97 protein-coding genes and 3 pseudogenes (1 of these 100 cut by a window edge) are annotated in these 99,217 nt (G+C 69.3%); 53 read left to right on the forward strand and 47 right to left on the reverse strand.

Going from position 1 to position 99,217, the window contains the following annotated elements:
• The 4 genes from ON38_RS14805 to ON38_RS14825 form a co-directional block, all read right to left on the reverse strand.
• A protein-coding gene (locus tag ON38_RS14805) for an SDR family oxidoreductase (protein WP_039825442.1) crosses the window boundary here: on the reverse strand, positions 1–25 show its 5' portion. The gene continues 713 nt to the left of window position 1, outside the view; only the first 25 of its 738 coding nucleotides appear in the window; its start codon is at positions 23–25; its stop codon lies beyond the left edge, outside the window.
• 435 nt (positions 26–460) lie between these two features.
• Complete coding sequence (locus ON38_RS14815; RefSeq protein WP_039825443.1) at positions 461–1,285, reverse strand: NADPH-dependent oxidoreductase; 825 nt, start codon at positions 1,283–1,285, stop codon at positions 461–463.
• Positions 1,286–1,375: 90 nt separating this feature from the next.
• A complete protein-coding gene (locus tag ON38_RS14820) occupies positions 1,376–2,014 on the reverse strand; it encodes a carboxymuconolactone decarboxylase family protein (RefSeq protein WP_039825365.1) in 639 nt (212 codons plus the stop codon).
• Between the two features lie 18 nt (positions 2,015–2,032).
• Positions 2,033–2,599: a VOC family protein gene (locus tag ON38_RS14825; RefSeq protein WP_039825366.1), complete on the reverse strand. Its 567-nt coding sequence runs from the start codon at positions 2,597–2,599 to the stop codon at positions 2,033–2,035.
• Between the two features lie 109 nt (positions 2,600–2,708).
• Here ON38_RS14825 and ON38_RS14830 point away from each other — a divergent pair, with 109 nt between their 5' ends.
• From ON38_RS14830 to ON38_RS14855, 7 genes are all read left to right on the forward strand, one after another.
• Positions 2,709–3,341 (forward strand): TetR/AcrR family transcriptional regulator, encoded by a 633-nt coding sequence (locus ON38_RS14830; protein ID WP_039825367.1) that lies wholly within the window; start codon positions 2,709–2,711, stop codon positions 3,339–3,341.
• 117 nt (positions 3,342–3,458) lie between these two features.
• Positions 3,459–4,718 carry a CaiB/BaiF CoA transferase family protein gene (locus tag ON38_RS14835; protein WP_039825368.1) on the forward strand — a complete coding sequence of 420 codons (1,260 nt, stop codon included), beginning with the start codon at positions 3,459–3,461 and terminating at the stop codon, positions 4,716–4,718.
• A complete protein-coding gene (locus ON38_RS14840) occupies positions 4,715–5,629 on the forward strand; it encodes a hydroxymethylglutaryl-CoA lyase (RefSeq protein ID WP_039825369.1) in 915 nt (304 codons plus the stop codon). The genes ON38_RS14835 and ON38_RS14840 overlap by 4 nt, the downstream gene beginning before the upstream one ends.
• Before the next feature lie 49 nt (positions 5,630–5,678).
• On the forward strand, positions 5,679–6,062 hold the full coding sequence (locus ON38_RS14845) for a nuclear transport factor 2 family protein (protein WP_039825370.1): 384 nt from the start codon (positions 5,679–5,681) through the stop codon (positions 6,060–6,062).
• 5 nt (positions 6,063–6,067) lie between these two features.
• On the forward strand, positions 6,068–7,237 hold the full coding sequence (locus tag ON38_RS14850) for an acyl-CoA dehydrogenase family protein (protein ID WP_373281218.1): 1,170 nt from the start codon (positions 6,068–6,070) through the stop codon (positions 7,235–7,237).
• Positions 7,228–7,431, forward strand: coding sequence for a hypothetical protein (locus tag ON38_RS37500; protein WP_245564046.1), 204 nt, complete (start codon positions 7,228–7,230; stop codon positions 7,429–7,431). The genes ON38_RS14850 and ON38_RS37500 overlap by 10 nt, the downstream gene beginning before the upstream one ends.
• Positions 7,432–7,440: 9 nt before the next feature.
• Complete coding sequence (locus ON38_RS14855) at positions 7,441–8,598, forward strand: phosphotransferase (protein ID WP_245564047.1); 1,158 nt, start codon at positions 7,441–7,443, stop codon at positions 8,596–8,598.
• Positions 8,599–8,871: 273 nt separating this feature from the next.
• Here the strand turns inward: ON38_RS14855 and ON38_RS14865 are convergent, their stop codons facing one another.
• From ON38_RS14865 to ON38_RS14875, 3 genes are all read right to left on the reverse strand, one after another.
• Positions 8,872–10,404, reverse strand: a complete 1,533-nt coding sequence (locus tag ON38_RS14865; protein ID WP_039825372.1) for a long-chain-fatty-acid--CoA ligase — start codon at positions 10,402–10,404, stop codon at positions 8,872–8,874.
• A 51-nt stretch (positions 10,405–10,455) separates the two neighbouring features.
• Positions 10,456–11,361, reverse strand: coding sequence for a cyclase family protein (locus ON38_RS14870; RefSeq protein WP_039825373.1), 906 nt, complete (start codon positions 11,359–11,361; stop codon positions 10,456–10,458).
• Between the two features lie 335 nt (positions 11,362–11,696).
• Positions 11,697–12,347, reverse strand: a complete 651-nt coding sequence (locus ON38_RS14875; RefSeq protein ID WP_039825445.1) for a nitroreductase family protein — start codon at positions 12,345–12,347, stop codon at positions 11,697–11,699.
• Between the two features lie 218 nt (positions 12,348–12,565).
• Here ON38_RS14875 and ON38_RS14880 point away from each other — a divergent pair, with 218 nt between their 5' ends.
• From ON38_RS14880 to ON38_RS36625, 4 genes are all read left to right on the forward strand, one after another.
• Positions 12,566–13,057, forward strand: coding sequence for a MarR family winged helix-turn-helix transcriptional regulator (locus tag ON38_RS14880; RefSeq protein WP_051164772.1), 492 nt, complete (start codon positions 12,566–12,568; stop codon positions 13,055–13,057).
• 34 nt (positions 13,058–13,091) lie between these two features.
• Positions 13,092–15,629, forward strand: coding sequence for an MFS transporter (locus tag ON38_RS38195; protein WP_373281219.1), 2,538 nt, complete (start codon positions 13,092–13,094; stop codon positions 15,627–15,629).
• A gap of 108 nt (positions 15,630–15,737) precedes the next feature.
• Positions 15,738–16,079 carry a winged helix-turn-helix transcriptional regulator gene (locus tag ON38_RS38200; protein ID WP_157181785.1) on the forward strand — a complete coding sequence of 114 codons (342 nt, stop codon included), beginning with the start codon at positions 15,738–15,740 and terminating at the stop codon, positions 16,077–16,079.
• A gap of 125 nt (positions 16,080–16,204) precedes the next feature.
• A complete protein-coding gene (locus ON38_RS36625; protein ID WP_169333274.1) occupies positions 16,205–16,366 on the forward strand; it encodes a hypothetical protein in 162 nt (53 codons plus the stop codon).
• Between the two features lie 566 nt (positions 16,367–16,932).
• On the opposite strand, the gene ON38_RS14890 is transcribed toward ON38_RS36625, so the two are convergent.
• Together ON38_RS14890 and ON38_RS14895 are read right to left on the reverse strand one after the other, a co-directional pair.
• Entirely contained in the window at positions 16,933–17,634 is a 702-nt protein-coding gene (locus ON38_RS14890) for a dienelactone hydrolase family protein (protein ID WP_039825374.1), read from the reverse strand.
• Positions 17,635–17,816: 182 nt separating this feature from the next.
• A complete protein-coding gene (locus ON38_RS14895) occupies positions 17,817–18,194 on the reverse strand; it encodes a PepSY domain-containing protein (RefSeq protein WP_039825375.1) in 378 nt (125 codons plus the stop codon).
• A 120-nt stretch (positions 18,195–18,314) separates the two neighbouring features.
• On the opposite strand from ON38_RS14895, the gene ON38_RS14900 reads away from it, so the two are divergent.
• The 3 genes from ON38_RS14900 to ON38_RS14910 all read left to right on the forward strand — a co-directional run bounded on the left by ON38_RS14900 (position 18,315) and on the right by ON38_RS14910 (position 21,841).
• Positions 18,315–18,992, forward strand: a complete 678-nt coding sequence (locus ON38_RS14900; RefSeq protein ID WP_039825376.1) for a response regulator — start codon at positions 18,315–18,317, stop codon at positions 18,990–18,992.
• Positions 18,985–20,643, forward strand: a complete 1,659-nt coding sequence (locus tag ON38_RS14905) for a sensor histidine kinase (RefSeq protein ID WP_083872696.1) — start codon at positions 18,985–18,987, stop codon at positions 20,641–20,643. Before ON38_RS14900 ends, ON38_RS14905 begins: the two co-directional genes overlap by 8 nt.
• A gap of 64 nt (positions 20,644–20,707) precedes the next feature.
• A complete protein-coding gene (locus tag ON38_RS14910) occupies positions 20,708–21,841 on the forward strand; it encodes an NAD(P)-binding domain-containing protein (protein WP_051164775.1) in 1,134 nt (377 codons plus the stop codon).
• Between the two features lie 40 nt (positions 21,842–21,881).
• Here ON38_RS14910 and ON38_RS14915 read toward each other — a convergent pair whose 3' ends face one another.
• Entirely contained in the window at positions 21,882–22,481 is a 600-nt protein-coding gene (locus ON38_RS14915; protein WP_039825450.1) for a TetR/AcrR family transcriptional regulator, read from the reverse strand.
• A gap of 101 nt (positions 22,482–22,582) precedes the next feature.
• On the opposite strand from ON38_RS14915, the gene ON38_RS14920 reads away from it, so the two are divergent.
• The 16 genes and pseudogenes from ON38_RS14920 (at position 22,583) to ON38_RS14995 (ending at position 36,384) form a co-directional block, all read left to right on the forward strand.
• A complete protein-coding gene (locus tag ON38_RS14920; RefSeq protein WP_039825377.1) occupies positions 22,583–23,986 on the forward strand; it encodes an MFS transporter in 1,404 nt (467 codons plus the stop codon).
• Complete coding sequence (locus tag ON38_RS14925) at positions 23,983–24,666, forward strand: SGNH/GDSL hydrolase family protein (protein WP_039825378.1); 684 nt, start codon at positions 23,983–23,985, stop codon at positions 24,664–24,666. Before ON38_RS14920 ends, ON38_RS14925 begins: the two co-directional genes overlap by 4 nt.
• A 563-nt stretch (positions 24,667–25,229) precedes the next feature.
• Entirely contained in the window at positions 25,230–25,820 is a 591-nt protein-coding gene (gene lppU / locus ON38_RS14930) for an LppU family putative lipoprotein (RefSeq protein WP_051164777.1), read from the forward strand.
• 190 nt (positions 25,821–26,010) lie between these two features.
• Entirely contained in the window at positions 26,011–26,727 is a 717-nt protein-coding gene (locus tag ON38_RS14935; protein WP_039825451.1) for an MBL fold metallo-hydrolase, read from the forward strand.
• Between the two features lie 63 nt (positions 26,728–26,790).
• Entirely contained in the window at positions 26,791–27,420 is a 630-nt protein-coding gene (locus tag ON38_RS14940) for a class I SAM-dependent methyltransferase (RefSeq protein WP_039825380.1), read from the forward strand.
• A 138-nt stretch (positions 27,421–27,558) separates the two neighbouring features.
• The gene (locus ON38_RS14945) at positions 27,559–28,488 is read left to right on the forward strand and encodes an ABC transporter ATP-binding protein (protein ID WP_039825381.1); all 930 of its coding nucleotides are present in this window, start codon (positions 27,559–27,561) and stop codon (positions 28,486–28,488) included.
• Positions 28,485–29,336 (forward strand): ABC transporter permease, encoded by an 852-nt coding sequence (locus ON38_RS14950; RefSeq protein WP_039825382.1) that lies wholly within the window; start codon positions 28,485–28,487, stop codon positions 29,334–29,336. The genes ON38_RS14945 and ON38_RS14950 overlap by 4 nt, the downstream gene beginning before the upstream one ends.
• The gene (locus tag ON38_RS14955; protein ID WP_083872697.1) at positions 29,326–29,568 is read left to right on the forward strand and encodes a helix-turn-helix transcriptional regulator; all 243 of its coding nucleotides are present in this window, start codon (positions 29,326–29,328) and stop codon (positions 29,566–29,568) included. Before ON38_RS14950 ends, ON38_RS14955 begins: the two co-directional genes overlap by 11 nt.
• 170 nt (positions 29,569–29,738) lie before the next feature.
• A pseudogene (locus tag ON38_RS14960) lies at positions 29,739–30,071 on the forward strand (oxygenase MpaB family protein); the annotation flags it as partial.
• Between the two features lie 163 nt (positions 30,072–30,234).
• Complete coding sequence (locus ON38_RS14965; RefSeq protein ID WP_039825383.1) at positions 30,235–30,822, forward strand: TetR/AcrR family transcriptional regulator; 588 nt, start codon at positions 30,235–30,237, stop codon at positions 30,820–30,822.
• A gap of 170 nt (positions 30,823–30,992) precedes the next feature.
• Positions 30,993–31,763 carry an SDR family NAD(P)-dependent oxidoreductase gene (locus tag ON38_RS14970; RefSeq protein WP_039825384.1) on the forward strand — a complete coding sequence of 257 codons (771 nt, stop codon included), beginning with the start codon at positions 30,993–30,995 and terminating at the stop codon, positions 31,761–31,763.
• A gap of 31 nt (positions 31,764–31,794) precedes the next feature.
• Positions 31,795–32,622, forward strand: coding sequence for an enoyl-CoA hydratase/isomerase family protein (locus tag ON38_RS14975; protein WP_039825454.1), 828 nt, complete (start codon positions 31,795–31,797; stop codon positions 32,620–32,622).
• Between the two features lie 194 nt (positions 32,623–32,816).
• On the forward strand, positions 32,817–33,740 hold the full coding sequence (locus ON38_RS14980) for a hypothetical protein (protein WP_039825385.1): 924 nt from the start codon (positions 32,817–32,819) through the stop codon (positions 33,738–33,740).
• A 226-nt stretch (positions 33,741–33,966) separates the two neighbouring features.
• Positions 33,967–34,707 (forward strand): SDR family oxidoreductase, encoded by a 741-nt coding sequence (locus ON38_RS14985; RefSeq protein WP_039825455.1) that lies wholly within the window; start codon positions 33,967–33,969, stop codon positions 34,705–34,707.
• A gap of 98 nt (positions 34,708–34,805) precedes the next feature.
• A complete protein-coding gene (locus ON38_RS14990) occupies positions 34,806–35,039 on the forward strand; it encodes a hypothetical protein (RefSeq protein WP_157181786.1) in 234 nt (77 codons plus the stop codon).
• A gap of 559 nt (positions 35,040–35,598) precedes the next feature.
• Complete coding sequence (locus ON38_RS14995) at positions 35,599–36,384, forward strand: MHYT domain-containing protein (RefSeq protein ID WP_245564048.1); 786 nt, start codon at positions 35,599–35,601, stop codon at positions 36,382–36,384.
• 164 nt (positions 36,385–36,548) lie between these two features.
• Here ON38_RS14995 and ON38_RS36630 read toward each other — a convergent pair whose 3' ends face one another.
• The 4 genes from ON38_RS36630 to ON38_RS15010 form a co-directional block, all read right to left on the reverse strand.
• Positions 36,549–36,704 carry a DUF6131 family protein gene (locus tag ON38_RS36630; protein WP_085995414.1) on the reverse strand — a complete coding sequence of 52 codons (156 nt, stop codon included), beginning with the start codon at positions 36,702–36,704 and terminating at the stop codon, positions 36,549–36,551.
• A 49-nt stretch (positions 36,705–36,753) separates the two neighbouring features.
• On the reverse strand, positions 36,754–37,140 hold the full coding sequence (locus ON38_RS15000; RefSeq protein WP_157181787.1) for a hypothetical protein: 387 nt from the start codon (positions 37,138–37,140) through the stop codon (positions 36,754–36,756).
• Between the two features lie 155 nt (positions 37,141–37,295).
• Positions 37,296–38,435: an alpha/beta hydrolase family protein gene (locus tag ON38_RS15005; RefSeq protein ID WP_039825388.1), complete on the reverse strand. Its 1,140-nt coding sequence runs from the start codon at positions 38,433–38,435 to the stop codon at positions 37,296–37,298.
• Between the two features lie 419 nt (positions 38,436–38,854).
• Entirely contained in the window at positions 38,855–39,772 is a 918-nt protein-coding gene (locus ON38_RS15010) for an alpha/beta hydrolase (protein ID WP_051164811.1), read from the reverse strand.
• Positions 39,773–40,154: 382 nt separating this feature from the next.
• Here ON38_RS15010 and gnd point away from each other — a divergent pair, with 382 nt between their 5' ends.
• Together gnd and ON38_RS15020 are read left to right on the forward strand one after the other, a co-directional pair.
• Positions 40,155–41,600 carry an NADP-dependent phosphogluconate dehydrogenase gene (gnd, locus tag ON38_RS15015; RefSeq protein WP_039825390.1) on the forward strand — a complete coding sequence of 482 codons (1,446 nt, stop codon included), beginning with the start codon at positions 40,155–40,157 and terminating at the stop codon, positions 41,598–41,600.
• An 81-nt stretch (positions 41,601–41,681) separates the two neighbouring features.
• On the forward strand, positions 41,682–43,427 hold the full coding sequence (locus ON38_RS15020; RefSeq protein WP_039825391.1) for an N-acyl-D-amino-acid deacylase family protein: 1,746 nt from the start codon (positions 41,682–41,684) through the stop codon (positions 43,425–43,427).
• Between the two features lie 133 nt (positions 43,428–43,560).
• Here ON38_RS15020 and ON38_RS37515 read toward each other — a convergent pair whose 3' ends face one another.
• Positions 43,561–43,992 (reverse strand): acyl-CoA-like ligand-binding transcription factor, encoded by a 432-nt coding sequence (locus ON38_RS37515; RefSeq protein ID WP_245564050.1) that lies wholly within the window; start codon positions 43,990–43,992, stop codon positions 43,561–43,563.
• Between ON38_RS37515 and ON38_RS15030 the strand changes: the two genes are divergently transcribed.
• Positions 43,952–44,944, forward strand: a complete 993-nt coding sequence (locus ON38_RS15030; RefSeq protein ID WP_051164813.1) for an SDR family oxidoreductase — start codon at positions 43,952–43,954, stop codon at positions 44,942–44,944. The genes ON38_RS37515 and ON38_RS15030 overlap by 41 nt on opposite strands.
• Here ON38_RS15030 and ON38_RS34185 read toward each other — a convergent pair.
• Both ON38_RS34185 and ON38_RS15040 read right to left on the reverse strand, forming a co-directional pair.
• Complete coding sequence (locus ON38_RS34185; protein ID WP_051164779.1) at positions 44,935–45,435, reverse strand: oxygenase MpaB family protein; 501 nt, start codon at positions 45,433–45,435, stop codon at positions 44,935–44,937. The genes ON38_RS15030 and ON38_RS34185 overlap by 10 nt on opposite strands.
• A gap of 190 nt (positions 45,436–45,625) precedes the next feature.
• The gene (locus ON38_RS15040; RefSeq protein WP_039825392.1) at positions 45,626–46,582 is read right to left on the reverse strand and encodes an oxygenase MpaB family protein; all 957 of its coding nucleotides are present in this window, start codon (positions 46,580–46,582) and stop codon (positions 45,626–45,628) included.
• A 141-nt stretch (positions 46,583–46,723) separates the two neighbouring features.
• On the opposite strand from ON38_RS15040, the gene ON38_RS15045 reads away from it, so the two are divergent.
• Positions 46,724–47,347: a TetR/AcrR family transcriptional regulator gene (locus ON38_RS15045; protein WP_051164782.1), complete on the forward strand. Its 624-nt coding sequence runs from the start codon at positions 46,724–46,726 to the stop codon at positions 47,345–47,347.
• Positions 47,348–47,372: 25 nt separating this feature from the next.
• Here the strand turns inward: ON38_RS15045 and ON38_RS15050 are convergent, their stop codons facing one another.
• The 6 genes from ON38_RS15050 to ON38_RS15075 form a co-directional block, all read right to left on the reverse strand.
• The gene (locus ON38_RS15050) at positions 47,373–48,362 is read right to left on the reverse strand and encodes an oxygenase MpaB family protein (RefSeq protein ID WP_051164815.1); all 990 of its coding nucleotides are present in this window, start codon (positions 48,360–48,362) and stop codon (positions 47,373–47,375) included.
• Positions 48,363–48,858: 496 nt separating this feature from the next.
• A complete protein-coding gene (locus ON38_RS15055; RefSeq protein ID WP_051164784.1) occupies positions 48,859–51,063 on the reverse strand; it encodes a molybdopterin oxidoreductase family protein in 2,205 nt (734 codons plus the stop codon).
• 191 nt (positions 51,064–51,254) lie between these two features.
• Positions 51,255–52,343 carry a Gfo/Idh/MocA family protein gene (locus ON38_RS15060; protein WP_051164786.1) on the reverse strand — a complete coding sequence of 363 codons (1,089 nt, stop codon included), beginning with the start codon at positions 52,341–52,343 and terminating at the stop codon, positions 51,255–51,257.
• A 28-nt stretch (positions 52,344–52,371) separates the two neighbouring features.
• Positions 52,372–52,785 carry a secondary thiamine-phosphate synthase enzyme YjbQ gene (locus tag ON38_RS15065; protein WP_039825393.1) on the reverse strand — a complete coding sequence of 138 codons (414 nt, stop codon included), beginning with the start codon at positions 52,783–52,785 and terminating at the stop codon, positions 52,372–52,374.
• A gap of 11 nt (positions 52,786–52,796) precedes the next feature.
• Positions 52,797–53,699, reverse strand: a complete 903-nt coding sequence (locus ON38_RS15070; RefSeq protein WP_051164789.1) for a Sir2 family NAD-dependent protein deacetylase — start codon at positions 53,697–53,699, stop codon at positions 52,797–52,799.
• A gap of 56 nt (positions 53,700–53,755) precedes the next feature.
• Positions 53,756–53,986: a hypothetical protein gene (locus ON38_RS15075; RefSeq protein WP_039825394.1), complete on the reverse strand. Its 231-nt coding sequence runs from the start codon at positions 53,984–53,986 to the stop codon at positions 53,756–53,758.
• A gap of 426 nt (positions 53,987–54,412) precedes the next feature.
• Here ON38_RS15075 and ON38_RS15080 point away from each other — a divergent pair, with 426 nt between their 5' ends.
• The 4 genes from ON38_RS15080 to ON38_RS15095 all read left to right on the forward strand — a co-directional run bounded on the left by ON38_RS15080 (position 54,413) and on the right by ON38_RS15095 (position 57,876).
• Positions 54,413–55,180, forward strand: coding sequence for an MHYT domain-containing protein (locus tag ON38_RS15080; RefSeq protein WP_039825395.1), 768 nt, complete (start codon positions 54,413–54,415; stop codon positions 55,178–55,180).
• Between the two features lie 107 nt (positions 55,181–55,287).
• Positions 55,288–56,355 (forward strand): nucleoside hydrolase, encoded by a 1,068-nt coding sequence (locus tag ON38_RS15085; protein WP_039825396.1) that lies wholly within the window; start codon positions 55,288–55,290, stop codon positions 56,353–56,355.
• Positions 56,356–56,398: 43 nt separating this feature from the next.
• A complete protein-coding gene (locus ON38_RS15090) occupies positions 56,399–57,301 on the forward strand; it encodes an amidohydrolase family protein (protein WP_051164792.1) in 903 nt (300 codons plus the stop codon).
• A 320-nt stretch (positions 57,302–57,621) separates the two neighbouring features.
• Positions 57,622–57,876 carry an IPT/TIG domain-containing protein gene (locus ON38_RS15095; RefSeq protein ID WP_039825465.1) on the forward strand — a complete coding sequence of 85 codons (255 nt, stop codon included), beginning with the start codon at positions 57,622–57,624 and terminating at the stop codon, positions 57,874–57,876.
• Between the two features lie 122 nt (positions 57,877–57,998).
• On the opposite strand, the gene ON38_RS15100 is transcribed toward ON38_RS15095, so the two are convergent.
• From ON38_RS15100 to ON38_RS15120, 5 genes are read right to left on the reverse strand one after another with little or no spacing between them, the layout of a single operon-like run.
• Positions 57,999–59,552, reverse strand: coding sequence for an FAD-dependent monooxygenase (locus ON38_RS15100; protein ID WP_039825397.1), 1,554 nt, complete (start codon positions 59,550–59,552; stop codon positions 57,999–58,001).
• 1 nt (position 59,553) lies between these two features.
• On the reverse strand, positions 59,554–60,189 hold the full coding sequence (locus ON38_RS15105) for a TetR/AcrR family transcriptional regulator (RefSeq protein WP_039825398.1): 636 nt from the start codon (positions 60,187–60,189) through the stop codon (positions 59,554–59,556).
• A gap of 57 nt (positions 60,190–60,246) precedes the next feature.
• Entirely contained in the window at positions 60,247–61,239 is a 993-nt protein-coding gene (gene meaB / locus ON38_RS15110) for a methylmalonyl Co-A mutase-associated GTPase MeaB (RefSeq protein ID WP_039825399.1), read from the reverse strand.
• Positions 61,236–63,521 (reverse strand): methylmalonyl-CoA mutase, encoded by a 2,286-nt coding sequence (scpA, locus tag ON38_RS15115; protein WP_039825400.1) that lies wholly within the window; start codon positions 63,519–63,521, stop codon positions 61,236–61,238. The genes meaB and scpA overlap by 4 nt, the downstream gene beginning before the upstream one ends.
• A complete protein-coding gene (locus ON38_RS15120) occupies positions 63,521–65,395 on the reverse strand; it encodes a methylmalonyl-CoA mutase family protein (RefSeq protein ID WP_083872701.1) in 1,875 nt (624 codons plus the stop codon). The genes scpA and ON38_RS15120 overlap by 1 nt, the downstream gene beginning before the upstream one ends.
• 446 nt (positions 65,396–65,841) lie before the next feature.
• Here ON38_RS15120 and ON38_RS15125 point away from each other — a divergent pair, with 446 nt between their 5' ends.
• Positions 65,842–66,537: a TVP38/TMEM64 family protein gene (locus ON38_RS15125; RefSeq protein WP_039825401.1), complete on the forward strand. Its 696-nt coding sequence runs from the start codon at positions 65,842–65,844 to the stop codon at positions 66,535–66,537.
• Positions 66,538–66,656: 119 nt separating this feature from the next.
• Positions 66,657–66,836 (forward strand): annotated as a pseudogene (locus ON38_RS34945) (ABC transporter); the annotation flags it as partial.
• On the opposite strand, the gene ON38_RS15135 reads toward ON38_RS34945, so the two are convergent.
• From ON38_RS15135 to ON38_RS15155, 5 genes are all read right to left on the reverse strand, one after another.
• Positions 66,827–68,512, reverse strand: coding sequence for a tetratricopeptide repeat protein (locus tag ON38_RS15135; RefSeq protein ID WP_039825403.1), 1,686 nt, complete (start codon positions 68,510–68,512; stop codon positions 66,827–66,829). The pseudogene ON38_RS34945 and the gene ON38_RS15135 overlap by 10 nt on opposite strands.
• A complete protein-coding gene (locus ON38_RS15140; RefSeq protein WP_039825404.1) occupies positions 68,509–70,311 on the reverse strand; it encodes an ABC transporter permease family protein in 1,803 nt (600 codons plus the stop codon). Before ON38_RS15140 ends, ON38_RS15135 begins: the two co-directional genes overlap by 4 nt.
• The gene (locus ON38_RS15145) at positions 70,308–71,591 is read right to left on the reverse strand and encodes an ABC transporter substrate-binding protein (RefSeq protein ID WP_245564051.1); all 1,284 of its coding nucleotides are present in this window, start codon (positions 71,589–71,591) and stop codon (positions 70,308–70,310) included. The genes ON38_RS15140 and ON38_RS15145 overlap by 4 nt, the downstream gene beginning before the upstream one ends.
• 117 nt (positions 71,592–71,708) lie before the next feature.
• A complete protein-coding gene (locus ON38_RS15150) occupies positions 71,709–72,935 on the reverse strand; it encodes an SPFH domain-containing protein (RefSeq protein WP_039825405.1) in 1,227 nt (408 codons plus the stop codon).
• The gene (locus ON38_RS15155) at positions 72,935–73,366 is read right to left on the reverse strand and encodes an NfeD family protein (protein WP_039825468.1); all 432 of its coding nucleotides are present in this window, start codon (positions 73,364–73,366) and stop codon (positions 72,935–72,937) included. The genes ON38_RS15150 and ON38_RS15155 overlap by 1 nt, the downstream gene beginning before the upstream one ends.
• A gap of 102 nt (positions 73,367–73,468) precedes the next feature.
• On the opposite strand from ON38_RS15155, the gene ON38_RS15160 reads away from it, so the two are divergent.
• Positions 73,469–74,296: a DUF3097 domain-containing protein gene (locus tag ON38_RS15160; RefSeq protein WP_039825406.1), complete on the forward strand. Its 828-nt coding sequence runs from the start codon at positions 73,469–73,471 to the stop codon at positions 74,294–74,296.
• Positions 74,297–74,360: 64 nt separating this feature from the next.
• The gene (locus ON38_RS15165; RefSeq protein WP_039825407.1) at positions 74,361–75,176 is read left to right on the forward strand and encodes an Rv1486c family protein; all 816 of its coding nucleotides are present in this window, start codon (positions 74,361–74,363) and stop codon (positions 75,174–75,176) included.
• 79 nt (positions 75,177–75,255) lie between these two features.
• Here ON38_RS15165 and ON38_RS15170 read toward each other — a convergent pair whose 3' ends face one another.
• Entirely contained in the window at positions 75,256–76,458 is a 1,203-nt protein-coding gene (locus ON38_RS15170) for a lipid-transfer protein (RefSeq protein WP_039825408.1), read from the reverse strand.
• On the reverse strand, positions 76,445–76,897 hold the full coding sequence (locus ON38_RS15175) for a Zn-ribbon domain-containing OB-fold protein (RefSeq protein ID WP_039825409.1): 453 nt from the start codon (positions 76,895–76,897) through the stop codon (positions 76,445–76,447). The genes ON38_RS15170 and ON38_RS15175 overlap by 14 nt, the downstream gene beginning before the upstream one ends.
• A 105-nt stretch (positions 76,898–77,002) precedes the next feature.
• Between ON38_RS15175 and ON38_RS15180 the strand changes: the two genes are divergently transcribed.
• Complete coding sequence (locus ON38_RS15180) at positions 77,003–77,788, forward strand: GTP-binding protein (protein WP_039825410.1); 786 nt, start codon at positions 77,003–77,005, stop codon at positions 77,786–77,788.
• A 76-nt stretch (positions 77,789–77,864) separates the two neighbouring features.
• Here ON38_RS15180 and ON38_RS15185 read toward each other — a convergent pair whose 3' ends face one another.
• The 7 genes from ON38_RS15185 to ON38_RS15215 all read right to left on the reverse strand — a co-directional run bounded on the left by ON38_RS15185 (position 77,865) and on the right by ON38_RS15215 (position 84,923).
• Positions 77,865–78,923, reverse strand: a complete 1,059-nt coding sequence (locus tag ON38_RS15185) for a ferrochelatase (RefSeq protein WP_039825411.1) — start codon at positions 78,921–78,923, stop codon at positions 77,865–77,867.
• Between the two features lie 24 nt (positions 78,924–78,947).
• Positions 78,948–79,781 carry an NADH-dependent enoyl-ACP reductase InhA gene (gene inhA, locus ON38_RS15190; RefSeq protein WP_039825412.1) on the reverse strand — a complete coding sequence of 278 codons (834 nt, stop codon included), beginning with the start codon at positions 79,779–79,781 and terminating at the stop codon, positions 78,948–78,950.
• Positions 79,782–79,893: 112 nt separating this feature from the next.
• Positions 79,894–80,610 (reverse strand): 3-oxoacyl-ACP reductase FabG1, encoded by a 717-nt coding sequence (gene fabG1, locus ON38_RS15195; RefSeq protein ID WP_039825413.1) that lies wholly within the window; start codon positions 80,608–80,610, stop codon positions 79,894–79,896.
• A gap of 225 nt (positions 80,611–80,835) precedes the next feature.
• Positions 80,836–81,837 carry a VWA domain-containing protein gene (locus tag ON38_RS15200; protein ID WP_039825414.1) on the reverse strand — a complete coding sequence of 334 codons (1,002 nt, stop codon included), beginning with the start codon at positions 81,835–81,837 and terminating at the stop codon, positions 80,836–80,838.
• On the reverse strand, positions 81,834–82,787 hold the full coding sequence (locus ON38_RS15205) for a DUF58 domain-containing protein (protein WP_039825469.1): 954 nt from the start codon (positions 82,785–82,787) through the stop codon (positions 81,834–81,836). Before ON38_RS15205 ends, ON38_RS15200 begins: the two co-directional genes overlap by 4 nt.
• Before the next feature lie 32 nt (positions 82,788–82,819).
• Positions 82,820–83,980 carry a chaperone MoxR1 gene (gene moxR1 / locus ON38_RS15210; RefSeq protein WP_039825415.1) on the reverse strand — a complete coding sequence of 387 codons (1,161 nt, stop codon included), beginning with the start codon at positions 83,978–83,980 and terminating at the stop codon, positions 82,820–82,822.
• 343 nt (positions 83,981–84,323) lie between these two features.
• Positions 84,324–84,923, reverse strand: a complete 600-nt coding sequence (locus ON38_RS15215) for an Rv1476 family membrane protein (RefSeq protein ID WP_174372417.1) — start codon at positions 84,921–84,923, stop codon at positions 84,324–84,326.
• Positions 84,924–85,271: 348 nt separating this feature from the next.
• Here ON38_RS15215 and acnA point away from each other — a divergent pair, with 348 nt between their 5' ends.
• Both acnA and ON38_RS15225 read left to right on the forward strand, forming a co-directional pair.
• On the forward strand, positions 85,272–88,076 hold the full coding sequence (gene acnA / locus ON38_RS15220) for an aconitate hydratase AcnA (RefSeq protein ID WP_039825416.1): 2,805 nt from the start codon (positions 85,272–85,274) through the stop codon (positions 88,074–88,076).
• Positions 88,077–88,312: 236 nt separating this feature from the next.
• Positions 88,313–88,879: a TetR/AcrR family transcriptional regulator gene (locus ON38_RS15225; RefSeq protein ID WP_030520508.1), complete on the forward strand. Its 567-nt coding sequence runs from the start codon at positions 88,313–88,315 to the stop codon at positions 88,877–88,879.
• A 30-nt stretch (positions 88,880–88,909) separates the two neighbouring features.
• Here the strand turns inward: ON38_RS15225 and ON38_RS15230 are convergent, their stop codons facing one another.
• A complete protein-coding gene (locus tag ON38_RS15230; RefSeq protein WP_039825417.1) occupies positions 88,910–89,416 on the reverse strand; it encodes a MarR family winged helix-turn-helix transcriptional regulator in 507 nt (168 codons plus the stop codon).
• A gap of 146 nt (positions 89,417–89,562) precedes the next feature.
• On the opposite strand from ON38_RS15230, the gene ON38_RS15235 reads away from it, so the two are divergent.
• The 4 genes from ON38_RS15235 to ON38_RS15250 all read left to right on the forward strand — a co-directional run bounded on the left by ON38_RS15235 (position 89,563) and on the right by ON38_RS15250 (position 92,059).
• Positions 89,563–89,985, forward strand: a complete 423-nt coding sequence (locus tag ON38_RS15235; RefSeq protein WP_051164820.1) for a cupin domain-containing protein — start codon at positions 89,563–89,565, stop codon at positions 89,983–89,985.
• Between the two features lie 51 nt (positions 89,986–90,036).
• Positions 90,037–90,441: an acyl-CoA thioesterase gene (locus tag ON38_RS15240; RefSeq protein ID WP_245564052.1), complete on the forward strand. Its 405-nt coding sequence runs from the start codon at positions 90,037–90,039 to the stop codon at positions 90,439–90,441.
• 202 nt (positions 90,442–90,643) lie between these two features.
• A complete protein-coding gene (locus ON38_RS15245) occupies positions 90,644–91,084 on the forward strand; it encodes a hypothetical protein (protein ID WP_039825420.1) in 441 nt (146 codons plus the stop codon).
• A gap of 12 nt (positions 91,085–91,096) precedes the next feature.
• The gene (locus ON38_RS15250; protein WP_039825421.1) at positions 91,097–92,059 is read left to right on the forward strand and encodes an MvdC/MvdD family ATP grasp protein; all 963 of its coding nucleotides are present in this window, start codon (positions 91,097–91,099) and stop codon (positions 92,057–92,059) included.
• 83 nt (positions 92,060–92,142) lie between these two features.
• Here the strand turns inward: ON38_RS15250 and ON38_RS15255 are convergent, their stop codons facing one another.
• Together ON38_RS15255 and ON38_RS15260 are read right to left on the reverse strand one after the other, a co-directional pair.
• Entirely contained in the window at positions 92,143–92,376 is a 234-nt protein-coding gene (locus ON38_RS15255) for a helix-turn-helix domain-containing protein (RefSeq protein WP_030520514.1), read from the reverse strand.
• An 82-nt stretch (positions 92,377–92,458) separates the two neighbouring features.
• Complete coding sequence (locus tag ON38_RS15260) at positions 92,459–94,090, reverse strand: ABC-F family ATP-binding cassette domain-containing protein (RefSeq protein ID WP_039825422.1); 1,632 nt, start codon at positions 94,088–94,090, stop codon at positions 92,459–92,461.
• Between the two features lie 191 nt (positions 94,091–94,281).
• Here ON38_RS15260 and ON38_RS15265 point away from each other — a divergent pair, with 191 nt between their 5' ends.
• Entirely contained in the window at positions 94,282–95,046 is a 765-nt protein-coding gene (locus ON38_RS15265; protein WP_039825423.1) for an SDR family oxidoreductase, read from the forward strand.
• A 69-nt stretch (positions 95,047–95,115) separates the two neighbouring features.
• On the opposite strand, the gene ON38_RS15270 is transcribed toward ON38_RS15265, so the two are convergent.
• Positions 95,116–95,529 carry a PaaI family thioesterase gene (locus ON38_RS15270; RefSeq protein WP_039825471.1) on the reverse strand — a complete coding sequence of 138 codons (414 nt, stop codon included), beginning with the start codon at positions 95,527–95,529 and terminating at the stop codon, positions 95,116–95,118.
• Positions 95,530–95,748: 219 nt separating this feature from the next.
• On the reverse strand, positions 95,749–96,456 hold the full coding sequence (locus ON38_RS15275; protein WP_039825424.1) for a hypothetical protein: 708 nt from the start codon (positions 96,454–96,456) through the stop codon (positions 95,749–95,751).
• 266 nt (positions 96,457–96,722) lie between these two features.
• On the opposite strand from ON38_RS15275, the gene ON38_RS15280 reads away from it, so the two are divergent.
• The 3 genes and pseudogenes from ON38_RS15280 to ON38_RS15290 form a co-directional block, all read left to right on the forward strand.
• Positions 96,723–97,097 carry a BlaI/MecI/CopY family transcriptional regulator gene (locus tag ON38_RS15280; protein ID WP_083872702.1) on the forward strand — a complete coding sequence of 125 codons (375 nt, stop codon included), beginning with the start codon at positions 96,723–96,725 and terminating at the stop codon, positions 97,095–97,097.
• A 55-nt stretch (positions 97,098–97,152) separates the two neighbouring features.
• On the forward strand, positions 97,153–98,091 hold the full coding sequence (locus ON38_RS15285) for a M56 family metallopeptidase (protein ID WP_039825425.1): 939 nt from the start codon (positions 97,153–97,155) through the stop codon (positions 98,089–98,091).
• A gap of 94 nt (positions 98,092–98,185) precedes the next feature.
• Positions 98,186–99,217: pseudogene (locus tag ON38_RS15290) on the forward strand (DEAD/DEAH box helicase); the annotation flags it as partial.

The raw sequence follows: 99,217 nt of genomic DNA on the forward strand, positions 1-99,217 counted from the left end.
CGATGCGATCGGACGACGCCGCCACACAGACCTCCTGAAACGACCCCGGCGGCACCCCGGCGGCCCCGCGCGAATTGCACCCCCCGATCCTCGCACCGGTCATCGCGCGCGCGCCGCGACACGCGGACAGTCGCCGGTGACGGCCGCACCGCGCGAGCGGGCCAGGCCGCATCCGCCACCCATGCGGGCTCGCACCACGGTCGCGCACGGGGTATCGCTGTGCTCCGCGGCCGGCCGACGATCTACCGCCTTCCCATCGTCGGCGACCTCGGCCGATCGAGACCGGCGAATACCGCCCTCGTCTCCCACGCCGGATCGCGCCTCGAAGGCACACCCGCCCGACAGCCGGACACCTTCGCCACCGCCGGCCGCGATCACTGCCGGACGCAGGTAGAAGAGGCCGGAGGGCCGGGCCCGTGAACCGTCTCGGTCCGAGGGATGCCGTCATCGCGGCGTGGTGTCAGTACAGGGGGAACCCCCGCGCCGCCAGCGATTCACGCAGCCGGTCGCGACCTTTGAGTGCCTTCGCCGACCCCAGCCGGGCCAGGACCCGATCGATCCACGAATGCGCCAGATCCTGTTCGGCGTAGAACTGCGCGATGCGCTGCTCGTAGTCGTCGATATCGGCGAGCCGGGCGGGCGTGTAGGTCTCCTCGTGCAGCACCGCCGCCTGCGGCAGCCGCGGTTTGACCCGGGCGTCCTCGGCCGGATCGGGCCGGCCCACCACCAGGCCGACCACCGCGAAGACCCCGGAGGGCAACTCCAGTTCCGCGGCGACCTGCTCCGGGTTGTTGCGGATCGCGCCGATATAGACGGTGCCCAGCCCCAGCGACTCCGCCGCGACCAATGCGTTCTGTGCGGCCAGCGCCGCATCCAGGAACGCGACATAACTGGATTCCAGATAGTCGGCCCCGTCCAGCGGCACACCGCGCGCGGCGGCCAGGCCGCGCAGCCGGGCGAGGTCCGCGGTCCACACCAGCAGCAGCGGGGCCTGCCGGATCTGTTCCTGGTCCCCGGCCAGTGCGGCGAGCCGGGCTCTGCGCTGCGGGTCACGGACCGCGACCACACTCCACACCTGGAGGTTGGACGAGGTGGGCGCGGACTGAGCGGCCGAGATCAGCAACTCCAATACGCCCTCCGGCAGCGGCTCGGGGAGATACCGCCGGACCGATCGGTGTTCGTGCAGTACCTGCAGCACCGGGTTCCACTCGGCCGGGGTCGCCGGTGCGGGGTCACGGTAGCGCTGCGCCACCACCTGGTCCGGAGACGGTGCGGTCTGGGTCATGCTGCCATCGTCGCCGCCGCGGCGGCCGCGGTCAGCGGTTGCCCGCAGCTCGAGCCGAAACTTCGGCCGCGGCCCGGCCCGCACCGCCGATCAGGCCCCGGACAGGTCCGCGGAGAGGTCCCTGGCCGCCACGCCCTCCGGCAGCTGCACTTCCTCGATCAGCTCCGGTCGATCGTCGTATTCGAGCCGCAGGGCCCGGCAGATCGTCGCGTGCATGTCGTACAGCGTGGTGATATAGGTGAGTTCGAGGATCTCCTGATCGCTCAGCGCGCCGCGCAGCACCTCGAACACCGCATCGGGGACCCGGCCGCCGTCGTAGACGAGCCCGTCGGTGTAGGCCAGCACAGCCCGCTCGAGCGGGGAGAAGACCTCGCTGACCTGCCAGTGCGGGATGGCCTCGATCTTCTCCTCGGGCACCCCGAGCGAGCGCATCTGCTTGCAGTGCTGGGAGAAGACGAACTGACTGCCGCGGGCGAAACCCGCCCGGCTCTGGCCGAGTTCGCGCAGGGCCGGGTCCAGCGTCGCGTTGCGGTAGACGGCGAAACCCCGGACCGCGTGCCGGAACACCTCGGGTGACTGGGCGAACACCGTCCACCAGTCACCGGGGGTGGCATGGACGGTGCCGTGATCGACGGCCGGATCCTTGTCCGGCCCGAAGAGCCGATCGTAGTAGAACAGGATCCGCTCGTCGGTGACTTCGGCACGGGGTACTTCACGCAACCTGGGCACGGTGGCGCTCCTTTCGGCTCAGTGCGACGTGGGGACGCGGCGGTCGGCGGCGGTCTTCGGTTCGTGTGAGACGTCGGCTTCGGTGAAGGTGCGTGTCCAGCAGGCGAATTCGAGCAGCACGCCGTCGGGGTCCTGGAAGTAGAACGAGCGCACGAAGGTGCCCGGATGCACCTCCCGGGAGACGCCGGCGCGGCTGTCGTCGTGATTGAGCACGCGACTGACCTCGATCCCCTCGGCCCGCAGGCGCTCGTAGTACTCGTCGAACTTCTCCGGCGGTACAGCGAAGGCGACATGGTTCATCGACCCCACCGCGCTCACGAGTTCACCGGCGTCGGGCAGTCCCTTGGGTGCTGCCACGCCCGGCGCCGCGTCGGGTGCGTCGGCGAGCCAGAAGAACGCGAGGGTATTGCCGTTCCCGCAGTCGAAGAAGAAGTGCTGCCCCAGATCCCCCGGCAATTCGATGGTCTTGATCAGTGGCATACCGAGTACACCCGTGTAGAAATCGATGGTCCGGCGCATATCGGAACAGACCAGCGCGAGATGGTTGATCCCGCGTAGTTCGTACCTCGGGTCGGTGTCGTTCATCGCAATCCTTCCTATGGGCGACAATGTCGCGTGAGCGGCCGTTCCGGCGGTCGCCGCAGGAGCAAAACATGACTTGACAGTCATGTCAGCTTCGGGAATAGTCTGTCCCGTGGCGAAGTCATCTGTCAACAGTTCCCCCGCCTCGGTCGACACCCTGACCCCGCGGGGACGCAAGACGCGTGACGCTCTGCTGGACGCGGCCCGCCGCGTCTTCGAGACGGTCGGATTCCTGGATGCGCGGGTCGAACTCATCGCCCAGGAGGCCGGGGTCTCCTACGGCACCTTCTACCGGTACTTCGAATCGAAGGACGATGTCTTCGGGGAACTGAGCAACCGGCTCTTCGAGGATATGCACCGGCGCGAGCCCGCGGCGGCCGATCTCTCCCCCGCCGAACGCCTGATCGCCTCGAACCGGTCCTACTACCAGGCCTACCGGCGCAATGCGCCCATGATGGCGATCATCGAACAGGTCGCGACGTTCAACGAGGAGTTCCGCCTGCTCCGGCACGAGCACCGCCGCCAACTGATCGACCGTACGGCCCGCGCGATCGCCCGCTGGCAGTCCGAAGGTCTGGTCCCCACCGGCCTCGACCCCGAACTGGCCGCCCGCGCCATGTCCGCCATGGTGGACCACACCCTGTACCTGTGGCTGATCCAGGGCGAGGACGCCGACGAGGAGGCGCTGCTCGCGACCCTCGATCAGATGTGCGTCGGAGCCCTCCATCTCGACCGAGCGCCCTGACCGGCGCCGACGCGTCGTACCGCACGAACCCGGCCTCTTCGCGGGATCTCCCCGTCCGATCCGACACCTCGTTCGCTACGACAGCTCCCACCACCTGCCGTTTCGAGGAGGCATGCAATGACCACCGATTCGCGACCCGGCGCGGACGCGCCGCCGCGCGGTCCACTCGAGGGCTACCGCGTACTGGAACTGGGCACGCTCATCGCGGGACCCTACTGCGGCCGGCTGCTCGGTGACCTCGGCGCGGACGTCATCAAGATCGAAGCCCCGGACCGGCCCGACCCGCTGCGCGAATGGGGTCAGGCCGAAGGCGGACACCAGTATTTCTGGACGGTCCACGCCCGCAACAAGCGGTGCGTCGGAATCGATCTGCGGACCGAGGCGGGCCGCGAGATCTTCCTCGAACTGGCGCGCACCGCCGATGTGGTGGTGGAGAGCTTCCGCCCCGGAACCCTGGAACGCTGGGGAATCGGCTACGACGTGCTGACCGCCACCTCCCCCGGTCTCGTCCTCGCCCGGGTGTCGGGCTACGGCCAGACCGGGCCCTACGCCTCCCGGCCCGGCTACGCGTCGGTCGCCGAGGGCATCAGCGGCCTCCGGCATCTCAACGGTTTCCCGGGCCAGGCCCCACCCCGCATCGCCCTGTCGCTGGGCGACAGCCTGGCCGGGATGTTCGCCTTCCAAGGCGTGCTGGCCGCCCTGCTGGTGCGGGAACGCACCGGCCGCGGGCAGATCGTCGACGCGGCACTCACCGAGGCAGCGCTGGCGATCCAGGAGTCCACGGTGCCCGATTACCATAAGACCGGGCATATCAGGCAGCCGTCGGGCACCCGGCTGGACCGGATCGCGCCCTCGAATCTGTACCGCGCCAAAGATGGTCTGTGGGTCATCATCGCGGCCAACCAGGACACCGTGTTCGGACGGCTGGCCGCCGCCATGGGCCGCCCCGAACTGGCGACCGACCCGCGCTATATCGATCACACCGCCCGCGGCCGCAACCAGGACGCACTCGACGAGATCATCGCCGCGTGGGCGGTGGAGTACACCGCCGCCGAACTCATCGACCTGCTGGCCGCGGCCGGTGTCGTGGCCGGACCGGTCAATACGGTCGCCGAGGTGATGGCCGATCCACAGTTCCTCGCCCGCGACCTGTTCGTCGATCACCGCGATCCCTCGGCGGAGCCCGCCGACCCCGGATACGACCCGGTACCGGTGAAGGGCGTCGGCGTGGTCCCCAAGTTGAGCGAGACGCCGGGCGGTGTCCGCTGGGGCGGACCGGCCCGCCCGGGCGCCCACACCGATGAGGTCCTCGGCGAAATCCTGGGTTACACCCCGGACCGGCTCGGCGAACTGCGCGCGCGGGGAACCATCGCATGAACGCCCCGGCACAGGTCGATATCCGGGAGGTCGGGCCGCGCGACGGTCTGCAGATCGAGGCGCCCATCCCCACCGAGGCCAAACTCGAACTCATCGCGGCACTGGCGGCCACGGGAGTCGGCCGGATCGAGGTCACTTCGTTCGTATCCCCACGCGCCATACCGGCCCTCGCCGATGCCGAACAGGTGGCGGCCCGGTTGCACCGCTGGCCGGACGTGGCGTTCTCCGCTCTGGTGGCCGGACTCGGCGGGGTCCGGCGGGCACTCGCCGCGGGCGTGACCCGGCTCGAGTACGTGGTGTCGGCTTCCGATGGGCACAGTGTCGCCAATGTCGGCCGTACCAGCGAAGAGTCGATCGCGCTGATCGGGCCCGTCGCCGAGATGGTCCACCGCGCGGGCGGCGAACTGGAGGTGATCATCGCGATCGCCTTCGACTGCCCCTTCGACGGACCCACCCCGCCGGACCGGGTCGCCGAGATCGCGGCGCGCGCCCGGGCGGCCGGCGCCGACGGTCTGTCCGTCGCCGACACCGTCGGCACGGCTACCCCGCGCCGGACCGCCGAGGTCGTCGATCTCGTCCACGCCGCCGTCCCGGGCGTGGGGATCGGGCTGCATCTGCACAACACACGCGGGCAGGGCCTGGCCAACGCATGGTCGGGATATCTGCACGGTGTCCGCCGTTTCGACGCCGCGGCAGGCGGTTTCGGCGGCTGCCCCTTCGCGCCCGGTGCCAGTGGCAATATCGCGACCGAGGAACTGGTCTACCTGTTCGAGGACAGCGGTATCGCCACCGGCATCGATCTGCCCGCGACCCTCGCCGCCGCGACCCTGGCCGCCGATCTGCTCGGCCGGGTCGCCGACAGCAATCTGCTCCGCGCCGGCGGGCGCCTGCACCGCGCGCCCGGGCGCTGAACACCGACGGGGCCATGCCGATGGTCATGCCGAAAGAAGAGGACATCCGATGAACGATCTGGCCGATCGCTTCTTCGCCGCCGTCAGCGCGGGCGATGAAGCGACCCTGACCGAACTGTACGCACCCGACGCGCGGATCTGGCACAACGACAAGGGCACCGAGGAGACGGTCACCGAGAATCTCCGGGTACTGCGCTGGCTCGCACGCACCCTCGTGGACATGCGTTACGAGGACATCCGCCGGTACCCACTGCCCACCGGCTTCGCCCAGCAGCACCTCCTGCGCGGCGAACTTCCCGGATACGGGCTGCTGGAAGTCGCGGCGTGCCTGTTCGTGGAGGTTCGTGACGGACGCATCGCCCGCATCGACGAATACGTCGACTCGGCAGCGACCCTGCCGCTGCGCGAGTTCACCTCCGGCCGGAAGGGATGACCACGATGGACACCCGACTGGCCGAACTCACCGCCCGGATGCGCGCTTTCATCGACGACGAGGTCATCCCCCGCGAACCGGTGCTCGCCCGCGACGACGACACCGCCCGCGAGGCGCTCGCCGGCCTGCGCGCACGAGCGAAGGAACTCGGTATCTGGGCTCTCGGCCATCCCGCCGAAGTGGGTGGAGGCGGTCTGCCGTTCCTCGACTTCGTCTATCTCAACGAGATCATCGGACGCTCCGAGTTCGGGCAATTGGCGGTCGGCTCGGTATCGATGCAGGACACTCTCATGCTGCACCTGCACGGCACCGAGGAGCAGCGCCGGCGCTGGATTCCCGGGCTGGTGTCCGGGGATATCCTGCCTTCGGTCGGGCTCACCGAACCCGAAGTGGCGGGTTCGGACCCGACACTGATCGAAACCCGCGCCGTGACCGACGGTGACAGCTGGGTGATCAACGGGCACAAATGGTTCACCACCGGGGCGGAGCAGGCGGCGTTCTGTACTGTGTTCGCCCGCACCGAACCCGACAGTGCGCCGCGGCACGCCCGGATCAGCGCGATCATCGTGCCGGTCGATACGCCGGGGTTCGAGATCGTCCGTTCGATCCCGACGATGGGGCACGACCCCAGTGACCACTACGAGGTCCGCCTCACCGACGTCCGCGTCCCGCTGGACAGTCTGCTCGGCGCACGCGGCAAGGGTTTCGCGGTGGCCCAGGACCGGCTCGGCGCCGGGCGGATCTTCCACGGTATGCGCTGGCTCGGCCAGGCCCAGCGGGCCTACGAATTGATGTGCGCCCGGGCCAACACCCGCTTCGCACACGGGTCGCTGCTCGCGGAGAAGGGCGAGATCCATCGCTATATCGCCGAATCCGCCGCCCAGATCCACGCGGCGCGGCTCATGACCCTCGACGCCGCGCGAGCGATGGACGCCGGAGAGGATTTCCGCGTACGCGTCGGACTGGTGAAGTTCTGGGGCGCCCGGATGCTGCACGATGTGGTCGACCGCGCCATCCAGGTGCACGGCGCCCTCGGCCTCACCGCCGATACTCCGCTGGAGCGGATGTACCGGCAGGCACGGTACGCGCGCGTCTACGACGGTCCCGACGAGGTACACCGGATGTCCACCGCGCGGCGGCTGTTGCGCGACCCAGGGGCCGCACCATGGCTGTGACGACGCCGCCGGCCACCCTCGCGGAGGGAGTACGGGCCGTCCTCGCCGCCGCCACCGGCACCGAACTCGCCGACGTCCGAGTGCGCCGGCTCACCGGCGGCGCCAGCCGCGAGATCTACGCGGTGTGCGCCACCGATCGGGCGGGCCGCGAGAGCACCGCGGTGCTGCGCCGGGATCCGCCCGGCCGGGGTTAGGCCGACCGGATGCGCGCCGAAGTGGCATGTCTGCGCGCCGCGGCGGCAGCCGGGGTACCAGTTCCCGAAGTCCTCGCCTGTGGGGACACCGCGCCGGGTATCGACGCTCCGTACCTGGTGATGAACACCGTCCCCGGCGAGTCGATCCCGCGTAAGTTGCAGCGCGATTCCGGTTTTGCCGCCGTCCGCGCCCACCTCGCCGAGGATTTCGGATACGTCCTGGGGCTGGTACATCGCACACCGGTGACGACACTCACCGCGCTCGACGACCGCGACCCATTGGACGCCATCGAAAAAACCTATCGCGACCTGTCCGAACCGCGGCCCGTGGTGGAGATCGGACTGCGCTGGTTGCGGGAAAACCGCCCGCCCGATCGAGCGTCCTGCCTCGTGCACGGCGATTTCCGGCTCGGTAACCTGCTGATCGATGCCGACGGCATCCGCGGCGTACTGGACTGGGAACTGGCCCATCTCGGCAACCCGATCGAGGATCTGGGCTGGCTCTGTGTGCGCGCCTGGCGGTTCGGCGCGGCGGCACCGGTGGGCGGGCTCGGCACCCGGGACCAGCTCCTCGACGGCTATCAGCGCGCCACCGGCGACCGGCCCGCGGCCGCCGAACTGCACTGGTGGGAAGTCTTCGGCACACTGAAATGGCTGGTGCTGAGCCGGTTCCAGGCCGAACGCCATCTCGGCGGCGCCGAGCATTCGCTCGAACTGGCCGCTATCGGCCGCCGGGTCTGCGAATCCGAGTACGACCTGCTCGACGTGCTCGGCCTGCTCGAAGCCGTTCCCGGCGACGAGGCACCCGAGGTCCCGGCGCCCACGGTCCACGATCGCCCGGAGCTGTCCGAGATCCTGGACCTGGTGACGGAAACGCTCACCGCCGAGATCGGCCCTGCCCTGCCGGAGGACGCCGCCGCGCAACGCTACCTACTGCGTATCTGTACCTCCCTGCTCCAGATCGGCGGCCGGGAGCTCCGCGCCGGCTCCGGGCCCGCGGACCGGGTGCACGATATGCTGCGCGCCCTGGACTGTTCGTCCGAGGCGGTCCTGGCCGAGCGACTGCGTTCGGGTGCTCTCTCCGTCCGGGACCTACGGGTCCGCGCTACGGTGAACGCCGCGGTCCAGGCCCGGCTGCGGGTTTCGAACCCGCGCCGGCTCGGCTGACCCCACGCAGTGCGCGCTGCCGAGTGCCTCCGCCCCGGGGCGTTCGGCAGCCCATCACCGGAGCGACCCGCCCGCAGACTGCACGGCAAAGGACCGGTCACGGTGTGCACACCGTGACCGGGTCCTTCGTCGTCGATATCGGGGCCGCCGCGATTACCGGCACCACGGCCGGTGAGCGTTCGGCGAACAGGACGGTATTGCCTTTCCGCGCGGCGCGGAATTCCTGCAGCGGGGCCGGCCGGGCGGTCCACCCACCCGGCCGGCCCCGTTCCCTCATCTCGCAGGCGAGAACCGATCGCGCAGTTCTCGTTTGAGGATCTTTCCGGTCACGTTCTTCGGCAGCGCGTCCACGAACTCGACGCGCCGCGGCACCTGGAACCCGGCAAGATGCTCCCGGCAGCCGGCGATGATATCGGCGGCCGCCACGGTCATTCCGGTACGCGGCACCACGACCGCGCAGACCACTTCGCCCCAGATCTCGTCAGGTACTCCGATGGCGGCGGCCTCGGCGACCGCGGAATTCCGGTACAGCGCCTGCTCGACGGCGAGCGAGGCGACGTTCTCACCACCGCTGATGATGAGATCCTTCTTCCGGTCGACGATGTAGACGAAACCCTCCTCGTCCTGCCGGACCAGATCCCCGGTGTGGAACCAACCGTCGGTGAACGCGGCCTCCGTCGCCTGCGGATCGTTCCAGTAACCGACCGTCACCTGATCGGCGCGTACGACCATCTCACCGATCTCCCCGACCGCGACATCGGCGAATTCGTCGTCGACGATCCGGATATCGGCCAGCCGCATCGGTTTACCGGCCGACATCAGCAGGCCGGTCTCACCGGCGGCCGCGCGGCGATGCGCCGCGGCATCCAGATGCAGTACATTGCCGGCGAGTTCGGTCATCCCCATGCCCTGGTAGAAGTCGCAGCCGAACCGTTGCAACCCTTCCCGCAGCACCGCGGCCGGAATCGCCGCCGACCCGTAGCCGATCGCCCGCAGCGTGGTCAGGGCGCCGGTGTCCAGCGCGGGATCCCGGAGCAGGAAGCTGATCATCGTCGGCGCCAGACCGGTCTGGGTGACCTGCCATTCGTCCACCAACCGGAGGAACGTGGCGTTGTCGTAGGTCCGGAGGAATCCGACGGTGGCGCCCAGCAGGTGATTGACCAACGTGACGTATCCGCCGACATGGCACAGCGGGAAACAGAACAGGAACACCGTGTCCTCGGGCAGTTCCCACTGCAGCGCCGAGGAGGTGACCCCGGCGAGCAGGTTGCGATGACTGAGCATCACCCCCTTGGGGGTACCGGTCGTCCCACTGGTGTACACCAGCCAGGCGGTATCGTCGGCCGCCGGGCGTACCGGCGGCTCCACGGCCTCCGCCCCGCCGACGAATTCCTCCCAGGCGGTGGCCGTCTCGACGGCGCCGCCGATCGACACGACGGTATGGACGGTGGGGACCTCCTCCCGTATCCGCGCCACCAGATCCGCGGATTCCGCGGCGACGATCAGCACCCCGGCTCCCGAATGCCGCAGCAGAGCCGCCACCTGATCCGGATGGGACCGGAAGTTCAGGATGGTCAGCGCCATACCGGCCATCGGCACGCCGTAGTAGCAGTCGAAGTACTCCGTGCAATTGGCGGAGAGGACGGCGACCCGGTCACCCGGCGCGGCCACACCCAGCAGGGCGTTGGCCAGTCTGCGGCTGCGATCACGCAGCTCCCGGTATGCGATCCGTTGGTCTTCGAACCGCAACGCGATACGGTCCGGATGTTTGCGTGCGCCGTATTCGACGATGTCACCGACCAGCACGGGTCCCGTTCCCTTCGCCGCGCGGTATCGCGATCGTGTTCATTCCCGTCCTCATCTGATCGCCAGCGGATTGATCGGCGAGCCGATGCCGCGGGTGAACGGCAGGGGCGGGCCCGCGTAGAAGAAGTCGTAGCGGCCGTCGGCGGCGCACGCCCGGGACAGCTCCTCGAAGTCGAGCATCTCGGCCAGGGTCACCCCCATATCCCGGATGAGAACCATATGGAGCTCGAACGCGGAGCCCGGATTCTCGCCGGGCATCACCTCGACGGCCCAGTTGTCGGAACCGACCACTGCGACATCGCGCTCGCGCAGCCAGGTCGCGCAATTCAGGCTCAGCCCCGGCTCCCCCGCCATGAACCCCGCGGCATCGTGGTCGGACAGGAATTTCTTGCGCCAGCCCGTCCGGATCAGCAGGATATCGCCCGCACCGACCGTCACACCCTGGGCCTCGGCGACCTCGTCGAGTTCCTCGGGGCCGATCGCGGTACCGGCCTCGAGCCAGTCCACACCGCGCGCCTTCGCGATATCGAGCAGGACTCCGCGCCCGGCGATGCCGGCCGCCTGGGTGTGGATGCCGCATTTGCCGGCGCCCTTGACCGAGACGCCGTCCCCGGCGAAGCCGTTGTAGAGCTGGTCGTCGTAGTGCACATGGGCGAGCGAATCGTATTGCGAGCCCGCTTGCAGCGGCATGAAGACATAGTCGTCGGCCCATTTGAATCCGCCGGGAAGCACCTGCTCCTGACCGTTCTCGGACATGAGCCGGATGGGGTTGATACGCAGGCCACCGGGCTGCGGACCGTCACCGTCGAGGGGTATGCCCAGCGGGAAGACCTCGCCGGTCCGGATCAGGCCGGCCGCGGCGGCAACTCGCTCCGGCGTGATGAGATTCGTGGTCCCCCGCTCGTCGTCGCTCCCCCAGCGACCCCAGTTACTCACTTCTCGCCCGAGCGCGCGCATATCGGGAACTGCAGGCACCGATGCCTCCTGACTCAACTGATAATGACGTGACAGTCATGTCAACTTCCGTGGCAAGTGTGATGGCTGACACGCCGCCTGTCAAGAGGCCGCCATCCGCGCAGGTGATCGAAGGGATACCGCAGCTCGCGGCCATACGGCCTGTTGTCGCTACCCGTACACAGAACGACCGCCGGGAGGTGACCAGTCACCTCCCGGCGGTCGCGAAGGCATGCGACACCGTGGCCGGACCGAACCCGGCGGGACCGGGCAGGAGACCACCGGCGCCGGGGCGGCGCCTCACCCGGCAATGCCGGGTGAGACCGCGCGGGGCCGGCCTACCAGCCTCCGACGTGCAGGATCCGGTCGATATCCGTCCGCGCGGCCGGCTTGAAATCGGTGCCCTTCGTATAGGCGACAGGCAGCAGCGCCCCCTGGGACACCGTGTCGTACGGAATTCCCAGAACTTCGGCGGCCTCGCGCTCGTAGCTCAGATGCAGGGTGGTCCACGCCGTACCGAGCCCCCGGGACCGCGCGGCCAGACAGAAGCTCCACACCGCCGGGAACAGGGACGACCAGTGCGACGCGCTCTGCGCGCCCGAGGCCCCGTCCACCCGTCCCTCGATACATGGCACGAGAAGGGTCGGCACCTCGCCCATCTTCTCCGCCAGATACGTCGCCGAACTCGCGATTCGCTGACGGGCCGCGTCTTCCGGGGAGTCCGATCCGGCCTGGTTCCCGGGGAAGTACTTCGATGCCGCGTAGCGTTCGAAGGATTTCCGGTACAGCTCCCCCAGTGCGCGTTTCCGCTCGGCATCGGTCACCACCACCCAGTGCCAGCCCTGCCGGTTGGAGCCACTGGGCGCCTGGACCGCCAGTTCGATACACTCTCGCACGACCTCGAGCGGGACCTCGCGTTCGAGGTCGAGGCGCTTGCGCACCGCCCGGGTGGTGGACAGCAGTTCATCGGTCGTCAGGTCCAGCTCTATCGGCACATGCACCCCTTCGATCGGACCGGATACAGCGTCCGGCTCGGCAATTCGGTTCCACTCCGAGGCTAATCGAGCCGACTACCGGCGAGCCGTCTCCGGCCCGTCCCGGACCTCGGAACTCGGAACTCGGGTGTCCGTTTTGCGATAGTTGATTACCGCAAGCAACTGATCTAGCTTTAGTTAGCGTAGTGAACTAATCATCGTTTGGAGTCACCGTGCCAGCCTCAACGGAAATCACACAGAACCTCCTCGGTGAACTGTTCCTCATCAGCCGTGCGCTCCGGGGCACGCTGCTCCACTCCGACGCGGGGCAGCTACTCCCCGGCGGGCTCGGGGTCCTGACCACCCTCGAGACGGCGGGCCCCTGCCGGCAGGTGGGCCTCGCGGCCGACCTGCGCATTACGCCGTCGGCGATGAGTCGGCATATCACCGAACTGGCCGCGGCCGGATATATCAGCCGCGAGGCCGATCCCAGCGACGGCCGCGCCAGCCTGGTCCGGCTGACCCCCGAAGGACAGGGTCTGCTGCACCGCGTCCGGGCGTTCCACACCCGCCACCTCCAGGAGACCCTCGGCGACTGGACCGAGAACGACGTGGAGCAGGCCTATCAGGTGGTGCGCCGCCTCCGTAATTCCCTCAACTCCCGGGACCGCTGTGGCACGGCGGACGAGAACCCGCAGGTTTCGAAAGAGAGAGCCGATGTCTGACACCGAGGCGCCAGCCTCTCGCGATCCGCTCGCCATGAGCCATCGCGAAATCCTCGAAGCGATGACCGGGCTGCTGGCGGCGCTGTTCACCGCCCTGCTCAGCACGACCATCGTCGCCAACGCGCTACCCACCATCATCGGCGATCTGCAGGCTTCGCAGACCGCCTACGCCTGGGTCATCACCACGGCCCTGCTCACCAATGCGGCCTCGACGCCGATCTGGGGCAAGCTGGCCGACCTGTTCAACAAGAAGACGCTGGTGCAGCTGGGCATCATCATCTTCGTGGTCGGCTCGGTGATCGCCGGTTTCGCCCACGATGTCGGGCTGCTCCTGGCGGCTCGCGCGCTGCAGGGCGTCGGCATGGGCGGGCTGACCGCACTGGTCGTCGCGATCATCGGCAGCATCATTCCGCCGCGCGAGCGCGGGCGGTACTCCGGCTACATGGGCGCGGTCATGGCGGTCTCCATGACCGGCGGACCGATCCTCGGCGGCGTCATCGTGGACAGCCCACTCGGCTGGCGCTGGTGCTTCTTCATCTGCATCCCGCTCGCCGTGATCGCCCTGCTGCTCCTGCAGCGCACGCTGCGGCTGCCGACGACCCGCAAAGAGGGCGTCAGCATCGACTGGTTCGGCGCCACCTTGCTCACCGCGGGCGTTTCCGTCCTGCTCATCTGGGTCTCGTTCGCCGGCAAGGCCGGGTACTACGAGTGGTGGTCCACCGAGTCGGCGCTCTATGTGGGCGGCGGTGTGCTGCTGCTGGCGTTGACGGTGCTCGTCGAATCGCGGGTGAAGGATCCGGTGATCCCGCTCCCGATCGTCACCGAACGCACCACCGCGCTGGCCATCCTCGCCTCCATCGCCGTGGGCGTCGGCATGTTCGGCGCGACCACATTCCTCGGGCAGTATCTGCAGACCGCCCGCGGCTACTCCCCCACCGCCGCGGGTCTGCTGTCCTCGCCGATGGTGGCGGGCATGCTGGTCGCCTCGGTGGTCTCCGGCCAGCTCATCACCCGGTTCGGCAAGTGGAAGCCCTTTGTCGTCGGCGGCGCCGCGCTGCTGGTGGTCGGGTTCGCCCTGCTGTCCAGCGTCGACCACGCCACGAACATCTGGCTCATCGGCGCCTTCATCACCGTGACCGGTGCGGGTGTCGGCATGATGATGCAGAACCTCGTGCTGGCGGTCCAGAACACGGTGAGCGTGCACAACATCGGCGCCGCCTCGAGCAGCGTCGCTTTCTTCCGCACCTTCGGTGGCGCCATCGGTGTCTCGGTACTGGGTTCGGTGCTCGCGACCAGGGTGAGCGAACTGTCCACCGCCCGTTTCGCCGAACTCGGCATCCACACCACGTCCTCGGGCAGCGGCAATCTCGACCTGAAGGCGCTACCCGCTCCCATCGCCGAGATCGTGCGCTTCTCCTACGGTGACGCCACCGGCCGGATCTTCCTGATCGCCGCGGTGACCTGCGTGGTCGCCCTGATCGCGGCGGCGCTGCTGCCGAACCGCCCGCTGCGGCGCACGATCGATATCGAGCCGACCGCCGATCCCGCGGCGGCCACCGATATGACGACCGAGGAGCGGGTGCCCGACGATCTCGCCGACCTCGACCGCACCCCCGCCGCGGTCGATCCGATGGGCCGGCACCATGCCCCGGCGGCCGAGGAGGCCGACGATCCGGCACCCGTACCGGTCGGCGCGCTGACCGCGCAGGCCACGGCCGGACAGAACGGCCACGGCGTGTACGGCCCGGCCGTCACCGCGCAGACCTCGCTGCCGGCCACCCGGTACTCCGGGGCCGGCGACGAGAGCGGCTCTTTCCACGGGCACATCACCCGCGAGGACGGACGCCCGGTGCCCGGTGCGGCGCTCACCCTGATCGACCAGCGCGGACACCAGGTCGCGCGGGCGAGCGGGTCCGGCGACGGCGGCTACACCGTCGACGCACCCGGGCCGGGTAGTTATGTGCTGATCGTCTCGGCGCCCGGACACCGGCCGACCGCGGTCAATGTCGCACACGCCGCGCACCCGCAGCGCATGGACCTGACCCTGTCCGGGCTCGGTGAGCTGTCCGGTACCGTGCGCTCGACCCGCGCCGACGCGCCGCTGGCCGGCGCCACGGTCACGGTCACCGACCAGTACGGCGAGGTCGTCGCGTCGGCCGCGTCGGGCGAAGACGGCACCTACCTGTGCCACGGCGTGGTTCCCGGCACCTACACACTGGTGGCGGTCGCCGAGCACATGCGTCCGACCGCGACCGCGCTCACCGTGCCCGACAGCGGCCGGCTGCGGCACGATATCGAGCTCACGCCCATGGCCGTGCTCACCGGGTCGGCCCGAGCCGACGGTGGACGGCCGGTGACCGATATCCAGATCACCGTCCTGGATGCCACCGGCGATGTGGCCGCCACCGCTCGCACCGACGAGCAGGGCCGCTACCTCGTGCCCGATCTCCCCGAGGGGCAGTACACGGTCGTGGCCCGCGGCTATCCGCCCGTCACCGGGCAGGTCGCCATTTCCGGCGAAGAGGTCGGCTACGACGTCGAACTCGGGTACGGGGCCGACGAACAGGTGTGATCCGCCGATAGCGCCGGAGGGCTTGTCGTCCCGCTCCGACAAGCCCTTCGGCCACGGCCGTTCCTCGATCATCACTACAGACAACCTGCTGGAACGGCCGGGCAATCGGTGAAGCCTGCCGGTACCGGTCGAACTGCATTCCGGGCCGCGGCGTCCAGCGAGCTCCCGCGGGCGATTCCCGGCCTATCCCAGCGCCTGCTCACCGTCGATACCCGAAATCTTTTGCGCGACCGGCTGTTCAGCCGCCGCGTTCAACCGGCCGCGCCACCCCGGTCGAATACGCACTGGCGCCCCTGGGTGAGAGCCTCGCGGCCGTGGTGCACGCCATCGCCGACCGGGCCCGCGCGAAGCATAGATATCCCGCGCAGCCGGGCGGAATTCGAGCCGGACGCTGTCGACGATTTTTCGTCCCACCGCGATCTCGGCGCGACCGGCGCCGGGTGCCGGTGATCCGCCCGTGACCCCGGCGTCGGGAAATTTGATGAATTCTTGTCTGGTATCGGCATTGCGACCAGCGAAAACTGATGATGCTGCGCGAAAGATGTCCCTGGTTCCACCCGACCGAAGGATGTGCAATGTCTACCCGGATCACCAAGATATTCGCCGCCACCGCGATCACCCTGTCCCTCGGCGCCTTCGCGGCCCCCATCGCCTCCGCCGCCACTCCGACGGCCGCCCCGGTCACCGGTTCCGTCATCCTGTGCCTCCCCCTCGGAAGCGCCACCGTCTGCATCTGACCCCCCGCGATTCCGGAGCGGATGCGCCGACGGCCGATGCTGCCGCCGGTGGGAATATGCGTTGTGTCCCCGAATAGTCCGGCGCCTCCGGATGAATCGCCGTGCCATTGATTGCCGGACCAACCGGAAGAGCGCACGTTGCTCGGTGAGGAGCGTGCGCCGGGATGAGCAGGTCGCCACCCCGGGTGACCTGCTCATCCGTTCACCTGGCCACCTCACCCACTGCTGGGGCGATATCGCGCCGGGGCGAAGCGCTTGGGCAACCGGGGAGTGTCGACGTCGAGCCCCGCCGGCCACCGAGCCCGGCCGGCGACGCACAAACCTCAGAACATCGACATCATCATCATCATCAACATGAACTTGAGAAAGAAGTTGTTGGACATGTCGGACCTGCTTCCGTCGAACCGAACCGTCCGGACACGACGCCGGACGCAACAGCGGCAACTATGCCGTTGTTGAACGGTACGATATTCAACGGCTTCACTTTCCGGTCGATGGCTTCCCGCCACCGGGAACATGAAACCGGCTGCGCGACACCAAATCACCTTCGCCCTCGGCGGCCGCGGTCAGTGCGGCGAGGGGCTTCTCAGATGTAGGTCGAAAAAGGCGAAAACACGTCGCCAGGCGTCCGCGGTGGCCTCCTCGTCGTAACCGAGCCCGGCCACGCGCAGGACGCGATCGGCGGGTAGGCGGTTGGCGAAGCCGTGGGTGACCCCGGGATAGGTCTCGATATCGTGGGCCACGCCGTAATCGTCGAGTACTCGTTCCAGCCGGTGCGCGCGACCGATATTGATCGGATCCAACCGGCCGTAGCTGGCGACGATCGGGCAGCTGCCCCGCAACATCTCCGCGTAGTTGCCCCGGCTGGTCGGATAGAACGGCGCGGCGGCGTCGAAACCACGGGGCGCGGTGAGCAAGGCGAAACCACCACCCATACAGAAACCGGCCACCGCGACCCGCCCGGTGCACGAGGAATCGTCGCGTACCCGCCGCAGCGCCGCGAGGATATCGCGCACCGCCCTGCCCTCACCGGTGAACAGCAGATCACGGAATACGCCGGGCACACAACGCGGCCCGCGGGAGAACAGATCCGGCGCGATCACCAGATAACCGTGGTCGGCCAGCATGCGGGCATTGCGGCGCAGATCGGCGGTCGGCCCCACCGCGTCGTGCAGCAGCACCACCGCGGGCCACGGCCCCGAACCCTCGGGTGTCTCCCATACGGCCTCGATATCGCCGTCGGGCGCGGGCACCTCGATCATCGTCATCGGCGGTCACCTTCTGTTCGATCCGGAATCCTCGCAGACAACAGCGACAGCGAGTCTAGTGCCGCGCCACCGCGCCGCCCGCTCGAGCGCGCCCCCGGTGCGCCCCGCCCGCAGCGATGAGCCGGCTGCCGCCTCACGGCGGCAGCCGGCTCCGTGCCCGGAACCCGGGCGAAGGACGCGAATCAATCGTGTTCGACCGCGCCGATGATATCGCCGGTCTTCGCGTCCACCGTCACCTCGTACTCGACACCCGCCGAGGTCACGACCTCCACCTCCCACACCGCTGCGCGGTGCTCGGTCTCGAATTCGGCCGAGACCGCCCTGCTGTCCGGTACCGCGGCCACAGCGGCGTCCATGGCCTGGATGCGATCGATGCCGGGATCGGCGACGAGGGACCACTCCGCGATCGGGCGATCGAGGGCGACGGTGCCGTGTGGCGGGGTGTGCCCGAGGGCGACGGTGGCGACGCCGACAGCGGCACCGACAACCACGGCCACGACCGCGGTGCCGATCAGAAGCCAGCGCAGACCGGCGACCGCGTGACGAATGACGCTTGCCATGGTGAAACCTCCTGAGTGGGTGTACGTCCCGAAGACAGGCCCCACTGTCGCAAGCCGAGGCTGAAGGTGACCTGAAGTCACCTGAAGAACATTTCAGGAAGCGTCTGACAGTCTGGGTGGATGCGTCTGCTGATCGTGGAGGACGAGAAACGTCTCGCCCTCACACTGGCGAAAGGGTTGTCGGCCGAGGGTTTCGCGGTCGACGTCGTACACGACGGCGCCGAGGGACTGCACCGCGCCACCACCACCGAGTACGACCTGATCATCCTGGACATCATGCTGCCCGGTATGAACGGCTACCGGGTGTGCGCCACCCTGCGCGCGGCCGGCCACGAAACGCCGGTGCTGATGCTCACCGCCAAGGACGGCGAATACGACGAGGCCGAGGGCCTGGACACCGGCGCCGACGACTACCTCAGCAAACCGTTCTCCTACGTGGTACTGGTGGCACGGATCCGGGCGCTGCTGCGCCGCCGCACCCGCGGCGGTGTGCGCGTCCTGCGGGTCGGCGATCTGGTCGTCGACCCCGCCACCCACGGTTGCCGGCGCGGCGACCGAGATATCGCGTTGACCGCCAAGGAATTCGCGGTGCTGGAACACCTGGCCGTGCGCGCCGGGCAGGTCGTGTCCAAAGCCGATATCCTGCAGCATGTCTGGGATTTCGCCTACGACGGCGACCCGAATATCGTCGAGGTATACATCAGCACCCTGCGACGCAAGATCGATACGCCCTTCGGCTGCCGGACCATTCTGACCGTACGCGGCGCCGGTTACCGTTTGGCGGCCGAACGTGGGTGAGCGGAGGCGCCGCCGCGGCATCCGGTGGAACTCGGTCCGGGCGCGTACCACGACCGCGGCGACCGTGGTCGTCGCGCTGGCCCTGACCGCTACCGGACTGATCCTGCTCGCGGCCCTGCGCGGCAATCTCGTCGAGAGCGCGGATCTGCAGGCCGCGAACACCGCGCGCGATATCGCCGGGCAGCTGGATGCCGGAACGCCACTCGCGCAACTCCGGCTGCCCGATCCCGACGACGAACCCGTGCAGGTCGTTTCGGCAGACGGGCGGGTACTGGCCGCCGACGAAGAACTGCGGGGCCGGGGCCCGATGGCCGATTTCGGGCCCGATGCGGCCGCGGACGCGCAGTCCGGAGACGACACGGGCGAGGACTCCACGGACGAGGAGTCCGAGGAGTCCGAGGAGTCCGAGGAGTCCGAGGAGTCCGAGGAGTCCGAGGAGTCCGAGGAGTCCGAGGACGATGATGCGGACTCCGATACCGAGTCCGAGGATGCGGCCGAGGACGAGTCACCCGGCTCCGGGGATAATGCGGCCGGCCTCGGCAGCGCGGCCGGCAACGGCAGCGACGTCGGCGTGGGATCCACGCGGACTGCCGACGCTCCGGCGGCCACCGAACCGGTGTTCGGGCAGATCGAGCTGGCAGTCGGCGATTCCGGGGCCGACAGCTATCGCGTCGCCGCGCTCGGTGGCACGTCCCCTGACGGGCGACCGGTCACCGTCTATGCGGGTGCGTCGCTGGATACCGCCGACAGCGCGGTCGCCGATGTCCGGCGGGCAATGCTGATGGGCCTGCCGGTGCTGCTCGCCGTGGTCGCCGCGATGACCTGGCTGGTCACCCGGTGGGCCCTGCGCCCGGTGGAATCCATCCGGTCCGAACTGGCCGAGATCATGCACGGCGACCTGTCACGCCGGGTCCCCGAACCCGCCGCCCGCGACGAGATCGCCCGGCTGGCGGTCACCACCAACGACACGCTCGCGGCGCTGGAGCAGTCCGCGGAACGTCAACGCCGGTTCATCGCCGATGCCGCACACGAATTGCGCAGCCCGATCGCCAGTCTGCGCACCCAGCTCGAAGTGGCGCAGGCACATCCGGGGTTGCTCGAGCTCGACGGCCTGCTCGGCGACACCGTGCGGCTGGAACACCTCGCGGCCGATCTACTGCTGCTGGCCCGCCTCGACGCGGGCGAACAACCCCGGGCCGACCGGGTCGATCTCGGGGCCCTGGTCCGGGACGAGCTCGCCCACCGGGTCGGCGATCGCCTACCGGTCGGCTTTGACCGCGGTGCCGACGAGCTCCTCGTCACCGGTAGCCGCACCCAATTGGCCCGCGTCCTGGGCAATCTGGTGGACAATGCCCAGCGGCATGCCGCGACCACGGTGCGGGTATCGCTGGAACGCCGGGGTGACCGGGCCGTACTCGCGGTGACCGATGACGGCCCGGGAGTGCCCGAGGCCGATCGGGAGCGGATCTTCCAGCGTTTCGTGCGCCTCGACGACGCCCGCAGCCGGGACGAGGGCGGCGCGGGCCTGGGCCTGGCGATCGTGCGCGATGTGGTGGGGCGGCACGGCGGGATGATCCGCGTCGAGCCCGCGGACTCCGGTGGCGCGCGTTTTCTGGTGGAACTCCCGGTGGCCCGCCGAGTGCCCGCCTGACAGCCGGGCCGGACGAGACGGGCAGCCGGTTCCCGGTGCCGTGTGCGCACTAGCATCGGCGACCATGGCACAGCAGGCAGTACATCCGGCGGCACCGGACTTCCCGATACTGGTGATCGGGGCCGGGCAGTCCGGTCTGTCGGCCGGGTACCACCTGCGGCGGCACGGGCTCGTGCCCGGACAGGATTTCCTCATCGTCGACCATGCGCCGGGCCCCGGCGGCGCCTGGCAGTTCCGCTGGCCGTCGCTGACCCTCGATACCGTGAACCGGGTACACGACCTGCCCGGGATGTCCTTCGCCGAGAACATCGGGCCGGGCGCCCCCGGTGCCGACGTACCGGCGGCGACCGCGGTACCGCGCTACTACCAGCGCTACGAGGAGCATTTCGAGCTCCGGGTGCGCCGGCCGGTGAGCGTGCGGGTGGTGTGCGATCGCGCTGGAGAAGACGGCCTGCTGCACGCCGAGACCGACCATGCCGGCACACTCCGGGTGCGCGGACTGATCAACGGCACCGGGACATGGGAGCACCCTTTCGTACCCCACTATCGCGGCGCCGAGACCTTCACCGGCCGGCAGCTGCACACCCGCGATTACCGCGATCCGGCCGAATTCGCCGGACAGCACGTGGTGGTGGTCGGTGGCGGTATCTCCGCGGTCCAGTTGCTCGATGAGATCTCCCGGGTCGCCGGCACCACCTGGGTGACGCGGTCGGAGCCCGCGTTCCGGGAGGACCCGTTCGACGCGGACGCGGGCCGGCGGGCGGTGGCGATCGTGGAGGATCGGGTACGCCGGGGACTTCCGCCCGGCTCGGTGGTCTCGGTGACCGGCCTCCCGCTCGACGATCGGCTCCGGGCCGCCCGGGACCGCGGCGTGCTGCGGCGGCGGCCGATGTTCGACCATATCGAGCCCGACGGTGTGCGCTGGGCCGACGGTAGTTTCCAGGCCGCGCAGGTCATTCTGTGGGCCACGGGTTTTCGCAGTGCGCTCGACCATCTGGCCCCACTGCGACTCCGGGGTCCGGGCGGCGGGATCACCATGAACGGCGCACTCGCCACCCGGGTCGCGGTGGATCCGCGGATCCACCTCATCGGGTACGGACCGTCGGCCAGCACGATCGGCGCGAACCGGGCCGGGCGGGCGGCCGCGGCCGAACTCGTCGACTACCTGGGCCTGGATCGGGGCGCTCTCCGCAGGTAAGGCTCGCGCCACGGCACGCGACCGGATCGTCCCGGCGCGGTCAGCGCAGCAGATCCGCCAGGATCCGGCGCGCGGTCAGGACCCGGTCGTCGTCGCCGAGTTGGCGGGCGGTATTGGCGGCGCCGACGATCGCGTCGATCTCGAAGGCCAGCGCCGCCGCGTCCCGCCCGGTCAGCTCACCCGACTCCTGGGCCTTACCGATCTCGCCGGCCAGGAACGTCATCCAGTCCGCGTGGTCCGCGGCGACGGCGTCGCGGACCGGCCCCGGCCGGCTGTCGAATTCGGTGAGTACCGCGGCCCGGAAGCAGCCGCCCGGGAATACCGGCTCGGCGATGTAGTCGAGCCAGCGCTCGACCAGTGTGCGCACCCTGGGCAGGCCGCGCGGTACCCGCAGGGCGGGCGTGATGATCTGTTCGACGAACACCTCGCGCCCGGCCCGGATTGCCGCGAGCTGGAGCGCCTCCTTGGTTTTGAACAGGGTGGCGATCCCGCTCTTGCTGATGCCCAGATCGGCCGCCAGCCTGCCCAGGCTGACACCCGCGAGCCCTTCCACCGACGCCACATCGGCGGCGTGCCGTGCGATCGCTGCCCTAGAGCGGGCCCCCTTGACCAGCCGTTGATCCGTGATCGCGTCCGTCATACGACCCATTCTGACATCACCCGCTTGTCAATGCGAACGATCGGTCGTATTTTGAACTACGAACGTTCGTGCTTTTTGTTCCTCCCCTCCCCAGGATTCCCATGACCGAATCGTCCGTGCGGGCCCCCGACCCGCAGTCCACCTCCGCGAGCGGCTCCGGCGCGCTTCTCGTCGCCGCCGGCGCGGCCTTCCTCGCCTTCCTCGACCTTTCGGTCGTCAATATCGCCTTCCCGTCCCTCGCTCGCGACCATCCGGCCACCTCGCCGACCACCCTCACCTGGGTGATCAGCGGTTACGCGGTCGCGTTCGCGGCACTGCTCACCCCGGGCGGCCGGATCGCCGACGCGGTGGGGCGGCGCACGATCTTCCTCACCGCCGTGGTCGGTTTCGCGCTCACTTCCCTGTTGTGCGGGGCGGCGCCGAACGCGGGCCTGCTCATCACCGCACGCGTGGCCCAGGGGGCGACCGCCGCGCTGATGGTGCCCGCGGCCCTCGCCGCCCTCCTCGCCGTCACCCCGCGCACACGGATCGGCGGCGCCATCGCGGCCTGGTCGGCGGCGGGCGGCTTCGCCGCGGTCGTGGGTCCAGCGGTCGGTGGCATGCTGGTCGAACTGTTCGGCTGGCGCTCCATCTTCGTGATCAATGTGCCGATCGGCCTCCTTCTGGCCGGCCTGGCCTTCCGCGTCCTGGCACCGGATCCCGAGCAGACCCGCGGCGCCCTGCCGGACCCGGTGGGCACGCTCATGGTCGCCTCGGGCCTGGGCGGACTCGTCGCCGGACTCACCGAGGGGCAGCGCTGGGGCTGGACCGCGCCCGGCACGCTCGCGGCGCTGGCCCTGGGCGCCGCGCTCACCTGCGCGGCGCTGCTCCGATCCCTACGGCATCCGAATCCCGCTCTCGCCGTGGAACTCTGGCGCAACCGGACGTTCGCGCTGACCAATGCCGCCTCGTTCGCGTTCGGAGCCGCTATGTTCGCCTGGCTGCTGGCCGGGCCGATGTTCCTCGACGCGCTGTGGGGATACTCCGTCCTGGGTTCGGCCGCGGCGCTGAGCGTGGGCGCGGTGGCTTCGATGGCGACCGCGACCCTCACCGGCCGCATCACCGCACCCGGGCCCCGGCGCTGGACCGGAGTCCTCGGGGTACTGATGTTCCTCGCCACGCTCGCCTGGATGAGCACGGAGATGTTCGGTCCCACCCCGGCACTGTGGTCGGCATGGGTACCGGCCGGGATACTCGGCGGCGGCGGTGTCGGCATCGTGGTGACCGTGCTGGGCGCCACCGCGGCGAACGCGTTGCCACCGCACCGTTTCGCGGCCGGTACCGGGATGAATCTGACGGCGCGCCAGCTCGGCGGCGCACTCGGTATCGCTGTGCTGGCCGCGGTTCTCGCCGCCCACCCCGGTGACCCGCTCGCCGGATTCCACACATTGTTCCTGCTGTGCGCGGGCTTCGCCGCTGTCGCGGCCTGCCTGATCGCCGTTCCGTCCCGACAGGAGTCGATATGAGAGACACCGACGGCCGTACCGAATCCGACGACCCGATGCTCGTTTCCACCGACAGTGCCCGCGCGCTCCTGCGTGCCGCGCCCTGGCGGCGCTACGCCGTACTCGGTGATTCCATTGCCCTGGGCGTGGGTGAGGCGTCGGCGGGCTACCGTGAAATCGGCTGGGCCGACCGCGTCGCGGAGGTGCTCACCGCGGTGAACTCCGAGGTGAGGTACCTGAACACCGGACAGATCGGCGCGACCTCGGATCAGATGCTCGCCGAGCAGCTGGCGCCGGTACTGCGGTTCCGGCCCGACCTCGTGCACATATCGTGCGGCGGCAACGACCTGTTCCATCCCGGCGGCGATACCGATCGGCTGCGCGCGAATCTCGATACCGCCTTCTCCGCGCTGGCCGCTACCGGCGCCCAGCTGTGCGCGTTCACCGTGGCAGATGTCTGGGATACCGAACGTATGGCGCCGATGCGGCCGATGCGGCCGCGGATGGCCGAACTCAATGCGATCGTTCGCGAAGTGGCCGCCCGGTACGACGCGGTGCTGGTCGACTTCTGGGACCATCCGCTGCGGCTGCGCCCGGATCTCATGAGCACCGACCTCATCCACTTCACGACCAGCGGGCACGCGGTCGTCGCCACGGAAATGATCCGCGCGCTGGCGGCACGGATCTCGGCCGCCGCCTGATCGGTCCGTGATCGGCGGCCTCCCTTCGGCCGTGGATGCGAGAACCTGCCGACGGGTCCACTTTGTCGGCGCGACCGGTTAAGATCTGCGCCGGGCACCAGCGAGGAGGAGTGGGTACCGACGTGGGAAGCTACGGCCGTAGGTCACGGGCGCGGCGGGGATCCGGGGCACGGGTGACCGTCTCCGCGATCACCGCGGGTCGGGGGGTCGACCGGTAAGCTCACGCGAGCATCCGCGCGTGGCCGGTCCGCCGGGACAACGGCGCACCGCCACGGTGGATCTCGTCACCGCTTCGTTCGGCCACGCCGGCCGGGCATCACACTCACCGCCGTCATCCGGCGGTTCATCACCGAAGTAATCGGGCCCCCGCGCGACCGTCACCGGTCGCCGGGGGCGGGTCGTGATGTCCGGGCAACCCGCGCGGCCGGTGTTTCCGGCGGTGGTCACCGGCCGGAGTCCGCAGGGCCCCGTTTCCACGGCCGCCACATTCCCGTCTACCCCGCATCGAATCACGTTGTGCCCGAACACTGTTCACCCTGACGTATTTTCATGAAGGAGTTCTCATGTCCAGACGTTCGCCCGTGTTCCGGATTCCCGGTCTGCTGGCAGGCCTCGTGGTGGTCGGCTGCGCGGTGCTGGCCTTGTCGGCGTGTACCAGCGGGGAGGATTCGGGGCAGAGCTCGTCGGCGAGCCCGGTGTCCACAGTGCCCGGACAGAACGGAGCCGACGAGGGCGGCGATGTCGACTTCGACGCGGCCATCGGCGATTGCGTCACGCTGTCGGGGACGATGATGGACGCGGAGATCGACCACGCCCAGTGCGGTTCGGAGAATTCGAACTACAAGGTGGTCGCCAAGGCCCCCACCCAGGACGGTTGCGCCTCCGACGTCGATCAGACCTACTACGTGACCCTGGGCGGCCGGGAACAGGGCGCCCTGTGCCTCGATATCGACTGGGTCGAGGGCCAGTGCATGACGATTCCGTCGGGCTCCGACAGCCCCACCCACAGCCCGTGCACGCCGGGTAAGCCCGATACCGTCCACGTGCTGAAGATCCTGACCGGTACCACCGACGAATCCGGTTGCCCGGCGGAGGCCACCAGCTACTACACCTACGACGAACGCCAGCTCGTCACCTGCGTCGCCGAGGTGTAACGACACCGCGTCCGGTTACCGGTATGCGTGGCCTCACCTCGGGGTGTGAGGCCACGCGCCCCGACCGGCACCAGGGCCGGATTTCAGCGCTCTGTTCGGCGCCGACCAGCGGAGTTACACTGGGATCCGCTGCTCGAATACGCGTTCTGTCCGATACTCGGCGGGGGATGACGCTACCAGGACTGCTGTGATGGATATCCGAACAGACGAGATCGCCGACGGTGTGTACCGCTTCTCCACCTTCGTCCCCGAGGTGGGCCCCACCGGTTTCACGTTCAATCAGTTCTTCGTCGACGCCGCGGAACCCCTGTTGTTCCACACCGGAATGCGGGCGCTGTTCCCCTCGGTGTCGGCGGCGATCGAGCGGATAAGGCCGGTGGCGGAACTGCGCTGGATCACTTTCGGCCATGTGGAGGCCGATGAGAGCGGGGCGATGAATCTGTTCCTGGGCGCGGCGCCGCATGCCCAGGTGGCCCACGGCGTCGTGGGCTGTCAGGTCTCGCTGGACGATCTGGCCGACCGGCGGCCGCGGCGCCTGGCCGACGGCGAGATCATCGATCTCGGTGACCGCCGGATCCAGCACTTCGACACCCCGCACGCACCGCACAACTGGGAGGCGCGGGTGCTCTACGAGGCGGCCACCGGTGTGCTGTTCTGCGGTGACCTGATGACTCAGCTCGGCAACGGGCCGGCCCTCACCGACGCCGACCTGGTGGGACCGGCCGAGGTGGCCGAGGACGTCTTCCACGCCACCTCACTGGGCCCGGCCGTACCCGCGACATTGCGCCGGCTCGCCGAGTTGCGCCCGACCACACTGGCGGTGATGCACGGCTCCAGCTTCTCCGGTGACGGGTCCGCCGCCCTGCGCGATCTGGCGACGGTCTACGAGAACCGGCTGGCGGGCTGACGGCCCGTAGGGTTCCAGCCGGCGCCATCGCACCGGGCGGTGCGCCGACGCGAGAGGAACCGGATGAGCGCGCACACCCCGTCGGACCGCACCCCGAGCCGCTGGGAGGAACTCACCGCGGCCGACCCCGCGCATTCCGAATGGTATGTGCAGCGGTTCCGGACGCTCGTGGCAGAAGGCCACGACATATTCGGCGAGGCAAGGTTGATCGATGCGATGCTGGGCCGGCGCGGCCGGGTACTGGACGCGGGCTGCGGACCCGGCCGCCTGGGTGGCCATCTGCACAATGCCGGGCACACGGTGGTCGGCGTCGATGTCGACCCGGTGCTGATCGCCGCCGCCGAGGCCGACTACCCCGGCCCCACCTGGCTGGTCGGCGATCTCGCCGAACTGGATCTGCCGGCCCGGGGTGTCGCCGCCGATTTCGATGTGATCGTCTGCGCGGGCAATGTGATGACCTTCCTGGCGCCGTCGACCCGGTCGGCGGTACTGGCCGGTTTCGCCCGGCATCTGGCGCCGCAAGGTCGCGTGGTCACCGGTTTCGGCGCCGGACGCGGCTACGACTTCGCGGAGTTCCGCGCCGACGCCGCCGCGCAGGGCCTGACCACCGACCTGCTGCTGTCGACCTGGGATCTGCGGCCCTTCACCGACTCCTCGGAGTTCTTGGTCGCGGTGTTCTCCCGCGCGGACTGAGTTCCGGTCGGGGCGGCCCGGCACCTACCGCGCCGAGCCCGATCACTGAGACGAACCACTCCTCTACATAGAGCATTGTCGCGACAAAATGTAGTAGATATACTACGAACGATCGAAGATCGATGATCGGGAGGACTCATGACTTCGAACGACGGCGTGGTACTGAACGTCGAGAAACTACGAATGCGCTATGACACCACCGACGTACTGCACGAGGTGACCTTCCGGGCACACCGCGGTGAGGTCCTGGTCATGCTGGGACCGAACGGCGCCGGCAAGACCACCACGCTCGAAATCCTGGAGGGTTTTCGCGCCCGTTCGGCCGGAGAGGTCGCCGTACTGGGCGCCGACCCCGAACACGGAGACGAACGCTGGCGTGCCCGTATCGGTGTCGTCCTGCAGTCGTGGCGGGACCACGCCAAATGGCGGGTCCGCGAGTTGCTCGAACACCTGGGGGCGTTCTACCGCCCCTACTCCACCGACCGGATCCGCAAGCCCTGGGATACAGGTGAACTGATCGAGCTGGTCGGGCTCACCGATCACGCCGGCGCCGAGATCGGCACGCTGTCCGGCGGACAGCGGCGCCGGCTGGATGTGGCGATCGGTATCGTCGGGCGGCCGGAATTGCTGTTCATGGACGAACCCACCGCCGGATTCGATCCCGCGGCCCGGCGCGACTTCCACGACCTGGTCCATCGCCTGTCCGACCTGGAGGACACCACGGTGCTGCTCACCACCCACGATCTCGACGAGGCGGAGAAGATCGCCGACCGGATCCTGATCCTCGCGGGTGGACGCATCATCGCCGACGGTTCGGCCGACGAACTGTCCCGGTCGATCGCCGGTTCCGCCGAGGTCCGCTGGACCCTGGCGGAGCAGCGTTTCGTCCACACCACCACCGAATCGACGAAATTCGTGCACGAGCTGTTCAAAGAGCACGGCGACCGCATCGGTGAACTGGAAGTGCGGCGCGCCTCATTGGAGGACACCTACATGGCATTGGTACAACGCTACGAATCCGGGGAGCCGGGGAGCGCGGTCCACACTCTCGCGGAGGTCACCCGATGAATCCCGTAGCCGGCGCCGTCCGCGCCGGATTCCTCCGCGGCTGGATCGAATTCCGCCAGATGTACACCCACGCACCCGATCTGATCGGGCAGTTCCTGACCCCGGCGATCGCCCTGGGCGCGCTGTATCTGCTCCGCGGCCGCGATTACGGGAGTACCGGTCTCTCCGTCGCCGAACTCGCACTGCCCGGCCTGCTCGGCACCATCATCGCCTTCAACGGCCTCTACGCGCTCACCAACGTGCTGGTCCTCGACCGCGAAGACGGCACCCTGCTACGGGCCCGGACCGTGCCGCACGGCATGATCGGCTATTTCATCGGCAAGGTGACCGCGGCCGCCGCGGCCGTGCTGGTGCAGGTACTCGTCGTCCTGGCGGCCGGCATGGCGATCATCGGCGGTTCGTCCCTCGACAGTACTGCCGCCCGGGCCACTTTCGGCTGGGTCGTGCTGCTCGGCCTGCTCGCGGCGCTGCCGGTCGGCGCGGTACTGGGCGGGCTACTCGACGGCGCCCGGGCCTCCTTCCTGCTCACCATGCCGTTGATGGGACTCATCGCCGTCTCGGGGATCTTCTACCCCATCACCGCCCTGCCGGGCTGGCTACAGGGTGTGGGCCAGGTTTTCCCGATGTACTGGGCGGGGCTCGGTATGCGCTCGGCGCTGCTGCCACCCACGGCGGCCGAGGTCGAGATCGACGGTTCCTGGCGTCATCTCGAGACCGCCGCGGTGCTGGGCGGCTGGGCGATCGTGGGGCTGCTCGTGGCGCCGGTAGTGTTGCGGCGCATGGCACGGCACGAGTCCGGATCGAGTATGGCGGCACGTCGGGAGAAGGCGATGCAGCGTGCCTTCTGAGGCCATCTACAACCGCATCGCGATGCTGCGCGCCGAACGCGGTATCTCGCGGCGCGAGCTCGCCGAGGCGCTCGGGGTGCACTACCAGACCGTGGGTTACCTCGAACGCGGCGAATACAGCCCCAGCCTGCATCTGGCGCTTCGAATCGCGGCGTATTTCGAGGTGGCCGTGGAGGTCGTGTTCTCCACCGAACCCTTTCCCCGGCTGGGTTCGCGCGCGGAAACCGCGTAGTCGTCCGGCCCGCACACCGCCTCGCGGGTATCTCGCCCGTTCTGCCGGGCGGGCCGGCCTTCTACGGTGATGGCACAAAGTCACGGCTCTGTGCCAATGATCCGCGACCGAAGCGCCACGGAGGCGCCCGGTGACCACCGAATCCGACGCGGGAATCCGAGGGCCTGCCGATGCCCGTGCACGAGATCGCCGAACCGCGACTCCGCCCGGGGCCCGATTCCCTGGTGTGGAAGTTCCACAGCGATATCCGCGACCTGCTCGGCTTCCAGCCGCTCGCCGGCACCGAGAACTGCATCGAACAACTCGCGCAGGGCGTCGAGGACCACTCGGTGATCTTCAGCGATTTCCTCGGCCGCGCCCGGCGCAGCGCGCCACCCATCATGCAGACCGTCTACAGCGAGGACCCACACGACCGGGGCCGCCGGGTGCGGGATTTCCACGGGTCGATCAGAGGCACCGTCAGTGACGGCTCGCGGTATCACGCGTTCGACCCGGAGCTCTTCAACCGGCTCCCGGTACGCGTGCTGTGCGCGCCCTGGGCGGCGTGGGCGTGGGAGCGCACCGGAGTCGATCCACGCCGCCTCCACAAGGGAAAGCCGCGACGGTGAGGCCGGGGCATCGGCCCGATACGCACCGGCCGGCATCCGGTCTCCCCGGAGGGGCCCGATGACCTTGGACACCGCCACCGAGAGCCTGGCCGATCCACAGGTCCAGCGGATCCTGGCCGCCGCCCGATCGGAGTTCGAGCAGTACGGCGTCCGGCGCTCCACCATGGACGATATCGCTCTCCGCGCCGGGGTCGGCCGCCGGACGCTCTACCGGCGCTTCACCACCAAGGACGCACTGTTCGAGCTCCTGGTCCGCCACGAGACCGATGCGCTGCTCGAGCAATTGGCCCGGGCGTCCGCCGGGTGCGAGCCGGGTGCGGCGGTGGCCGAATGTTTCACTCTCTTCTTCGATCTCCTGGAGCGATCACCGCTGGCCCGTCGCATCGTGGCCAGCGAACCGGAACTGCTGCCGGTATCCGCCGGACGGCCACGGGGTCTGCCCATCGTGGAGGCCGGCGACAGGGTCGCGAAGACACTGCGCCGCAGCGGTGTGACTATGCCGGAGGCGGATCTGCGGGCTGTCTCCGAATTGCTGATCCGGCTGGCGCTCTCGCTGCTGCTGAATCCCGAAGGCCGGTTGGACATCTCGGACCCGGCCGCGGTCCGTACGTACTCCCGGCGTTATCTCGCGCGGCTCGTGTGGTGAACCGGACGCGGCACCGCGGGCTCCGGCCCAGACCCTGGTACATCCACGATCGCACCCACCGGGACCACGCGTCCGGCACCGAACCCAGTACTGATACAAATGCCTGCGACCGTAGCGCACCCTATGGCCGCCGAGCGGGTCCCGGCCCGCGGACCGAAAGGTTGATTCCAGTGGACCGCAACTCCTTTCAGAAGTTGTTCGACCTGTCCGGACGCACCGCGATCGTCACCGGGGGCACCCGGGGCATCGGGCTCGCCATCGCCGAAGGATTCGCCTGCGCGGGCGCCCGCCTCGTGGTCGCCGGCCGTAAACCGGACGCGTGCGAGCGGGCAGCGGCCCGGCTGCGGGAACTCGGCGCGGACGCGATCGGTGTCCCGACCCACCTGGGTGACATCGAAGCAGTGCGCGCGCTGGTGCAGACCGCTGCCGACACCTTCGGTGGTATCGATATCGTCGTCAACAACGCGGCCAACGCCCTCGCCCAGCCGTTGGCGACCATGGAACCCGCGGCGGTCGAGAAGTCCTTCGGCGTCAATGTCCAGGGACCGCTGTTCCTGGTCCAGGCGGCCCTGCCGTATCTACGGGCCAGCGAACACGCGGCGGTATTGAATCTCGGTTCGGTCGCGGCCCTGCAGTTCGCGCCCGCGCTGTCGATGTACGCCGCCGGCAAGGCGGCCCTGCTGTCGTTCACCCGCTCGATGGCCGCCGAATTCGCCTCCGACGGCATCCGGGTGAACGCCATGGCCCCTGGAGCCGTCGATACCGATATGGTCCGCAAGAATCCGCCGGAATTCGTCGCGGCCATGGCCGGAGCCGCGCTACTGGGCCGGATCGCCGAACCCGACGAGATGGTCGGCACCGCGCTACTGCTGTGTTCGGACGCCGGCAGTTTCGTCACCGGCCAGACGTTCCTGATCGACGGCGGTACCGTCGCCCGCTGAACTTCGCACCGAAGGAGTACCCGTGTCCGCGCTGTCCACCGAATACCTGCCCTCCGGGGTCGTCGTGCTGACGATCGACCGTCCGCACCGGCGCAATGCGCTCGACAATCAGACGGTCGCCGAACTGCACACCGTGCTCGACGAGATCAACGGCGACCCGGAGGTCCGGGCACTCGTCGTCACCGGCGCCGGGGGCGCGTTCTGCGCCGGTGCCGACCTGAAGGCGCAGCCGGAGGATTTCACCACCGCCGATGCCACGCCGACCGCGGCGCTGCTGGGCGCGGTCCACTCCCCGGTTGCCCGGATCTACGCCGCGCAGGAGCTGATGGCTTCGGCATTCGAGAAGATCCACCGGCTGCGCCAGCCGGTGATCGCCGCCGTCGACGGGGCGGCTGTCGGTGGCGGTTTCGCGCTGGCGCTGGCCTGCGATATCCGCTATGCCGCCCGCGGCGCCGGCTTCGGCGCGGTGTTCATCCGGCACGGGATCTCGGCGTGCGATATGGGCACCAGCTACCATCTGCCCCGGCTCGTCGGCGCCGCGCGCTCGGCCGAACTGCTGCTCACCGGTCGTGTTTTCGGCGCCGAGGAGGCCGAGCGGATCGGATTGGTGCTCGAGGTCGTCGATTCCGGTGAACTGCTCGCGCGCGCCGTCGCCAAGGCGGAGGAGATCGCCCGTAATTCCCCACTCGCGGTATGGATGACGAAAGAGACGATGTGGCAGACCGTGGACGCGCCCAGTCTGCGTCATGCACTCGACCTGGAGAACCGCACCCAGGTGATGTGCAGCGCCACCGGCGAACTCGACGCTTCCTTCGCGGCCTTCCGCGCCGGAACCCGGACCACCGCCGGCCCGCTCTGACCGCGCGGCCCGGCCGGCAACCCGGGTGTCATCGAAATGCGTAACGAAATGGACGGCGAGGCCTATAGCGGAGATTGGTCCGCTGTTACCGAAATCTCGGTCGCCGCAATGCTGGGCGTGGTTTCCGAGTTGTGTGCCGCACCGCCCGGTGTGGTCATACCGGACCTGCGTCCTCACTACCTTCTGGAGTCGTCATGAGTTCACCCACGCTCGCGGTCGCGGTGCTCGGTGCGGGCCCCTTCGCCGACCGGATCGCCGACCGGATCCGTGCGCGGCCGCACCTCGAGGTATCCGCGCGAAGTGAGACCGCGCAGTCGCCCCCGGAGGGCACGGCCTGCGTCGTCTACGTACCGACGTTCGCCGAGATCGCCGCGGACATACCGAGCCGTGTGCTACCGGAGCTCCTGAGCGATGGCTACGACGTGATATCCACGGCACCGCTGGACGGCCACGTCGCGCCCGCCGCACTGCTGGACGCCTGCCGCACCGGGCAGTCCACCTTCCACGCCACCGGGGCCTTCCAGGCCACCATCCCCGCCCGGCTCATCCGATCGCTGACCGAGGTGACCCGGGGGATCCGGCGAGTGGAGCTGATCGAGGAGCTCGATTTCCCCGAGACCGGGGTATACCCGTGGGGTAGCCGGCACGATATCGGCATCGGGACCACCGGGTCCGAAACCGCCGTCGCCGGTGCCGCCGCGGTCGACGGCTACTACGCCGCGGGACTGCGCGTCCTCGACGACGCGGTGTTCCACAGTGCCGCCGGCACGACCGCGTCCCCGAGCAGCACCGTCGAGGTGATGAACGATGCGTCCGGCGCCGTCCAGAAGGTCGTCGTCGACCGCGAGCTGGGACCCGGATTGAGTTATCGCTCCATCTGGACGACCACCACGGAGGATCGAGCGCCGCTGCGGTACCAGCTGATCACCACCACCGATACGGCGCGGGGCACCGCCAATGTGCGCTTCCGCTTCACCGACGGACTGCACCCGGCCGACCACCTGACCTGCGTCAACATCATCGAGGCGCTGCGCCCGGTGCATGAGCACGGTCCGGGGATAGCGCATCGGGATCTGTCGATCACCCGGCCGATGCCGGACGCGCGGCTCACCACCTGATCCGGGCGGGCAGGTCTCGAATTCATCTATTCCGGCGGCCGGGCGAAGGCTGCCGGGATCGCTGATGCGATCCTGGAACGGCAGCACAGTGATCGCCCGGTCGTGCGGCCGACCGTTACCCGGCCGGCCGCGGACCGCCGCAGTGGAGTGCCTCTCGAAGTTTCAGTGCACATCGACCTCTCTGAACCCTGACCTGCCCGCTGGCAGGCGGTGAAAGGTGAGCAACATGAAGCTGACAGTCATCGGCGGTACCGGCCGGATCGGCTCGCAGGTGGTCCGCAAGCTCCGGGCGGCCGGTCACGAAACCGTACCCGCGGCGCCGTCCACCGGTGTGGATCTGGTCACCGGCGCGGGCCTCGACCGGGCGGTGGCGGATGCCGACGTGGTGGTCGGCCTGGCCAACTCCCCGACCTTCGACGACGCCGCGTCGGCCTTCTTCCGCACCGCGATGGACAACCTGCTCGCCGCCGGCGACCGTGCCGGAGTGAAACACCAGGTGGTGCTGTCGATCGTCGGCGTGGACCGGCTGCCGCAACTGGACTACTACCGAGCCAAGACCCTGCAGGAGGAATTGCTCCGGCAGGGCCCCACACCGTATTCGATCGTGCGCGCCACCCAGTTCTTCGAGTTCATGGACGCGGTGATGTCCTGGTCCGCCGACGACACCGTCGTCCGGCTACCCGCGACCCGGCTGCAGCCGATGGCGGCCGCCGACGTCGTCGACGCGGTGGTCGGCGTCGCACTGGGTGCCCCGCTGCAGGGTATCCGCAATGTTGCCGGGCCCGATGTGCTGCCGCTCGACGAGATCGGCCGGATGACCCTGCTCGCCCGGCACGACGACCGCATCGTCGTCACCGACGATACGGCCGGCATGTTCGCCGCGGTGACCGGCGACGAACTCCTCGCCGGGCCCGACGCATACCTTGCTCCCACGCACTATCGCGATTGGCTGGCGGCGCACCGCTGACCTCGGCAGCCGCGCCGACCGGCCCCTTCCCGCTTCCTGAAGCGGTCTTCAGTCCACTTCAGGGTGCCTTCAGCACTCCCCTGCCACAGTGGCCGCCGATGACCGACAACGGCGAAAGGGGAGAACAGATCATGAACCCGACAGTGCACATCGACGGATATCCCTACCGGGTGGTGGGGAAGACGCGTCTGACGACGGCCTCGCGGGCGTGCTACGGCAAGTACCGGTTCGTTCTGCGGCGGCTCACCGACGGGTCGCTGTGGACGGTGTTCGACTCCCGCGTCACCTCCGCGTCGGAACTGATGAAATGCGCGGGCCCACCCCGGCGGTGACGGCTGCGCCGTGAGAGGTCCGGTCGCCGCGTCCGGCGGCCGGATCCGCCGGCCATCGAGGGGCCGCACGACGGGGAAGGCGAGTGCGTCGCGAATCGGCCGTTGCCACGCTGCCCCGCTCGGTCGGGTCACACTCCCGATCCGGCCGCGAGCATGGTCGGCCGCGGGAGAAAACGTTTCACCGATCAGAGAAGTGCCGCCGAGAAGTTATATGTCAGTTATAGATCAGTTATCCGCGGTCGAGAAGGCGTAGTCACGCACGTGCGGAATTCGAATCACATGATTTCCGGAAATTGCGTTTCGTTCGGATTCGCGGTGGACACCTCCAACTGCGCGGCGGCATCGGCCTTTCGGCCCCCGGAGGCACACCCGGCCATCGATCACACCCGGCCGGGCATCCGCAAGGTAGACAATGCAATGTTGCGGAACCACCCGTCACCGAAGCCGAATGTGATTGATACCACAGGCTTTCAGGCAAATGATCAGCACACGCCGTCGCGGTGGGCATCGTACTGTTCAGCCCTACACAGAATTCCGGGCTTACCCGGCGGAACGTTGGATGGACATGCTTCACCTCGAACACTTCGCGTTCGGCTGGCTGACGCCCGCCCTCGCGTATTTCCTCTCGGCCACCGGCTGCGCCATCGGATTGCAGTGCACCAGACAGGCCCGCCACGGACGACGCCGGCTGCTCTGGCTCACCCTCGCCTCGATCACCATCGGCGGAACCGGTATATGGGTCATGCATTTCGTGGCAATGCTGGGCTTTTCAATCGACGGGGCACAGATACGATTCGACGTCCCCCTCACCCTGCTCAGCGCGGCGACCTCGATCGGCGTGGTCGCCGCCGGCCTGTACCTGGTGACCACACCGGGCTCGGGTCTCCCGGCGCTGCTGACCGGCGGTGTCATCACCGGACTCGGCATCGCGGCCATGCACTACACCGGCATGTACGCGATGCGCACCGACGCGCATATCGAATACGACCCTGCCCGCGTGGCGCTCTCTCTGGTCATCGCCACGGTCGCGGCCACCGCGACCCTATGGTTCGGTATGCGCTCGTGGGGAATACCGTCGACGCTGGGCGCGGCGCTCGTCATGGCCGCGGCGGTGGCGACGATGCACTACACCGGGATGTCGGCCATGCACGCGCACGCGGTGCCCGGCGCCGCGGCGCCCGACGGCGCCGAGCCACTGGACATCCTGGGCCCGCTGCTCGGCGCCATCAGCGTGGTCACCGTCGTGCTGCTCATCGGGGTCAGCATGGCGCTGACCAACCCCCACGGCCCCGGCGCCCGAGCCGCGGCGAGCCCCCGGCAGCAGGAAGGCCCCCCGGTTCGCTGAACCGAACGGAGTCGTCCCGCACCCGGCGATACCGGGTACGGGATGCCGGCTGCCGCACCCACATCGAACGTGGCCGACGAGACGAACGGCCGCGGCGGTGCGGGTGATCCGTGTGGATCCTCCGCACCGCCGCGGCCGTCTGGCGAGGTCGACAGTGGACGGGGTCAGTAATAGTGCCGCCGGCCACCGACGGGCCGGCCCACCGATCCGGCGATGGCCAGTACCGCGCCGACCACGAGCAGAACGAGGCCGATGGTGGTGAGCACGCCGATACCGAGCAGGTAACCGACGATGAGCAGAACGAGTCCGAGAACGATCATGACACTGACTTTCTGATTCGATATTCGATGTCCGGGCGAGGGACGGGGATCACTTGGCGGTCGCCGCGCTCTTGTCCGGCTTGCGCAGCAACTTGCTCATCGACCAGGCCGGGGCCGCGGCAGCGGGCGCGGGCTTCTTCGCCGGCTCGTTGGTTCTGGCGAGATCCCGCTGGGCGGCGGCGATCTCCTTACGCGACTGCCGCAGCTCACGGCGGGTCGCCATGCCGCGGCGAGTGGACCGCCACGCCCCGGCGGAGACGAGGCCAACCCCCAGGCCCCCGACCACACCGACGATGATGCCGATGAGGAACAGTTCACCGGTGGTACCGGCAAAGTGGTAATCGAAGACCGAGAAGTCGCTGGTCAGACGATTGACATCACTGGTATTGGCCGCGACGCCGGCGACACCGGCGGCAACCGCCGCGACGGCGATCACGAGCCCGAGAACAATGATCATGGCAATTCCCAAGGGTCGAGGAACACTATGCTCCCGCTATTCCCGGCGACGACGAAGTCAAACGGGGGCAAGGCCATGTCCGCCGGACGGATTCACCGGCGGGTCGCCCCGGGGCTCGGACGGGGCCCGGATACTCAGGCGAAGAGGCCCCGGACGAACGGCACCGAATCGGGTAGCGAATCGTTCACGGCGCCATCGTGATCGGTGGGGTACACCTTCAGCGTCACCGGCTGCCGGTTCGCCGCGAGCACCGCCGCGAACCGCAGTGTCTCGGGGGTGATCACATCGGTGTCGAGCAGCCCCTGGCCGAGGAAGAGCGGTTTGTCGTAGCCGGATTCGGGCAGGCCGAGGTAACGGGTGAGCAGCCCGCGCAGGTCCGGAATATCGGCCAGCGGCCGGGTGAACAGATCGCCGATCACCACACCGTGGGCCATCAATTCCTCTCCGAAGGGAGACAGGCATTCGGTGCGAGCGCGTTCCAGCCAGTACCGGCCGGAATCGGTGAGGAAGGAGTCGATGTCCAACTCGGGATAGGTGGTGCGCAGGCCGTTGAGCAGATACAGCGCATAGCCGGTGGTGTGCGCGCCCAGTTTCACCGGCGGTACGCCCGGACCCATGAGCGCGAGGATGTTCTCGATATAGGCGGGAACGCCGGTGGCCACCGCACCGCGGTAGTCCAGTTCCGGGCCGCCGAATTCGGTGGCGTACCGGGCGGTGGTGACCGCCGCTCCCCCACCCTGCGACTGCCCGACCACCACCCACTTGCCGGAAACGGCGGAATAGTGCCCCGCCGCGGCCCGCACCGCGTCGACGACATTGCGGGCTTCCACCATCCCGTTCAGATACGGATGCTCCCCGGCAGTGCCCAGCCCGGCGTAGTCGGCGGCGATGATGGCATAGCCCTGCTCCAGCCATCGGCCCAGGTAGGCCCAGTCCCGTTCCACCGCACCCGGGCCGGCCACACTGTACGCGCACGAATCACCGAGCCCGACTGTGCCGTGCGCCCAGGCGATGACCGGCCAGCCGCCGGCCGGCGGCGCCCCGGCCGGGAAGTACACGGCGGCGCTGGCCACGGTCGGCGCGCCACCGACCGTGGTGGTCGTATAGAACATGCGCTGGGAGCCCACCGAACCGGGCAGTACGGCGGGGGCGGCCAGGGGTTCGACGGATTCCACGACGCCGGCGGCAGGTGCCGCGACCGCGTGCCCACCCGGCAGTCCCGAGATCGCCGCCGCGAGCATCGCGGTGACCGCCGCCGTACCGCATTTCCGCATGATGCTCCTCTCGCCGGATCACCCACCGTGCTGTACGCCTCGGGCGGTGCCCGGTCAGTCTTCCACCTGGACGCGCGACCGATCACGTCGGCATGCCGTCCGGCCCGGGAAATCGGGCGAATGGACCGGCGTCCACGTCTCCGGTCATCCCGCCCGCTCGGGAGCATGGGCGAAAACGTCCGTCAGCTGTCCCGCCGGGGCGATGAGTTCGCGGTGACCGTCCCACTCGGCTCCCGGGCCGCGGTGTGCAGGACAAGCCCCGGCTCGTCTTCGGGCTGCTCACCGCCGCTCTGTTGCCGGGAGCCGCCCGGTCCGGCCCATCGTGTGGCCGGCCGGAGCAGCGGAGTCGCGACCGCCCGGGTCGCCACCCCGCCCGCCGACCGGCCGGAAACGCCGCGTGATGTGCGGATGGGCGGCGGTCAGACGCCGATGGCCCGCGCCAGATGCGGCCACGAATCGTGCAGGTCGTATTCGAACTGACCCCAGGTGTGCGCGCCGGCCGGACGGTCGATATGCACCGCGCCGATCCCGAGTTCGCCCAGGCGGTCGGCGAAGGCCGACGTGCAGGCGGCGGCAACGGCTTCGACCGGCGGGAATCCCCAGCCCCGGTCGATCGCGCCGGGCATCCCCGACGCGGCGGACAGATAGATGGTCTTTCCGGCCAGCCGGGCGGCGTGCGCGAACGCGTCGTGGGCCTGCCAGCCCGCGGACCCGGGCGCACCCCACATATTGCCCGGGTTGGCGCCGCCCCGCACCACCTGCGCACTCACCATCGCGATGCCCGCGGCGTCGGTGGACCACGGGCATCCGCTGTAGGAGGCGACCGCCTCGTAGCGATCCGGCGCCTGGATGGCGAGGTCCACGGCCGACCCGCCGCTCATCGATACCCCGGCGATCGCATTGCGACCGGTGGTGCCGAACCGGGCGTCCACGACCGAAGGCAGCTCGCGGGTGAGGTAGGTCTGCCAGCGAGCGCGGCCGACCACGGGATCGTCGGTGTGCCAGTCGGTGTACATCGAGTGGGCGCCGCCGATCGGCATCACCACGTTCACGTTCTTGTCCCCGAAGAACTGCCGGACATCGGTATCGTCCCACCAGGAGATCCCGTCGCTACCGCCGCCGATACCGGTCAGCAGGTACACCGTGGGTGCCGGCCCCCCACCCGGCGCGGGAATGACCCGGTTGGTCACCACGGTGTCCATGGCGGGTGAGTACACGTCGAGCAGGATCGCGCGACCGTCGATCGGTTTCTCCGCATCGACCCGCGGCCCCGGAGCGGCCGCGGCGTGCTGAAGGGTGAACAGGGACGCCGCGACAGTCAGTACCGCGGTCGACATCGTGAGCAAGAATTTGTACCGCACCCCTCCGGTGTACCCATTCGCGCACCGGATCGCCGCCGGACTTCGATGTTTCCGTTGTGCGCCAGCATTTCTCGCGGTCGCTCGCGAAAAGCCGCTGCTCGGTCCGGGTACCTCCGGAGCAGTCCGGTGCGAGCGCGCCCGGCCGTGCGGGCAGGATGCCCCGGCACGGCGATCCCACCGTCACCCGGCCCGGCCCGGCCGTGCGGAGCGGTTGTCGGCGGGTCTGCGCACGGCCCGGCCGGGCCACCCGGTAGAAAGAAGACAGGGCACACGCCGGGCGCGCGGCCGGTCTCCACGATCATCGCCGCCCCGGTGGACCCGCCGAAATGTTGGAACAGTCGAACGAAAGAGCTGGTTCATGGCTTCCTCCGCAGCGCGTGCACAGATCGGGGTCACCGGCCTGGCGGTGATGGGCAGCAATATCGCCCGCAACTTCGCCAAGCACGGCTACACCGTGGCACTGCACAATCGCAGCGTCGCCAAAACCGACGCGCTGCTCGCTGCGCACGGCGACGACGGTGATTTCGTCCGCACCGAGACCATCGCCGAGTTCGTCGCCGCGCTGGAGAAGCCGCGCCGGGTGCTCATCATGGTGAAGGCCGGCGACGCCACCGACGCGGTGATCGAAGAGCTGGCCGACGCCATGGAAACCGGCGACATCATCATCGACGGCGGCAACGCCCTCTACACCGACACCATCCGGCGCGAGGCCGCGCTGCGGGCCCGCGGCCTCAATTTCGTCGGCGCCGGGATCTCCGGCGGCGAGGAGGGGGCCCTCAACGGTCCGTCGATCATGCCGGGCGGGCCCGCCGAGTCCTACGAATCGCTGGGACCGCTGCTGGAGTCCATCGCCGCCCAGGTCGACGGCACCCCGTGCTGCACCCATATCGGCCCGGACGGGTCCGGCCATTTCGTGAAGATGGTGCACAACGGCATCGAATACGCCGATATGCAGCTCATCGGCGAGGCGTACCACCTGTTCCGCGCCGCGCTGGACCTGGATCCGAAGCAGATCGCCGATATCTTCACCCAGTGGAACTCCGGTGATCTGGAGAGCTACCTGGTGGAGATCACCGCCGAAGTACTGAACCAGGTCGACGCGAAAACCGGCAAGCCGTTGGTCGATGTGATCGTGGACGCGGCCGAGCAGAAGGGCACCGGTCGCTGGACCGTGAAATCCGCGCTCGACCTGGGCGTTCCGGTGACCGGTATCGCCGAGGCCGTATTCGCCCGGGCGCTGTCGGGGGCGCGGGGGCAGCGCGCCGCGGCCGTGGGCCTCGCCGCCGGCGAACTCGCCGCCAAACCCTCCGATATCGCGCAGTTCACCGAGGACATCCGGCAGGCCCTGTACGCGTCCAAGGTGGTGGCCTACGCCCAGGGCTTCGACCAGATCGCGGCCGGCAGCGCCGAATACGGCTGGAATCTCACGCCCGGCGATCTGGCCACCATCTGGCGCGGCGGCTGCATCATCCGGGCCCGCTTCCTGAACCGCATCAAGGAGGCCTACGAAACCGATCCGGCCCTGCCGAGCCTGATCCTCGCACCGTATTTCCGCAACGCGATCGAGACGGCGATCGACAGCTGGCGGCGGGTGGTCTCCACCGCGACGCTGCTCGGAATCCCGGTGCCGGCGTTCGCCTCCTCGCTGTCCTACTACGACGCGCTGCGTGCCGAACGGCTACCCGCCGCCCTCACCCAGGCCCAGCGTGATTTCTTCGGCGCGCACACCTACGAGCGGATCGATGCCGAGGGCAAGTTCCACACGCTGTGGAGCGAGGACCGGTCCGAGGTCGCGGCCGGCTGAGCGCCCGGTCGCCGGGCGCATCTCCACCCGGCGACCGGCACATCTCTTGACTCCGGGTCATCCGACCAGTTGCAATGAGGTGTGAGCTACGACACGATCATCAAAGGTGGCCGCTGGTTCGACGGTACCGGTGCGGCCTCCGCGATTCGCCATCTCGGACTGCGCGGCGACCGGGTCGTGACCGTTTCCGCGGAACCACTCGATGAGACCGGCTGCCCGGACGTGGTGGACGCGGCGGGTCGATGGGTGCTGCCGGGAATGATCGATATCCACACCCACTACGACATCGAGGTCCTGAAGTCTCCGGCGCTGTCGGAATCGGTCCGACACGGAATCACCACGGTGCTGCTGGGCTCGTGCTCACTGTCCACCGTGCACATCGACCCCACCGGCGCGGGCGATATCTTCGGTCGTGTGGAGGCCATTCCGCGCCGCCATGTGATCGATACCCTCGACGAGACCAAGACCTGGACCTCCGCCCGCGAGTATGTCGCCGCCCTCGAACGGCTACCGCTGGGCCCGAATATCGCGGCCATGCTCGGTCATTCGGATATCCGGACCGCACGCCTCGGCCTGGACCGCGCCACCCGCAAGGACGTCCGACCCACCCGCGCGGAACTGGCGGATATGGAGGCGGCGCTGCACGAAGCGCTCGACGCCGGATTCCTCGGTCTGTCGGCGCAGCAGCTGCTGTTCGACAAGGTCGACGGCGAAACCTGCCGTTCGCGCACATTGCCGTCCACCTATGCGCGGGCGAAGGAGCGCCGCCGCCTCAACGCGATCCTGCGCCGGCGCGGCCGGGTGCTACAGGGCGGGCCGGACATCACCTCGCCGCGCAGTCTCGGCGCGATGATCTTCAGCAGCCTGGGGATCGGGCGCCGCAACCTCAAGACCAGCTTGCTCTCCGCGGCCGATATCAAGGCCAACCCGTACGCGGTGGTGCTGATCGGCTCGCTGGCGCGGCTGGTCAACGCGTTCGGCGCGAATTTCCGCTGGCAGCATCTGCCCGTCCCGTTCGAGGTGTATGCCGACGGTATCGATCTGGTGATCTTCGAGGAGTTCGGCTCCGGCGCGGCGGCCCTGCACCTGGCCGACCGGGTGAAGCGCGACGCGCTGCTTGCCGACGAGAACTACCGCCGCCGCTTCCGCAAGGATTACGACGCGAAATTCGGGATGCGGGTCTGGCACCGCGATTTCTTCGATGCCGATATCGTGAGCTGCCCCGACGAGACGGTCGTCGGGAAGACCTTCGGGCAGGTCGGCGTGGACCGGGGCGGTCTGCACCCGGTGGACGCCTTCCTCGACCTGGTTCTCGAACACGGCACCAAACTGCGCTGGCGCACCACCATTTCCAACCATCGGCCGGAGATCCTGGATCGCTTCGCCGCCGATCCCGGAGTCCAGCTGGGCTTCTCCGACGCGGGCGCCCATCTGCGGAACATGGCCTTCTACAATTTCGGGCTCCGCTTCCTGCGCCGGATGTACCGGGCCGAACAGGCGGGCACTCCGGTGATTCCGCTCGAGCGCGCGGTGCACCGGCTCACCGGCGAACTCGCCGACTGGTACGACATCGACGCCGGACACCTGCGTGAGGGCGATCGCGCCGATCTGGTCGTCATCGATCCGGCGGGCCTCGACGATTCGCTCGACGCCTACGCCGAGAGTCCGGTGGCCCAGTACGGCGGGCTGGAACGCATGGTGAACCGCAACGACGCCGCCGTCACGGCGGTGTACATCGGCGGACGGTACGTATTCGGTGCCGGCGCCGCCGACCCGGCCCTGGGCAGCGCCCGCACCGGACGCTTCCTGCGGGCCGGGCAGCGCTGAGATAGTTCCGGACGGGGCGGCCCGCCGAGGCTTCCGACGGCGCCTTGCTCGCGGGCGGTCGCCCACAACGCACTCACGCACGGCCGGCCCGAGGCGATATCCGGGCCAGTTCGTCCAGGGGCAGGCGGGAGTATCAGCGTGCGGAGCCTGCCTGCGGCGGTGGGGTGGTCGCGGAAAGGGCGCGTAGATCGTCGAAGGTTTGGGACAGATGTGCGTCCAAACTCTGTGCGGGATCGTCGATCCAGGCGTGGACCGCGTGCTGATAGGCGGCCCAGCCGGTTCGGGCGGCCAGCCCGGCCGACCCGACACCGACACCGCGCTGCCGCAGCGCCTCTGCCACCGCATCGGTGAGCCACGCATGCTTGGCCAACTCGCGTTCGCGCAGCGCCGGGGTCGCCGCGATGACTTTCCATCGCGGTTCGGCGAACGCGCGGTTGTTCTCCAGATTCCGCGCGCATTCACGGAAAGCGCCCAGCAGGATCTCGAACGGCTCGCGCCCCCCGGGCGCTTCGGCGATCGCTTGCATCAGCGCGGCGCGGAGCTCGGCTTCGCCGTCGAAAAGCACCTCGCGCTTATCCGGGACCGGTCCCGCCGTCGTCGCCGAGCTCCTCGCGGCCGGTCACACCGTTACCGGCCTGGCCCGCTCGGCTGCCGCCGCCGCCCGGCTGGAGTCGCTCGGCGCGACACCCCACCACGGCTCCCTGGACGACCTCGACAGCCTGCGCCGCGGCGCTCGAGCCGCCGACGGCGTCCTGCACATGGCGTACGGCGGCGACTACGCCGATCCGGACGACCTCATCCGCCGCGACTGTGCCGCGATCGAGGCGCTCGGCCAGGCGCTCGTCGGATCCGGAAAGCCGTTCGTCAGCACCTCGGGCACCTTGGTGACGAGACCCGGCCGGATCAGTGCCGAGTACGACGCCCCGGATCCCGATTCGGTCGCCGCCTTTCGAATCCCGGGCGAGCGGGCGTGTCTGGGCTTCGCCCGTCGCGGGGTCCGGGCCAGCGTCGTGCGACTCGCGCCGACCGTGCACGGCCCCGGCGATTACGGTTTCGTTCCGGCACTCATCGCCTCCGCCCGCAGGGCAGGCGTCTCGGCCTATATCGGCAATGGCGCCAACCGCTGGCCCGCCGTCCACCGCTACGACGCCGCCGGCCTCTTCCGGTCGGCGTTGGAAAAGGCTCCCGCCGGCGCCGTACTCCACGGCGCCGCAGAAAGCGCGGTCACGATCAAGAGCATCGCTGAGCAGATCGCGCGGATGCTCGATATCCCCACCACCTCGCTGACCCTGGAACAGGCCCGCAACCATCTCGGCAACCCGTTCCTGGCCACATTTTTCTCCCTCGACGTGCCCGTCTCCAGCGAGTACACCCAGGCATTTCTGGACTGGACACCGAAGCACCCGACGTTGCTGGAGGATCTCGGGACCGGCGACTACTTCACCCCACAGGCCGGCAAACGTGCCGAGGAGATCTGGTTACCGCCCAACGCCCCGCGGGAGTCCGGTCACAGCTGACAGGCAAGACCCCGAAACCCACAGCGCAGGCCACCCCTGCTCGAGAGAACCTTCGCAACGCCCACGGCATCGTCGACTGTGACAAGCCGATCGTCTCTGCCGGGCACGGCGAGGCCATGGGCTCGGGCCCGCTCCACCCGGGGCCGATCACCGGCGTGCGGGCAGCCCGCCGCCGGCGTCGAACGGCTGCGCAACGGATACCTGACGGCCGGCGGCAGGACTCGGTCCAGTTCCTGTCCGTGCCGCCGCCGCACGGCCGATCCCGCCCAGTAGCCGGTGGCCGCGACCCATAGGTACGCGTCGGCGTTCAACGCGTGATATCTGCGGTCGCGGTCGACCACTCCGCTGATGGTCCAGTGCAACTCGCGCAGCCGCCGTCCTTCGGCCAGTGCGGTGCCGGGACCGTCCAGGTCGCTGAAGCGCCGGGTGGCCGCGGCGGTGGCGATGATCCGGGCCCAGCGGTCGGACAGGAACTCGGAATGATCGGCCACCCCGCACCCACCACCGGATGGGCGACCTGCAGCAGTACCGCGCGGGCGGTGAGGGCGGTTTTCCAGTCGATGCCCTGACGCCGGCTCAGCGATTCCGGGTCCCACGGGCGGGGTTCCCGGTGCTCCGGCATCGCCGGTGTTCTCGATTGTTGTCACGGTGTCCCTCGGCGAGGGTCGGTGCCGGCAGCGCTCAGCGCCGGTCGGCGGGCGCCGCGAAGGATTCGAGACCGTAACTGCGGCAGGCGGCCACGAGCTTCTCGTACTGGAAGCGGTTGTAGGCCAGGGGTTGCATCAGCAGTCGGTCGGGCAGCGTCCGCCAGGCGAGCTGCAGCAGCCACACGTAGAGCGCGAATTCCGTGTCGTGGCGCGGTGTGAGCTCGAAACCGGTGAGCTGCTGGACGGCGGGATGCATGGCCTTGGACGAGCACACCTGGATCACATGCCCGGCCACCGGTCGCAGCACCAGCCACATCGGGGTCAGTGCCCGGCGGGCCAGTGGCGGCAGCCCGAGGGTCGGTAGCGGCAGTTTCGTCAGGCCGGCGAACTTCTGGACGAGGAACGGATTCTCGGCCAGTTCCTGGGTCGCCATCCGGTCGTAGTAGGTGCGCGCCTCGACGAGATCGGCGGGCAGTTTCCCGGCGGCGCTGGGCAGCTCGAGGTCGGCGAAGGCCGCGCGCAACTGCTGGTAGGCCGCCTCCTTCTCTTCCGGGCGCAGTTCGGTCCCGGTGCAAAAGGTGAAGGTGTTCAGCACGACGAAGATGCCGCTCACCGCGATCCACTTCCAGGTGAACGGGTTCAGCGCGCTGTATCTCACCTCGCCGAACGCCGCACCGCCGGACCCGCGGACGTCGCGGTGCCTGAGTTTGAGCCATTCGGCTTCGGCGCGGCGGTCGTCGGAATCGCCCCACAGCGCGATCATCGCCGAAACGCCGCTGCGGACGCCGCGATCGGCGAAGTTCTCTTCGAACCGGCCGGTCCGATCCACCGCAGCGGCCACCGGGACCAGGGCCACCTGGTCGAAGGCGGCACCGGCGAAGGCACCGGCCAGCACACTGCCGGAATGTTTGCGGAATTCGCGCAGGACCTCGGGCCGGACTCGGGGGTCGGTCGACTCTTCGGCGGTGCGCTCCGTTGCGTGGGTCGCCATCTCGTCACCTCGGGGCGGGAAGAAGAACGGAATGATAGTTTGAGCGCCATTATTCTATCATTCGGCCGTCGCGGATACCATGGCTCGGCCCGGGGATCCGGTGTGCCCGCCGGGCGCCGGCAAGAAGGTAGGCTGATCCGAATGGAAACGACGGCTGCGCAGTGGACCGAACTGCAGCAGTTGGACGCCAGATCCCGCACCATCGTCGACGCCGCGCGCGAATGTTTCGCCGCGCACGGGTTCGAGGAGACGACCATGGTGCGGATCGCCGAGGTCGCGGGCGTCGGCGTCGCCACCGTCTATCGCCGTTTCGGCACGAAGTCCGCGATCGTGCGATACGCGCTCATGGCCGAATCGCAGCGGCTGGCGATGATCGTCGCCGACGCGATGCACCGATCCGCCGGCCCTGTCGGCGCGCTGGCGGATATGTTCGCCGCGTTCGTCGGCGAGGCCACCGCGCCCAAATTGCTGACCCGCAGCCTGCGCCTTTCCGGGGCGGCGGGCCAGCTCACCGATTTCCTCACCGACGACGACGTGATCCAGCAGGGACGCGGGTTGGTCGCGCAGTTTCTCACCTATTGGCAGGAGCGCGGGGAACTCGGCAGTTTCGATCCCGAGGTGGTGGCCGAACTGTTCGTCCGGCTCACCGTCTCGTTCATCTCCAACCCGCGGGGGGTACTGCCGCTCGGCGACACCGACGCGGCCCGGGCCTTCGCCCGCCGCTACCTCGCGCCGCTGATGTACCCCCATCCCGGCAGCAACTGACCGGACTCTTCGGACGACCGGCCGGTCAGCCGCCCGGTACGATCGTGATCGGCTCACGGGGGGTCTCCTGCCTCGGACGCACCGTGTACGCCGCCGATTTCAGCTCCCGCCGCTTCATCTTCTGGATCTGCTGATGATGTTTCCGGGCGTGGTAGGCGATGGGGAAATAGGTCAGCCGGTCCGGAAGCACCCGGTAGGCGAACCGGATCACCGCGTAGGCGCGTTCCAGCGCCCGCTGGTCCGCGTCGGTCCACTCGGCGCCGATCATCGTACGCAGCCGGGGGTCGAGCAAGCCGACGATGGACAGATAGTTGAACCGGATCATCGGGTACCCGAGCAACCGCGCGATCCGGCCCGCGGGAAAACCCATCGCCCGGAACTGATCCAGATCACCGGTACGCAACTGACGATACTGTTCGCGCACCTCGTCGTCGGCCGACAGCACCTCGGTCACGATGTACTCGTAGTATTCGTCGAACTCGGCGCGGGTCCGCGGATATCCCTTCATCGGGACCTGCAGGATGCGGGCGATCCGGATGTTGTCGCGCAGCAACTCCTCGAGTTCGTCGTCGGTGAACTCCCGGCCCATCAGCAGCGGCCCGGCCTTCGCGGTGGTGACGTAGGCGGTGGCGATCACCCATTGGTATGCACCCGGATGCAGGGCGCTGATCTGTTTGCCCGCACTGCCCTTCATACGCAGCGGCGCATGCAGGGAGCGCAGCCGCCGGCCGTCCTGGACGGCCTCGATGCCGCCGTAGGTCCAGCGCAGAACGGAATCGACCGAGCGGATGGCGCGGCCGGCCGGATCGGTCCTGGCGACCGAGTACTTGTCGGTGACCTCACGAATCACCGGGTGCAGCCCCTGCATCGCGAAGGCCGCGCCCTCCATCATGAGATACGTCCAGTGCCCGACCATTTCGGCGGTCAGCGAGTCCAGCGGGACCAGTTCGATCGGGTCGTCGGCGGCCGGGTGGCCGCCGGTGCGCGGGGTATCGGACGCGGATGCGGTGGTCATTCTTTCTCCTGGGTAGTGGGTGCAACGTTCAGCGGGGCGGGAGTCCCGGCCCGGGTGGGGTCTCCCCCGCACCCGCCGTCCCGACCCGCCGTTGAGGTTCTGCATTTCGACCGCGATCTCGGCCTGCACCAGGGTTTCGCGCACCGGGAAACGCGGCCGGGCACTGTCGGCCACCACGATCGCCGCGACGCGGACGCCCAGCCGGACCGCTCTGCCCAACGTTCGGGTACCGGAGACGAGCCGGTCCGCCACGGCCGCAGCCGGTCCACCCGGCGGGGCAACGCGAGCCCGGGACATGGCGGCTCCTAGCGCGGGCGGCCCCGCGTCGTCGAGGACGATCGCATCGGCGAACCGAAATCCACAGTGATAGTGGATCCAGCCATAGGCTATCAATTGTTCTCGGGCACCGGCGCGGATCAGCGAGATCCCGATCGAGGGAACCGGGTCCGAGAATCTGTAGCGGCCGGACTACCGGTCCCGGCCCCAGCGATACGGCTCAGGCCGGCATCACCGACACCGGGACTCCGTTGAACACGGCGTTCCCGGAGGGGACGTCCAGCACCGAATCATCGGTCAGCACATTGGCGTTGACCCCCGCGTGCTGCCGCGCCACCTGCTGCGAGCTGGTCGCGTGCCCCCAGCCGTGCGGCAGGCTCACCACTCCCGGCATGATCGAATCGGTGGCCTCGACCGGCACCGTCACCGAGCCGGCCGCCGATTTCACCAGCGCCTGCTCCCCGAGCCCGAGCCGGGCGATATCGTCGGGATGGATCTGCAGGGTGCAGCGATTCGTCCCACCCACCAACCGGGGCGCATTGTGCATCCAGCTGTTGTTGGAACGCAGATGACGGCGACCGATGAGCACCATCTCCGCGGGCGCGGCCGCGAGCCGGCCACGCAGACGGTCCAGATCGGCCAGCAGCGCCGCCGGCGCCAGCTCGACCTTCCGCGAGGCGGTGCGCAGGATTTCGGACAGGCGAGAACGCAAGGGACCCAGGTCGAGACCGTGCGGATTGCCCAGCAGGGTACGCAGGCTCAGGTTCCCGCCGTTCCATTCGCCGTAGGGTCCCAGCCGCAGCATCAGGTCCAGGCGCTGTTCGGTGCCGGTACTGCCGGTGAGTTCGTGCCGGCGCTGTTCGAGACCGGCCTGCCGCAGCGTGGCACCGATGACGAGCTCGTCGAACGCGGCCAGCGGATCGTATTCCGCGGCCGGATTGTGCGGCCGGCCGCTCACCGCCGCCGCCAGCCGGACATACACCGCGGCCTCCGACGGCCGGTCGCCCAGCGGCACCAGCGGCGGCGAGAACCGGGCGTAGTTGCGGACCGCGAACTGCAGCAGCGCGAAGTCGTAGTGGGGGGACTGCACCGGACGCGGCGGGGGCAGGATCACATCGGCGTGCCGGGTGGTCTCGTTGAGGTAGCAGTCCAGGCTCACCATGAAGTCCAGTCCGGCGAGCGCGGCGTCCAGCCGGGCGCCACCGGGCGCCGACAGCACCGGATTACCCGCCGCGGTGATGAGCGCCCGCACCTGCCCGTCACCGGGCGTGGTGATCTCGTCGATCAAGGTGGCCACCGGCAGTTCGCCCATCGACTCGGGCAGGTCGCGAACGCGGCTGCGCCAGCGGCCCGGCCGGAAGGGTTTGGTACGCACGATTCCGCGGACCGCCGCCGTCGCGAACATGGCGCCACCCGGAGTGTCCAGATTGCCGGTGAGCACGTTGATCACGTCCACCAGCCACTGGGTCACCGTGCCGAATTCGGCGGTGCAGGTACCGATCCGGGCATACACCACCGCGGTCGGCGCGGCCGCGAGCTCCCGCGCGAGCCGGCGCACGGTCTCGGCGGGCACCCCGGTGCGCGCGGCCACGGTCTCCGGATCGAATTCCGCGGCCGCGGCCCGCACCTCGTCCAGACCCGTGACCTCCACCCCGACCTCGGTGAGCTCCTCGGCGAAAAGGGTGTGCACGATCCCGAACAACAGATAGGCGTCGGTACCGGGCCGCACGAAGAGGTGCTCGTCGGCGCGGGCGGCCGTGCGGGTACGGCGCGGATCCACCACCACCAGGCGGCCGCCACGGGCCCGCAGCGCCTGCAACCGGCCCGGAAAGTCCGGCGCGGTGCACAGTGAACCGTTCGACTCCAGGGGGTTGGCGCCCAGCATCAGCACGTAATCGGAACGGTCCAGATCCGGGACCGGGACGGCGAGCGGGTCCCCGAACATCAACCCGCACGCCACCTGTTTGGGCATCTGGTCGGCAGTGCTGGCAGAGAAGATGTTCTTCGTGCCCAGCGCCCGGATCAGCGCCGGCGCGTACAGGGTTCCGGCGACGGTATGCGCATTGGGGTTGCCCAGGTACAGCGCGATCGCCTGAGCGCCGCATTCGGCCCGGATCGCCGGGATACGTGCCGCGATCAGGTCGAATGCCTCCGCCCATCCCACGGTCCGCCACGAGCCGGTGGCCCGGTCCCGCACCATGGGTTCGGTGAGGCGGTCGGGGTCGCCGTCGAGCTGCCCGAAACTGGCCCCTTTGGGGCACAGGAAACCCTTGCTGAAGGGATCCAGTTTGTCACCCCGCGCACCGGTCACCCGGTCGTTCGAGTCGACGGTCAATTCCAGTCCGCAGGCCGCCTCGCACAGCGGGCAGGTGCGCAGCAGGTTCCGGACGGCGGGGGTGGGTGCGGCGGGGGTGGGTGCGGCCATGCCACCATCATCACTCTTTGAGACACCGGACAGAAGGTGTATTGAGAGAATTCGGGTAGACCTGTCGCAGGAGATTGCACGCGGTCGCGTCCGTGGAGTGCGCTGCCGGGGGCGTGTGCCTATCCGGTCCGGTCGAGGTGCCGCTCGCACACCTCATCCGGCCGGCCCGAGAACCGGCCTTCGTCGCCGATTCACGAGGATCCGACGGCCGCCTCACCGGAGACACCGCCGAGGGGCACCACCACACTTTCCGCTGCCGATGCGCGAGCCGCCTCGAGGACCCGCAGGCCCGCCAGGGCATCGGCGGGGTCGACCGGCACCGGTGCACCGTCCAGGACCGCGGCGGCCGTTGCCGTATAGAAGGCGAGGTAATCGCCGGGCAGGGTGGGGTACCGCGTCGTATCGTCGCCGGCGCCGAGCACACCGTGGTCCGCTTCGTCGGCCTCGCCCCACGGTGTCCCCGCACCCGGCCGGTGTCCGGCGCGCAGTGCGGCCTCCTGGGGATCCAATCCGTGCACTTCGTAGCCCGCCCGCTCGCCGAGTACCCGGAACCGGGGGCCCAGCAGCGGGGCCACCGCACTGGCCCACAGATGGGAGCGCACGCCGCCGGTATGGGCCAGGGCGAGGAACATATCGTCGTCGGTGCTGATTCCGGTGCGGCGCCGGGCCAGTTCGCAGTAGACGCTCGCGACCGGCCCGAACAGGGTGAGCGCCTGGTCGACCAGGTGACTACCCAGGTCGTACAGGATCCCGGCGGCATCGGCCGGGCCGCCCAGCTCGCGCCAGCCGCCCTTGGGCACCGGACGCCAACGCTCGAACCGTGATTCGAAGCGGCGCACCGGGCCCAGCGCGTCCTCGGCCACCAGCCGACGTACCGTCCGGAAATCGCCGTCCCAGCGCCGGTTCTGGAAAACGGTCAGCACCCGCCCGGTCTCCCGGGCGTAGCTCAGCAGGTCCTCGGCTTCCGCAGCCGTCACCGCGAAGGGTTTGTCGACCACCACCGCCGCCCCGGCCGCGAGCGCTCGCCGCGCCAGTTCGGCATGCACGCGATTCGGCGCCGCGATCACGACCAGATCGATTCCGGACATATCGGCGAAAAGACTGTCGGCATCGGGCAGTACACGCACCCCGGGATGTTCCCGTCGCGCCTGCTCCCCCCGCCGCGCCGAACCGGTCACCACCGCGACCAGGCGCAGCCGGGGTTCGGCCGCGACGAGCGGCGCGTGGAACACCGCCCCGGCAAGCCCGTACCCGATGATGGCGACTCCGAGACTGCTCATACCCGCCGACGTTACCCGGCGGATACGTTCAGCCCGCGGAGGTCAGAAACGACAATCGCACCTCACGATCGGGATTGTCGATATTGATATCGACCAGTGCGATGGACTGCCAGGTGCCCAGTGCCGGTTCGCCGTCCAGGACCGGGACGGTCGCGTACGGGGCGATGAGCGTGGGCATCACATGGGAACGGCCGTGCCCGGGCGATCCGTGCGCGTGCCGCCACCGGTCATCGGCCGGGAGCAGATCGCGCAGGGCGGCCAGCAGATCCTCGTCGCTGTGCGCGCCCAGTTCCAGGACCGCGACCCCGGCGGTGGCGTGCGGTACGAAGACGTGCAGGAGACCGTCGCCGCCGGTGTCCCGTGCGAACGCCCGGCACTGCGGGGTGATGTCGTGGACCACTTCGCTGCGGCCGGTGTGCACCGCGATGACTGTGCTGCGCATATCGGGCCAGCCTACGCGGAGCCGGCCGGGGCGTCCGCCGGGCGCGCGCCACGTGTCCGGTATCGCTGGGCCAATCCGGACAGCACCGGCGAGCATCCGGCGTCCAGCCGCCGGTCGGCGAGACCGTCGCTGCGGGTGGGGCCACGATTCACGATCACCACCGTGCCGCCGTTGCGGGCGACCCGGTGCACGAAACGACGGCCCGACAACACGGTCAGACTGGACCCGGCCACCACGATCACTTCCGCCGTGTCCACCAGTTCATAGGCGGCCGCGACCCGTTCGGGCGGCACGCTCTCCCCGAAATAGACGATATCGGGCTTCCACATCCCGCCGCACCGCGAGCAATCCACCATGCGGAAACCGCTGGTGTCCTCGACCACGGCATCGGCGTCGGGTGCCACTTCGAGCCCGGTGACCGACGCGGTGGCAAAACCCGGATTGGCCTGTTCCAACTGCTCGGCCAGCGCCATCCGGGAGATACGCGCCCCGCAGCCCAGACAGCGTACCTGGGCATAACTGCCGTGCAGGTCGATCACCCGACGGCTACCCGCCTTGGTGTGCAGCAGATCGACGTTCTGGGTGATCACTCCGGTGACCATGCCCGCGCGCTCCAGTTCGGCCAGCGCACGATGGCCGGCATTGGGGCGGGCGGCGTCCATGTACCGCCAACCCACATGATTACGCGCCCAATAGCGCTGCCGGAACACCGGATCACCGACGAACTGCTGATAGGTCATCGGCGTCCGCGGTGGGGTGTCGGGACCTCGGTAATCGGGGATACCGCTGTCGGTGGAGATACCCGCACCCGTGAGCACGACCGTGGGCCGATCGCCGATCAGGTCGACGAGATCGTCGAGGGTGGCGGACCAGGAGTCCTGCTGCGGCGGGGCGATCAGTGCCGTTTCGGGCATACCCCGAGCGTACGTGCCGGCCCGGCCCCGCCCACCCGGGGCCGGAATTCATCGGCTCAGGTCTGGACGCCGGCGAGTTTGCCCGCTTCCGCGTCCAGGCCGAGCATGGCCAGCAGATTGCGGCAGTCGGCGGCGTCGGTGGCGTGTCCGGCCACGATCCGGGCCGCGACGGCGCTGCGGCGGGCGGCCTCGGCGCGTTCGGCACTGCGAATTTCGGCGAATTCGGCCAGATCGGCCTCGGGAAGATCGTGTTCGACGGCGGTGGGGCGGCTGGATGTGCCAGGCATGGGTCTCCTTCGAGTTGCCCGAAGCCTACGCCCAGGACCGGTGACGCACAGCACAACCGAAAACTGGGAGGCGGCCCCCGGCCGGCCCTCCCCATCTGCGCCGACCGAAACATCGGCCCGGCGTCGCGGCCCGTCGACGGACAGCGGGTCCCGGAACAGTTGCGCGGCATCGCCATCGGACACGACATGCCGGACGATTGCCGGGTTCGATACCCGGACATCGGGTAATGTGTCGCACGTCATAGCGCGACCGCGGGGACGCCGTCGTGCCGAATCCGTGTCACAGGTGCGCCGATGTCGTTTTTGCGGCCCTTGTTTTTCAGGACACATCTCCTTTAAATTCACCTCCTGCACGTTCACCAATTCGGAATGCTCGTGTTCCGCTGTTGCGGGGGCGGGATTCCACCCCAGCGAGGAGGTACACCGGTGGAGATCGACCACTTCAGCCATGGCTGGCTCACCCCCGTGGTCGCGTACGTCATGTCGTTCACCGGATCGTTGCTCGCACTACGGTGCATGAGCCGCGTGCGCAGCAGGTCACCGTTCGACGGCTGGCTCATCGCGGCATCGGTCGCCCTCGGCGGCACCGGCATCTGGGTCATGCACTTCATCGCCATGCTGGGTTTCCGGATCAATGGCGCCGCCATCAGATACGACGTCCCCGTCACGCTGGTCAGCGCGGTCATCGCCATGGTCGTGGTCTGGCTCGGACTGTGCCTGGCCCAGCAGCGCCGGCTGGGCGGCCAGAGCCTGCTGTTCGGCGGCGTGGTCACCGGGATCGGCGTGGGCGCGATGCACTACGCCGGTATGTACGCCATGAAGACCGATGTCGAGATCGGTTACGAGTGGTCGACCGTCGCGTTGTCCATGGTGATCGCGGTGATCGCCGCGACCGCCGCGCTCTGGTTCACCCTCAATGTGCGCGGCGCGCTGGCCACCGTGGGCGCCGCATCGGTGATGGGCGTGGCCGTGGCCGGTATGCACTACACCGGTATGTACGCCATGCACCTGGGCGAACAGCACCATATGACGCCCTCCGGCGCCGGGGCCGCGCAGCTGCTGACCCCGCTGATCGTCGGTGTCAGTCTGCTGACCGTGGGCATGCTCTTCCACCTGGGTCTGACCGAGGTGAGCGGCGGCTCCGCCCTCACCCGCAGCCCCGCCACCGACAATTACTGGCCCACCCGCGACTGACCGGAGTCGGCCGTCCCGTGACGCATTTCGGCCAGCCCGACCGGAATGCGTCACTGTGACGCGACCCGCTCCGGATCCGCTCCCGCACCCCCCGATAGGGTCGGGGGGTGCGGCAGCGGATCATCCTGGACGTGGACACCGGCGTGGACGATTCCCTCGCCCTGCTCTATCTGCTCGCCAGCCCGGACGCCGAGATCATGGGTATCGCCTCCACCGCCGGCAATGTGCCCGCGGCCCAGGTCGCGATCAACAATCTGGCCTGGCTCGAGCTGGCCCGGGCTCCGGAGATCGAGGTGACCCTCGGGGCCGCCGAACCGCTCGAGATCCCGCTGCGCACCACCGAGGACACCCACGGACCGCACGGGGTCGGCTACGCCGAACTCCCCGCCCCCACCCGGCGTATCTCCGAACGCAGCGCGGCACGGATGTGGGTGGAGCTGGTACGGCGCCATCCCGGCGAGCTGATCGGGCTGTGCACCGGACCGCTCACCAACCTCGCCCTCGCCCTCCGCGCGGAACCCGAACTCCCCCGGCTGCTGCGCCGGCTCGTGATCATGGGCGGGGCGTTCTCCCACCCCGGCAACACCACACCGACCAACGAGTGGAACATCCACGTCGACCCCGAGGCCGCGAAGATCGTCTTCGACGCCTTTTCCGCAGCCCCGCCGGACCGCCGGCCGCTGATCTGCGCCCTCGACATCACCGAGACCATCGAGATGCGGCCCGCCCATCTGATCCGGCTGGCCGAGCGGGCGGGTAGCTTCCCGCTCGAGACGGTATCGCCCGCCGACCCGCCCGCCGCGCGTTCGACGGCAAGCAATCCCATCATCCGGTACCTCACCGACGCGGTGCGCTTCTACTTCGATTTCCACCACGGATACGACCTCGGCTACCTGGCCCATATGCACGATCCGTTCGCTGCCGCGGTGACCCTGGATCCGGCGCTGGCCCGCACCCGGCCCGCCACCGTGGACGTCGAGCTCACCGGCACCATCACCCGGGGCGCCACCATCGCGGATTGGGCCGGGATGTGGGGGCGCCCGCCCAACGCCGATATCGTGGTCGGCACCGACCCCGTGCGGTTCTTCGACCGCATGATCGCCCGCATCGGCGACCACGCCCGCGCTCTGTACCCAGGGGATCCCGTCGGCGAGCCCGTCACCCGGGTGCGATGACCTTCCCGGCATTCTCTGTCCGACCCCACCGAGAGGGAGGAACATGAACACCTCCGCAGCGACCGAGGTCCCGGCCGACGAGATATATCTGGCGCGGTTCCGGCAACGGCTCGGATTGCCGGGAATGATCGATGTGCACACCCATTTCATGCCGCACCGGGTACTGCGGAAGGTGTGGGCGTATTTCGACGATGTCGGTCCGCTCACCGGGCGGCCCTGGCCGATCACCTATCGCGCCGACGAATCGGTCCGGCTGGACACGCTGCGCCGATTCGGGATTCACGCGTTCACCGCACTGGTGTATCCGCACCGGCCGGACATGGCGGCGTGGTTGAACGAGTGGACCGCGAAATTCGCCGCCGACGTCCCGGAATGCCTGCACACCGCCACCTTCTATCCCGAGCCGGGTGCGGCCGGTTATGTGGCGGCCGCGGTCGAGCAGGGCGCCCGGGTCTTCAAAGCCCATGTCCAGGTCGGCGCCTACGATCCGCGCGACCCCCTGCTGGACCCGGTCTGGGGCCTGCTCGAGGACGCCGGTGTCCCCACCGTCATCCATTGCGGTTCCGGCCCGGCGCCCGGCGCGTTCACCGGCCCCGGACCGGTCGCCGAGGTCCTGCGGCGGTTTCCGCGCCTGCCGCTGATCGTGGCGCATATGGGGATGCCCGAGTACCGGGATTTCCTGGACCTGGCGGACCGGTACTCCGAGCTGTGCCTGGACACCACCATGGCGTTCACCGATTTCGCCGAGGCCGATGTCCCGTTCCCGGCAGCCGACCGGCACCGTCTGCTCGATCACGGGGACCGGATCATGTTCGGCAGCGACTTCCCGAATATCCCCTACCCCTACCGGCATGCCGTCCAGGCCCTGGAGCGGCTCGAACTGGGCGAGGACTGGTTGCGCCGCGTCTGCTACCGCACCGCTGCGGACCGGTTCGGCCTCGGCTGACGGTGGTCACGTGAGAGGCCGCAACCCGCGCCCCCGTGAGCGGGTCGGACAGCGCGCGGCTCGCGCTTCCACTACCGGGATGGAGGCCATCGGCCTGTCTCCTGCGATCTTCCGGACCGACTGGGCGTGCAGGCGAGTTGGCCCGGCCCTCCGCCGCGGATCACCGGATCGAAACCGGACAAGAACGGACCAAACCGGACCGTGGATCATTTGCCGAAGTGCCATCGCCGGAGGCTTACTGGGGATGTAGCGGATGCGGCAGAAGATCGGCAACCGTTGCCACACAACCCTTTTCATCCTATTTCGGCTGGAGTCCGACCATGGCAGCTGTTCTCACCTCCCTGACCCCCTCTTCCGGCCCTGCGACGGTATTCACCTCCGTGGTGATCACCGGCTCCGGGTTCAGTAATGTCGGCCCGTTGACCGTGCGGTTCGGCACCAAGGCAACCACATTCACCATCGACTCCGACACTCAGATCACAGCTATCTCTCCGACGGGAACGGGCACAGTGCCCGTCACCGTCACCGTGGAGTTGGACGGCACCAGCAACTCACTGCCCTACACCTACGTCTGACGGCCCGGCGCCCTCACCGTTGGCAACCTGAGCTGCGGTTACTCATATACCCGCCGGATACTCGGCGAGTACCGCGGTGCCGTGCCCGCCACCCCACACCGCGGCGAGAAAGGAGCCTATTGCTACCGGAACCCCACACCGGCCCCGGCCCAGCGCGCCAGCGCGGCACGGCATTCGGCGATCTGCCCGGGACCCGGTGCGAATTCGGTCGCCCAGGCCACCCGGCCGTCGGGCCGCAGCAGCAGGGCGGTCGCCGCGGTGTCCTCGGTGCGCGCGCACACTACATCGATCCGGCCCGGCAGGCCGGTGAGCGCCGAAGACCACGCCCGGTTGGCGCCGAGATCCAACAGCAGCGGCCGGTATCGCCGGATCAGTTCGGCCAGGCGCACCACACCGCCGTCGACGCGCAGCATGAGGTCCGGGGCGCTGTAGCCGACGAGCGGATGCGGGTCCACCACACCCATGTCGTAGCGCACATCCGTCCCGGCGATCATCGCGGCCACCCGCGCGACCGCGGATTCGTCGGTGAGCAGTTCGGTGAACACCGTACGCAACGCGGTGGTGTCGCCACCGGGCGCGAGCAGCGCCGCTTGGGCGCGAGCGGCCAGTTCCGTCCGGGTGGCCGCCTGCCGGCGTTCCCGGTCGTAGCTGTCGAGCAGACCGGCCGGTGCCCAGCCGTCGATCTCCGCGGCCAATTTCCAGCCGAGTTCCACGGCGTCCGCCAACCCCACGTTCAGTCCTGGGCCGCCACCGCCGGTGTACACATGCGCCGCGTCGCCGGCCAGGAAGACCGGGCCGTCGCGGAACCGTTCGGCCACCCGGGTGTGCCCGCCGCGCAGCCGCCGCAGTAGATGCGGGCCGGGCCCCACGGGCTCGCCGAGCGGGATCTCGGCGCCGAGGACGCGGGCGATACTGGCCCGCATCTCCGCCAGCGTCATCGGTTCGTCGGTCGGGGGTTCGTCCCATTCGACGGTGGACAGCATCGGCGGCCGGCCGGCGAAGGGGGCGAAGGTGAATCCGCCGTGCTCGGTACGCAGCGACAGGAATGGCCGGACCGGGCCGAAGCCGGGCACTCGCAGCTCACCGGTCACCGGGTCGACCCAGTCGGCGGGGATCGAGGCGTGGACCGTGCGGGCGGTCGTGCGGTCGTATCCGATGCCGGGGAAGCCGATACCGCGCTGTTTGCGGACGACACTGTGGGCGCCGTCGGCGCCGACCAGATAGCGGCCGCGCACAGACGCCGTACCGTCCGGGCCCGAAATCTCCAGCCTCACCCCGTCGCCGTCGCTGGTGACGGCCTCGACCGTCGCGCCACGGCGGATCTCGACACCGAGTTCGGCGGCGTATTCGCTCAGCGCGGCGACGAGGTCGCGTTGCGGGATCGGCAGGGTGTAGACCGGCCCGCCGTCGAGCAGGCTCAGATCGAGGGCCAGCCCGCCGAACATGAAATACCTGTCGTTGGGCCGGGGCGGACCGGGTTTCCCGCTGAGCCGCTCGTACAGCCCGCGCCGGTCCATCAGGGGCACCACCTGGCCCACCAGGCCGTTGGCCCGGGGTTCGGTCTCGGCCTCGGCGTGGCGTTCGACGACGAGCGGCCGGATTCCGGACCGGCCCAGTTCGCAGGCCAGCAGCAGCCCGACCGGGCCGCCCCCGGCGATGATCACGTCGTAACGCATTTCAGCTCCCGGCATTCGGTACGGGCAGCCCGGCGGCCACCTGGGTGAGCGCCGCACGCAATGTGACGGCGAGGGATGCGGGCGGCCTGGTGGTCCGGGAGTGCTCGGTGGCCACCGCACAGGCCGAGCCCACCACTGCGGCGACCAGCTTCGGGTACATATCCCGGTCGGGATCCGCGCCGACGCGTCCGGCGACTGCCGCGGCCAGCTCCCGCTGCGCGAGGGCGTCGGCCTCCAGGACCGCACCGCGTACCGCCGGCCGGGACAGGATCTCCCCCACGCCCTCGGCCCAGCGGGTATCGCCCGACCATGCCTCCTGCGTATCGCCCTCACCCACTCCGAAACCGTGCAGGACTGCGGCGGTGATCGCGGTCCAGAGCGGCTCCGCCGCCGGCCGGGTGCCCAGCAGTCGGCCGATCTCGTACATGCGGTCCAGGTGCCGCGAGGCCACGGCTTCGGCCTTGCTGCCGAAATAGTTGCGGAAGGTGCGATCGGAGACACCGACGGCGGCCGCGATCTCCTCGACGGTGACCGCGTCCCAGCCCTTTTCGATCGACAGCCGGATGGTGGCGAGACTCAGCGCGAGCCGCGTCTCCCGTTTCTTGCGTGCCCGTAGCCCGGGTTCGGCATCGTCCATGCCACCCAGGGTACATATAATTTCCGAAATGGAAAGATTTCCATGGCGGAAACTTTTTTAGCTGTCGAAGGCGTCCAACAGCCGCTCCGCGGCCAGCGCCGCGGTCAGGGTCCCGGCGCGGACATCGCGCTCCACTTCGCCGCGCAGCGCCTTCACCTTCGGGTTGTCGGCCAGCCGGCGAAGCAACTGGTCGTGCACCATGGTCCAGGTCCAATCCACCTGCTGACGGCGGCGTTTCTCGGCGAACTCGCCCGCGTCGGTGAGCACCCGGCGGTGTTCGAGCACGGTCTGCCAGAACTTCTCCAGACCGACCCCCTCCAAGCCGCTCATGGTCAGCACCGGCGGCCGCCACAGCGCGTCGTGCGGATGGATCAGCCGCAGCGCCCCGGACAGTTCCCGGGCCGCCGATTTCGCCTCGATCTCATGCTTACCGTCGGCCTTGTTCACTGCGACCAGATCGGCCAGTTCCAGGACACCCTTCTTGATGCCCTGCAACTGGTCTCCGGTGCGCGCCAAGGTGAGGAAGCAGAAGACATCGACCATGTTCGCCACGGTCACCTCGGACTGCCCCACACCGACGGTTTCCACCAGGATGACGTCGTACCCGGCCGCCTCGAGCAGCACGATCGTCTCGCGGGTCGCCTTCGCCACCCCGCCGAGGGTGCCCGCCGTCGGCGACGGGCGGATGAAGGCGTTCTCCTCCACCGACAGCCGCGCCATCCGGGTCTTGTCACCGAGAATCGAACCGCCGGTGCGGGTGGACGACGGATCCACCGCCAGCACGGCGACCCGATGCCCCTGCCCGATCAGCTGCATACCGAGGGAGTCGATGAAGGTCGATTTACCCACCCCGGGCACCCCGGTGATCCCGACCCGATTGGACAGTGCCGCACCGGTTTCCGGGGTCAATCGCAGCAGCAGCTGCTGCGCCTGGTCCCGATGGTCGGCCCGGGTGGACTCCACCAGGGTGATCGCCCGCGCGAGGGCGGCCCGCTCACCGGAGCGGACCGCCTGCGCGAGTGCTTCCACGTCGACGACACGTGCGCTCATCCCTGGGATTCGACCCCGGATTCGCTGCCGCCGGAACCGAGTTCGTGCCCGAGCGCGGCACCGAGCTTGCGCAGCAGATCGATCGCCGCGTCGGCGATCACGGTGCCCGGCGGGAAGATCGCCGCAGCGCCCGCCTCGTACAGCTCGTCGAAGTCACCGGGCGGGATGACCCCGCCGACGATGACCATGATGTCGGGCCGGCCGACATCGGCCAGTGCCTGCCGCAGGGCGGGCACCAGCGTGAGGTGACCGGCGGCCAGCGAGGACACACCGACGACGTGCACGTCGTTGTCCGCCGCCTGGCGGGCCACCTCTTCGGGGGTCTGGAACAGCGGGCCCACATCGACGTCGAACCCGAGATCGGCGAAGGCCGTGGCGATCACCTTCTGGCCGCGGTCGTGCCCGTCCTGGCCCATCTTCGCGACCAGGATGCGCGGACGCCGGCCCTCGGCCTCGGCGAACTCGTCCACCAGATCCCCGGCGGTGGTGATGTTGGTGACCTTGCCGGCTTCGTCGCGATACACACCGGACAGCGTACGGATCTCGGCCTGATGCCGGCCGTAGACCTTCTCCAGCGCGTCGGAGATCTCGCCGACGGTGGCCTTCGCGCGCGCGGCATCGATGGCCAGCGCCAGCAGGTTGTTCTCCATTCCGCCCGCGGACGAGGCAGCGGCCCGACCGAGCTCACCCAGCGCCCGGTCCACCGCGTCCTGATCACGGTCGGCCCGCAACTGCCGCAGCTTCTCGATCTGCTCGGCGCGCACCCGGGAGTTCTCGACCTTGAGGACCTCGACCTCGTGGTCCTCGGCCACCTGGTACTTGTTCACGCCGATCACCGGCTGCTGACCGGTATCGATCCGCGCCTGGGTGCGGGCCGCGGCCTCCTCGATACGCAGCTTGGGAATGCCCTCGCCGATGGCCTGGGCCATCCCGCCGTGCGCCTCCACCTCGGCGATATGCGCCCGGGCCCGTTCGGCGAGCTGATGGGTCAGCCATTCGACGTAGTAGGAACCGCCCCACGGGTCGATCGGCCGCGTGGTGTTGGACTCCTGCTGGATCAGCAACTGGGTGTTGCGCGCGATGCGGGCCGAGAAATCGGTCGGCAGCGCGAGGGCCTCGTCGAGCGCGTTGGTGTGCAGCGACTGGGTGTGGCCCTGCGTCGCGGCCATGGCCTCGATACAGGTGCGGGCCACGTTGTTGTACGCGTCCTGCGCGGTCAGTGACCAGCCGGAGGTCTGCGAATGGGTTCGCAGCGACAGCGATTTCGGGTTCTTCGGATCGAACTTCGCGACCAGTTCGCTCCACAGCAACCGGCCCGCCCGGAGCTTGGCGACCTCCATGAAGAAGTTCATGCCGATGGCCCAGAAGAACGACAGCCGCGGCGCGAACTTGTCGATCTCCATGCCCGCGTCGATCCCGGCCCGCAGGTACTCCACGCCGTCGGCGAGGGTGTAGGCGAGTTCCAGATCGGCGGTCGCCCCGGCTTCCTGAATGTGGTAGCCGGAAATCGAGATGGAGTTGAACTTCGGCATCTTCGCGCTGGTGTAGGCGAAGATATCGGAAATGATCCGCATCGAGGGCTTGGGCGGATAGATGTAGGTGTTGCGGACCATGAACTCTTTCAGAATATCGTTCTGAATGGTTCCGGCCAGCTGTTCGGGCGTCACGCCCTGCTCTTCGGCGGCCACGACGTACAGCGCCAGGATCGGCAGCACCGCGCCGTTCATGGTCATCGACACACTGACCTGGTCCAGCGGGATCTGATCGAAGAGCTGGCGCATGTCCAGAATGGAATCGATGGCGACACCGGCCATGCCGACATCACCCTGCACCCGGGGATGGTCGGAGTCGTAGCCACGGTGGGTGGCCAGGTCGAACGCCACCGACAGACCCTTCTGCCCCGCCTGCAGATTACGGCGGTAGAAGGCATTGGAATCCGCGGCCGTGGAGAATCCCGCGTACTGGCGGATCGTCCACGGCTGGTTCACATACATCGTCGGGTACGGCCCGCGCACGAACGGCGCGACACCGGGCACGCTGTCGAGCGGGAAACCGGCTTCGGCGACGGCATCACGATCGGCCTTGGTGAACACCGGCGGGACATCGATCCCCTCCGGGGTCGACCACACCAGTTGCTCGGGCGCGTAGTTGTTCGCCGCGGCCGCCTCCTGCACGAAGGAATCGCGGGCGCTCTCGTCCGCCGTGCCGGGGGTGAAACCCGGCTCGGTGAGTGGTACGTCGGCGAAACTGCCGACCTCCTGCTCGATTCGCTGTGTCGTCATCAGGCTCCCACCTTCTCCAGCAGGGCGGTCAGGGCGGCGACCGCGTCGATCCGGGCCGCCAGGAACCCGTCCGGACGCCGGGCCTCCTCGATACCGGCCACGACCTTCTCCGGACCGGCCAGCAGCACGGTCCCGACCCCGGCGCCGCGCAATTGTTCCACCGCGCCGGCCGCATCGGTGCCGTAGCGCGCGTCGGTACCGCAGAGCACCGCGATCGCGGCGCCGGATTCCTTTGCCGCCGTGGCGATATCGCTCTCGGCGAGCGGGCCGGGATTGATGGATTCGATACCACCGGACGCCAGCAGGTTGGCAATGAAGGTGACCCGCACGTTGTGCTCGGCCACCGTGCCCAGCGGCACCAGCAGCGCTTGCGGACGACGGCCGTGCGCCGCGAGGTAGGCATCCGAGCGATCGCGCAGCGCGTCGAAAGCGGCGCCGTACCGCCGGCCGGGGCCGGCTGTGCGGGCGGCCTCCGACAGCGGGGCCTCGGCGAGGTTCGGGAATTCGTTCACCCCGGTCACGGCCGTACGGCGATGGGCGATATCGCTTTCCCGGCGAGTGTGCGTCTCGGCGATCCGGGTGGCCACCAGGCCCGAGTCCAGGGCGGCCCGGTAGCCGCCGGCGGCTTCCAGCTCCTGCATGAACTCCCAGGCGGCGGTGGCCAGTTCGTCGGTGTAGCGCTCGACGTACCACGAACCCGCGCCGGGGTCCTGGACGTGTCCGAGATGGGATTCCTCGAGCAGCAGCAGCTGGGTGTTGCGGGCCATCCGTTCGGAGAACGACGCGGAGACGCCGAGTTCACCGGCGGGCAGCGCGGAATCGAAGGGCAGCACGGTGACGGTGTCGGCGCCGCCCACCCCGGCACCGAAGGCGGCGAGGGTGGTACGCAGCAGGTTCACCCAGGGGTCACGCCGGCTCATCATGGCTGCCGAGGTCACCGCGTGCTGCGGGGCCGCGCCCTCCGACGGCGCGCCCAGCGCGTGGGCGACCCGCGCCCACAGGCGCCGCGCGGCCCGGAACTTGGCGATGGTGGCGAACTGGTCGTCGGTGGCGGCGAACCGGAACTCCAGCTGCCGCAGCGCTTCGGGGACCGGGATCTCCCCGGCCAGCACGCGCAGGTATTCGAGTCCGGCGGCGACGGCCGCGCCCAGTTCCTGGGCGTCGGAGGCGCCGGCGTCGTGGAAGGCGGTGCCGTCCACGGTGATCGCCCGGACGGTTTCGGGCCGCTGCCCGGCGGCGACGGCCAGGGCCGTGGTCTCGGCAAGCCCGATATCCTCGGTTCCGGCGAACATGCTGGTGAGGGGTGCCGCGCCGAGGGTCACCCGGATGGCGGCACGATCGGGCGCCGAGTACCGGTCGAGCACCTCGTAGACCGCCGCGGCCGCCGCCGCGGTCTCGGTCCCGGCGCGCAGGGCAAGCGGCGCCAGCTCGAACAGCAGACCGTCGAGAGCGGCGGGGATATCGGTCACCGGCACACCGTGCGCACCGACCCCGAGTTCCACGGCGCTCAGACCGTTCTCCAGCCCGCCGGTGATCTCCCGGTTGGCGGACGCGGCGTCGGCGGCGCCGATCCGGGCGCTCACGAACCAGCCGCGGTGGACATCACGGGTGGCGTCGCCGCCGCGGACGAACGGATAGGCGCCGGGCAGCGGCTGCTCGGGCAGCTCGTCCCGGCGCGTGTACAGCGGCGCGATACTCAGCCCGTCGTAGGTGGACTGGTTCAGTAGCTTTTCGGGTTCCGCACCGAGTTCGGCCGCGTCGACCTTGCGGGTCTTGGCCAGCACTCCCGCCACACCCTTGCGCCAGGCGGGATATTCGGGCACCGCGGACGAGGACGGATCAGCTCCGGCCGCGGGCTCTGCAGCAATCGGCATACCCTGTTCCCTCATTGTCGTTCCAGTACAAGCGCACCACAGGTGTGCGCGGGTACCTTGGCATCCGCCCAGCTCAGCGAATACTTTGGTTAACGGGCATTCAGCCCGCTCCTCCGATGCTAGCGGGATGCCCGTACGGCATCGTCCGTGGCCACCACTACCAGCGAGTAACCTCGCGGCGGCCGACATCGTCGCGCCTGCTCATCGGCGTCCGCGACACGGGCCCAACCGAAGAAACCACCGGCGCGCGGGCGGCACAGCGCGTTCCGATCGGTGGTCTGCGCGGCGGCGGGGACCGCGACAACGACCTCCTGCGGCGGGGTGTGCCTTGCGTGCTCCGCCCACCGGCCGCATGCCGTGGACGGTCCGGCCGCCGCCCGGGCCCCGACGCGATCGCTTCCGCACCGATCGGCGAGCCCCCGCCGGCCGACCGGTAACCTCGGCCGGTGTCCCGAATCCTCCGCGACCGACGGTTGGTCCTGCTAGTGTGCTGCGCCGCCCTCGTCTGCGCGGCGGCACTGCTGACCCCCCTGCCGAGCCCCGAGCAGATCCAGCAGTGGGCCGGGCAGGCCGGTCCCTACTTCCCGGTGCTGTTCTTCGTGGCACACACCCTGATCACCATCGCGCCCCTCCCGCGGACCGTGTTCACGGTGGCCTCGGGCCTGCTGTTCGGACCCGTGGTCGGGCTCGCGGTGGCCGTGGGTGCCACCGTGCTCAGCGCCGCGGCCGCCTTTCTGCTGGCGCGCGCCTACGGACGAGAGCGGGTGGGCATGTATCTCGACCATCCCACCGTGCGGATCGTGGACGAGCGTCTGCACCGGCGGGGCTGGCTGGCCGTGGGCGCGCTCCGATTGATCGCCTTCGCACCGTTCTCGGTGGTCAACTATTCCTGCGCCCTGTCCTCGATCCGCTTCTGGCCGTATCTGGGCGCGACGGTGATCGGGATCCTGCCCGGCACCGCCGCCACCGTCATCCTGGCCGACGCGCTGACCGGCGGCACCCATCCGGTGATGGTGGGGGTCTCGATCGCCTGCATCGCCGCCGGGTTGCTGGGCCTGGTGATCGATCAGCGGTGGAAACCGGCGGTGGCGGAACCGGTGACCGTCCTCGACCGACCGTCGGAGGCGACACCGCGCCCATGATCCCCCGGCCGGCGGTGGTGGTGGCGCTCACCGCCGGCCCCGGAAATCCCCAGCCGGTGGATACGGCCGCACCGCAGCTTCCCGGCCCGACCGGATCGGCCGAATTCTCCGGCCGCGACCTGGCCGTGCCGAACACCGGCCGTGGCACCTCGGATGCGGTCAATGTGCGCTATCCGGCGCTCTACGAGACCGGCGCGGAGATCGCGACCCTCGAGCTCGAGATCCCCAACGACGGCGACGACCAACCGACCTGGCGGCTGTACCGTGTGCTGTCCGTGCCGGCGGCGGGTCAGGGCTGATCCGTTTCCTCGCGGTCTTCCAGCGGCCAGCGCTCGAAGTCCGGCGGTTCGGCCACCTCGCGGATCGTGGCGGCGTGATCACTGTAGTAGCCCACATGGGCCGCGTCGGGATTGCGCCGGCCGGCCTCGGCCAGCCAGCTGTGCGCGTGGCACAGTACCTCGGCCACGTCGTGGGCCGGATCGACCTCCAGCACCAGATCGCCGTGCTCGGGGGCGACCAGTATCGCGGCGCCGAGGTGCTGCAGGCACCGCCCGATCCCGTTGTCGTCGGCCAGCGCCCGATAGACGGTCAGGGCGCGCTGCCAGCAGCGCAGGGCGCCACGCGGTTCGCCGCGCGCCCAGGCGACCGCCCCCGCGACCTCGTGCACGCGGGCCCAGCCGTCGGCGTTCTCGTCCTCGCGGGCGCGCAGTGCCGCCAGCTCCAGCCGATCCTGGGCGGCGTCGAGACGGCCCTGGTGAATATGCGCCACGGCGAGGTCGGTCAGCACACGTACCTGATTCGTCCGATCGTCACGTGGTAGCAGCCACCATGCCGCGCGCAATCGGTCCACGGCGGCGGCCAGCCTTTGCGGGGTGTCCGCCGATTCGAGCAGCGCCAGCCCGGCGGCGTGTTCGGCCCGGGCGCCGACCCCGGTGGCCCGTCGCCACCAGGGTCGCCATCGCCACGGTGGTGGCTCCTCGGCCGTTCCCGCGCGCAACTCGATGGCCCGGTGGTGACCGCCCAGCACCGCCGGCCCGAGTTCGAGCAGATCCGCCGCGACCGACCGTATTTCGCTGTTGTCGGCCGGGCCGACGGCGTACCAGGTGCCGAGCGCGTCACCGATGCGAACCAGCTGGGCGGCCGTGGCCGGCGGGATGGCCGCGGCGAAATCACCGCGGCAGCTCTGGCGCACCAGTGCGCGCAGGCGCGGCTCCTCCACCGCGAACCAGCGGCGGGCCCGCGGGCCGAACGGCACTGTGGTGACCCCGATGGCCCAGCTGGTGGCCCGGTCGGCGCTGTGGCGCAGCAGCGCGAAAAGGGCCGCCTGCCAGATCGGCCCCGCGATCGCGGTGGCCCGGTCCGGTACCGCCGGATACCTGACGAGCCGGTAGCGCTGGGTCTCATGACAGATCAGCACTCCGTCCGAGATCAGTTGCGCCAGCAGTCCGGTCGCGGTCCAGCGCTCGCCCAGGGCGATCGGCCGCTCCCCGGCCGCCGAGCTCCCGGTGTCCGGGAGGACGGCCAATTCCATGCCGACCGCCGTCAGGATCGCGTGCACGGTGGCGGCGTCGTACTCGGTGACCGGCAAGGCGTGCAGAGCGGCCGCGACCGGGTGGTCACCGAGTGCGTCATCGGGCTCGTCGCCGGGTTCCGGGGACGGCGACAGTGGTTGTGGGGCCGAGGGACCGGTGAGCGGCGGACCGTCCAGATCGGCGAGTAGATCGCGGCGGCGCCGCAACCGGCGCCGGTCCCGCCGTTCGGCGGTCAGCCGGAAACCGGTGTAGACCAGGGCCAGGACAACGAGTAGCACCGCCAGCCAGCGCAGTCCGGAGGCGACGAGCTGCACTTCGGCGCTGTCGCCGAACGAGTTCATCACCAGATTGCGGCCCAATTCCAGCAGCAGGGCCGAGGCCAGCACCGACAGACCGCTCAACACCCCCGAGACGACCGGGGTCCGCGGTAGCGGTTCTCTCATCGCAGCACCCCGCCGGTGAGGCCGGGCACGATCCAGCGCCGCCAGGTCGCCAGCACCAGCGCCACCGGTAGCAGGGCCGCGATGAGCGAACCGGCAGCCAGCTGGGCGGCGTTCTCACCGAACTGTCGCGCCTCCCCCCACAGCAGCAGTGACCAGGGTGAGGCGCCGGCACCGCTGATCAGCAGTCCGACGATGAAATCGTTCCAGACCTGGACGAATTCGAGTACCGCCACCGCGCCCAGCGCCGGGCCCGCCGAATCGAGAAGCCGGCGGCTGATGGTGCCCGGGGCCGCCAACCCGCGTAACGCGTCCGCCGCCGGGCTACCCGGCGGGGCCGCGATCGCGCCGCGCAGGATCAGGACCGCGATCGGCAGACCGGCCGCGGCGTGCACGAGCACGAGCGGCACCCGGGTGCCGGACAGGCCGTGGTCGTCGATGAAAATGTCCAGCGCACCCAGATACGCCTGGACCGGCAGCACGGCCAGCACCACCAGCGCGGTGACGAGGGTGCGGGTCGCCCATCCGGCGGGAGCCACCGCGAGCCGGTAGGCCAGTGGCGCGGCGGCGGCCACCACGATAACGGTCGCGAGCAGTGCCACCCAGAAGGTCGCCTCGACCGAATGCAGCAACCACCTGTCACGCCACACATCGGTGAACGCGGCCGCCGACCAACCGTCCGGCCCACGGAAGGCCACCACCGCGAGCACCACCAGCGGTACCACCGCGGCCACCGATACCGCGCCGATCACCACGCCCCGGGCCCGGCCGGCGACCGTATGGTCGGCAGGTGGGGCGGGCATCCGGTCGGCGGGATGGGCGGCGGGCGGGAAACCGGCGCGACGGTCCCGGAGGTCGGTCTGCAGCGCCCAGGCCGCCGCTCCCAGCAAGACGGCCAGCGGGAGGGCGTAGGCGGCGGCCTCGCCCGCGGTGGCGGGGTCGGTCGCCAGCCGCCACCACGAGACGGTCGCGCTGTCCACCTGGTATCGGACCGAGCCCGGTACGCCGATGAGCACCACGTCGAATACCCGCGCCGCGGCGACCCCCACCACCAGTCCGGCCACCAGGACGATCGGCCGCTGCAGGGCGAAAAGCCGCCATATCAGCGTGAGCCCGGCCTTCTCCTGGAGCCGGGTCCAGCGCACGGGGTCGCGCTCGAGGGCTCGGATACCTGCCCGGAACACCCCGATCAGGAACCCGAGCCAGGTCCACAGAAAAGCCGACCCCAGCATCACCACGAACCAGGCGCGGTACCCCGGGAAGCCGTCGAAACCCAGCCGCGCGCCGGTGTATTGGAAGATCAAGCGGAACGCCACCCCGGACACGATCGCCGAGATACCGAACGGCACGATCAGCGGCAGCCACAACCCCCGGCTGCGCCGGCTCCACCAGGCCAGCAGCATCGCCGTGACCAGCAGCGCGGCCGCGAACGCCATCCAGTACAGGCTGCGCGCGTACGATTCGTCCGACCAGTACAGCACGGCGATCGACACCGCGCCGGCCAGCGCCGGAAGCGCCCACAGACGCCGGTTCGCACCGCGGCGGGCCGCCTTCGTCGCGGCCACGAACGCGACTGCCGCCACCACACAACCCACCACCGGCCACAATCGGGTGCGCACGGCCAGCACGGCGGTACCGGCCGCCGGTACCAGCAGCAGCGTCAGGAGCAGCACGGCCGGCAGGCAGGCGACCAGGGTGATACCGCGCTGCGGCGGGCGCCCGGGCTCCAGCGGCCCGTGCATCGGCCCGAGGGGCAGTTCCACCCGCAGGCCGTGTGCCTCGAATTCCGGTGCCGCGGTCATCGCCAACCTCTTTCGAAACGCCCCAGGGTGGTGACGGCGGTCGCGGCGGCGGCAGCGATATCACCGCCGGTGTCACCGACGGTGAGCAGGAATTCGGTGAGCACCCGCCACAATCCGTCACGACCGCCGACCGCGCCGATACGGTCGGACAGATCGAAATCCGGCCAGTCGGCCAGTGCGGCGGCGATGGGCGCCGACCAGCTCGAATAGCGAGCCCGGGTGTGCAGGTTGGGGCCGAGGAACCCGCCGACCTGTTCGATCCACGGCACCGGCGCCTGCTCGGCCGCCAGCGCGGCCACCACCGCGTCCGCGCGTGGATCCGCCGAGCGCGTCAGCACCATCACATCGCCGCCCACGATGCGCGGGGTCTCCCCGCCCGGGCGCACGCCCGGAAAGGGCACCACCGTGGCCGCTTCTCCGGTCCGCCCCGACCGCCGTAGCGCGTCGCGTACCACCGGCTCGGCGAAATCCGGCGCCGCCACCGCCAGCGCCCGCCGGTGCTCGAAAACATCCCGTACCGCGTCGGCGAACTGTTCGGTCAGCGCGGTGCCCAACCCACCCGGTAATCCGTCCCGGATACCCCACAGCCCACCCAGCCGGGTGAAGGTCTTGTACACCGGCGCCGCGTCCCAGGTCCGCAACCCGGCGCCCAGGTCGCGATACACCTGCGGCGATTCGGCCAGCAGCAGATTCTCGAACAGGTCGGTGAGCACCCAGCCGTCGGCGGCACCCAGGGCGAGCAGCCGCCGGGACGACCCGGCGGTTTCGCGCACCCCCGCGAGCCAGTCGTCGACCGTCCAACCGGCCGGATCCCCCAGCCCGGACGCGGCGAAACCGTCCCGGTCGTACCAGATCAGCGATTTTCCGCTCGCCTTGAACGGCACCCCGTAGACCCGGCCCTCATAGTGGCACAGTTGCCGCCACTGCTCGCCGTAACGCGGCCCGTCCGGGCCGGACCACAGATCCGCCGGCGCCTCCCGCAACCGCCCGGCGGTGACCAGATCCCGGACCTGCCCGGCCTGTGGCAGCATGACGATATCCGGTGCCGACCGGCCGCGCGCGGTGAGCGCGGTGCCGATCTCGTCCCCCAGCGGCACCACCTCGACCGGCGCCGGCAGGGCCGCGGCGTCGAGCACCGACCGGAAAGCCGTCAATTCCAGACCGCTCCAGGCGACCGCCACCCGGACCGCTGCCCGATCGCCGAGCAGCACATCCGGTGAGCAGGCGACCAGCAGTGGCATGAGCGCGGCCGTCCGGAGCACGGCACGACGTGTTCTCACGATCCCCCGATGCGCTTGTCCGGCAGTGGGTTCCGATTATGACCCAGGTGCCGGTCGGGCGCGTGCTGTTCGGCGAACCCGCCGGAATCGCCCGCGGTGGCGATCCCGGCGCCGCGCCTACCGGCCCGGGTGCTGCTGCGGCGGGACGCCGGGTTGCTGCGGTGCGATCCCGGGTGCGGGCTGCTGCGGCGGCAGGGCCGCCGGTCCGGCGGGCTGACCCGGTTTGGTGGTCGTCACCGGCGCGGCGGTGTCGACCGGGGTCCGGGCGACCGACTCCGCGGCGCGGACCGCCCGCTCCACCGCCGGATCGGTGCTGGTATCGAACCAATCGGCCACCTCGTCGGAATCGTCGCCCGGCTTGCCGGGGACCTCCTCGTCGGCGGGCGGCTCGTACCGGAACACTCCGTCCTCCCCCTGCGTCGCGAAGTTCTTCGCGAAACCCTCCAGCGCCTTGCCGAAGTCGCTCGGCACGAGCCACACCTTGTTCGCGTCGCCGCGGGCGACCATGGGCAGGGTCTGCATGTACTGGTAGGCCAGCAGTTCGGGTGTGGGTTTACCGGACTTGATCGCCGCGAAGACCTTCTCGATGGCCTTGGCCTGACCCTGGGCCTGCAGGTACGAGGCGGCGCGTTCACCCTGGGCACGCAGGATCCGGCTCTGCCGCTCACCCTCGGCCGACAGGATCGCCGACTGCTTCGCACCCTCGGCCGACAGGATCTGCGCCTGTTTGGCGCCCTCGGCGGTTTTGATCTGCGATTCCCGGGTGCCCTCGGCGGTGAGGATCATGGCCCGCTTCTCCCGGTCCGCCTTCATCTGCTTCTCCATCGATTCCTGGATCGACGGCGGCGGATCGATGGATTTGAGCTCGACCCGCGCCACTCGCAGACCCCAGCGGCCGGTGGCTTCGTCGAGTACTCCGCGCAGCTGGTTGTTGATCTGGTCGCGGGAGGTCAGTGTCTCCTCCAGCGTCATCCCGCCGACCACATTGCGCAGCGTGGTGACGGTGAGCTGTTCGACGGCGGCGATGTAGTTGGAGATCTCGTAGACCGCGGCCTGCGGCTGCGTGACCTGGAAATACACCACCGAGTCGATCTGCAGGGTCAGATTGTCCTGGGTGATCACCGGTTGCGGCGGGAAGGACACCACCCGTTCGCGCAGATCGACCTTGGCGCGGATCCGGTCGACGAACGGGATCAGGAAGGTCAGCTGTCCCGAGACCGTCCGGGAGTACCGGCCGAGCCGTTCGATCACCGCCGCCTCGGCCTGGGGCACCAGTGCGATGGATTTGAACACGACCACCGCCGCGAGCAATACCAGTGCCAGGACGATTATGAGTGCAGCCATTACGGCCCTTTCCAGACGACGGCGGTCGCGCCGTCGATCTTCATCACGTACACGGTCGCGCCCTCCGGGTACTGCTCCGCCGGATCCAGAGAACGCGCGGTCCACACCTCGCCGCCCAACTTCACCAGACCGGCGTGCTCACCCACCGGTTCCAGCACCAGCGCGGTCCGACCCGGCAGAGCGTCGGCATTGGTCAGCGTGGGCGGCGGAGTCCCGAAGCGCCGCAACAGAACCGGCCGGACCCCCAGCAGCAGTACCACCGCGGAGACGGCGAACACCACCGCGTCGACCACCGGTGCGGTGTCGGCGAGGAAGCTCACCCCCGCGGTGAGCAGCGCGGCGGAACCGAGCATCAGCAGAGTCAGTTCGCCGACGAACATCTCCGCAGCCGCCAGCAGTATGCCGGCGACCAACCAGACAAGTGCGGCCACACCGCCCACCATAGTGCGCTATCCGCTGTCCCGGGGCCGGACCGGCGACACCCCCGGACCGCGGACCGCCACGGCGGCGGCGAGTGCACTACGTTCGGGCCGGTGAGCGATCGATACGGTGACATCTTCTCCGGCCATCCGCGCACCGCACGGCGCACCGTCCCGCGGGTGTCCGCCGACCCCGATCTGGTGGTCGAGGACGCGGCCAGCGGGTTCTGCGGCGCAGTGGTCGGATTCGACCGCAGCTACGACGGTGATTTCGTGAAGCTGGAGGACGCCCGCGGCGCGGTACGCCTGTTCGCACTCCGGGAGGCCGCATTCCTGATCGACGGGGAGCCGGTCACGCTCGTCCGGCCCGTGGCACCCGCGCCCGCCCGGCCCGAACGCTCCGCATCGGGTTCCACCCGGGTCGAGGGGCTACGGGCGAAAGTGGCCGCGCCCAGCCGGATCTGGGTCGAGGGCGTACACGACGCGGCGCTCGTGGAACGGGTCTGGGGCCACGATCTGCGGGTCGAGGGTGTGGTGGTCGAACATCTCGAGGGGCTGGACAATCTCGGCGCCCGGCTCACCGATTTCGGCCCCGGCCCCGGTAGACGAGTCGGTGTCCTGGTCGATCACCTGGTCACCGGATCCAAGGAGACCCGGCTGACCACCGGCCTCGGCGAGCACGTCCTGGTCACCGGGCACCCGTACGTGGATGTCTGGCAGGCGGTGAAGCCCACGGTGCTGGGCATCCCGGAGTGGCCGCGGGTGCCGCGTGGCGAGGACTGGAAGACCGGAGTGTGCCGGCGGCTCGGCTGGGGCACGCCGCAGGAGGGCTGGCGCCGGGTGTATTCGGCGGTGAACTCGTTCCGCGATCTGGAGGCCCCGTTACTCGGCGCGGTGGAACGGCTGATCGACTTCGTGACCGAACCGGGCGGACCATTCTAACCCTCGGAAACAGCCTGCGCAGAGGCTGCCCGCCGGTCGCCGACACCCTTTATGCTCGATGATTATGTGCTCTCCCAGTGCCACCCTCACGCTGTGGGCCGGATCGTGGCTCGCGGGTCGCAGCGCGCCCGACGACGTGCTCGAGGCGCTGCACGCCTGGGCGTCGCGGCATACGCTCGCGGCCGGGGACCCGGTCACCGGCGGGCGCACCGACCTGCCGTGGTCCGCGCACGGGAACGCGAACGGCACCGGAGTCATGCCGTTGCTCAAACTGATTCGTGAGGAACTGGCCGTCCCCGGAGCGGAGCTGCGCCTGGTGCTGCCGGTGCCCGGCGATGTCCGCGGCCTGCCGGCCGGCACCGCCTTCGCCGCCGACGCGGTGGAATCCGGGGAGGGCATCCTGCTGGGTGTTCCGGGCGCCGAGGGCACCGGGCTCATTCCCTACCCGGTGGACGAGGACACCCTGCAGTGGACCGTCTACAGCGTGCCGATGCCGCGCGCAGCCGGCCCCGATATGTCGCTCGGCGAGGCCGAATACGCGATGCGCGAAGCCGTCCGGGACGCGGCGGACGCGCTGATGCGCCTGCACACCACCGGCCTCGGCGCCGGTGACTCCGATCCACGCGAACTCATCGAGGCCGAACTCGCCGACTATTCGCGGCACATCTATCCCGAGTGCGTCCCGTTGCGCGCCAAACGGATCCTGGATTCGGCCGACCACGTGGCGGCGATCCTGACGGTGGCCCAGCGCGAGCCCGCCTCCGCACCGACATCGGCCAGCGCCGCCACCGCCCACGAGACCCTGCTGCGGCCCCTGTGGGACGCCATCCGCGCGGCCCGTCTCGTCGCGGTACACACCGCCGCGCCGCAATCCCGCTGATCCGCGCCCTGGGGGCCCGCCGCGCACAGCGGGCCCCGACACGCCACGACCGCTGGATCGGGATGCCGAGCTGTCCGCCTCAGCGGGAAGCGATGAGCGCCGACCCGTGGCCGAACAGACCCTGGTTCACCGCGATACCCGCCCGGGCGTTCTCCACCTGGCGGCCGTCGGCCTGCCCGCGCAGCTGCCAGGTGAGTTCGCAGACCTGCGCGATCGCCTGCGCGGGGATCGCCTCACCGAAACAGGCGAGGCCGCCGCTGGGGTTCACCGGTATCCGCCCACCCAGCGTCGTGGCGCCACTGCGCAGCAGTTCCTCGGCACCGCCGGTCTCACAGAGCCCGATATCCTCGTACCAGTCCAGCTCGAGTGCGGTGGAGAGGTCGTAAACCTCCGCGAAGGACAGGTCGGAGGGCCCGAGACCGGCCTCCTCGTACGCAGCGTGCGCGATGGCGGACCGGAACGTGTGCGGCGCGGGTTCGACCGCCACGGCCGAATCGGTCGCGAAATCCGGCAGGTCGAGGACCGTTTTCGGGAATGTGGGCGTGACCGTCGACAGTGCCCGGATACGGACCGGGTCACCGATGCCGTGCCGGCGGGCGTACTCCATCGACGTCAGGACCAGGGCCGCGCCGCCGTCACTGGTCGCGCAGATATCGAGCAGCCGCAGCGGGTCGGAGACGACGGCCGAGGCCGCGACCTCCTCGGCCGCCACCTCTTTGCGGTAGCGGGCGTACGGATTGTTCAGTCCGTGTTTGGCGTTCTTGACCTTCACCGCGGCGAAGTCGTCGAGCGTGGCGCCGTGCAGCGCCATCCGGCGGCGGGCGTAGAGCGCGAAGTAGATGGGGTTGGTGGCGCCGAGCAGGTGGAAACGCAGCCAGTCCGGATCGTCGCGGCGTTCGCCGCCGACCGGCTGGAAGAAGCCCTTGGGGGCGGCGTCCGCGCCGACCACCAGCGCCACATCGGTCAGCCCGGCCAGGATCTGGGCACGGGCATTGGCGATGGCCTGCGCACCGGAGGCACAGGCGGCGTAGCTACTCGAGATGCGCGCACCCGACCAGCCCAGTGCCTGGGCGAAGGTCGCCCCGGCGACGAAACCGGGGTAGCCGTTGCGGATCGTGTCCGCGCCGGCGATATAGCCGACATCCCGGTGGTCGACACCGGCATCGGCGAGTGCCGCGCGGGCCGCGACCAGACCGTATTCGACGAAATTGCGTCCCCACTTACCCCACTGGTGCATTCCGGCACCGAGAACGGCGATATCACGATCATTACCGTCGGTCATCGATCGGCCTCCACATCCATACCGTGTGATCGGCTTCCTCGTCGGTGTAGAGCACACCGAGGGTGAGCTCTACCGGCATTCCGACGGCCAGGTCGTCCACCGTGAGTCCGCGCACGACCTGCCCGAGGATCACCATCTGCTCGAGCTCGAGCTCCACCGCCGCGACGACGTACGGCTCGAACGGATCGGGTGAGACATAGGGCGGGGGCGGCTTGTACCGGGCGTCCGCGTAGGACCAGATCCGGCCCCGCGTGGAGAACAGGTATTCGGACAGTTCCGAGCCGTCCTTCGGGCTCGCGCACTGCGGATTGCGGCAGGCCAGTGTGTTCCGCGGGAAATACGGTGTGCCGCACACATCGCAGCGACTTCCCACCAGACGTGGCGTGCCGTCGTCCGTGGTGAACCAGTCCGGTACCGCCGGGCGTTGTTCCTTCTGCACAGTCCGACACTATAGGAACACGTTCTATTTCGGGACAGGAACACGTTCCATTTCTGCGTGGAAATCGCCTCCGCCGAGGTACCGGCAGCGGTACCGTGAAGCGCGATGGATAGCAGAGCCGTCGACCCGCAGTCGATCCGAAACGTCACGATCGCCGGGGAGCCCGCCGAGACGGCGCGGGTGGTCCGGCGCCTGCTCCACGGGTACACGGGGGGCCGCTCGGCCACCGTGGTCCACCGGGCGCCAGGAGACGTCGAATGCATGATCCGCGTAGCCGAGTTGTCGAGTCACGCGCCCATCGCGGATCTGGAACGGTCCATCCGGGTGGCCGACGGGGCTGTCGTGGTCCTGAACGCCGCGATGGCGAGCGCCGCGCGACTCGAAACGATCCTGCGGATGGCCGACGACCATCAGGTGGCGCGGTTGTGCCTGGTCACCGGCCTCGATCATCCCGCCGCCGACTTCGACCGTTGTGTTCGCGCCATTACCGAGACGCGCGGGGCGCGGCCGCTGACGCTGCACCTACCGCTCGGCGTCGGCCCCGGATTCACCGGTGTCATCGACCTGGTCCCGATGTGGGCGCTCGAACCGATGGCCGCCGAATTCTACGGCGGCCGTTGGCAAGTCGCCGAACAGTGGTACCGCGACCTGGTGGCCGCGGTGACCGAACAGGACGACGGGGATCCCGAAGATGCCCGCGGGCCGCGCAGGATCCCGCCCGAGGAGCTGCACGACCGCATCCGCTCCGTCACGCGCCTCGGTGAGGCCGTCCCGGTGCTGTGCGATACGGCGCGGCACGGGGGCGATATCGACGCGCTCCCGGACGCCGTCGTCCGCTATCTGCCCTCGCCCATGCTCGTCTGCCAACCGGAGCACGCGCTCGACTACTGACCGACCGGCCACGGTCCGGCAGTCCACCACCGGTACCGCGGCACGCTCTCCCCGCGGCCCGCGGCCGCCGGCCGACTCACCGGCCCGCGGGCCGACGCGGCGGAGCGCAACAGTCGACGGCGCAGAGGTCGCCGTCGACCGTGCACCCGTATCCGGGCACGGTGCCGAGCCGGCGCGGTGAGACCTCGCTCAGATGTTCATCGATCAACTCGACCACCATCTCGGCGAACCGTGCATCGGTGCCGGGTGTCGCGGCCCGCGCGAAGGACAGACCGAGTTCACCGGCTTTCTCGGCGGCCTCGTTGTCCAGGTCCCAGATCACCTCGAGATGGTCGGAGACGAAGCCGACCGGACAGACGATCACGGATTCGAAACCCTTGTCCGCCAGCGTCTCCAGATGGTCGACGATATCCGGCTCCAGCCACGGGATATGCGGCGGGCCCGAACGCGATTGCCAGACCACGTCGTAATCGTCGAAACCTGCCGCGGCGGCACACAACCGGGCCGCCTCGGCGACCTGCCGGCTGTAGAGGCGCCCCCCGTCGGCCGGCGGGCCGGCCGCGATATCGGCACTCACCGGTACCGAATGCGCGGTGAAGACCAGCCGGGCGACCTCCCGATGCGCGGCGGGCAGGGTGTCGCGCGCCGCCCGTACGGCGTCGGCGAAGGCGGCCACGAACAGCGGGTGATCGAAGTACTGACGCAGCTTCACCAGATGCGGGGCATCCGGGCCCACCGCGGCGCGGGCCCGGACCATGTCCTCGTCGTACTGACGGCACCCGGAGTAGCCGCCCCAGGCCGAGGTGGGGAACACCAGTGCCGACCGGACGCCGTCCGCGGTCATCCGCGCCAGCGTGTCCTCCACCATCGGATGCCAGTTGCGGTTACCGAAGTACACCGGTAGCCGCCTGCCGGCGGCGGCCAGCTCCCGTTCCACCGCGGCGATGATGTCGCGGTTGAGGGCGTTGATCGGCGACACTCCACCGAAGTGCAGATAGTGTTGCGCGACCTCGGCGAGCCGTTCCGGGGGGACACCCCGGCCGCGCGTCACGTTCTCCAGGAACGGCAGCACATCGTCGGGACCCTCGGGACCTCCGAAGGACAGCAGCAGCAGTGCGTCGGCCGCGCGGGCCACGGTGTCTCCTCTCCGGCCGGTTCGTCAGTCCTGCGGCATGTTCTCGGGGAACCAGGTGTTGTGGCTGGCTCCGCCGTCGACGTAGATGATCGATCCGGTCGTCGCGGGCAACCAGTCCGACAGCAGCGCGACGATCGATTTACCGACCACTTCGGCGCCGCCGTCCCAGCCGATCGGCGAGGCGCCGTCCCAGTAGGTGTCGAGCTGCTTCAGCTGCTTCGCGTCATCGGTGGCGGTCCCCGCGATCGCCTTGGCGGCCAGCGTCTTGACCGGGCCGGCCGCGATGAGGTTGGACCGGATCTTCTTCGCGTAACCGACCTCGCGTGCCACGTACCGGTTCACCGATTCCAGCGCGGCCTTGGCCACACCCATCCAGTTGTAGTACGGCATGGCGGTGCGGGGGTCGAAATCCATCCCGACGATCGAGCCACGCTCGTTCATCACCGGCAGCACCGCGCGGGCAAGCGCGGCGTAGCTCCAGGCCGAGATCTCGAACGATTTCGCCGCGTCCGCACTCGGACCGTCCAGGAACGGCAGCGCGTCGGGGCCCATGAGGGTCTTCGGGGCGAAGGCGATCGAGTGCAGCACCCCGTCGATCCCCTCGGGCGCGAGGCGGCGGAGCTCGTCGGGCAGTTTGCGCAGGTCCTCGTCGTTGGTGACGTCGAGGCCGATGGCCGGCGGCACCTCCTCCGGCAGCCGCTTGGCGATCCGGTCGATCAGCCGCAACCGCTCGGTGAGGCCGGTGATGATCACCTTGGCCCCTTCCTTCTGCGCGATGGCCGCCGCGTGGAACGCGATGGAGGCATCGGTGATGATGCCGGTGACGAGGATCGTCTTGCCTTCGAGCAATCCGCCCATGAGTTGTCGATTCTCCTGAGTGTGGTGTCGTGTCCCGCCGCGCCCGGTCGAGGTGCCGACCCGGTACGGGTATCGGCGCGGCTTTCGATCTGTCCTGAACGAAGAAGAGGCGTCAGTGCCCCATGCCCATACCGCCGTCCACCGGGATCACCGCACCCGAGACGTAGGCGGAGTCCTCGGAGGCGAGGAAGCTGACCACCGCCGCCACGTCCTCGGGCGCACCGAGCCGCTGGAGCGGAATGAACTTCTTCGCCATATCCCGCATGTCCTCGGGGAGATCCTTGGTCATATCGGTCTCGATGAACCCGGGCGCGACGACATTGGCGGTGATCGAACGGGAGCCCAGCTCACGGGTGATGGAACGCGCCAGGCCGACGACACCGGCCTTCGAGGCCGCGTAGTTGATCTGCCCGGCCTGACCGGAGAACCCGACCACCGAGCCGAGGAAGATCATCCGGCCCCATCGCGCGCGCAGCATCGCGCGGTTGGCCCGCTTGGCACACCGGAAGGCGCCGGCCAGGTTGGCGTCCACCACCTTGGTGAACTGCTCCTCGCTCATCCGCATGAGCAGCGTGTCATCGGTGATCCCGGCATTGGCGACCAGCACCTCCACCGGACCCTGCGCGGCCTCCACCTCGGCGAACGCCCGGTCCACCGAATCGCTGTCGGTGACATCGCATTTCACCCCGAGCAGGCCCTCGGGGGCGCCCGAACCGCGATGGGTGACGGCCACCTTGTGACCGTCGGCGTGCAGACGCTGCGCCACCGCGAGCCCGATTCCGCGGTTACCGCCGGTCACCAGGACCGAGCGTGCTGTGAAGTTCGACATGGGGACAAACCTACCTGGCTGCCTCGGTGGTGCTCTCATGGGACGTCCACCGATATTTCGCCCGCGAACTTGTGCAGGTCGTACAAGGCGGACACAGCGCTGCGGGCCGGGTTTCACCCGGCCCGCAGCGCGATATCGACTCATCCCCGGCGGGGTCGGCGACGTTTCGCCGGCCGTGCGGATCCTCGCGAGAACCGCACGGCGCCAATGCTTCTCACGAGGCCGTCAGGGCAGCCGCTGGCGCAGCACCAGCGCCACCACCACCCCGGCCAGCGTGGTCAGCAGTCCGAGCAGCCACCACGGACGGCTGGCGTCGCCCCGGGTGACCTCGTAGCCGATCTGCTCCTCGAGGGTGTCGTAGACGCTCGACAGTTCCTGCAGGCTGGAGGCGGTATAGAACTCACCGCCGGACAGGCGCGCGATCTCCTGCATCGCCTCGTCGTCCACCGGCACATCGACCTGGTCCGTGCCGCCGTCCTCACGCGGGATCTCGACCACACCCCATTTGGTGCCGAACGAGATCGTGGAGACCGGGATCTTCTTGGTCTCGGCCAGTCGCGCGGCGACGAACTCGTGCCGCGGATTGTCCACGTCCTCGAAATCGGGCACGGTCTGCTTACCGTCGGACATCAGGACGATACGGGCCGGCGGCGGCGTTTCGGAGCCGCCGAGCACCGAGGCGAGGGTCTCGATGGACTGCAATGCGGTGAAGATCCCTTCACCGGTGGCAGTCCGCTCGGCGAGCTTGATGTTGTCGATGGCGGCTTTCACCGAACCCCGGTCCGTGGTCGGCGACACGAGCACCGACGCGGTGCCGGCGTAGGTCACCAGCCCCAGGTTGATGCCCGGAGTGAGGCCGTCGGCGAAGTTCTTGGCCGCCTCCTGCGCCACCTGCAGCCGGTTCGGCGAGACGTCGGTGGCCTCCATGGACAGCGAAACGTCCATGACCAGCACCACGGTCGCCCGGTTGCGGGGAACCTTCTTCTCGGCGGTCGGTCCGGCCGCGCCGATCGTGGCGAACACCATGCCGACGATCACGAGCACGATCGGCAGGTGGCGCCAGAAACCGGGCCGGTTGGGAGCGACTTTCTCGAGTTGCTCCATATTGCTGAACCGCAGCATATGGCGATGCTTGCTGCGCTGCACCAGCAGATAGCCGAGCGCGAGCAGGAGAATGACAGCAAGAAATCCGAGCCAGATCGGTGCGGCGAAATTCGAAATACTCACTGGCGTGGCACCCGCGGGGTCGAGGCGCCGAGGCTGTGGCGCCGGGTGGAGACGAACCGGACCACATCGGCGATCCAGTCCCGGTCGGTCTGCAGGGTGAGCACCGGGGCACCGCAACTGCGCAGGGTCTGTTCGACCTCGTCCCGGTGCCGCTGGGCGGCCGCCGCGTAATCGGCGCGCAGTTGCGGGGTCACGGTGAACTCGCGGGTCCGGCCGGTCTCCGGATCGTGCAGCACCACGTCGCCGATATCCGGTAGCTCGGTATCGCGCCGATCGAGGACCTCGACCGCCAGCAGATCATGGCGTGCGGAGATGGCCCGCAGCGACCGCTGCCAGTCGATATCCCCGAGGAAATCGCTGATCACGACGGCCAGGCCGCGTTTGCGTTGCGGTCGGCGCAAGGATTCGATGGCGCCACGCAGGTCACCGCGCACTCCGTCGCGCGGATGGGGTGTGGTGGCGATACTGCGCAGCAACGATTGCGCGTGGACCCGGCCGCTGCGGGCGGGGATCCGTTGCATCTGCTCACCGGTCGCGACCACGGCGCCGATCCGGTTTCCGCCGCCCATCGTCAGATGGGTCACCGCGGCCGCGGCGGCCACCGCCAGATCGCGTTTCTGGCAGGCGCCGGTGCCGAAGTCCAGGCTGGCGGACAGATCCACCACCATCCAGGTCTCCAGTTCCCGGTCCGCGATCATCTGCCGGACATGCGGATGGGTGGTCCGCGCGGTCACCGACCAGTCCATCTGCCGGACATCGTCACCGGGCTGATAGGCCCGCGCCTCCCCCGGCTCCGACCCGGGGCCGGGGATGAGACCGAGGTGATCACCGTGCAGCACGCCGTCCAGGCGGCGGCGCACGGTGAGTTCCAGGGTTTTCAGGGCGGCCGTCAGATGTGGATCGGTCAGCTCGCCCGAACGGAACGACGGCGGGGCATGGGGGTCGGGCACGGTGTCTCGGGCGCGGGGATCCGGCGGCCGGGTCACTGGGGCTGGTTCGTGCCGGCGGTCTGCGGCACCTGCGGCGCCGGAGACTGCTGCGGCGGCGCGGGCGGCCGGTTGCCGTTCTCGGCGACGGGCGGGGCGCCGCCCGGAGCCACGGCCTGCGGGGCGACCTGCGGGAGCCCGACGGTCTGCAACACCCGCTGGATCACGTCCTCCGGGCTGATCTCGTCGGCGAGCGCGTCATAGGACAGCACCAGCCGGTGCCGCAGCACGTCCGGTACGACCTCGATGACGTCCTGCGGGACCACGTAGTCGCGGCCGCGGATGAGCGCTACCGCGCGGGCGGCGGCGATGATGCCGAGGCTGGCGCGCGGCGAGGCGCCGTAGGCCACCCAGTTCGCTACATCGTGCATGCCGAATTCGGCCGGGGCGCGAGTCGCGGCGATGACCCGGACGACGTAGTCGACCAGCGCGTGGTGCACGAAGGTGTTCGCAGCCAGCTTCTGGAGACGGATGAGTTCGGTCGGCTCGAGGATGCGGTTCGGTTCCGGCGGGGTCACACCCATCCGGTAGATGATCTCGCGCTCCTCCTCGACGGAGGGGTAGTCGACGACGACCTTGAACAGGAAGCGGTCGCGCTGCGCTTCCGGCAGCGGGTACACGCCCTCACTCTCGATCGGGTTCTGGGTGGCCATCACCAGGAACGGATCGGGCATGGGGTAGGTCTTGCCACCGATCGACACGTGACGTTCGGCCATCACCTCGAGCAGCGCCGACTGCACCTTGGCCGGGGCCCGGTTGATCTCGTCGGCGAGGACGAAGTTCGCGACCACGGGGCCGAGTTCGGTATCGAACTCCTCGCGGCCCTGCCGGTAGATGCGGGTACCCACGAGGTCGGTCGGGACCAGGTCGGGGGTGAACTGGACGCGGGAGAACGAACCGCCGACCACTTTGGCGAAGGTCTCGACCGCGAGCGTCTTGGCGATACCGGGGACGCCCTCGAGCAGAACGTGTCCCTTGGCGAGTACGCCGACGAGCAACCGCTCGACCAGCCGGTCCTGCCCGACGATCACCCGCTTGACCTCGTAGATCGCCTTCTCGAGGGTCTGGACGTCACGCTCGAGGGTGCTCGAAGCAGGCGTCGGCGGTCGTTTCGCCAAATCTGCCCCGCTGACACCGTCCGTCGAAGTCACCAACATCCCCGCTTTCGCCTTGGTCCTGTGCGTGCTGTCACAACTATTCCAGGTGATGGCCGCGGATGCCGCAACCGGCTCCACTGTCGGGAAATTCGCCGTCTTTCGCCGACGATTTCCCCGGTGCTGCCGACAGGGCTTCCGGTGCTACGGCGGGCATCCTCACCCACTCCCGTTCGACCATACGTACCGATACGGCATGGTGCCCGCCGGAGCGGCCGCCGAAACCTGTCCGCCTCGGCGCGGCGCGCCCGCGACCGCTCGCCGCGCACGGGCCGGATGCTGCCCGGCGGATGCGATACGGAGCGTGGCGACGGGGCCCGCGGCGAGCGAGGCCGGCCGGCAGCGGCTACCGTGCGGCCGGTTCGAGCTCCGGATCTTCGGCGATCTCGGCGCGTCGGCTGTCCGGCGCGACCGGCGCGGGCGGCGGGCCGTCCGCCCGGCGGGCCTTGATCCAGTACAGACCGCCCACCGCCAGCACCAGCCCGGCCAGGAGCACGATCGTGATCTCGGTCCAGCTCACCGCCGGCGTCTGCTCCAGGCGCTGAACCAGGGTCTGGGCGGCCTGTTCGGACTTTCCGCCGGTGAACTTGGCCTTGTCCTCGGCCCACTCCAACCGGACCCGGCTGATGGAATCGCTGGTGGTGCCGATCCAGTCGTCGCTGAAGACGGCGACGGTGCCGTGCTGGAATCCGGCCACCTCGGTGGCCAGATCACGCAGTTCGGAATCGTGCCCCGGATTGCCGTCGAGGACCACGATGCTCAGATCGATGCCGTGTGCCCGCGCATCGGCCACGATGGCGGCCAATTCGCTCTGATCGTCGCCCTCGGGTGTGGCCACCCCGTTGTCGGCGAGATCGGTCCGAACCTCTTCGAGGGTCTTCGAATCGAACCCGTCCGGCAGTTTGGTGGCCTTGAAGGAGAAGGCCGAGGTGTGGGTGACGGTCATCTTCCATCCGGTCTGGTCGAGCCGCATCGTCCGACGACGCGACGGGGAATCCGCTACTGGCACGAACTGCCGGGGTACCCGTCGGTACCGCCCGGCTAACTCGGACCAGCTCGAGAGCAGATTACGCGACGCGTGAGCGGTTACCCGACACCCGGCACGCCCGACGCGGGGCGTGCCGCCCGACCACCCCGACACACCGCCCCGCGATTTTCATAGGACAAGCGTACTGTTAGGGTTGGGAACCGCGGGGAACCGGCGCCTTCCCGGGCCGGCACCTCATGCCAGAGACGTACCGCCGCCGGCACAGCCCCGCCGACGGCGTCCGCACACCCGACAAGTGGAGCTGACGTGACGAAAAGTATCGATACTTTCGGCGCCAAGGGCAACCTCGAGGTCGGAAGCAACTCCTACGAGATCTTCCGGCTCTCGGCCGTACCCGGCACCGAGAAACTCCCGTACGCATTGAAAGTTCTCGCCGAGAACCTGCTGCGCACCGAGGACGGCGCGAACATCACCGCCGACCACATCCGCGCGCTGGCGGACTGGGACCCCAACGCCCAGCCCAGTATCGAGATCCAGTTCACCCCGGCCCGCGTGGTGATGCAGGACTTCACCGGCGTGCCCTGCGTGGTCGACCTCGCCACCATGCGCGAAGCCGTGGCGGCCCTCGGCGGCGACCCCGAAAAGGTCAACCCGCTCTCCCCCGCCGAGATGGTCATCGACCACTCGGTCATCCTCGATGTCTTCGGCCGCGCCGACGCCTTCGAGCGCAATGTCGAGCTGGAATACGAGCGCAACGGTGAGCGCTACCAGTTCCTGCGCTGGGGCCAGGGCGCATTCGATGATTTCAAGGTCGTCCCCCCGGGCACCGGCATCGTGCACCAGGTCAATATCGAGTACCTGGCCCGCACCGTCATGGTCCGCAACGGCCAGGCCTATCCGGACACCTGCGTCGGCACCGACTCGCACACCACCATGGTCAACGGCCTGGGCGTGCTGGGCTGGGGCGTCGGCGGTATCGAGGCCGAGGCCGCCATGCTGGGCCAGCCGGTCTCCATGCTGATCCCGCGCGTGGTCGGCTTCAAGCTCACCGGTGAGATCCAGCCGGGCGTCACCGCCACCGACGTGGTGCTGACGGTGACCGATATGCTGCGCAAGCACGGCGTGGTCGGCAAGTTCGTCGAGTTCTACGGCCAGGGCGTGGCCGAGGTCCCGCTGGCCAACCGCGCCACCCTGGGCAATATGAGCCCCGAGTTCGGGTCCACCGCGGCGATCTTCCCGATCGACGAGGAGACCATCAACTACCTGCGCCTGACCGGCCGCACCGAGGAGCAGCTGGCGCTCGTCGAGGCCTACGCCAAGGAACAGGGCATGTGGCACGACCCCGCGTCGGAGCCCGCCTACTCCGAGTACCTGGAGCTCGATCTGAGCACCGTGGTGCCCTCCATCGCCGGCCCGAAGCGCCCGCAGGACCGCATCGTGCTCAGCGAGTCCAAGATCGCCTTCCGCAAGGACATCCACAACTACGTGGAGGACCAGCACCCGACGCCGCATTCGCAGCTGGACGAGGCGGTGGAGGAGACCTTCCCGGCCTCCGATCCGGCCACCCTGTCCTTCGCCGACGACGGCGCGGTGGATGTGCAGTCCGCGGCGAACAACGCCGACGGCCGTCCGTCCAAGCCGATCAAGGTCGTCTCCGAGGAGCGCGGCGAGTTCATCCTCGACCACGGCGCGGTCGCGGTCGCGGGTATCACCTCCTGCACCAACACCTCGAACCCCTCGGTCATGATCGGGGCGGCCCTGCTGGCCCGTAACGCCGTCGAGAAGGGCCTGTCCAGCAAGCCGTGGGTCAAGACCAACATGGCTCCCGGTTCCCAGGTCGTCACCGACTACTACGAGAAGGCCGGCCTGTGGCCGTACCTGGAGAAGCTCGGCTTCTACCTGGGCGGTTACGGTTGCACGACCTGCATCGGCAACACCGGCCCGCTGCCGGAGGAGATCTCCAAAGCGGTCAACGACAACGACCTCACCGTGACCGCGGTGCTGTCGGGTAACCGCAACTTCGAGGGCCGGATCTCCCCCGATGTGAAGATGAACTACCTGGCCTCGCCGCCGCTGGTCATCGCCTACGCGCTCGCGGGCACCATGGACTTCGATTTCGAGCACGACCCGCTGGGCACGGACCAGCAGGGCAATCCCGTGTTCCTGAAGGACATCTGGCCCTCCGCCCAGGAGATCGACGACACCATCAAGTCGGCGATCAACCAGGAGATGTTCACCAAGTCCTACGCCGATGTCTTCAAGGGCGACGAGCGGTGGCGCGGCCTGCCCACCCCGGAGGGCAACACCTTCGAGTGGAAGGACGACTCCACCTACGTCCGCAAGGCGCCGTACTTCGACGGCATGGGCCTGGAGCCGGAACCCGTATCCGATATCAAGGGCGCGCGGGTACTGGCCCTGCTGGGCGATTCGGTGACCACCGACCACATCTCCCCCGCCGGCGCGATCAAGCCGGGCACCCCGGCCGCCGATTACCTCGACTCGCACGGCGTGGCCCGCAAGGACTACAACTCCCTGGGCTCGCGGCGCGGTAACCACGAGGTGATGATCCGCGGCACCTTCGCGAATATCCGGTTGCGCAACCAGCTCCTCGACGATGTCTCGGGCGGTTACACCCGCGACTTCACCCAGGAGGGCGCGCCGCAGGCGTTCATCTACGACGCCTCGCAGAACTACCAGAAGGCCGGTATCCCGCTGGTCGTGCTGGGCGGTAAGGAGTACGGTTCCGGCTCCTCCCGCGACTGGGCCGCCAAGGGCACCCGCCTGCTGGGTGTGCGCGCCGTGATCGTCGAATCGTTCGAGCGCATCCACCGCTCGAACCTGATCGGCATGGGCGTGATCCCGCTGCAGTTCCCGGAGGGCGAATCGGCGAAATCGCTGGGGCTCACGGGCACCGAGGTCTTCGATATCGCGGGTATCGAGGAACTGAACTCGGGCACCACGCCGTCCACCGTCCACGTCACCGCGACCAAGGACGACGGCTCGAAGGTCGAGTTCGACGCGGTGGTCCGGATCGACACCCCCGGTGAAGCCGATTACTACCGCAACGGCGGCATCCTGCAGTATGTCCTGCGGAACATGATCCGCGGCTGATCACGGGCCGGAGCGCGCCGCTTCCCGCGGCGCGTCTTCGCGCCCCTGATATCTCGTCGTCCGCGAACCCGGGACAAGCGCCCGCGGGACTCGGGCCCGCGGGCGACGAGACGGGTGCCGGAGGACTCGCACCCCCGCGAGGCCGTCGGAAGATCACTTGTTCGTTCGCTCGTAATCTGAGGGCCCCGCGCGGTGGTTCGGCCGCGCGGGGTTCGTATATCCGTTGAAGGAGCACGATGCCCAAGGTCAGCGACGATCATCTGGCTGCCCGGCGTTCACAGATACTCGACGGGGCGCGCCGCTGTTTCGCCGAGTTCGGGTACGACGGCGCCACCGTCCGGCGACTGGAAGACGCCATCGGCCTGTCCCGCGGCGCGATATTCCACCACTTCCGCGACAAGGACGCGCTTTTCTTCGCGCTCGCCCAGGAGGATGCCGAGCGGATGGCCGAGGTGGCGGCCAATCAGGGTCTGGTGCAGGTGATGCGGGATATGCTCGCCGACCCCCAGGAGTACAACTGGCTGGGCACCCGGCTCGAGATCGCCCGGCGGCTGCGCACCGACCCGGAGTTCCGCGCCGGCTGGACCCAGCGTTCGGCCGAACTCACGGCGGCCACGCTGGCCCGCCTCGAGCGCCGTAAAGCGGCCGGGGCGCTGCGCGATGATGTGCCCACCGATGTACTGCTGGGCTATCTCGATCTGGTACTCGACGGTCTCATCGCCCGGATCGCCTCCGGTCACACCAACGAAAACCTCACCGCCGTATTGGATCTGGTGGAGGCGTCGGTGCGCCGCCGCCCGTGAACGCCCCGCGCCCCGCCACCGCGGGCGCGGTCAGTTCCCGGATTCCAGTGCGGTGAGCAATTTTGCCGCGATCCGGTCCAGGTCCCGGCGTTCGGCCGCGGTCAGCGCCGCGAGCATCCGCGTCTCGTTGGCCGTGTGCTCGGTGACCACGATATCGACCAGCTCCCGGCCCGCCTCGGTCAATGCCACCCGTACGGCCCGCCGGTCGCCGGCGTCCGCGATGCGCCGGACGTAGCCGGCCGATTCCAGGCGGTCCAGCCGCCCCGTCATCCCCGCGCGCGAGAGCATGAGGGTGTCCGCGAGCGCGGAAGGGTTGAGCTCGAACGGGTCGCCCGCCCGCCGCAATGCGGCCAGCACATCGAATTCCCCGCGCCGCAGTCCGTGGCCCAGGAACACCGCCTCGATCTCGCGTTCGGCGACGACCGCCAGGCGGCCGAGCCGGCCGAAGACCACCATGGCCGCCAGATCCAGGTCGGGCCGTTCCCGCCGCCACTGCGCTTCGATGGCGGTGATCGCATCTGATTCTGTTTCGGACATGGACAAGATTCTATTCGTTGGCATATAGTTCGGTGCCGAATTATTCGGCACCGAATCGCTGAGGAGCGCCCGTGAACACCACCCCGCATCCCCTTGCCGTCCGGCAGCCCGCCGACGCCGAGACGCTACACACCGAATCGGTCACCATGCGCCTGCTCATCGATGCCGAACAGGCCCACGGCGCGGTGAGCACCCTGGAGGTCACCATGGAGCGCGGCGCCGACGGCGCGGCACCGCATTTCCACACACTGTCCGACGAGCTCTTCTACGTCGCCGACGGCGAACTGCAACTGATGGCCGGAGACCGGATCCTCACCGTCGGGGCGGGCGGCTCGGCCGTGGTGCCCAAGACGACCGTCCACGCCTTCGGCGCCACGCCCGACAGCGGCGCCCGCGTCCTGATCGCCCTGATGCCCGGTGTCCAGCGTTTCGGTTACTTCCGGCTCCTCGAACGCATCGCGCGCGGCGAGGCCACCCTGGACGAACTGGCCGCCTCTCAGGACGAATACGACAACCACTTCGTGGACGCGCCCCGATGGTGGCAGGAACGCAACGCGCAGCGGCGCTGAACCGGGAACAACCGCGCATCCCGGCGGGTTCGCACCGCTATGACCTTCTCCGTGCCCGTCACCGTTCGTGGTTACGAACTCGATGTCCAAGGCCATGTCAATCAGGCGGTCTACCTGCAGTACGCCGAACACGCCCGGTGGGAGTGCCTGCTCGCCGCGGGACTGCAGGCGGACAAGCTGGTGGCCGCCCGGGTGGGACCGGTGGCTCTGGAAAGCACCATCAAATACCGGCGTGAACTGCGCGGCGGCGACGATTTCCGGGTCACCTGCGTGTTCGAGTGGGGCAGTGGGAAGACCTATCGCATCAGGCAGGACATGATCCGCGCCGACGGCACGCTCTCGGCCGAGGTGTCGGTGGTCGGCGGCCTGCTGGATCTGGACGCGCGCCGATTGGTCGCCGATCCGCCCGGCCGGTTCCGTGAACTCGCCACGCATCCGGACATGCTCGGACTCTGACCGGCGGGGCCGTTCCCGGGGCGAATCCTCAGCGAACATCCGGCGTACGGAAAACCTCCGCGGCAGAACGATCTGTGGGAGCAAGAGCAGGTATCCGAACAGGGGTAATCCGGCCATATCGGCTTCCGGACCCGCCGCGCGGCGTTATGATCCGGACGCGCTCGGGTCGTGGCACACCGCCGGCAAGATCGGAGAACCCCAGATGACCGATGCCCTCCACCTCCTCGAGACCTCCGGACGCGGTGCGGTCGCCACCCTCACCGGTGTCCTGGTCGGTGAATCCGATTGTGAGATCCGAGTTCGGGTGGCAGACGGGACGTGGACCTTCCGTCGCGGTGATGTTCTGGCGATCCGCTGCGCCGACGAGCACCCGACCGGCCGCCGTGTACACGTGGACATCCGGCCCGGGGTCACGGCCGATTTCACCCGCCGGCTGCGTATCGAGGTGGCGGAGCGGCCGATGACCCTGGCGGCGCCGCCGTCGGAGGCCTTCGGCGACCGGCAGCTGCGCCGGCTCACCGAATCCTGGGCCCGGCGGCTCGACCTCGCCGGCGACCCCGAGTTCCCCGCGACGTTCACCTGCGCCCAGACCAGGTCGCGCAACACCAGCGACGACGGCGTCCACAGCGACAGCTTCGACTGATCGGCGGGCGCCATGAGCACCCCGGGGGCCCGCGGGGTCCTCATCGTCTCCGAAGCCGACGATCTGCACGCCGCGGCCATGGTGGCGACACTGCGCGAACAGCACGCGATGACGCCACTGCGGTTGGACCTCCGCGATTTCCCGCGCGAGCCCGGGAGTTTCCGGCTCGGGGCGGCCGGGGTCGAGCGATCGCTGGCGGATCTGACCGGTCTGGACGAGGTCGGGTCGGTCTGGTGGCGGCGTCCGCATCCGGCCTCGGTACCGGCCGGGGTCCGCGCCGACGACGACGCCTACCGCCAGGCCGAATGCGACGCGTTCGTGCAGGGACTGCTGTGGTCGCTGGGCGCCCAGTGGATCAACGATCCCGGTAACGACCGGATCGCTCATCGCAAGATCGTGCAACTCGATACCGCGCGCCGGGCCGGTTGCGCGGTCCCGGACACCCTGGTCACCAATGATCCGGACGAGGCGCGTGAGTTCATCGAAACGTCCGGCAGCCGTGTCGTTTTCAAACGCACCGGCACCTCCCGCGCCGAATTCTCCGAAACCCGGCTGGTCGGGACCGGCGATCTGGACCGGCTGGGCAGTATCCGCTGGGCGCCCACCACCTTCCAGCGCTATATCGATCCGGAATGCGATCTGCGGGTGGTGTGGGTGGACGGGCAGGAGTGGGCGGTGCGCATCGATTCCCGGGCCGGAGCCGGACGGGTCGACTCCAGGCTGGACAGCTCGGTCGATTTCGCGCCCACCCTGTTACCGGCCGCGGTCAGCAAATCACTGGCGACGCTGATGGGCACACTGGGGCTGAGTTTCGGCGTCCTGGATCTGCGGGTCGGCCTCGATGGTGAGTACTACTTCCTCGAGGTCAACCCGCAGGGCCAGTTCGCCTATCTCGAGATCAAGACCGGGCTGCCGATCTTCACCAGTCTCGCCAATCTCCTGGTGTACGGAGACGGCGCCGTGTCCGGCTGGTGAGTGCCGCCCGCCGCACGATCCACATGCGGCCACTCGCCGCCGGGCACCCGGTCCCGGCGGCGGAGCCTGCGGATACGGTGCGGCTAGCGGGATTTACGGCGGTTGGCGCCGCCGCGGCTGCGGAGCTGCACATGCGACTCCGTCAGCACATTGTGGATGAACCCGTAGGAGCGCCCGGTCGCACGTGCCAGCGACCGGATACTCGCCCCCGCCTCGTATTGCTTCTTCAACTGGGTCTGTAGGCGATCCCGTGACTTACCCGTGACCCGGGTGCCCTTGCCCAATGTGCTCTTGCTCTGTACCGGCCTGTCGCCCATGGCTTCCTCCGAGTCGCCGAGCAGCGTCACTCTCAGGCTAAGCACTCGGCGACCATCCGGCAATGAGTTCTTGTGATGAAACTCACGCGAGCTGAATCAATTCCAGATACTCGGCCGACCAGTGGTCCTCGGTGCCGTCCGGCAGCAAGATCACCCGCTCCGGGTTCAGGGCCTCGGCGGCGCCCGGATCGTGGGTCACCAGCACCACCGCGCCCGCATAGGTGCGCAGCGCGTCGAGGACCTGTTCGCGCGAGACGGGGTCCAGGTTGTTGGTGGGTTCGTCGAGCAGCAGCACATTGGCCGCCGAGGAGACCAGGCCGGCCAGCGCGAGCCGGGTCTTCTCACCGCCCGACAGGGTCCCGGCCGGCTGCTCCAGCTGCGGCCCGGTGAACATGAAGGCACCGAGCAGGCCGCGTAGCTCCTGTTCGCCCGCGTCCGGCGCCGCGTGCCGGATGTTCTCCCAGACCGTGGCCGAATCGTCGAGGGTGTCGTGTTCCTGCGCGAAGTAGCCCACCTTGAGGCCGTGACCGGGCACGAGTCCCCCGGCGGTGGGTTCCTCGGCGCCGGCCAGCAGGCGCAGCAGCGTGGTCTTGCCGGCGCCGTTGAGGCCCAGCACCACCACCCGGCTGCCGCGGTCGATGGCCAGGTCCACACCGGTGAAGATCTCCAGCGAGCCGTAGACCTTGGTGAGGTTCTCCGCCATCAGCGGCGTCTTCCCACAGGCTGCCGGTTCGGGGAACTTGATCCGAGCGACCTTGTCGGCCACGCGGACCTCGTCCAGCTCCGCCATCAGCCGGTCGGCGCGTTTGGCCATGTTCTGCGCGGCAACGGCTTTGGTGGCCTTGGCGCCGAGCTTGGCGGCCTGGGCCCGCAGCGCCGACGCCTTCTTCTCGGCATTGGCCCGCTCACGGCGGCGGCGCTGTTCGTCGGTCGCGCGCGCGTCGAGGTACTTCTGCCAGCCCATGTTGTACACATCAACCTCGCCGCGCACCGCGTCCAGGAACCACACCTTGTTGACCACATCGGCGAGCAGATCGACATCGTGGCTGATCACGATCAGGCCACCGTCGTGGTTCTGCAGGAAACCGCGCAACCAGGTGATGGAATCGGCGTCGAGGTGGTTGGTGGGCTCGTCGAGCAGCAGGGTGGTATCGGAACGACCGCCGCTGCCGTCGGAGGCGGCGAACAGGATGCGCGCCAGTTCGATTCGCCGCCGCTGTCCGCCGGAGAGGGTACGCAGCGCCTGGTCCAGCACCCGATCCGGCAGGCCGAGGCTGTTGCAGATCCGGGCGGCCTCGCTCTCGGCCACATAGCCGCCGAGCGCGGAGAAACGATCCTCCAACCGGCCGTATTTGCGGACGGCGCGTTCGCGTTCGGTTTCGTCGGCCAGTTCGGCCATCAGCGCCTGCTGCTTCTCCATATCGCGGATCAGCGTGTCCAGGCCGCGGGCCGAGAGCACCCGGTCGCGGGCCAGCACATCGAGATTGCCCTCGCGGGGATCCTGCGGGAGGTAGCCGATATCGCTGGATCGCGTGATCGTCCCGGCGTACGGCTCGCCTTCTCCGGCGAGGATGCGCAATGTCGTGGTCTTCCCGGCGCCGTTACGCCCGACCAGGCCGATCCGGTCGCCGGCCTGCACCCGCAGCGCCGGTCCGGGCGCGGACAGCAGGGTACGGACGCCGGCCCGGACCTCGAGGTCGGTCGCGGTGATCACAGATATCTCCTAGGAAACAGGGTTGGGGGCGGTGGCCCGGCGCGCCCGACAGTGGGCCCATCCACCGATCATCGGATGTCTCCGGACACGGAACCACCGATTTTACCCGGAGCGTGACACTGCCTCGCCCCCGCGGCCGGAGTGATCCGCGCCTGCCGGGGTGACCGGTGCGCACGGTAACGTGCCCGGATATGAGCACCGATCTGTTGGGCAAGAGCGCGCTGGTCTCCGGAGCCAGCCGCGGCATCGGCTACGCGGTGGCCGCCGAACTGCTGAGCCGGGGCGCGAATGTGCTGATCACCGCACGCAAGGCCGAGCCACTGGAGAAGGCGGCCGCCGAACTGCGGGCACTGGGACACCAGGGCGAGGTCGTCGCCCTGGCCGGTAACTCCGGCGACGACGAGGCCCGTGCCGCCGCGGTGCAGCGCGCGGTCACCGAGTTCGGATCGCTGGACATCCTGATCAACAACACCGGGATCAACCCGGTGTACGGCGCGCTGATGGAGGCCGACCTCGACGCGGTGCGCAAAATCTTCGACGTGAACGTCGTGGCCGCCCTCGGCTATGTCCAGCAGGCGTACAAGGCCTGGATGGGTGAGCACGGCGGCGCCGTGGTGAACGTGGCCAGTGTGGCCGGTATCCGCTCCACCGGGGTCATCGCGGCCTACGGCGCCTCCAAGGCCGCGCTGATCCGGCTCACCGACGAACTGGCCTGGCAGCTCGGCCCGAAGATCCGCGTCAACGCGGTGGCGCCCGGCGTGGTGAAGACCAGTTTCGCCGACGCGCTGTACTCGGCGGACGAGGAAGCCGCCGCACGCGCGTACCCGATGAAGCGGCTCGGTTCACCGGAGGACGTGGCGCGGCTGATCGCGTTCCTGGCCTCCGATCAGGCGGCGTGGATCACGGGCGAGACGGTACGGGTCGACGGCGGGCTGCTGTCGACCGGCGGTCTCTGAGTAATCGATCGAGGAGGGCCGGGGCGGTGCGCGCACTGCCCCGGCCCTCGGTGTTCCACCGGCCGGGGCTCAGGAGCGATGCGGCAGATTCTGCAACCGGACCTGACCGCGCGCGACCAGCCGCCCATCCTCGTCGCTGATCACCACCTGCCACAGCTGCTGCATACCGCCGCGATGCAGCGGGGTGGCCTCGGCGGTCAGTTTCCCCTCGCGCACCGCACGCAGGAAGTCGGTGTTGTTGTTGACCCCGACCACCACGCCGCGCTCGCCGTACCAGGCGGCGCCGCCGGTGCTGGCCAGTGTTTCGACCACGGTGCACAGCACCCCGCCGTTCTGGATCCCGGCCGGCTGGTGCAGCCGCGGCGTGACCGTCCATTCACCGCGGACCCGGTCGGGCCCCAGCTCGGTCACGCGCAGACCCATCAGATCCGCGAAGGTCCCCTTGCTGATCTCGTTGAGTTGTTCGGCGCTGAGATCGGCCATCGACATCGGGGGGCGGGTCTGCTGTTCGGTCATGGGCTCCACGATCGCATGTGGGCCCGCGAGGGGGCGCACGGGCCGGTGGCGGGGGGCGGAAAGAGAGCGGCGGACCCCATCTCGGAGACGGGGTCCGCCGCAGGCATTGGATCGGGGGTCACCGCAGCCCTCGGGACTCTCGCGCGATCCGTACGCCGCCTTTGACTATAGGGCAGGCTTACCTAACTAGGCAACACGTTGGGCGCGCCGGATCGCCATTCCGCGCTCCTCGAGCGCCATCAGCAGACCCTGCCCCCGGCGCGCGCCCGCCACCGGATCGGTGCGGGCCAGGTCCGGGACGTAAGTGGTGGCCCCGGAAACGGATTCGGCCACCAGCGCCCAGAAACGGCGGGGACTCAGCCCGGCACACCGCGCCAGCGCCCCCTGGATCAGCAATAGCGAGGGTTCGCAGCGGTAGGCGAGCCACACCCACATCGCCCGCTCGCACGGCAGGGAGACCACGCCGGGCGAACCCTGCAGCGGGTCGCCGGCCACCACCCGGATGGTGGTGTCGGCCAGGCCTGCCCAGTCGATACCGCCGTCGTTGTCGGTGTGGATCCACACGTTCTCCAGACCGGGATCCCAGGCCCGGCCGTCGGCGACCCACAATGCGGCGACCCGGCCGAGCACGGCGTGGATGAGCGCGGTGGCCACCACCTCCGAGGCCGCGGTCGCACTGATCATCTCCGCGGCGTGCCGCCGGTACATCAGGTCGATCCGACCCTCCCGCAGGCCCGTGGACAGCGCCCACCAGCGCCGTTTGCCCTGTTCGGACATGGCCGCGGCGGCATACACCCGGGGATGCTCCGGCTGCAGGGACCGTAACCGGGCACACGCCGACCCGAATGCCGCCTCGTACGGGCGGGGGATGCGCACAGTGGCGAGTTCGGACATCGAACCTCCTCGAGATCGGCGTCGCAGCAACGACTTGATCGAAAGATAGGTTAGCCTTACCAGACCTAGCAAGTATTTCCCTTGCGCAGGAAGTAACGGATTCGTGACGCCCCGAGTCCTCCGGCGCGCACCGGAGACGCGCGACGGTCCGCTCCCCCGTCACCACACGCGCGGGATTTCCGGTGCTCGACGGCCTATGACAATTCCCACGCGGTTACGACACCCTGTAGTACTCCACAGTGTCGTTGGCGTCGTAAAATCGAGAGATGGCTGGACTTGGTGAACTCGAGAAAGCGGTTATGGACCAACTGTGGTCGGCCGACGAACCACAAACGGTCCGGCAGGTGCACGAGGCCCTGTCGGCGCGCCGCGAACTCGCGTACACCACGGTGATGACCGTGCTGCAGCGTCTCGCGAAGAAGAATCTGGTGGTACAGCGGCGCGACGACCGTGCCCACCGGTACGCTCCGGTACACACCCGCGACGAGCTGGTGGCCGGTCTCATGATGGACGCGCTACAGCAGGCGGACGAGGCCGGCAGCCGGGCCGCGGCCCTGGTGCACTTCGTGGAGCAGGTCGGCAAGGACGAGGCCGCGGCCCTGCGGGACGCACTCGCTAAGCTCGAAGCAACCGAGGACTGACAGCCGCGCCGCGACCACCTCGGACCCTGGCCCCACAACGCAGTGAGCAGAGTCGATGAACGCAGCAGCACCGGCCTTCGCCGTACTTGCCTTGCTTCTCGCCGGTCCCGTTCCGGAATCGCTCAGCCGGGCGACCTGGACCTATCGCGTACCGCGCGCCGCCCTTGTGCTCTGGCAGGCGATCGCGCTGGCCGCGGTGCTCAGCGCGTTCAGTTCCGGGCTCGCCATCGCCGCCGAACTGCTGGTCCCGGGGCCGGACGGGCGGCCCACCACCAAACCCACCGATGAGATCGACGCGCTGGGTCTGCCGCTGTGGCTGGCCTATGTGTCGGTGTTCATGCTCACGCTGCTGATCGGCGCCCGGCTCGTCTACGCCTCGATCCGCGTGGGGGTACACACCCGGCGCCGCCGCGCCCACCACCGCATGCTGGTCGACCTGCTCGACCAGAGCGGCCCGTTCCGGCGCGCCGCCGATATCCGGGTCTTATCGTCCACCGAACCGATCGCTTACTGCCTGCCGGGGCTGCGGCGGCGGGTCGTGGTCAGCGCGGGCACCCTCGACACGCTCGCCGAGCAGGAGCTCACCGCCATCCTGAGCCATGAGCGCTCGCATCTGCGGGCCCGCCACGATCTCGTCCTCGAGGCGTTCACCGCGGCGCATGAGGCCTTCCCGCGGTTCGTGCGCAGCAAATCCGCGCTGGATTCGGTGAAACTGCTCATCGAATTGCTCGCCGACGATTCCGCGGTCAAGGTCACCGGCCCGAAACCGCTGGCCCGGGCCCTGGTGGCCTGTTCGAAATCCACGGCGCCGCAGGGCGCGCTCGCGGTGGGCGGACCGAGCACGCTGATCCGTATCCAGCGCCTGGCCGGTCCGCTCGGTGATCTGCGGATCGCCGGTGCCGCCTACCTCGCCTCGATCGCCATCCTGGTGGTGCCGACCCTGGCCGTCGCGATTCCCTGGCTGGTCGAGCTGAGCCGGTTGTTCCGTGCCTGATCCTTCGGCGAAAACCGCGAGCTCGGCCGGGTCGCACGCGGGCGCCGCACGCACTCCCCCGCCCTTCGCCGCACTGGGATTACCCGTTCTCACGGTGCAGGCGCTGCGCCGGGAAGGGTTGACCGATCCCATGCTCATCCAGGCGGCGGCCATCCCCGACGCGCTGGCCGGGCGCGATGTGCTCGGCCGGGCGCCCACCGGCTCCGGGAAGACGCTGGCGTTCGGGCTGCCCATCCTCGCGCGTCTGGCGGGGGCGCCGGCCATCGCGCGCGCTCCGCGCGGCCTCGTCCTGGCGCCGACCCGGGAACTGGCCCTGCAGATCGAGCAAGCGCTCGAGCCGTTCGCCCTGGGGCTGCGGCTCGGCACCGCGGTGGGCGGGATGCCCGTGGCCCGGCAGGCCGAGAAGCTCCGGCGCGGGGTGGACCTGCTGATCGCCACTCCGGGCCGCCTGGCCGATCTGGTCGACCAGGGCGCGGCCGTACTCGACGCGGTCCGGGTCACCGCGATCGACGAGGCCGACCATATGGCCGATTTCGGTTTCCTGCCGCAGATACGGCGACTGCTCGACCTGGTACCCGGAGACGGACAGCGGCTGCTGTTCTCCGCGACCCTGGACGACGAATCCGTCCAGGATCTGGTGCGCCGGTACCTGCGAGATCCCGTCACCCACACCGCGGCGCCGGAACCGGAGACCACCCCCGCGACCCATCACATCCTCCACGTCGAGCCCGCGGACAAACCGGCCGTCCTCGCCGAGATCGCCGCCCGCGACGGCCGCACCCTGCTGTTCACCCGGACCCAGTTCGGGGCAGAGAAGCTCACCCGCCGGTTGCGTGAGCAGGGCATCCGGGTGGCGGCCCTGCACGGTGGCAAGGCGCAGAACCGCCGGATCCGGACGCTGGCGGCCTTCGCCGACGGCGGTATCTCCGTGCTGGTCGCCACCGATATCGCCGCGCGCGGAATCCATGTGGACGCGGTCTCCCTGGTGGTGCACGCCGACCCGCCCGCGGATGCGAAGGACTATGTCCACCGGGCCGGCCGCACCGCCCGGCGGGGGCGAGCGGCACGGTGATCACCGTGGTCACCCCGGACCAGCGCGCCGAGGTGACAGCGCTGACGCGGGCGG

This window comes from Nocardia testacea NBRC 100365 (assembly GCF_000308775.1).
Taxonomy (GTDB): Bacteria; Actinomycetota; Actinomycetes; order Mycobacteriales; family Mycobacteriaceae; genus Nocardia; species Nocardia testacea.

Coding starts and splice junctions, on each gene's coding strand:
- ON38_RS15225 (WP_030520508.1), top strand. CDS start 88,313: ATGCCCAAGGTCAGCGACGATCATCTGGCTGCCCGGCGTTCACAGATA.
- ON38_RS14890 (WP_039825374.1), bottom strand. CDS start 17,634: ATGACGATGATCGAGGTGCCCGCGCCCGACGGCGATATCGAGGCCGTA.
- ON38_RS15270 (WP_039825471.1), bottom strand. CDS start 95,529: ATGGCCGATCTCAGCGCCGAACAACTCAACGAGATCAGCAAGGGGACC.
- ON38_RS15245 (WP_039825420.1), top strand. CDS start 90,644: ATGACCGATGCCCTCCACCTCCTCGAGACCTCCGGACGCGGTGCGGTC.
- ON38_RS15140 (WP_039825404.1), bottom strand. CDS start 70,311: ATGACCGCGGCACCGGAATTCGAGGCACACGGCCTGCGGGTGGAACTG.
- ON38_RS15180 (WP_039825410.1), top strand. CDS start 77,003: ATGGATAGCAGAGCCGTCGACCCGCAGTCGATCCGAAACGTCACGATC.
- ON38_RS15010 (WP_051164811.1), bottom strand. CDS start 39,772: ATGTCGACCGCGGTACTGACTGTCGCGGCGTCCCTGTTCACCCTTCAG.
- ON38_RS36630 (WP_085995414.1), bottom strand. CDS start 36,704: ATGATCGTTCTCGGACTCGTTCTGCTCATCGTCGGTTACCTGCTCGGT.
- ON38_RS14835 (WP_039825368.1), top strand. CDS start 3,459: ATGACCACCGATTCGCGACCCGGCGCGGACGCGCCGCCGCGCGGTCCA.
- ON38_RS14915 (WP_039825450.1), bottom strand. CDS start 22,481: ATGACGGACGCGATCACGGATCAACGGCTGGTCAAGGGGGCCCGCTCT.
- meaB (WP_039825399.1), bottom strand. CDS start 61,239: ATGAGCGCACGTGTCGTCGACGTGGAAGCACTCGCGCAGGCGGTCCGC.
- fabG1 (WP_039825413.1), bottom strand. CDS start 80,610: ATGTCGAACTTCACAGCACGCTCGGTCCTGGTGACCGGCGGTAACCGC.
- ON38_RS15065 (WP_039825393.1), bottom strand. CDS start 52,785: ATGCGCAGCACAGTCATCGCGGTGCACACCGGCCGCAGCGAAGTGGTC.
- ON38_RS14985 (WP_039825455.1), top strand. CDS start 33,967: ATGAAGCTGACAGTCATCGGCGGTACCGGCCGGATCGGCTCGCAGGTG.
- ON38_RS14950 (WP_039825382.1), top strand. CDS start 28,485: ATGAATCCCGTAGCCGGCGCCGTCCGCGCCGGATTCCTCCGCGGCTGG.
- ON38_RS15285 (WP_039825425.1), top strand. CDS start 97,153: ATGAACGCAGCAGCACCGGCCTTCGCCGTACTTGCCTTGCTTCTCGCC.
- ON38_RS15005 (WP_039825388.1), bottom strand. CDS start 38,435: ATGCGGAAATGCGGTACGGCGGCGGTCACCGCGATGCTCGCGGCGGCG.
- ON38_RS15215 (WP_174372417.1), bottom strand. CDS start 84,923: ATGACCGTCACCCACACCTCGGCCTTCTCCTTCAAGGCCACCAAACTG.
- ON38_RS15265 (WP_039825423.1), top strand. CDS start 94,282: ATGAGCACCGATCTGTTGGGCAAGAGCGCGCTGGTCTCCGGAGCCAGC.
- ON38_RS14935 (WP_039825451.1), top strand. CDS start 26,011: ATGGATATCCGAACAGACGAGATCGCCGACGGTGTGTACCGCTTCTCC.
- ON38_RS15090 (WP_051164792.1), top strand. CDS start 56,399: ATGAACACCTCCGCAGCGACCGAGGTCCCGGCCGACGAGATATATCTG.
- lppU (WP_051164777.1), top strand. CDS start 25,230: ATGTCCAGACGTTCGCCCGTGTTCCGGATTCCCGGTCTGCTGGCAGGC.
- ON38_RS15280 (WP_083872702.1), top strand. CDS start 96,723: ATGGCTGGACTTGGTGAACTCGAGAAAGCGGTTATGGACCAACTGTGG.
- ON38_RS15055 (WP_051164784.1), bottom strand. CDS start 51,063: ATGGCCGCACCCACCCCCGCCGCACCCACCCCCGCCGTCCGGAACCTG.
- ON38_RS14925 (WP_039825378.1), top strand. CDS start 23,983: ATGAGAGACACCGACGGCCGTACCGAATCCGACGACCCGATGCTCGTT.
- ON38_RS14825 (WP_039825366.1), bottom strand. CDS start 2,599: ATGAACGACACCGACCCGAGGTACGAACTACGCGGGATCAACCATCTC.
- ON38_RS15165 (WP_039825407.1), top strand. CDS start 74,361: ATGTGCTCTCCCAGTGCCACCCTCACGCTGTGGGCCGGATCGTGGCTC.
- ON38_RS15235 (WP_051164820.1), top strand. CDS start 89,563: ATGCGCCTGCTCATCGATGCCGAACAGGCCCACGGCGCGGTGAGCACC.
- ON38_RS14945 (WP_039825381.1), top strand. CDS start 27,559: ATGACTTCGAACGACGGCGTGGTACTGAACGTCGAGAAACTACGAATG.
- ON38_RS14895 (WP_039825375.1), bottom strand. CDS start 18,194: ATGGCAAGCGTCATTCGTCACGCGGTCGCCGGTCTGCGCTGGCTTCTG.
- ON38_RS15250 (WP_039825421.1), top strand. CDS start 91,097: ATGAGCACCCCGGGGGCCCGCGGGGTCCTCATCGTCTCCGAAGCCGAC.
- ON38_RS38195 (WP_373281219.1), top strand. CDS start 13,092: ATGAGCCATCGCGAAATCCTCGAAGCGATGACCGGGCTGCTGGCGGCG.
- inhA (WP_039825412.1), bottom strand. CDS start 79,781: ATGGGCGGATTGCTCGAAGGCAAGACGATCCTCGTCACCGGCATCATC.
- ON38_RS15050 (WP_051164815.1), bottom strand. CDS start 48,362: ATGACCACCGCATCCGCGTCCGATACCCCGCGCACCGGCGGCCACCCG.
- ON38_RS14855 (WP_245564047.1), top strand. CDS start 7,441: ATGCGCGCCGAAGTGGCATGTCTGCGCGCCGCGGCGGCAGCCGGGGTA.
- ON38_RS15170 (WP_039825408.1), bottom strand. CDS start 76,458: ATGACCGACGGTAATGATCGTGATATCGCCGTTCTCGGTGCCGGAATG.
- moxR1 (WP_039825415.1), bottom strand. CDS start 83,980: ATGTTGGTGACTTCGACGGACGGTGTCAGCGGGGCAGATTTGGCGAAA.
- ON38_RS15060 (WP_051164786.1), bottom strand. CDS start 52,343: ATGAGCAGTCTCGGAGTCGCCATCATCGGGTACGGGCTTGCCGGGGCG.
- ON38_RS15255 (WP_030520514.1), bottom strand. CDS start 92,376: ATGGGCGACAGGCCGGTACAGAGCAAGAGCACATTGGGCAAGGGCACC.
- ON38_RS14900 (WP_039825376.1), top strand. CDS start 18,315: ATGCGTCTGCTGATCGTGGAGGACGAGAAACGTCTCGCCCTCACACTG.
- ON38_RS15135 (WP_039825403.1), bottom strand. CDS start 68,512: ATGAGAGAACCGCTACCGCGGACCCCGGTCGTCTCGGGGGTGTTGAGC.
- ON38_RS14850 (WP_373281218.1), top strand. CDS start 6,068: ATGGACACCCGACTGGCCGAACTCACCGCCCGGATGCGCGCTTTCATC.
- ON38_RS15230 (WP_039825417.1), bottom strand. CDS start 89,416: ATGTCCGAAACAGAATCAGATGCGATCACCGCCATCGAAGCGCAGTGG.
- ON38_RS14840 (WP_039825369.1), top strand. CDS start 4,715: ATGAACGCCCCGGCACAGGTCGATATCCGGGAGGTCGGGCCGCGCGAC.
- ON38_RS15105 (WP_039825398.1), bottom strand. CDS start 60,189: ATGGACGATGCCGAACCCGGGCTACGGGCACGCAAGAAACGGGAGACG.
- ON38_RS14940 (WP_039825380.1), top strand. CDS start 26,791: ATGAGCGCGCACACCCCGTCGGACCGCACCCCGAGCCGCTGGGAGGAA.
- ON38_RS14965 (WP_039825383.1), top strand. CDS start 30,235: ATGACCTTGGACACCGCCACCGAGAGCCTGGCCGATCCACAGGTCCAG.
- ON38_RS14990 (WP_157181786.1), top strand. CDS start 34,806: ATGACCGACAACGGCGAAAGGGGAGAACAGATCATGAACCCGACAGTG.
- ON38_RS15070 (WP_051164789.1), bottom strand. CDS start 53,699: ATGCCCGAAACGGCACTGATCGCCCCGCCGCAGCAGGACTCCTGGTCC.
- ON38_RS14845 (WP_039825370.1), top strand. CDS start 5,679: ATGAACGATCTGGCCGATCGCTTCTTCGCCGCCGTCAGCGCGGGCGAT.
- gnd (WP_039825390.1), top strand. CDS start 40,155: ATGGCTTCCTCCGCAGCGCGTGCACAGATCGGGGTCACCGGCCTGGCG.
- ON38_RS15150 (WP_039825405.1), bottom strand. CDS start 72,935: ATGGCTGCACTCATAATCGTCCTGGCACTGGTATTGCTCGCGGCGGTG.
- ON38_RS14815 (WP_039825443.1), bottom strand. CDS start 1,285: ATGACCCAGACCGCACCGTCTCCGGACCAGGTGGTGGCGCAGCGCTAC.
- ON38_RS15095 (WP_039825465.1), top strand. CDS start 57,622: ATGGCAGCTGTTCTCACCTCCCTGACCCCCTCTTCCGGCCCTGCGACG.
- ON38_RS15075 (WP_039825394.1), bottom strand. CDS start 53,986: ATGCCTGGCACATCCAGCCGCCCCACCGCCGTCGAACACGATCTTCCC.
- ON38_RS14980 (WP_039825385.1), top strand. CDS start 32,817: ATGAGTTCACCCACGCTCGCGGTCGCGGTGCTCGGTGCGGGCCCCTTC.
- ON38_RS15040 (WP_039825392.1), bottom strand. CDS start 46,582: ATGGCGACCCACGCAACGGAGCGCACCGCCGAAGAGTCGACCGACCCC.
- ON38_RS14995 (WP_245564048.1), top strand. CDS start 35,599: ATGGACATGCTTCACCTCGAACACTTCGCGTTCGGCTGGCTGACGCCC.
- ON38_RS15100 (WP_039825397.1), bottom strand. CDS start 59,552: ATGCGTTACGACGTGATCATCGCCGGGGGCGGCCCGGTCGGGCTGCTG.
- ON38_RS36625 (WP_169333274.1), top strand. CDS start 16,205: ATGTCTACCCGGATCACCAAGATATTCGCCGCCACCGCGATCACCCTG.
- ON38_RS15120 (WP_083872701.1), bottom strand. CDS start 65,395: ATGCCGATTGCTGCAGAGCCCGCGGCCGGAGCTGATCCGTCCTCGTCC.
- ON38_RS14920 (WP_039825377.1), top strand. CDS start 22,583: ATGACCGAATCGTCCGTGCGGGCCCCCGACCCGCAGTCCACCTCCGCG.
- ON38_RS15275 (WP_039825424.1), bottom strand. CDS start 96,456: ATGTCCGAACTCGCCACTGTGCGCATCCCCCGCCCGTACGAGGCGGCA.
- ON38_RS14870 (WP_039825373.1), bottom strand. CDS start 11,361: ATGCGCGCGCTCGGGCGAGAAGTGAGTAACTGGGGTCGCTGGGGGAGC.
- ON38_RS37500 (WP_245564046.1), top strand. CDS start 7,228: ATGGCTGTGACGACGCCGCCGGCCACCCTCGCGGAGGGAGTACGGGCC.
- scpA (WP_039825400.1), bottom strand. CDS start 63,521: ATGACGACACAGCGAATCGAGCAGGAGGTCGGCAGTTTCGCCGACGTA.
- ON38_RS14910 (WP_051164775.1), top strand. CDS start 20,708: ATGGCACAGCAGGCAGTACATCCGGCGGCACCGGACTTCCCGATACTG.
- ON38_RS15045 (WP_051164782.1), top strand. CDS start 46,724: ATGGAAACGACGGCTGCGCAGTGGACCGAACTGCAGCAGTTGGACGCC.